Below are 112,885 nucleotides of genomic sequence, written 5' to 3'. Positions count from 1 at the left end.
ATCGAGATCCCCGGTAACGTCCGTGCCTGGCTGGAAGATCCTCGTTCGGAAACCGTCAAAGCAAACGACCCGTGCCTGTCGCGTAGCCATTTCCAGCTGATCGCCAAGCCGCAGCAATCCCTTGAGGCGGCGGCCGAAAAAGCCCGCGCAGCCGGCATCACGCCGCTGATCCTGGGTGATTTGGAAGGTGAGTCGCGGGAGGTGGCCAAGGTCCACGGCGGTATTGCCCGTCAGGTGGTGCTGCATGGTCAGCCGCTCACCCCGCCCTGCGTGATCCTGTCCGGCGGCGAGACCACCGTGACGGTGCGGGGTAACGGTCGTGGCGGCCGCAATGCCGAGTTCCTCCTGGGTCTGACGGAAAACCTCCAGGGACTGCCCAACGTGTATGCGCTTGCTGGCGACACCGATGGCATCGACGGCTCGGAAGACAACGCCGGCGCCCTGATGACCCCGGACAGCTATAGCCGCGCCGAAGCCCTGGGCCTGAAAGCCGCCGACGAACTGGCCAACAACAACGGCTATGGTTACTTCCAGGCGCTCGATGCGCTGCTGATGACCGGGCCGACACGGACCAACGTCAATGATTTCCGCGCCATCCTGATCCTGCCGTCGTCCCGCTAGCGGGGCACCGGCATGCACGGTCCATAACCACAACTGCCGATAGAGCCTGCCATGACACCCGACAAGAAGGTCAAGATTCTCGCCACCCTGGGCCCTGCCACGCGCAGCATCGATGATGTGCGCGAGCTGGTGGAAAACGGGGTCAATCTGTTCCGCCTCAACTTCAGCCATGGCGAGCACGCCGACCATGCCGAGCGCTTCGGCTGGATTCGCGAAGTGGAACGTCAGATGAATCAGCCGATCGCCATTCTCATGGACCTGCAGGGGCCCAAGCTGCGCGTCGGTCGTTTTGCTGAGGGCAAGGTGCAGCTCAAGCGCGGACAGGCGCTGCGCCTCGACCTCGACCCGACGCCGGGCGACAGCAGTCGGGTCAACTTGCCGCATCCTGAGATCATCGATGCGTTGCAGCCCGGCATGAGCCTGCTGGTGGACGACGGCCGGCTGCGGCTTACGGTTACCGCCAAGCACGCCGACGCGATCGACACGCGCGTGGTCGCCGGTGGTGAACTGTCCGATCGCAAGGGTGTAAACGTGCCCGAAGCAGTGCTGGATCTGAGTCCCTTGACCGAGAAGGATCGTCGTGACCTGGCGTTTGGCCTGGAGCTGGGCGTCGACTGGGTGGCGCTGTCCTTCGTCCAGCGTCCGCAGGATATTCACGAAGCCCGCGAGCTGATCGGCGACCGCGCCTTCCTCATGGCCAAGATCGAGAAGCCTTCAGCGGTGCAGCACCTGCGAGAAATCGCGCGGCTCTGCGATGCGATCATGGTGGCGCGTGGCGACCTCGGCGTCGAAGTGCCGGCAGAAAATGTCCCGCGGATCCAGCGCAACATCGTCCGCACCTGTCGGCAGCTGGGCCGGCCGGTAGTGGTCGCGACGCAGATGCTCGAATCGATGCGTTTCTCACCGGCGCCGACTCGGGCCGAGGTCACCGACGTGGCCAATGCCGTGGCTGAAGGCGCCGACGCAGTGATGCTCTCGGCGGAAACCGCCTCCGGCGAGTACCCGCTGGAAGCCGTGAGCATGATGAGCAAGATCATCCGCCAGGTGGAAAGCGGCCCGGACTACCAAGCGCAGCTGGACGTCAATCGGCCAAGCGCCGAGGCCACCCTGCCCGATGCGATCAGCTGCGCCATTCGGCGCATCAGCGGCATCCTGCCGGTTGCGGTGCTGGTCAATTACACCGAATCAGGCCGCTCCAGCTTGCGCGCTTCGCGGGAGCGGCCGGCCACGCCGATCCTCAGCCTGACGCCAAATCTGACGACCGCACGCAAGCTGACCGTGGCCTGGGGCGTTTATTCGGTGATCGACGCACGCATGTACGACATGGAGCAGGTCTGCCTCAACGCGCTCGAACTGGCGCGTGCTCAGGGCATGGCGGGCACAGGCGATACCGTCGTGATCACTGCGGGCGTGCCGCTCGGCCAATCTGGCACGACCAACTCGCTGCGTATCGAAACGCTCAACTAACCCGTCCAGCGAAACTTGCGCCGGTGGAGTCACACTCATCGGCGCAGACCTGCGCGCCCTTCCGACGTGCCCATGCACCTTCATCTCACTTATCTGATCCGCTCGACACTCAACGGCATCAGCCAGGTCTTTTTGCAGCGCCATCTGGGCTGCGGCCTGCTGATCCTGGTTGCAATCGGCCTGCATGATCGCGCGCTGCTGGCCGGCGCCCTGCTCGGGCTAGTCAGCGGCACCTGCATGGCATGGGGACTCGGTTATCCGCGTGACGATATCGAAAGCGGCTTGTACGGCTACAACGCCGCGCTGCTGGGGCTGTTGGTCACCCTGATGCTTGGTCTTGTGCCGCTGGCCTGCCTGCTGGCGATCCTGTCTGGCGCTCTGTCGACTCCCGTGCAGCACCACCTGCTCAGACGTATGCGCGAGCGGCGTAGCCTGCCGGGCCTCACCCTGTCCTTCGTACTGTTGGGTTGGTTGGCGATGGGAGTCTGTGGTGTGCTGGATGGCGTTGTTGAGGCGCGCGTACCCGACCATCAACTGGATGGGTGGGGTGCGCTCGGCGGAATAGTGAAAGGACTGGGTCAGGTGCTATTTCTTGCAGATCCGCTGGCGGGACTGTGCCTGTTTGCGGCGTTGCTGCTGGCTGATCGACGCGCTGCAGCGTGGGCGCTATGCGGCTCGGCGGTCGGCATTTACGTAGCGTTGCTGGCCGGCGCCTCCGAGCCAACGGCCCTGGCCGGGCTGGCTGGCTACAACCCAGCGCTGGCAGCTTTGGCGTTGAGCCAGGTCCACCGCTCGCCACTGGTGCCAGCACTGGGCATCGGCTTGGCGATCATCTTCCGCCTGTTGTTCGATCAGCTGGGCCTGCCGCCGCTGACCATGCCCTTCATCCTCGCCTGCTGGGCGGTCACGCTGGGCAGACGCCAGCATCAGCGCCGAGGCGAGTTGCAGCCGTGCTGAGTGTTAACCCTTGTTAGCCCTAGGGTCCTGGTCCCGCGGGTAGGTCCGTTCCTCTTCGATTTTGCCTTCGAGGGTGTGGATTTTTACGGAGGCGGTGCGCAACTTCATGTAGTCGCGGGTCTCGTTGATGATGTCTTCCTTGGTCGCCGCTTCGAGCAGCGCGCGCTTGTCGCCCTCCTCGCGCAATACCCAGCGATCGTCATCGTGCGTGATGTGGTAGTTCTCCATGTTGCCCTCCGTCATTCATCGATAGTCAAACTTATAGAACGCTGCGGTTGCTGACCGTTCGATCGGTCGCTGTTGGCACCCGAATACTGGGTTCAATCTACCCCTCAGGGTTCAATAAACCCAGATAGCCGGGGTCAAAACAACCCTCACCGCTCTGGGGTCCTTGATTCCGGTCAATTTCAGCCTGGAACGATTATTGAAACAGCATGGATACCTGTCCCGGTTGCGTGGTCACCACGCCGCCTTATGAGAGACAGCCTTATCGATGACTGGAGCCTTCCATGCTTTGCGCCGAACACCGTGCCCTTATCACCGCCACCGTCCCGTTGCTGGAAAGCGGCGGCGAAGCCCTCACCGATCATTTCTACAAACTGATGCTGGCCGAATACCCAGAGGTCCGCCCGCTGTTTAACCAGGCGCATCAGGCCAGTGGTGACCAACCGCGTGCGCTGGCCAATGGTGTGCTGATGTACGCCAAACACATCGACCGCCTCGATCAGCTCGGCGGCCTGGTCTCGCAAGTGGTCAACAAGCATGTCGCCCTTCAGGTCTTGCCGGAGCACTACCCCATCGTTGGTTCCTGCCTGTTGCGAGCGATCCGCGAGGTGCTCGGCAGCGATGTCGCGACTGATGAGGTCGTTGATGCATGGCGCGCCGCCTATGAGCAGCTCGCCGATATTCTCATCGGGACTGAAGAGGCGCTCTACAACGCGACAGCCGAGGCGCCTGGTGGCTGGCGTGGAGCGCGGCGCTTCCGGGTCGCACGCAAGGTAACCGAGAGCAGCGAAATCACCTCTTTCTATCTGGAGCCGGAAGACGGCGGTCCGGTGGTTGAGCACAAACCAGGGCAATACATCGGCCTGCGTCTGCTAATCGATGGGCAGGAGATCCGCCGCAACTATTCGCTATCGGCCGCGAGCAACGGCCGGGACTACCGGATCAGCGTCAAACGCGAACCCGGCGGGGTGGCTTCCAGCGCTCTGCACAGGATGCAGCCTGGCGAGACGCTGGAGCTGTTCGCGCCGGCTGGAGACTTCACCTTGCAACCCGGTGACAAGCCGCTGGTGCTGATCAGCGGCGGCGTTGGTATCACCCCGACGCTGGCGATGCTCGAAGCCGCGATAGGCACCCGCAGGCCGATTCACTTCATCCACTGCGCCCGCAACGCTGAAGCGCATGCCTTCCGCGACACCATCGACCAGCTCGCCGAGCAACACGGTCAGCTCAAGCGCTTCTACTGCTATGACGAACATAACGGCGAGGAGCAGCAACCAGACGCCATCGGGCTGCTGACCGAAGCACGACTGGACGCCTGGTTGCCGGCCGAGCGCGACCTGGACGCGTACTTCCTCGGGCCAAAACCCTTCATGGCAGCGGTGCGTCGGCAACTGCACGCACTCGGGGTGCCGGCTCAGCAGGCGCGGCATGAGTTCTTCGGACCGGCAAGCGCACTGGAGTAAACCCGGACGGGCCAGTCCAAGGGCTGGTCCACTCCCATCACCGACACGAGGAGTTTCCCATGTTTATGCAATCACTCGACTCGCACCGTCTGCTGACTGTCGCCAACTTGTCGATGGCACTGGGGGTGCTGCTGCTTCTATTGGGCATCGCCGGCGCTTATGTATTTGATGACCACCTGCTGCTCGGTGCGGTGGTGGCCAGCCATGCCTTGGTGATTCTAGGCCCGACCGCGCTGAAGATCGGTTACGTGATGCGTCTGCTGGCACAACGCCAACTTGCATTGGTGGCTTAGCCTGGCGAATGGGGGCGGCGAAATTTCTGACCCGTTAAATAACGTCATTGCCCTTTACCGCTTCGTTGTAGTTGCACTTAGCCATGAACCGTCATGGGACAACCACTCGTCCGCAGTTCTTTAAAAAACGGAAACTACTGGCCTGCTCCTCCGCTCTGAAATCTTGAAGGCTGATGAAGTTGTTCAGTCCCGCAGAAAGTCTTGTCCATTGAGGAGAGTAAGACATGGCAAACAAAAATCCTGGCAACTTTGCAAATGACCGCGAAAAAGCGTCTGAAGCAGGCAAGAAGGGCGGCCATAACAGCGGTGGCAACTTCGCCAATGATCGTGAAAAGGCCTCCGAAGCCGGACGCAAAGGCGGACAGAATAGCCACGGCGGTGGTCGCAACAGCAACAGCTGATGCTATAGGTACCAAGGGGCAAAGGTTAAACCTTTGCCCTTTTTTGTTGCCCACTAATTTCGTATTCGCAACTAGCCGAAGTTGGAATGGTGTTTTTCTCACGACAATAAACCGACACCAAAACTTGGCCATTTGCTTGAATCTTCAATTAGCTTCAACAAATAAACCATCAAGCGAGGAACTAGCGATATGAACACTTCTAATCATGGCACCTCGTCAACGAACCCTGGCGATGAAGCAGCGCCAGGGACGCCGGGCACCGGTGAAAATATCTGCCCTGTATGCAACGGCAGCGGCCGTACCGATGCAAGAGAATGTAAAAATTGCGGCGGCACCGGTAAGGTGATCGAAGGCATCGGCGGAGCCTGATCCCGCCTCCGCAACCAGGAAACAGCCCATGCGTGTCAGCGCCTTCTCCGAACGAATCATCCAGAGCCTGCTGGACACCGACTATTACAAGCTGACCATGATGCAGGCGGTGCTGCACCACTACCCAAACGCCGAAGTGGAGTGGGCTTTTCGCAGTCGATCCGAAGAAGACCTGACACCTTATCTGGGCGCCATCCGGGAACAGCTGGAAGCATTGGCGGAGCTGCGATTCGAACCGCAAGAACTGGCGTTCCTTGAATGCATTCAATACATGCAGCCGGATTTCATCCGGTTCCTCGGGCTGTTCCGCTTCGACCCCCGCTACGTGCGGGTGGAGCTTGAAGACGGCGAGCTGGTGGTCTACCTGCGCGGCCCCTGGCTGCATGTGATCCTTTTTGAGGTGCCGCTGCTGGCCATCATCAGCGAGGTGCGCAACCGTGCCCGCTATCCGCAGGTAACGCTGGGGCAGGCCACCGACCGTCTGGAAGAGAAGCTGCAATGGCTGCGCGACGAAGCCACGCCCGCAGAGCTGGCCGGTTTCAAACTGGCCGACTTCGGCACGCGCCGCCGCTTCTCGTTCGGCGTCCAGGCTGCGGTGGTCGAACGGCTGAGCGAGGCGTTTCCCGGACACTTCGTCGGTACCAGCAACGTGCATCTGGCGCGCACACTGAATCTCAAACCCATGGGCACCATGGCACATGAGTGGATCATGGCCCACCAGCAACTCGGCCCCCGACTGATCGATAGCCAGAGCGCGGCATTGGACTGCTGGGCACGTGAATATCGCGGTGCGCTGGGCATCGCCATTACCGATTGCATCACCATGGACGCCTTCACGGCGGACTTCGATCTGTATCTGGCGAAGCTGTTCGACGGTCTGCGCCATGACTCGGGCGACCCGGTCGAATGGGCGGAAAAAGCCATCGCCCACTACCGCCAGCTGGGCATCGATCCGATGACGCGGCAATTGGTGTTTTCCGACGGACTGGATTTCCCAAAGGCGCTTAGTATCTACCGCGCCCTGGTCGGGCGCAGTAACACCAGTTATGGCATCGGCACTCAGCTGACCTGTGACATACCCGGAGTCGAACCGACCAACATGGTGATCAAGATGACCAGCTGCAACGGTCAACCAGTCGCCAAGATCTCAGACTCACCGGGCAAGACCATGTGCCGGGACGAAGCCTTCGTTAGCTACCTCAAGCATGTGTTTGGGGTGAAACACTGACCCGCTCAAGCGGCTGATAGAGGCTCTTCAAATGGCTCGCCTGGCGTTTCGAAACATACGCGGTTGCGCCCGGACATTTTAGCCAGGTACATCCGCCTGTCTGCCAGGTCCAGCAATTCTTCCGCGCTTTCGGCGAAGTCAACGCAACGCTCAGCCAAGCCAATACTGGCAGTGACGGGGCTGCCGTCAGGACGCGCGCCAAGGCCGTCCTTGACCATGCGAGCGAGCGCCAAACGCGCCTGTTCGCGGTCGGTGTCAGGCATGATCACGACGAACTCCTCGCCCCCCCAGCGCAGCAAGCTGTCGGTGCTGCGCAAGCTGGCCAGCATCTGCTGGGTACATTCGCGCAGCACCTGGTCGCCGGCGTCATGGCCGAAGCTGTCGTTGATCCGCTTGAAGTGATCGAGATCGATGAAGGCAACGGCAAGGCCGGTGTCGTGACGTCGTGCGGTGTCCCACTGCAGTTTCAGGATCTCCTGCCCGCTGCCGCGGGAAAAGACGCCGGTGAGCGGGTCTCGAATGGCCTGGCGCACCAGCGCGATCATGAAGGCCAGCTGGCTGAGACTCGCCAGTGACGTAACCCCGGCGATGAGTATCAGCAACCAGAATCCGCCCGCATAGGAAGGCCAGTTGAGCGTCGTCCACGACAGATAGCCCGCCAGTGCGTGCGCCAGAAGCAGGACGGACGCCATGACGAGGTTCTCTAGCAAGGTCAGCGGGAATATGGCCAGTCCGGCCATCAGCACGAAGGGCAGGAACGCATACCCAGTGGCTACCACTGCCGAGACCTGGGTGAGCTGATAACCCCCGAGCAACGTATGCGAAGCGATATAAAACACCGTGGGAATGGCGAACAGCAGCGCAACCGCCCGATACGCATCAAACAGATTGCCGCTGGGCCGATAGAACAGCAGCAGACAGGCAAAGGCGGCGCAGGCGAGCAGTCGCAAGGTTGCCAGTCCGAGCCAAAGTGGATAGGTGAAAACCATCAGATCGATGATCCCCCACACCGGCGTCAGCACCGCGAAAAGAAACGCGAAAAGCCTGACCCGGTTGACGATCAGGGTCGCGCGACGCTGGCTCATCAGCATGGAATGGCGGTGTGGAATGACCAGCTTCATGAACTCAGTGGACCTGAGCTCACTGGGCAGCAATGTAGCCAGGCGGTTCAACAGCAGATCGATCAAGGACGGCATTTTTATAGTCACCCGACTGGAGCATTGGAGCGGCCGTCCACGTCCTCGTGCCAGCCGCGCCGAATAGTAGCACTTAGCCATTAAAGCGCCGCATCATCCGAAGACCTTTGCTAACCCCCGCTGTCAACCGAAGGGCCCGCTAAATGACAACGCCGCGTAAAACCCTCATGTTTTATGCGGCTTTGATGGTTAGCGGCCTTTGCCGATCGCTCTATAGCAATACAGTCATAAAATTTTGTAACAAACCGTTTGGCCCCTCCTTTACGCCAGTAATCCGTTCGAGCGACAGCAAATCGCCCGCTAAATGACGCTTTAGAGCGCTTATGTCTTCCTAAATTGGCGACTAGCTTGGCTGGTGTCGGAGCTACAACTTCGGCTGCCAAACAAGAATAATAAGGAGATACCCAGTGCAAAGCGCTCTCAAGCCCCTCGCCCTCGCCATTTTGCTGGCGGGCGTATCCGCTGTAGCAAATGCGGATACCAGCCCATATAGCCAATTCGTTAACTTCGGCGACTCGCTGAGCGATGCCGGCAACTTTCCAGACGTTGGTAGCCCCCTATTGGGAGGAAACCCAACAGGGGGTTTACGCTTTACCAATCGCACTGGCCCGACCTACGCGGCCAACAACACCGAATATGCGGGACAGGTTGTTACCCAGCTACTCGCTAATCGCCTCGGACTGCAGGCGTTGCCATCGACGCCGATCCTGCCGCGCCTTCTAACAGGCAATCCGGACGGTACCAACTACGCGGTAGGTGGTTACCGTACGGATCAGATTCTTGACTCGCTCATCGGTACCTCGACCGTCGACGCTGGCGGTGGACTATCACGCAGTCGCCCGGGATATCTGGTGGAAAACCCACGAGTCGACCCGAATGGCCTGTACTACCTCAACGGTGGTGCCAACGACATTTTCCAGCTTCAAACCAACCCTGTGACTATGGCGCAGGCTGCTGGAAATATGGTTGCGGCAGTCGGCGCACTGCAGGCGGCCGGTGCACGCTATATCGTCATCTCCGACCTGCCGGATGTGGGCAACACCCCGTTAGGTAACAGCCTGCCGGGCTTTAGTAACGTATTGAACAACCTAAGCGACGCGTTCAACGCTGAACTTGCTGCTGGACTCCAGGCGCAGGGCGGCAACTACGTCCTGTTGAACAATCGGCTGTTGCTCTCGGAAGTTCGCGCCGACCTCGCTCGCTACGGATTCGATCCGACCATCAATCAAACTTCGGTCTGCTTTGATGGAGGCGATTGCCCGCTCGACCCGACTTACGGCCTGGGTAGCGCCAACGCCGACCCGAGTCGCCTGCTATTCAACGATCAGGTGCATCCAACTACCGCAGTCCACCAAATAAGCGCCGACTATGTCTATTCGATTCTTTCCGCACCGGCAGAGGTGTCACTGCTGCCCGAAATGGGCCGCTCCGCGCTGCGCAACCACTTGCAGCTACTGGGCAACGAGCTCGCTGCCCAGCACGGCAACTGGCAGTCGGTAGGTGGATGGCGAACCTTCGTCCAAGGCGGTTACAACCGGCCGGAGTACGATGGCTTCGGTGGCGGCGATGGCGACAGTCCGACTCTGGCAATCGGCATGACCAACCGTGTCAGCGAGCACTGGCTGGCGGGCCTCAGCCTAGGCCTGGCGCAAAACTCCCTGAGCCTTGGTGAAGGAGACTCGGACTTTGACATGCGCAGCTATCTAGCGACTGCGTTCGCCAGCTATCAACAGGACCGTTTTTTTGCCGACCTCAATGCCAGCGCTGGCTATCTCGATTACGACTCACTGGACCGGAACTTCTCTTTGGGTATAGCGGAGCGCTCTGAGAAGGGCAGTACGGAAGGTGTGGTCTGGGGCGTTTCGGCCAAGACCGGCTTCAACCTGATGCAAATGAGTGATCCGGTACAGTTCGGCCCGTTCATCGGTGCCAGCTATCAGAAAATCGACGTGGACGGTTATAGCGAACAGGGCGCCAGCTCGACCGCTTTGACCTATGAAGACCAGGAACTCGATTCACTTCGTTTGTCGGTTGGCCTGTTTGGCAATTACGCATTGACGGAGCGCACTCGACTGTTTGGCGAGGTTGCACGCGAGGTCGAGCGAGAGGATGAGAAGCGCGAGGATCTGCGCATGTCATTGAATAGCGTAGCAACTAATAGCTTCGAGCTACCGGGTGCAATCCCGACTGGCGACCAAACCCGCTTCAGTGTTGGTATCGCTCATCAGCTGACGGCCGGGGTCAGCATTCGCGCTAATTACAACTACCAGGGCAATGACAACCGCAACCAGGGAGTTGGTGTATCCCTGGCACTGGACCTGTAAACCGCCACTCCTCGTTTGGCTGACTCGCCTGGCCGCTGCGCATATACGCAGCGGCTTTTTTTCTTAAACGGCAACTAGCGCTGGTCAATCTGCTGCTGCAAGTTGGCGATCTGTCCCTGCAGCGTGTTGATGCTGCGAGTCATCTGGGCCCGGAATGCGTCGAACTCGGACGTCACTACGCCTGGCGTAGCCGCAGGTCGGTTATCCACTTCGCTGCGCAAGATAAGTACATCCTGCTCCAAGCGACTGATCGCCTGGCTGGCGTCGCCCCGCTGCTTCAACGCCGCGATGTCCTTGCTCAGTCCGTCGATTCGAGCAGACATCTTGCCCAGCTCGTTCACCGTGCCCTTTAGCCCCGACATCGATGAGGTCAGCGCCGCCTGTTCACCGGCGACCTTTTTCACGGACTCGGCAAGCGCGGCCGTAGCAGACTGATGGCCACGTACGTCAGTAGCGATTCGCTCGATCTGGCTGCCCTGCTCGTCCAGGCGCTTGTCCTGATTGCCCTGTTTACCGGTCAGGCTTTGCTGCTGGGTGGTGATGGCGCGCTGTTGTTCGGCCAGATCCAATGCCTGCTTTTCCAGCTGTTTGATGCGCAGTTTAAGCGCCTCGCCTTCGGTGGTAACGCTGGATTCCGTTGCCACGATCTTGCCGGAAATATCCTGCAGCCGGCCGCTCGCGTCTTCGCTGATGCGCGCGAAACTTTCCTGAGTTGCAACCAGCTGAGCCTCGAGCCTCGATACCTGCTGCATACCCCACCAACCCAGTGCTATCAGCAAGCCGAACAACACCAGGACCAGGAACCACAACGGTGCGGTGCTGACGGTACGGCGCTTCTGGCGCGGGCGCGCATCGTCGGGCGTGCTGCTCGCAGACTGGCCGATCGGCTCGAGCTCAGGCGCAGGATACGGATCTCGATCGCGACCTGCGGTCAGGCTGGGTATGTTGTCCAGTTCGTCGTGAGCATCGTTGCGCATGGGATACCTTTAATGGCGCGAAGCGAAAGACAGCGCGCAGTATAACGATTCAGCAGAGCCACTTCAGCGCGAACACCACCCATAAACTGCACCCGGAACAGGCGCCCCGCACCGCGGTGTATCAAGACCGTGCAAACCGACATAACGGGCAAGCGATCAGCTCGTCACTGCGCCATGTTGAGAAGACTGCATCCAAGCGGCAAGGTTAACGGCGGTGGGCTTTATCCAGCATTGCACATCGAAAGCAGTCAGCCCGAACAGGAACTGGTACGCCTGTTGCTTTAGCCTTGATGCCAGCGGATAGCGCTTTCCGACACGGATGTCGGGCCAAGAACGTCGAGCGATCGCTAGATTGGAGGATGTTTCATTATGGAGTTCAACAAGGCCGTACTGGATTGCATGCAGCACCTACGCCGCCGGCTGCGCGATGAGCAACAGCTGGATATTCGCCTTAGCCAACCGGACGCGATCCAAGCCATGCTGACCGCCTGCCTCTGCTCTGGCGACGAGATGACACGGGACCTTGGCAAACAGCTGGCCACGTATAGCGACATGCCAGCTCCCGACCGAACGCCATCACCAACAGCGGGCCGCAGCGGGCCCTCGGTGCGCATCTACCGCGGCCAGCGAGTCCTGAACTGACCCAGCTCAATAGATCAACCACTGCCTGACCGAGCGCGACAGCTGCCGCGTAAGCTCGGCAAGCAACTCACCGCCGTTGCGCCAATGATGCCAGTACAACGGTACATCGATCGGATCGCCCGGATACACATCCACCAGCGCTCCGCTGGCCAGCTCCGCGCCTACCTGCAGTTCAGGTACTAACCCCCAACCCAGATCGCTCTGCAGCAGGCGAACAAACCCTTCTGACGAGGGGCACAAGTGATGGCTGAAAGCCCCCTTCAGGCCCAACGCAGCGAGATAGCGATGCTGAAGCTGGTCGTCAGGACCGAAGACGATTGCCGGTGCCTTCAGCAAAGCCTCGGCTGGCGCGCCCGGCTTAAGATGGCGGGCGACATAGGCGGGGCTGGCAAGAGCGCGGTAGCGCATGGCCCCGAGAAATTCGCTTCGCGCACCGGCCAAGGGCCGTTCAACCGCACACACGCACGCCGCCACCTCCCCGGCGCGCATGCGCTTGAGCCCAACATCCTGATCCTCCAACACATGATCGAGCACCACGCCATGTCGTGTGCAGAACGGTGCAATCGCACCTGGCCACCAGGTAGCCAGGCTGTCGGAGTTCAGCGCAATACGCAGCCGCTCCGGTAGCCGACTCTCGTCCAGCTCCGGCACTTGCCCTTGAAGATCCCGCTCAAGCAGGCGCACCTGTTGCACGTGGTTGAGCAAACGCCGGCCAACCTCGGTGGGCTGCGGTGGCGAGGCGCGCAACAATACCGGCTGTCCCAATCGCGCTTCGAGCAACTTGATGCGCTGCGACACGGCCGATTGCGACAGCCCCAACGACTGCGCAGCGCGATCGAAGCCGGCTTGCTCAACCACAGCCGCCAAAGCGACCAGCAGCTTGTAATCGAACATTTTATTTCCTTATGGGGCATTACCGAATTTCGTTTTTCTTATAACGCAACAGACCTGACACTGCGAGCACCTCTCAACAAACACAGGCAGCGCATCATGTGGCAGAGCTACTTCAACGGACTATTGGTCACCGCCGGCCTGATCGTTGCTATCGGCGCGCAAAACGCGTTCGTTCTGGCGCAGAGCTTGCGCCGCGAGCACCATCTTCCCGTAGCCGCACTCTGCATTCTCTGCGACGTTCTGCTGGTCAGTGTCGGCGTCTTTGGCCTCGCCGCCGTGCTGGCGGAAAACCCGTTGCTGCTGAAAATCACCCGATGGGGTGGCGTGCTGTTCTTGCTGTTCTATGGCGTCATCGCGTTGCGCCGCGCAGCGCGCCCGAAAGCCCTGCTGGAAGACACCCAACGCGGTCCGCGCTCGCTGCGGAGCGTATTGCTCGCCGCGCTGGCCGTCACCTTGCTGAACCCGCACGTTTATCTCGATACGGTACTACTGATTGGCTCACTCGGGGCTCAGCAACCCGAGCCAGGGGCCTATACGCTAGGCGCCGCAAGCGCGTCGACGCTATGGTTCCTGATCCTTGCCCTGGGCGGAGCCTGGCTTGCACCGTGGCTAGCACGGCCGCTGACCTGGCGACTGATTGACCTGGGTGTCGCGACCATGATGTTCGCGGTTGCCGCGCAGCTTGTTGTCCTCGCCTAAGGAACGCCCCCGCCAATCGGAGGTCCACGCAGAGGGCCTCGGCATCCTCGCACCTTTCGCCAGATCTCGATTAAGAGGCTCTGGCACCGGCTTCTCCACACAGTTGATGCGTGGTTTTGCCACAGGCTGAGTGCTATGATCCTTGGTCCGCGGGCATGGAGTGGAACGCTTCAGCCCGCCATTACGGCCGCCCGTGATCGGCCGAAGAATGCGCACGTATGTAGCGAGCGAAGGGAAAGACAGGCGTAAACGGACGAACATCAGTGCAGTAGTTTTCTCCGTTCCGCGAGGCGTTGGTCACAGCGCAGACTGCCTCCTTCCGAGCCGCATCTATTCTCGACACCTGAGCAGGAGATACACCATGGCTTTCGAATTGCCGCCGCTTCCGTTTGAAAAGAACGCCCTCGAGCCGCACATTTCCGCCGAAACTTTCGAGTATCACCACGGCAAGCATCACCAGGCCTACGTGACCAACCTGAACAACCTGGTTCCAGGCACCGAATTCGAAGGCAAGGACCTGGAAACCATCATCAAGACCTCTTCCGGTGGCATCTTCAACAATGCCGCGCAGGTCTGGAACCACACCTTCTTCTGGAACTGCATGGCCCCGAACGCCGGTGGCGAGCCGACTGGCGCGCTGGCTGACGCTATCAACGCCTCGTTCGGTTCCTTTGACAAGTTCAAGGAAGAGTTCACCAAGACCGCCATCGGCACCTTCGGCTCCGGCTGGGCCTGGCTGGTGAAGAAGTCTGACGGCAGCGTCGGCCTGGCCAGCACCATTGGTGCCGGTAACCCGATGACCGCTGGCGACAAGCCGTTGCTGACCTGCGACGTCTGGGAACATGCCTACTACATCGACTACCGCAACGCCCGCCCGAAATTCGTCGAAGCGTTCTGGAACGTCGTAAACTGGGACTTCGTCGCGAAGAACTTCGCCTGAGTCCAGCCTGTGTGATGGGGCGCCTGCCGCCTCATCATCCAAGCGACACAAAAAAGCCCGCATTTATGCGGGCTTTTTGTTGCTCAAGCGAAGCAGAAGAACAGTGGCAGCCAAGCGGCTCAGGCGGTACCACCACGACAACAGACCCAGCTTCTGCCGGGGACGCAGGGCAACCTTGAGCATGAACTGAGGACGTGCAGCTGGGGCAGTCACAACTGCCGTGCCCTGCACCGGGATACTCAAGAGCTGAAACATGGCACACGCGAGAGGCGGCAGATGCCGCCCGTTCGCGAGTTGGCAGCCCAACTCGCGGAGAGCAATCAGGCCTTCGGCAAGGTCACGCCACGCTGACCCTGATACTTACCGCCGCGATCACGATAAGAGGTCTCGCACTCTTCATCCGATTCCAAGAACAGCATCTGCGCCACGCCTTCGTTGGCGTAGATCTTCGCTGGCAGGGTGGTGGTGTTGGAGAACTCCAGGGTCACGTGCCCTTCCCACTCTGGCTCCAGCGGCGTCACGTTGACGATGATGCCGCAGCGCGCATAAGTGCTCTTCCCCAGGCAGATGGTCAGCACGTTGCGCGGAATGCGGAAGTATTCGACCGTGCGCGCCAGTGCGAAAGAGTTGGGCGGGATGATGCAGACGTCGCTCTTAATGTCGACGAAGCTCTTCTCGTCGAAATTCTTCGGATCGACGATTGCCGAATTGATGTTGGTGAAAATCTTGAATTCATCGGCGCAGCGCACGTCGTAGCCATAGCTGGACACGCCGTAAGAGATCAAGCGCTCGCTGCCCTCGCCGCGCATCTGGCGTTCGACATAGGGCTCGATCATGCCGTGCTCTTGGGCCATCCGACGAATCCATTTATCCGATTTGATGCTCATGGCGGGCGTCCTGACTGGGCTGGTGGGCGTTCATATAAGGGTGTGCATCTTACCGACCCCACGGAGCCGGTTCAAAGCCCACGAACCGGGTCCATGCGTCGCATCTCTGACGCTTTGGCCGGAAACTGAAAATAATGCTCGCATTGCGACAGAAATGGAGTATCTTTCATTGGCTGCTGCTGCATGTGTCACCGTGAATCGCTACATGTTTAGATTTCGATCCGATCATTGCTACGACTCCTAACTCCTTGCACACAGTCACCGTTCGGGGTATTTGCCCGTTCAAATCATCTCTACACCTTGTTCAAGGAGACATTTCAAATGTCCAATCGCCAAACCGGTACCGTTAAGTGGTTCAACGATGAGAAAGGCTTCGGCTTCATCACTCCGCAATCCGGTGACGACCTTTTCGTACACTTCCGCGCCATCCAAGGCGACGGTTTCAAGAGCCTGAAAGAAGGCCAGCAAGTTTCCTTCGTCGCTACTCGCGGCCAGAAGGGCATGCAAGCTGAGGAAGTTCAGGTTATCTAACCTGAAGTTTCTTTGCTGAAAGAGCCCCGCTTCGGCGGGGCTTTTTTATGCCTGCGATTTACTGGCGACCGATCAGCCACGGGCAGCGCGAAGCGCCACCCTGCTTTGAAACTAGTCGTCGGTTACAACGATGTTCGGCATAGACTGCGCAATGATCTGCCCGCTCAGTGAAATCCGTGCCCCCACACTGCGCGCCATTTGCTGATAGATCATCGCGATCTGGCTTTCAGGGTCGGCAATGGTGGTCGGCTTGCCGGCGTCGGCCTGGCTGCGAATTGCCATCGACAGCGGTAACGAGGCCAGCAGCTCTACGTTGTACTGCTCTGCCAGCTTCTCGCCACCGCCTTCGCCGAACAGATGCTCGGCATGACCGCAGTTCGAGCAGATGTGAATGGCCATGTTTTCCACGACGCCCAGTACCGGAATGTTCACCTTGCGGAACATCTCCACGCCTTTCTTGGCATCCAGCAGCGCCAGATCCTGAGGCGTGGTCACGATGACCGCCCCAACCACAGGCACCTTTTGCGCCAGGGTCAGCTGGATGTCACCGGTGCCCGGCGGCATGTCCACGATGAGATAGTCCAGATCATTCCAAGCCGTCTGGGTGATCAGCTGCAGCAGCGCGCCGGATACCATCGGGCCACGCCAGACCATCGGCGTCTTGTCGTCGGCCAGGAAAGCCATCGACATAATCTGTACGCCGTGGGCTTCCAGCGGGATAAAGGCTTTGTTGTCACGAATTTCGGGGCGGGTGCCTTCGGGAATGCCGAACATGATGCCCTGGCTCGGGCCATAGATATCCGCATCCAATACGCCAACCCGCGCGCCTTCGCGGGCCAGCGCCAGTGCCAGATTGGCGGCCGTGGTGGATTTCCCCACGCCGCCCTTGCCGGAAGCGACGGCGATGATGTTCTTCACATTGGCCATCGACTCGAGCTGGTCCTGCGCCTTGTGCGAGCGGATCACGCAGTCGACCTGCACGTCCGCCCGAGTAACGCCTTCCAACTGCTCGATGGCCATGGCCAGCATCTGCGCCCAGCCGCTGCGAAACAGCCCGGCGGCGTAGCCCAGTTCAATCTGCACGCTGACGCGATCGCCCTGAACCTCGATGGAACGCACGCAACCGGCGGTAACCGGGTCCTGGTTCAGGTTAGGGTCGGTGTACTGACGCAGTACGGCTTCCACAGCTTCGCGTGTGACGGTCATGACTACTCCCAATAAAACCTAGTAAAACAGACGGGCATCTTACCCCGTGGTGCCGTATGGGCTCATCAACCGCGTCAACATGGCGCGGCACTTGGCATCTGACCGGCATCAGCCGCGCCAGTGCGGATGAAAAAAAAACGTCGCACCTTTATAGTGACCAGCTCACTTCGCAACCCCGACTGCAGATTTCCCCCATGTCCGAAGCCCGTCAGATCCTCGTTACTAGTGCCCTGCCCTACGCCAATGGTTCGATTCACCTTGGCCATATGCTCGAGTACATCCAGACGGACATGTGGGTGCGCTTTCAGAAGCTGCGCGGCAACCAGTGCATTTATGTATGTGCCGATGACGCCCATGGCTCGGCCATCATGCTGCGTGCCGAAAAGGAAGGCATCACGCCCGAGCAACTGATCGCCAATGTGCAGGCCGAGCACAGCGCCGACTTCGCGGACTTCCTGGTCAACTTCGACAACTTCCACTCGACCCACTCGGAAGAAAACCGCGAGCTGTCGGAGATGATCTACACCCGTCTGCGCGACGCTGGGCACATCGCCACGCGCTCGGTGACCCAGTACTTCGATCCCGAGAAAGGCATGTTCCTCGCCGACCGCTTCATCAAGGGCACCTGCCCGAAGTGCGCGGCAGAAGATCAGTACGGCGACAACTGCGAAAAGTGCGGCGCCACCTACGAGCCCACCGAACTCAAGAACCCACGCTCGGCCATCTCCGGCGCCACGCCAGTGCTGCGCGACTCCAAGCACTTCTTCTTCAAGCTGCCCGACTTCGAGGCGATGCTGAAGGAATGGACCCGCAGCGGCAGCCTGCAGGACTCAGTCGCCAACAAGATCGCCGAATGGCTCGATGGCGGGCTGCACGAGTGGGACATCTCCCGCGATGCGCCCTACTTCGGCTTCGAGATCCCCGATGAGCCCAGCAAGTACTTCTACGTCTGGCTGGACGCGCCGATCGGCTACATGGCGAGCTTCAAGAACCTCTGCGCACGCCGCCCGGAACTGGACTTCGATGCGTTCTGGAAGAAGGACTCCAGCACCGAGCTCTATCACTTCATCGGCAAGGACATCATCAACTTCCACACCCTGTTCTGGCCGGCCATGCTCGAAGGTGCCGGCCTGCGCAAGCCCACCGCCGTTGCCGTGCACGGCTACCTGACGGTCAATGGGCAGAAGATGTCCAAGTCGCGCGGCACCTTTATCAAGGCGCGCACTTACCTTGAACACCTGAACCCCGAATACCTGCGCTACTACTACGCCGCCAAGCTCGGCCGCGGCGTGGACGACCTGGACCTGAACCTCGAAGACTTCGTGCAGAAGGTCAATTCCGACCTCGTCGGCAAGGTCGTCAACATCGCCAGCCGTTGCGCCGGGTTCATCCACAAAGGCAACGGCGGCATGATGGTCGACCGCAACGCCGCGCCGGAACTGACCGACGCCTTCCAGACCGCCGCACCGTCCATTGCCGAAGCCTACGAAAACCGCGATTTCGCCCGCGCCATGCGCGAGATCATGGCGCTCGCCGACCGCGCCAATGCCTGGATCGCCGACAAGGCGCCCTGGGCACTGAACAAGCAGGACGGCATGCAGGATGAAGTCCAGGCGATCTGCGCTACCGGCATCAATCTGTTCCGCCAACTGGTGATCTTCCTCAAGCCGGTACTGCCGAACCTGGCCGCCGACGCCGAGCGCTTCCTGAACGTCGAGCCACTAGGCTGGACTGACCTGCAAACGCTGCTGACCAACCATCAGCTGAACACTTTCACCCCGCTATTGACCCGTATCGAGCCTGCCAAAATCGAAGCCATGATCGAATCATCCAAGGAAGACCTCGCCTCCACCGAAACCGCCGCCCAGCCGACCGGCAATGGAGAGCTGACCAAAGAGCCTATCGCTGCTGAAATCGCTTTCGACGCCTTCGCTGCCGTGGACCTGCGCATCGCGCTGATCGAAAAGTGCGAGTTCGTGGAAGGCGCCGACAAGCTGCTGCGCCTGACCCTCGACATCGGCGATGCCAAGCGCAACGTGTTCTCCGGCATCAAGAGCGCCTACCCGGACCCAAGCAAACTGGAAGGTCGCCTGACGCTTTATGTCGCCAACCTTGCCGCGCGCAAGATGAAGTTCGGCGTCTCCGAAGGTATGGTGCTGGCCGCCGGCCCTGGCGGTGAAGAGATCTACCTGCTCAGCCCGGACAGCGGCGCCAAGCCCGGTCAACGCGTCAAGTAACGAAGCCGTAGCACAGGCGCTCGGTGCAATGCCGAGTGCCTGATTTTGATACGAACTAACCGCTCCACTGCATCACGCGCTGCCACTGCCCGGAGGCGGTTATGACCGATACACCCGAACCTAATAGTTGCCCGATTTGTGGCGAGCCCAACAGCTGTGGCCTGGCTAATCCAGCCACTGCGACACGGCCCTGCTGGTGCTTCAGCGTTGAGATAGCGCCCGAAGCCCGCGAACAGATTCCTGATGACGCGCTCAATAAAGCCTGCATCTGCCCACGCTGCGCACGCGGCGAGTTGCCTGCCAAGCCCTGATGCGCCTCGACCGCTTTTTCGCCAACCTGCCCCACTGCAGCCATCGCCAAGCGCGCCTGCTACTGGCCTCGGGCCGTGTATCGGTGAATGGTGAGACCGTCTGCGATGGCACCCATGACGTTCGCGTCTTCGACCGTATCGAGCTGGACGGCGAGGTACTGCAAGCAGGCAAACCCGCACGCTTCTTTATGCTGAACAAACCGGTCGGCTGCGTCAGCGCCACCGCCGATCCGCAACACCCCACGGTGCTGGATCTGCTGAACGAGCCGGACAAGGACGAACTGCACATCGCCGGGCGGTTGGACTTCAACACCACCGGCCTGATGATCATCACCAACGACGGCCTCTGGTCCCGCCGCCTCACCCAACCGGCAAGCCTGCTGGGCAAAACCTATCTCGTAGACACCGAAGACCCCATCGACCCGGTTTGTGTCGACCGCTTCGCCCAAGGCCTCTACTTTCGCTTCGAGAACCTCACCACGCTGCCCGCCGAACTCGAACTGCTGGGCTCACACCAGGCCCGCCTGACACTGCATGAAGGCCGCTACCACCAGGTCAAACGCATGTTCGGCCACTTCAACAACAAGGTCACCGCCTTGCATCGCGAACGCATGGGTCCGCTGCTTCTCGACCCCACCCTCGCCCCAGGCCAATACCGCAGCCTGACGCCCGGAGAAATTGCGCAGGTCTGAACACATTCATCGACCCAAATGCCGCACCCGCTTCTCCTTACGCCGCCCTTCTGGTACAAAGGCTGCCTACGCGGGCGTCGTATAATGGCATTACCTGAGCTTCCCAAGCTCATGACGAGGGTTCGATTCCCTTCGCCCGCTCCAGATTAAAAAAGCCCTGCAATCGCAGGGCTTTTTCGTTTAGGGTTTGGCTTGTTTCGGCAAGGTCCAGGCAGCTTTGGCGGAAAAATTAATATGTCCCCTTTTTCGCATTCAAACTTGCCCAATCAAAACGCGGGATAGCGATTACTAAAGCAGTAGCTAGGCGCTGGTTCTCCCAACGGGCGGGGCAGTGAGGGGCTTATCCTGAGAGCGGACAGCGAGATATTCCGTAGACTCTACGGAACGATGCAACTCCTAGAGCTAAGAATTCAGAGCAGCGGCGGTTTGGCCGCGCTCTCTAGAAAACTGAGGCTTAAACGAGAGCGTCACACCTTATACTTTTCATACTCATCTAAGTATAGGCGCTCAGACTCATCACGAAACTGATTCCGTTTCAGATGCAAGTCGGCCAGCTTTCCACTGATACTTTTATATATTATTTGATGGGCTTGATTTTTAAGTTTTTCGTCATCGTACTCGTCGATTTCAAAATCATCTTCCAAAGCTAAAGTAACCAACCTCGACAAAACGTTCTTATCTATCTTGTCTACAGGTTCGTATCCGCCTTCGTCGGTTAAGAAATAGCCTTGATGATTTTCAATTTTTAAGATTTTCATATCCAGCCTTTCGCTCCACATAAGCAGTTTCGCCTGCTTCCAACGAGTCCATAGTTACTTGAAAATTACCTATTTTCTTTCCATCAGTTGAGATCAGCTCCTTATCTGACGGATGCCCCGAATATCTTCTATATATGATACGCCCTCCTTCGACCTCCTTGGCAGTGTAAACTATATAATCAGCCTTAATTGAAGCCCCAACCACGCTATTATGCGTAACAATGACAACCGGCATACTTCTGGATATTTGCTTTAGCATTTGATTAACCTCGCCTTTTAGAAAGACGTTATCAAATGACGACTCCGGCTCATCTATCAATAGATAATCAAAGTTCTGAGCATCTTTGATTTCTTGCAACAATCTAAACTCAGATCTTTCACCACCAGAAACCTTAAAACCATCCTTATTCAATATCTCATAATCGATACAAGCAAAATACCTATAAAACTCCGACGGAGTCAGACTGTCGTTTGCCTTCAGAGCAGCAAGATACTTATATGGGTTAGAGTAATCTCTGAACGCATCACTAAAAGCAACTTTCTGGCCGCTAACTTGCTTGATTTCGCCAGCACCTGAAAAAGCACGCTGCTTACAGACAACCTTAAACCCTTGAAAACTTTCCTGGAAAATTAACTTCTCCTCTTGGAGCAGCTTGGTAATTTGAATAAATCTAGAGATCTTCCTGCGCTCAAGCATAATATTATAAAGATCGACATCCTTAACTTGAGTAGCTGACGTCCTTAGCTGAAGTTTGTTTTTAACATCTCGCACAATGTCATTAACCAAACACTTCTTCTTTCTTTCATATGCCTTGGACCATAGAAGCAATATCAATTCGCAAGCCAAGGCCTTCAGCCCGGACATATCAACATACTTATCGATAACCGCCCTATACTCAATATTTTCTATTAATTGGCGAACAGAGCCGATTAGATTATTAAGCGTGTGATCTTCGCCAACCTCAAATAGGGCCTCGTTAAACAAGACGACCCGGGAGAATGAGTCTAGCTTTTCGGTTTCCTCAGCCGATTTCAAAAGACTTTCGAGATAATCTGTGACCTTGCGTTGATTTATCTCAAGGTCAATATTCAGAACATCGCCTAAAACAGCTTTGAATGGGGCTAAATGTTTATCCGCAAAAGTACTTTTTTGGCGAGCCACATCCGCGTTGAATTCCTTCTCATAGCTCGCATCATCCCTTTGAACAAGAGAGAATTGCTGGATATATTTTACGTTTTCGAAGTCACTATTTATCTGGGCTAAGGTTACAGTTTTCCCTGAAGACCTAGCCCCAAGAACAATATTTAACCCCGTAGACAGCTTCTGCCCATCGTCAAAAACCTCGAACAGTGAATTCCCATCTGATTTAGATAGTGCCACTTTGGATCTATCCAGAAGACTGTATTTCAATGATTTTATGGACAACTCTCCACAATCTATATACGTCTGCCTAATTGGAAACTTGCTCATCCCCTCAGAAATTCGAACATCACTAAAGATTACCGGCGTTAATTCGGCCTCATCTTTGGTCATTCGAACGAATTTTTTAGGACTATCAACCTCACCAGAGGAGATATACCCCCGTATTTTCTTTATTGTTTCTGCGTGGAGGCTGGGTCTTTTCTCATAGTGAGGGATTACTAAATAATTATTCAGATCACCAAAAATCCGAATTAACTCATCGACGCTTATTGAATCTCCTACAGCTACAATTTTCTGCGTCACAGCATTCGCTTTTAATTGGAAATCATCTAAATTTTCCCTTTCAGATATTATAAGAACATGACCGCTTTCTAAATTTATTTCAATTCCCGGAAACACCACGCAACTTACCGCTTCAACGATTTCGTTGTATTGGGCAAGATCAAACATATCATGATTCGTTATGGCAACAGCATCTAAGCTTGCGGAGCACACATACTGCTTTAGTTTTTCCGATGAAAACTGAAAGTGTGACTCACTAACCGTTGGAATCGTATGCATGTGGAGATCAATTTTCTTCAATTTTCGCTCCATAAATAATCAGAAGAAAAAGAGCAGCTAGAACCCTTAGTATGCCGCAATATCATGAGGATCAATCACAGCGCAAAACTTGACCAATTGCCGAGGGGGTTTTACTGTGCAGCGTTCAGCGAAATCTTATAGTTCTTTCTAAGTCCGACCGTGCTGGCCAGAACCCTACGAGGGTAATACGCTGGATGTCCAGCAGAACTATCAAGGAAGTGGTGAAAATCGCTGTGACAAACTGCCTCGCGACGGCCAAGCGAACCAACCGACGAGAGAAAACGGGCCATTTACATGGCACCGATCACGAAGCAAGGAGGCGACATGAAATCGGACTGGGACGATGCGCCCGAGTATCTACGCAGCAGGAAGAAGCAAGGGCCATGGCGATTCCTAGCGATACTGGGGGTCGGTTCGGCGGTCATCGCGGCACTGGCATTGACGTTCGGAAAGCCGATCGTTCTGGACATGAACCAGATCAAGCAAGGCATTCGTATCGGCGGCAAGCCTTTGTTTAACCCAGAGCCAGCACAACCCATTCAGCCGATTAGCCAGCCATCCGTTGCAAGCTACGAAGCCCCAGCAGTAGAACCGACACCAGCGCCCCAGCAGCGTCAGCTGAGCCAAGAAGAAATCGAGTGGTTCGCAGAGCGTTCGGCGGAGGCCGCGCAGTCTCGCCAAACATCATTCAACGATGACAACTACACGCCCAAGCAGCCGGCCAGCACCTACACTCCGCCGGTAGTCCGTGAAGTTGCAGCAAAGCCCGCTAGTAGCGAGCGACGTCCGCGCACGGTAAGCCGGGAGCGCACATCCACATGGATAAAGAGCTGGAATGGCGGTACTAACTATCTGGCGGAGTGGGTGGCAGTAAACAACTACATCGACGGAACGAGCGTGTGCGGCAATCATCGCCGAGGCTCAATCGACTATAGAGAATGCCGCAAGGCTGCCAAACAGCACTTCCATGAACAATGTCAGACATGGCGTGCCCGCTTTGACGGTGATCGCAAAGATCTAAGCGATCGGATGAAAACCCGTTATTGCGGAGCAGCAAGCAGCTTTAACCCAATGGGCTGAGGTAGCGGAAGCTTCAGAATTATCAACATTGAGGAGCGTTTAGCATACGCTTGTTGTAGATGGCCTTGTACAGCAGAATTTACCGCAGCTTCGACCAGTACTCATCACTGAGTAGTAATCGGGGCATTGCAGACTCGTATTGGTGTTGTGTGTGAGCTACAACGATACGAGCTTGTTCCTATACATAAATGATTTAGATCGAAGCTGGACCACCCCCTACACATTGACCACAGGTCATCCTAAACAGGGGTTTCTGGTCACACCCTACTTCGCGTCTCCCAGCATCTGTGCAAACTCGCGCATCGTCTCCGTGAACGTACTTGCATCGATGACCTCTAGACGGCGGGCGCGCAATTTGGAGATATATTGAAATTGCAAGGGATCGCTCTTGATGCCCCCCATCGACCACTTCCCAAAGATCCGATTGTTCGCCGGCGAAATATAAAGAATCTCTGCACCACTGTGTCTGGGATCATCTAGAATCTTCACATATTTCCGGAGAACATCCTGTTCCTGCCCTTCTAAAACTTGCATGAACAGTCCACCACCGTGGACCAGGATGCCAGTAATACTGCTGGCCGGATTATTTTTGCGCGAGGACAGTAGTATGTCCTGCACTTGTTCATTCGATATTGTGGGGGCGGCACGGCTGATATAGAGAAGTCGAATCATTGAGTTACCTCTGTCGGTGGGCAAAGTGTTTGGCTGGACGGAGGGCCTTCAAGGGGGCGATAAAGAAAACGGATAAATCGTACGCTAAGCATGCGACCTGTCAGGTTGAAGCCATAGAGGTTGGCTGCGAGCTAACCTGACGCGGACCAGGCATTGAAACGCTTGTAGCCTTTGCTCAAGCTTACGAATGCCTCGGGAAAATCTCGCCAGGGGCATCCTCCGCGCATGCGATACAGCATGCCTTCGACGGTCATCCGTAGATTACGCTTGTTGTAGATGGCCTTGTGCAGCTGAATTTCCCTCAGCTTCGACCAGTGCTCATCACTGGGCAGCAATCGGGGCATTGCAAGCTCGTACTGGTGTTGTGTAAGAACTACAACGATACGAGCTTGTTCCTCTACATCGATGATTTAGATCGAAACGGGAACACCCTTAGCAGACATGTCGAAAAGGTGCCGAAATCACTGTGACGCATTGCGACGAAACGAGCAGGCGAGGTAGCTGGAAACCCCGTAACGACACGCTTTGAGACGGAACGACACACCAAGCATAAGGGTTCGATCCCTTAGCCCGCTCCAATTAAAAAACCCTGCCGGAGCAGGGCTTTTTCGTTTTCCGCCGCTAGCGCATCAACTCTCAGGGCAAGCCGGCAACGACGTCCGATTCTGCGTGCCGTCATTACGCGTAAATTGGCAGCCGTAGGAAGGGTTTGCGACTACGCGCGGATTGACGACCTCGTCACCCGCTGGCTTGATGCCCTGCTGATCCCACTGGAGCATTGCCGCCATCGCTTCAACCTGTTCCTGATAGGTGAAATCACAGTGACTGGGTGCGCGAATGGCACGCTGCACCAGCAAGTCCCCGTTGCCGTTGGCTTCGGCGTTGCGGCGATAGATCTGCTGGTGCTTGAACGGCACGTAGAGGTCGCCGAGTGTGTGGATGCTGACCACCGGGACGTTGAACTGCCCGTTCACGACCGGAATCCAGCGCAGCCCGTCCGGGCGGATGCTGTTGGCCGGCGGATGGCCGACCACGCGGATGATCGAGTCGTTGAACTCGCGCTCTTCGCGGGACATCGCTTTGTTCGTGTCGAACTGATAGCGGGTGGCGAGGTTGCCACTGAGCGAGTCAGCAAGAATGCCGTTTACCGAACCGTCTTGGCCTCCGGTGCCCAGTACGACACTTTGCAGGCTGGTGCGGAAGCCTTCAGCAAAGATGGGGCGTTCACCACCGCTGAGGTCACGAACGATGCCTTCCAGCTTCTCACCCTGCGGCGACGGGTCGGTCGGGTAGCTGTCCCACAGCGTTCCGATAATCTGCGGCAATTTGGCCTGGAAATCCGTCGCCGGGAAGGTGGTCTGGCCCTGCCCGGCCAGGTGCTGTGCGGCCAGGGTGAAGTTCATCAGGTATTCGAATTCATAGACGTCACCCGTGACGCCGCACATCGGCACCGAGCCGCTGTAGCGCACCGGATTGTTAGCGGTGGCGTAGGTCTCGGCTTCTACGGCCGCAGCGGCTACGTGGCCACCCATGGAGTGGCCGGTGATGTAGGTCTTGCTCGGCTGGGCTTTGCCGGTCAGCTCGCTGAAGGCCAGCGCCAGCGCGTTGGTGTCCTCGATGCCGGCGCGCACATCGTAGTAATTCTTGCTGTAGCTGGAGGCCGCCCAGGCGTATCCCTGTTGCAGCAGCCATGGACGGATCGGCGGCGGTCCAACGGTCAGTTCGGGTCCGGTACCGCGATAGCCGTGCGCATACATGACGAGCATGCCGTTCCAATTAGGTGGCACTTCGATCTGGTAGGACGCGCCCTCGTAAATGCCAGTCCAGCGCTCGCTGGGCAGACCGGGAAATGCTGCCAACGGCGAGACAATGGGGGCGAAGGCGCGCGAATCCTGTTCACGTGATTCGCTGTGGGAGACCGGGGGCTTGATCGGCTTGGACCGTGCCTGAACATCGGCAGCTATTCCGATAGTACCGACCAGCACCACGCCAGCGATGGCACGCGTGCAGGCTAAAGCCAACTTGCTTGGAAGCATGAGAGGTTCCTCAGATGTTTATTGTTTTTGTTTTAGCGATGCGAGCTTTGCCGGGCTTGCCAAGCGCAAGCGGTACGCGCACTCCAGACTAACCGTGGCAGAAAGCTTAGACCTGTCAAACCATTCGGCGGCTCAGGGGATGAGCGGCTATGTCGTCTCGTAAATATCAGGACTGTCGTCGTGGTTATGATGGGTTAGCACGGCGGATAAGCGAGGCGAACAAGAAGATTTCTGGCGTCACTTGGAGGGGTACTGAATGGCAGTCGCCATTCAGTTGGAGGGAGGGGTTGCGCCTGAGTCAGCAGTTACCCTTCTTCGCCTGGCCCGGCGGGCAGTGATTGCCGCCTTGGCCACCGCCGCCGCCATCACCGATGTCGATACCGACGCCTGGCAAGCGCAGGCTGCAGCCAGTCATCAACAGAGCCGCCAGCACGACGGCTGCGGCGCGAGTCATCACGGATTGCGCTTTCATTGGAATACTCCTGAATTTCCTCTGGACGCCAAGGGCTGGCGCCTGAGGAACAGTATCCGCCGCTGCGCGCCTCGAAGACAGAGGCATCTTCTTCCGATTGAGCCGAAGTTACACGGCAACTGTGACTCGACAGGATCATCACCAGCGAAGGACGATCCTGTCGAGGCCTCGCTTAGCCCGCGTGGTACTCCGCGTCAGCCACTTCGAAGCGCTGCTGAATGGAAGCCGCCGGCTCCTTGCCCATGATGCTCACCACATAGATGGTGATGCTGGCGAGGATGAAGCCTGGGATGATTTCGTACAGTCCGAGGCCGATGAACTCCTTCCACACCACCACGGTGATAGCGCCGACCAACATGCCCGCCAGCGCACCGTTGCGCGTCATGCGCTTCCACACCAGCGAGATCAACACCACAGGCCCGAATGCAGCGCCGAAGCCGGCCCAGGCGTAGGAAACCAATCCCAGCACCTTGCTGTCCGGGTTTGACGCAATGCCGATGGCGATCAAGGCAATCAGCAGCACCATGCCGCGACCGACCCAGACCAGTTCGGTCTGCGACGCGCCCTTACGCAGGAAGGCTTTGTAGAAGTCCTGGGTCAGTGCGCTGGAGCTCACCAGCAGCTGCGCACTGAGGGTACTCATGACGGCAGCCAGTACGCCGGAGAGGATGATGCCGGCCACCCAGGGGTTGAACATCAGCTTGACCAGTTCCATGAACACACGTTCGCCGTTCTCAGTAACCGGACCGGCCAGCGCGGGGTTGTCGGCGAAGTAAGCGATGCCGAGGAAGCCCACGGTTACAGCGCCTGCGAGCGTCAGGATCATCCAAGCCATACCGATGCGGCGAGCGTTGGGAATGGTCTTCACCGAGTCGGCTGCCATGAAGCGCACCAGGATGTGAGGCTGACCGAAGTAGCCAAGGCCCCAGCCGAGCAGCGAGATGATGGCGATGAAGGACAGTCCCTTGAACATGTCGAAATTCGACGGATCCTGCGCCGCGATCGTGTCCATGGCGGTGCCCATGTCGCCCAGCGCGAGGATGACGAATACCGGAGTGATCAACAGCGCGAAGATCATCAGCGTCGCCTGCACGGTATCGGTCCAGCTCACCGCGAGGAAGCCGCCGATGAACACGTAAAGAATGGTTGCCGCTGCACCTACCCACAGTGCCGTACCGTATTCCATCCCAAAGGTCGACTCGAAAAGGCGCGCTCCAGCCACCACGCCGGAGGCGCAGTAAATGGTGAAGAACACCAGAATCACCAGCGCCGAAAAGATGCGCAGCAGGCGACTGGTGTCCTCGAAGCGATGAGAGAAATAGTCCGGCAGGGTCAGGGCGTTGTGATTGTGCTCGGTGTGCACGCGCAGACGGCCAGCGACGAAGATCCAATTGAGCCAGGCGCCAGCAATCAAGCCGATGGCGATCCAGCTTTCGGACAGACCCGCAACGAAGATCGCGCCCGGCAGACCCATCAGCAACCAGCCGCTCATGTCGGACGCGCCCGCCGACAATGCGGTGACGAAACTGCCGAGGCTGCGGCCGCCGAGGATGTAGTCGTCGAAGTTCTTGGTGGCGCGGTAGGCGGTGAAACCGATAAGAATCATCGCCGCGATGTAGATCACGAAGGTGATCAGAGTGGGGGTACTCACATTCATTGGTTTTGTTTTCCTTGTGCTGCGGGGACCAGGCCCCGCCTTCACTGACGAAACGCGAACGCTTGTGGCGCAGCGTTGGCAACGGATGGGTCGGGTTAGAACCAAAGCATAGCGTCTCGATGCACTCTGCGCTCGTGACCGGGCAGTTTTGACTGGGAAACGTGCGAACGGAACGACCTATGGCCGTCCTTGGACGACCAGGCTGGCGAACCGGTCATGCAGCGGTTTGTTTGATCGTCACCGCTAGCGCTTTCAGCGGTCGATGACTTGCCCGCGCATGGGCGCCAGGCGCGCCAACAAACGGTTCTGCGCCGGCATCGAGACACCCTCATCAGTCATCGCCGCCTGCAGATCTTCGACCAACGCATTGAAGTCGCTGGGTGTCAGCGCCAGGCCCTTGTGGCTTTCCTCCATGCTGTCGCCGGTGTAAGTGCACGGGCCGCCCGCCTCGACGCAGAACCGCTCGATCAGCTTGTCGCGCACACGCTGGATGTCGACCGTTTGAAAGTGTTCGACGATGCGCGGGTCCCGGGCAATGCGCAGCAGCATTCCTTCCACGACGCGGGTAATACCGGGCTCGCCACCTAACTGCTGGTACAGGCTGTCATCCTTGACCGCTTGCTGGCTGCAGGCAGCAAGCCACAAACAGAACAGCAGGACGAGCCGATGCATCAAAAGCTCCCTTGTACGGACAGGTAAGCACCATCCTGATTGTCCAGCGTGGCAATTTCACCGAGCCGCGCATAAGCCAGCACTACGGCAAAGCGCTTGTTGGGGAAATAGCCGAGAAACAAATCCGCCCAATCGCTTTCGCCGGCGAACGACAGGTTGTCGGGCTTCTCCCGGTACTCCACGCCGAGCACCCAGTTCGGATTGAACAACACAGCGGCTGAGCCTTCCTTGAGCAGGCTGCGGCTGTTTCGACGGTCACCGCCGAAGCCGAGCAGGCCGAGTTCGTTGGCGCGGCTGTAGCGGACGCCGCCGTTGAGCAGCAGGTTGTAACCAAAGGCACCGCCGAGGATAAGCCGACTCGCGGTGAGGTAGGCCTCGGTGTCTTCGTCGCGCTGAGCACCGATCAACGACGGGATCAGGAAGTCCTTCTGGCGTTTATGCTGTGCGCCTAGCGAAACCTGCGGCAACCGGTCATAGAGAAGATCGCCGAATAACCGCAGTTTGATGCCGAAGATGTCCTGGCTGAGGCTGTTTTCCGGAAGCGACAGGTCCCGCGCCAGATTGCCGAGATCGAAACGCTGCCGCGCAAAAGACAGCTCAAGGCGATTATCGAAGGCAAACGCCACACCGGCGACGTCTAGTCGGTAGTCGCCCGTTTCGACGCGAGTCGCGAAGACATCGCCGCCCCACTCGCCTCGCTCGCCGTACCCCGCAAGCACAGCCCACGGCGTGATCCCGCCGCCCGCAGCACCTTCGATACCCGTCGCGCCACCGGTAGCCAATAAACGCCCCGCATCGGCACTGGCGATCATCGGCACGCAGCACGCGGCCAGCAGCAGTGTTCGCAGGGCTGTCATGAAGGCTCCTTGAGCGGTCGCGCAGCCAGGTGGGGTTGCTGTTTCAACCAGGCCTCGAAGGCATCAGCAGGCAGCGGTCGGCTGAAAAAATACCCCTGCAGGGTGTCGCACCCCCAAGCGCGCAAAAGGTCACGCGTTTCGCCATGTTCGACGCCTTCGGCGACGACCTTGAGGCCCAGCGCATGGCTCATGTCGATGGTCGAACGGACAATCACCGCATCGCCACAGGTGTCGTCCAGCTCGCGAATGAACGACTGATCGATCTTCAATTCCTGTACCGGCATACGCCGCAGTTGAGCGAGCGAGGAGAAGCCAGTACCGAAGTCGTCCACTGACAACCGAATACCCAACGCCCGTAACCGATGAAGCATCGTCAGCGCGCGCTCCGGGTCGCGCATCATGGCGCTTTCGGTAATCTCGAATACCAGCTGGTCCCCCGGAATCACGTAGCGCTGCAGCAACTCGGTCACCCGTTGCTCCAGAGTCAGGCTGCTGAGGTCCTCAGCGGAAATGTTCAACGACACTTCCATGTACAGGCCGCGACCGTTCCAGATATGTAGCTGCCGCAGCACCGCCTCGATCACCCAGGCGGTAAGCAGCTGGATGCTGCCCGTGCGTTCAGCCAACGGAATGAATTCGCCGGGCGACACCAGGCCATAGATCGGGTGATTCCAGCGCAGCAGCGCCTCGGCTTGGTAGACCCGACCGTGTTCGAGATCAACCTTGGGCTGAAAATGCAGATGTAGACCACCCCCGTTTGCGGCATGCCGTAGGTCGCGAATCAGGCTGATCTGCCGCTGATGGGCATCGTCACGCCCATGCTGGTAGAGCTGCAGTCCGTCCGGCATCTGCGCCGCGTCCTGCATGGCGATTCTGGCGCGGCGCAGCAACTCGTCGACGCTGCCGGCATCGTCCGGATAACCGGCCACGCCGATGTGCGCTTCGATGCGCATTTCAAGCTCGGCGACGCGCACTGGCAGGGCCAGAGCCTGCTGCACCGCCACCGCTGCGCTGAAGGCGTTGTCAGCGGAGGTATCGCTGACGATCAGCAGGAATTCATCGGAGAGCATCCTCGCCAGGTGATCACCAGGCTGCAAGCCTGCCTGCAGGCGCTGGGTCAGCTCGCGCAGCGCCTGGTCTACGCCTTCGGAGCCACCGCTGTCCTGCACGGCGTCGAGGTTACCGATACCAATGTGCAACACCGCCGTGATCCGGCCGGCCTCGACGGCGCGGGAAAGCAATTCGGCGGCCAGGGATCGATTGGGCAGGCCCGTCACATCGTCGTGCAGCATGTTGTGCGCAATCAGTTGCTCACGTTCGGCGATGCCGCGCTGCATCTGGTTCAGTGCTTTGGCCAGGCTGCCAAGTTCATCATCGCGGTCCAGTTCGATGGGCGTGTGGTAGTCACCGCGACCGACCCGCTGGGCGGCTTGAGCCAGCGCGTTCACCGGTCCTGAAAGGCTACGCGCCAACATCAGCGCCCCCAACAAGGAGGCAATCAGGCCAACGAGCGTAATCAGCAGGATCCGCATATCTAACTGGTGAAAGCCCGCCAGCGCGTCGTCCAGCGAGCTGTGGGCCAGGGCAATCACGCTATAGCCGTCACCCTGCGACAGCACCACGTCCTCGTTGAGATAGCGCTCACCATCGAGTGTCAGCTCTTCGATGCCATTGGCATGTTCATGACGACTCCAACCATCGATCAGTTCGGCATGGGCCTCGGACTTGAGTGTGGTCGCCAGCTGTTCGCTGTTGCCCTCCGCCTTGGCCAGAAAGGACACGTCCAGGCCCGTTAGTTCCTTGAGCTCGTGCGCAAGCGCTTCGTCCATGGCGAATCCCATCACCACTCGCGCAATGGGCAAAGGCGCGCGGACTTCGGCCTCGACCAACAGGTGCGCCTGTTGGTCGAGCACTACGATGAGCAGGGTCGGCCCCTGCCCTCGCGCGTCTCGCAGTTCGGCGGCGTAGCGGAAGGTATCGCCGGGTACGGCATTGGACAGGCTCGAGGCCAGCACCCGACCGTCTAGGCCGATCAGCATGGCTTCGCTGGCATTGATCCGGGCCGCCTGATTGGCCATCGCCGATTGCAAGGTCAGGGTATCGCCAGTGGCCACCGCCTCCTTGAAGCCGAAATCCGCGACCAGCACCTGTACGCCGTCACGCAGTTGACGACTGCGAATGTCGATCAAACGCTCGAATACTCGTAACCCGGAATCGAGCCGCTCGGCGGCCTGCCGGCTCACGGCCGCTTCGGTCACCAGACGCACAGAGAAATACAGGGCGCCGATCACCACCAGCAGAAAGGCGGCGAGGATCCACGAAAGACGTGCGTGAAAACTAAGGGCGCGCGTCATGGGCGGCTTTTCTGAACGCGTCGGCAAAGGGTGTGGCTCGCGGCGCTGAGGGTTGCAGCGCAGCGGCAATAGCAATCGGCAGCTTCAACTCGATCGGCGCTGCCCCCACTTCCAGCCGCCCCGCCTCGATAGGCGGCATATCAACCAGCGCCGGGTGCCAGAGCGTAGAGGCGTACTGGCCAGCCGGCACGTCCAACTGGATGCGACCCTGCTCGTCGCTGACAGCGAACCATGGGTCATCGGTGATATAGACGTAGCCGAGCATCCAGTCATGGATGTTGCAGCCCAGCACCACTAGCCCCGGTTGATCGAAAATGACAGGCTCGCTCGGCGTGCCTTCGTAGAGGCGCAGCTCGAACCGCTTTGCCGGTGAAAACGAGTAGACCTGATGGCGAATGTCATCGCCGTTGGGAAAGCTCACCGCGGTGCCGGTCGCAACGGCCAGCACGGCCGGTGAGAACTGTTTGTCGATCTGATCCATGACCGCCACGGCGACGGGTTTGCCCTGCGCCTGCCCCGCCAGGCTGAGCACGGCGCCCTTCACCGGACGCCCCTGCGCGTCGAACACAAACGCGCTGAACGGCTGGGCCTGCGCTGATTTGGTGAGCGCGCAAAGCAGCAGAAAACAACTGGACCACACAACACGATTGAACATCTGGCTGACTCCGCCACCTTGACGATTACCGTGGGACTACCGCCTTCCTTGGCAACCTGCTGGCCTGATCAGGCTAGCCTATTGCCATCAGTTGATCAGCATAATTTTCACTTCCGCCGACGCCGTTGTCGGATTCAATTACCGCTACGCACAAACAGATCGTCCTGGCTACGGTCTCACTTTGAGTAGCTGCACCTTTCAGTGCGGCTCCATCGCACACCCGAGGAGACCCGCCATGACAGTCAACATCGATACTGCAAACGGCACCTGTTCAACCACACTCGAAAACGCCACCCAGACCTGCGCCATCAAGGACGTCCGAGTCTCGACAGATCCAGCAGCTCGGATGTCCATGGCTCATATCAGCGGCCATAGCGTTCACGTGACCGAAGACATGGCTGAGCATCTGATCGCAGCAGGCGCGAAGGACGATCGCAAGAACCTTGTTGTCGACGACTAACCACGCCACATGAGTCATCGCCGACCAGCGGTTAATGGTTGGTCGCGGATACAAAAGAAAACCCCGCTGCCGGAATGCCGGCAGCGGGGTTTTTGGTTACGTCAGCTACTCAATCAGCGGCCTTGATATTCGCTCTCGGCGTCCTCGAAGCGCTTGATCATGCTCGGTGAGGCACCGGCTCCGACCTTGCTGAAGATCACGATGGCAAGGCTGGCGAGGATGAAGCCCGGAATGATCTCGTACAGACCCATGCCGATGAATTCCTTCCACACCACCACGGTCACCGCACCGACGACCATGCCAGCCAGCGCGCCGTTGCGGGTCATGTTCTTCCACAGCAGCGAAATCAGCACCACTGGACCAAAGGCAGCACCAAAGCCCGCCCAGGCGTAGGACACCAGGCCCAGCACCTTGCTGTCCGGGTTGGAAGCGATGCCCAAGGCGATGAAGGCTATCAGCAGAACCATCGCACGACCCACCCAGACCAGTTCGGTCTGCGAGGCGTTCTTGCGCAGCATGGCTTTGTAGAAGTCCTGCGTCAGAGCACTGGAGCTGACCAGCAACTGGGCGCTGAGGGTACTCATCACGGCAGCCAGAACACCGGACAGGATGATGCCCGCCACCCAGGGGTTGAACAGGATTTTCACCAGTTCCATGAACACACGCTCGCCGTTCTCGGTGACCGGGCCGGCCAGTTCCGGATGGCCTGCAAAATAGGCGATACCGAAGAAGCCCACCGCGACGGCGCCGGCCAGCGTCAGAATCATCCAGGCCATACCGATGCGGCGGGCGTTGGGGATGGTCTTCACCGAATCGGCGGCCATGAAGCGCACCAGAATATGCGGCTGACCGAAGTAGCCCAAGCCCCAGGCCAGCAAGGAGACGATGGCGACGAAGGACAAGCCGTTGAACATGTCGAACGCGGCCGGGTTCTGCGTAGCAATGGTGTCCATCGCAGCGCCCATGTCGCCCAGCGCCAGAATTACGAACACCGGCGTGATCAGCAGCGCGAAGATCATCAGTGTGGCTTGCACGGTGTCCGTCCAGCTGACCGCGAGGAAGCCGCCGATGAATACGTAGAGGATGGTTGCAGCAGCACCGATCCACAGCGCCAGATCGTAGGGAATGCCGAAGCTGCTCTCGAACAGACGCGCACCAGCGACCACACCGGAGGCGCAGTAGATGGTGAAGAACACCAATACGACCAAGGCCGAGAAGATCCGCAACGTGCGGCTTTCGTCTTCGAAGCGGTGGGAGAAGTAGTCAGGCAGGGTCAGCGCGTTCTTGTTGCGCTCGGTGTGCACACGCAGGCGCCCGGCGACGAACAACCAGTTCAGCCAGGCACCGGCGATGAGGCCGATGGCGATCCAGCTTTCAGACAGGCCCGCGACGAATATCGCCCCTGGCAGGCCCATCAGCAGCCAGCCGCTCATGTCCGAAGCGCCTGCTGACAGAGCCGTGACGAAACTTCCCAGGCTACGTCCCCCCAGGATGTAGTCATCGAAGTTCTTGGTGGCACGGTAGGCGACGAAGCCGATCAACAGCATGGCGCCGATGTAGATCACGAACGTGATCAAAGTGGGAGTACTGATGCTCATTTTGTTCCCTCGTTAGTTGTTGTTGATGGGCGCGAGGGTATTCCCGATCCCACCTGGCAGAGGGCGATGGCGGTTCGCGCCATCACCGGGACGGGCTCACCTGAGCCCATCAGAGGCGGAAGAGCGATCCGCCAACTGTTCTGGTTGTTCTATTGAACCGACGGTCTCTGAACCGAGCCGCCGGCCGTTTCCTGCCGAGTCGACGATCAGTCGTCGCCCAGCGACAGCAAGGACGCGTTTCCGCCGACCGCGGTCGTGTTGGTGGAAGTGGTGCGCTCGTTGACGAAGCGCAGCAGGTAGCTCGGGCCACCGGCTTTCGGGCCAGTACCGGACAGGCCACAGCCACCGAACGGCTGCACGCCAACCACCGCGCCGACCTGGTTACGGTTGACGTAGAGGTTGCCGACCCGCGCCAGCGCTTCGATGCGGGCTGCGGTTTCCTCGTTGCGGCTGTGGATACCGAGGGTCAGGCCATAACCGGTCGCGTTGATGTCAGCGACGACCTTCTCAAGATCTGCCGCATCGAAGCGCACCACGTGCAATACAGGGCCGAATTGCTCTTTTTTCAGCTCGTGAATCCCGCCGATTTCGAACGCCACAGGCGCGACGAAGTGACCGTTGAGGCTGCCCGGCAGCTTGGCTTCGGCGATCAGCTTGCCTTCTGCCTTGAGCTGCTGGATGTGCGCCAACAGGCCTTCGCGGGCTTCGGCGTCGATCACCGGGCCCAGGTCATTTTCGCGCAGGTGGGTCGGGCCCACTTTCAACTGATCCATCGCCCCCTTGATCAACTCGATGACACGATCGGCAATGTCGCGCTGAACGTAGAGCACACGCAGCGCCGAGCAGCGCTGACCGGCGCTGGTGAAGGCGGAACCGACCGCATCCTTGACCACCTGCTCAGGCAATGCGGTGGAGTCGACGATCATTGCGTTCTGGCCACCGGTTTCGGCGATCAGGGTGGCGATAGCGCCCTCCTTCTCGGCCAGCTGGCGGTTGATGATGCGCGCAGTGTCGGTGGAGCCGGTGAAGCACACACCGACCACACGCGGGTCGCGGCAAAACACGCCGCCCAGGGTTGCACCGTCACCCGGCAGGAAGGCGATCGCCTCCTTCGGCAGACCGGCTTCGAACATCAGCTCCAGCGCACGGGCGGCGATCAGGCTGGTCTGCTCGGCCGGCTTGGCGAGCACGGTATTACCGGCGACCAGAGCCGCGGTGATCTGACCTAGGTAAATCGCCAGCGGGAAGTTCCAGGGGCTGATGCAGACGAACACGCCGCGCCCTTCATGGAACAGCTCGTTACGCTCGCCGGTCGGACCTTTGAGTTCTTCGCGACCAAGTTTCAGGCGGGCTTGCAGCGCGTAGTAGCGGCAGAAATCGACCGCCTCGCGGACTTCGTCAATGTCGTCCTGCAGGGTTTTGCCGGCTTCCAGCGTGCACATGGCCATCAGCTCGGCGCGGTTGGCCTCCAGTAGGTCACCAAGACGCTCGAGGATTTGTGCGCGCTGTTCGATCGGCGTGGCGTTCCAGCGCGGCCAGAAAGCGGCCAGGCCATCGATGGCCTGTTTGGCATGCTCGGCGGTGGCGAACTGCGCGGTGCCCACTTCCTGGCTGAGCTGATACGGGCAATGCACCTTGTGCGCGCTGCCGGTAAGCGTCTGCCCACCAATCACCGGGGCGGCCTGCCACTGACGGTCGAGAAACGTTTGGTAGGCGCTGGACAGTTCGTTCCACTGAGTCTGGATGTTCATGTTGATGCCTTGCGAGTTGGTCCGGTTGCCGTACAGCGCCGGCGGAAGCGGGATGCGATGGTTGCCGAGGGTCTTGAACTGACGCAGCTGGGTGACCGGGTGGTCTATCAGGGTTTCGACCGGCACGCGCGGGTCGACCAGCTGGTGAACGAACGATGAGTTGGCGCCGTTTTCAAGCAGACGACGCACCAGATACGGCAGCAGGTCCTTGTGGGCACCGACCGGCGCGTAGATGCGTACGTTCTTGCGGTACTTTTCGATCACCGTGTCGTAGAGCGCATCGCCCATGCCGTGCAGACGCTGGAATTCGAACTCGCGCGGCGTCTTCAACTCGCCGACCATCGACAGGATGCAGCTCACGGTGTGCGCGTTGTGGCTGGCGAATTGCGGGTAGATCACGCCGCGGGTGTGCTCGGACAGCAGATACCGGGCACAGGCCAGGTAGGAGGTATCGGTACCTTCCTTGCGGGTGTAGACCGGGTAACCGTCCAGGCCCTGAACCTGACACTGCTTGATTTCGCTGTCCCAATAGGCGCCCTTCACCAGACGCAGCGGAATACGCGCGTTCAGCTCTTTACCCAACAGGGTCAGCCAGACCAGTACCGGCAGGCAGCGCTTGGAATACGCCTGGATCACCAGGCCGAACTCGCCCCAGCCGGCGATGGCCGGGTCGCGCATCAGTTTTTCGTAGAGTTCCAGCGAGAGCTCGAGGCGATCGGCCTCCTCCGCGTCGATGGTGATACCAACATCCAGGCGGCGCGCCAGTATCGCCAGCTCGCGAACGCTTTCGAACAGTTCGGTGAGCACGCGCTCACGTTGAGCCACTTCATAACGCGGGTGCAGTGCAGACAGCTTGATCGACACCGACGGGCGCGGTCCCGGACCGACCTGCGGTTCAGCGCCGACGGTTTCTACAGCCTGCCGGTAGTCAGCCATGTACTTGCGCGCATCTTCGGTGGTCAGCGCCGCTTCGCCGAGCATGTCGAAAGAATAGGTGTAGCCCTTCTCGCGCTCGGGACGGCCGTTCTTCAAGGCTTCGGAGATGGTCCGGCCAAGCACGAACTGCTTGCCCATCAGCTTCATCGCCTGATTCATCGCGGCGCGGATGACCGGCTCGCCGGAGCGCTTGACCAGACGGCCAATGACGTTCTTCGGACGACCGTCGGAATTGTCCGGGTCGACCACCTTGCCCGTCATCACCAGGCCCCAGGCCGCGAAATTGACCAGCACGTTGTCGCTCTGTCCGAGGTGGCGTTCCCACTCGGCGGCGTTGAGCTTGTCGCGGATCAGCGCGTCGGCCGTGGCCGAATCCGGCACACGCAGAAGCGCTTCGGCCAGACACATCAGCATCAGGCCTTCATGCGTATCCAGGCTGTACTGGCGCAGCAGTGCGTCGAGGGTGTCGACGGCGTTATCCCGGCCACGCACGGCTTCGATCAGGCTGCGCGCTTCGCGGCGAATGGCTTCGATGCCCGCCTCGCCAGGATCGGCCAGTTGCAACAGCTCGTTCAGGTAGGCCGCCTCGTCAACGCTGTAATTGGCGCTGATGGCGGGGAAGAATTCGGCGGCTTTCAGATTGGCGAAATCGCCCTGCAAGACTTGACCGGCTTTGAACATCGCGCCGCTCCTCTCGTGGAGTGTTGTTGTGTTTGGATCTGGTTCGACGGCGACGCGCGGGCAGCAATCTGCGGGCGGTTCACCAAACGGGTAGGCGAATCTAAGGCGGGGGCGTTTTCGGTTGTTGCACAAAACTACGGAACTTTTTCAAAAACCTATGGGTTTTGATGAGCGTCAAAACCCTGTCATGAAAAGTCGCTAAAGCGGTGCATAGCGGGGGCGGTAGAACGCTAAACGCACCGTCTCGGTGCGTTTAGGGTCGGTCACTCGTCGCTGCGTCGCAGCCGTTTCGGCGTCAGCCCGAGGTAACGACGGGTGGCGGTAGTCAAGGCGCTCTGGCTGGAGAAGCCACACTCCTCGGCGATCCGCACCAGGGGCAGCGGGCTTTCGCGCAGCAGCCTGGCGGCGCGATCGAGGCGACTCTTCAGCAGGTATTGATGCGGGGTAAGGCCAACGCTGTCTTTGAACTGCACGTGGAAGTGGCTGGGGCTCAGGCACACCACCTGCGCCAACTCGGCTACCGTGATCCGGCGCGCCAGATTGCTTTCGATATGTGCATCCAGGCGCCCGATGTCCAGCGGCCCTTTCGGCAGGTGTGTCGCCTCGCCAAATACCCGCAAGTGCAACGCACGCAACAGCACACCGCCCAGCGCCCTTGCCAGCAAGGGGTCGCTACCATAGCGGGCCAGTTCGGCGCCCGCATAGTTCAGCAGGTTGTGAAAGTCGGCGTCCAGCGCCGGATAACGAGGCGTTTCGAACAACTGCGCCAGCAGGCGCGGATCGTCGGCGCTGAGGTCCTGCTCATCGAGGTCGATGATGAGCATGCGGTTATCACCCTTGCCGGCGAACTCGTGTTCGGCGTATCCCGGCACCAGGCAGGCACGCATGCGGCACACCTCACCGCCCGCGCCGTCGACCTCAAACGCGGCACTGCCCGAGAGCGACAGCACCAACTGGTGGTAGTCGTGAGCATGTTCGTGGGCCTGATCATCAAGGCGCAGCAGACGGGCATTGAGCATGGAGGGGCACCTGGGGTATGAGCCGCACTCTACCGGAGGCTTGGCGGTTTTTATAGCTGTGGGCAAAAACAGCTAGGCAACGATTGGATTGAAATCATTCGCCAGATACCCATCTAAAGAGCACGTACTCGCCACAGGTGCCGCATGAACGACGACATCCATCAAGAATTCGAGCAAAACGCCTCTTCCACGGGCCTGGTGCTACCGGATCAGGACCTGCCCGACAAGCTGTACATCGTCCCGATCCACAACCGGCCTTTCTTTCCCGCACAGGTGCTGCCGATAATCGTCAACGAAGAGCCCTGGGCCGAGACTCTGGAGCTGGTCTCCAAGACGCCGCACCAGCGCTTGGCCCTCTTCTTCATGGACACCCCGGCACAGGATGCCGCCAGCTTCGATCCGGACAGCCTGCCCGAACACGGCACCATGGTTCGCGTGCACCACGCCTCGAAGGAAGGCGGCAGGTTGCAATTCGTCGCCCAGGGCATGGCCCGCGTTCGAATCAAAGGGTGGCTGCGCCGTAAACCGCCCTATCTGGTGGAAGTCGAATACCCGCAGAGCGATGAAGACCCCCGCGACGAGGTGAAGGCCTACGGCATGGCGTTGATCAATGCGATCAAGGAACTGCTGCCACTCAATCCACTGTACAGCGAGGAGCTGAAGAACTACCTCAACCGCTTTAGCCCGAACGCGCCGTCGCCGTTAACCGACTTCGCTGCGGCGCTGACCACGGCGCCAGGCATCGAGCTGCAAGAGGTCCTGGACACCGTACCCGTGCTCAAGCGCATGGAGAAGGTGCTGCCTCTGCTGCGCAAGGAAGTCGAAGTCGCCAAGCTGCAGAAAGAACTAACCGGCGAAGTGAACCGCAAGATTGGCGAACGTCAGCGTGAGTTCTTCCTTAAGGAACAGCTGAAGATCATCCAGCAAGAGCTGGGGATCACCAAGGACGACCGCAGCGCCGATGCCGATGAATTCCGTTCCCGCCTGGAGGGCAAGGTCGTGCCGCCCGCCGCCCAGAAGCGGATCGACGACGAGCTGACCAAGCTCTCGGTGCTGGAAACCGGTTCGCCGGAGTATGCGGTAACCCGTAACTATCTGGACTGGGTCACGTCGATGCCCTGGGGGCTGTACAGCGAGGACAAGCTCGACCTCGAACATGCTCGCAAGGTGCTCAATGCGCATCATGCCGGGCTCGACGATATCAAGAGCCGGATCATCGAGTTCCTCGCCGTCGGCGCATTCCGCGGTGAAATCTCCGGCTCCATCGTGCTCCTGGTGGGCCCGCCAGGCGTCGGCAAGACCAGCATTGGCAAGTCCATTGCCGAATCGCTGGGCCGCCCCTTCTACCGCTTCAGCGTCGGCGGCATGCGAGACGAGGCCGAGATCAAGGGCCATCGCCGCACCTACATCGGCGCCCTGCCCGGCAAACTGGTCCAGGCGCTGAAGGAAGTCGAAGTGATGAACCCGGTGATCATGCTCGACGAGGTAGACAAGCTCGGCAATAGCCATCAGGGCGATCCGGCCTCGGCGCTGTTGGAAACGCTGGACCCGGAACAGAACGTCGGTTTCCTCGATCATTACCTTGATTTGCGCCTGGACCTGTCCAAGGTCCTGTTCGTCTGCACCGCCAACAGCCTTTATTCGATCCCGGGCCCGCTGCTCGACCGCATGGAGATCATCCGGCTGTCGGGTTACATCACCGAAGAGAAACTGGCGATCGCCAAGCGCCACCTCTGGCCGCGGCAGTTGCAGCGCGCCGGGGTGCCGAAGAACCGGTTGGCTATCAATGACAGTGCGTTGCGCAACCTCATCGAAGGCTACGCGCGCGAGGCCGGAGTTCGACAGCTCGACAAGCAGCTCGGCAAGGTGGTGCGTAAGGCCGTGGTCAAGCTGCTCGATGAACCTGAGAGCAAGATCAAGATCGGGCCGAAAGATATCGAAAGCTACCTGGGCATGGCGTATTGGCACCCTGAACAGCTGCTCACTGGAGTCGGCGTGGTCACCGGGTTGGCCTGGAACAGCATGGGAGGCGCAACACTGCCGATCGAGGCTACGCGGATTCATACGCTCAACCGAGGTTTCAAGCTCACCGGCAAGCTGGGCGATGTCATGAAGGAGTCGGCTGAAATCGCGTTCAGTTACGTCAATTCGCACTTGAAGGAATTCAAAGGCGATCCGAAGTTCTTTGATCAGGCCTTCGTGCATATGCACGTGCCGGAAGGCGCTACGCCAAAAGATGGCCCCAGCGCCGGCATCAGCATGGCCAGCGCGCTGCTTTCGTTGGCACGCAACCAGGCGCCCAAGAAAGGCGTGGCCATGACGGGCGAGCTAACCCTGACCGGGCTGGTGCTGCCGATCGGTGGGCTGCGAGAGAAGGTCATCGCGGCGCGGCGCTTGAAGCTTTACGAATTGATCATCCCGGAGCTGAATCGCGGAGATTTCGAGGAGTTGCCGGACTATCTGAAAGAAGGCCTGACGATGCACTTCGCCAAGCGCTTCAGTGACGTGGTCAAGGTCTTGTTCTAATACCGGAATCAGGGGCCGTGAACCGGCGGCACGGCCCCTTCCGCTTGTGTACAGTCCGTCGCCGTTGCGAATGGCTTTACCCACCGGCCCTGGCGCCTTATGGTTTCCACCGACGCCCGAGCGTTTTCTTTCTTCCCTCTGGAGCCGGTCGCCCATGCCTCTCGCCCGTTTGCTGTCGTTCGCCCCGTTGTTTCTGCTGGCCGGTTGCGCCAGTACGCCGCCGAGCAGTATCGCGCTGAACGACGATGCGGACTGCCCGCTGACCTTGCAGCCCGGTCAGATGTTGATCGTGAGCCTGCCAAGCAACCCCACCACAGGTTATCGCTGGAACCTGCGCGAGGTTTCGGCCGAGCAGCTGAAAAGCCTCGGCCCGGAAGTATTCAGCTCACCGAAGTCCGACGTCATCGGCGGCGATGGTCTGTCCACCTGGCGCTTCGAGGCAGCTGAGGCCGGCAGCGGCCGCCTCTATCTCGCCTATCAGCGCCCTTGGGAAACCGACACCGAGCCGGCCGGGCTGTTCGACTGCCGAATCGAAGTGCAATAAGACGTGCCATAAGGCGTGGAGAGCCGGGGCACGAGAACCGACCGTCCACTTCGCGACGGCCATCCGCATGGCTTTCCGCTACAATGCCGCCCCTGTTTTCAGCCTGCCTAGACACCGCCGTGAGCCACGAACCCGATCGCCTGTTCGCCAAGCCCCTCGCCCAACCCCAAGACTTCGTCTTCAACGAGGACGTCGTGCGGGTCTTTCCCGACATGATCAAACGCTCGGTTCCGGGCTATCCCACCATCGTCGAGAACATCGGCGTGCTGGCCGCGCAGTTCGCCCAGCAGAACACCTGCCTCTATGACCTGGGATGTTCGCTGGGCGCGGTGACGCAAGCGTTGCGCCGGCACGTCAAGACGGATAATTGCCAGGTGATCGCCGTCGATAACTCTACCGCCATGGTTGAGCGCTGCCGTGAATACCTGCACGGGCAGGACTCGATGTTTCAAGAGTTGCTCCCGGTTGAGGTGATCGAAGCCGACGTGCTTGCCCTGCAGTTCCAGCCCGCCTCGCTGATCGCACTTAACTTCACTCTGCAGTTCATCCCCCCTGAGAAGCGGCCCGCTCTGCTAGGCGCCATCCGCCAGGCGCTGGTACCTGGGGGCGCGCTGATTCTGTCGGAAAAGCTGCGCTTCGAAGACGAGCAGGAGCATGACCTGCTGACCGACCTGCATGTCGCATTCAAACGCGCCAACGGCTACAGCGAATTGGAAATCGCGCAGAAACGCAGCGCCATCGAGAACGTGATGAAGCCCGACAGCCTGGAAACCCACCGTCAGCGCTTGCTGGAGGCCGGATTCACCAAGGTGGTGCCCTGGTTTCAATGCCTGAACTTCGCCTCGTTGATTGCGCTGCCATGAACCTTGACCTGACACCCCTCGCCTGGCGCCTGGCCGGCACCCCACTGGCCGCCTGGTCCAACGGCTTGCAGGCACAACTCGATGCCAAACTCGCCATCGGCCACGGTGACTTGCCGCGCTGGCGTCGCGCCGTCGATGCGCTGCCTGATATCAAGCCCGCCGCTGTCGAACTGCAAGCGGCTTTCCGCCTGGAAGCGGAGTGCGACGAGGACACCCGTGCGGCTACCCAAGACGCCTTGTTCGGCCTGTCGCCCTGGCGCAAGGGCCCCTTCGACGTGTTCGGCGTACATGTCGACACCGAATGGCGCTCGGATTGGAAGTGGGACCGGGTATCGCCGCATTTGGATTTGAGCGGCAAGCGCATCCTCGACGTCGGTTGCGGCAACGGCTATTACATGTGGCGCATGCTCGGCGCCGGTGCCGACTCGGTCGTCGGCATCGACCCGAACTGGCTGTTCTTCTGCCAGTTTCACGCGATGAAGCGCTACCTGGAGGAACTGCCGGTCTGGCATCTGCCCATGGCGCTGGAGGAGTTGCCGCCCAAGCTCGAAGGCTTCGAAACTGTCTTTTCTATGGGCGTGCTCTATCACCGACGCTCGCCTGTCGATCATCTGTTGGACCTGAAGGACTGCCTGACCAAGGGCGGTCAGCTGGTTCTGGAAACATTGGTGATCGAGGGCAATGAACACACCGCTCTGGTCCCGGAAGACCGCTACGCACAGATGCGTAATGTCTGGTTCCTGCCCTCGGTGGCGGCGCTGGAATGCTGGCTGCGCCGCGCTGGCTTCGTTGACGTGCGCTGCGTGGATGTCAGCATTACCAGCATCCAGGAGCAGCGCAGCACCGATTGGATGCGCTATCAGTCGCTGCCGGAGTTCCTAGACCCGCAGGATCACAGCAAGACCGTCGAAGGCCTGCCCGCGCCGATGCGCGCCGTGTTGATCGCGCGCAAACCCTAACGCTGGACGCGCGCACTACGCTGTTCTTCAACCAGCTGACGCAGCGACGCCTGTGCTTTCTCCATCAAACGCGGGCGGCTCAAATCACGCATCCGCAATTGCCGGTCGCTGAGCGTGAGTAGCCGCCGATAGAGGCGACGCTTGCGCCAGGCCGCGAACCAGTCGAGCGCCAACTCTTGCAGTCCGATGGGCCACATTGCCGGTACATAGACATCCGGCCTCGCGGGCTCTTGCCGCGGACCTTTTGGTGCATCTGTCAGTCGTTTCTCTGAACACTTCATCGCGCCCCCTAACGTGCAAGGTGCGTCGGCGCACCCAGTGCCTGCCGACCGATATGGCCGGTGAAGTAAGACTGAGCGCGCTTGACGATTCAAACAAACGACTAGAATAGAACGACCAGTTAAACGAAATTGAAGGCTAGCCAATGCCCGGAATCCCCGAACAGCTTCCCCAATCTGCGATGCCGCTATTGGAAATCGATGTGCTCCGCACCTTTGTCTCGATCGCCGAAAGCGGCAGTTTCACGCGTGCGGCAGGCCAGATCTTCCGGACCACGTCGGCCGTCAGCATGCAGATCAAGCGCCTCGAAACCATGCTCGGCTGTGCTCTCTTTGTCAGAGAGGCTCGGCGCATCACCCTGACCACTGAGGGTGAGCGGCTGCTGGGCTATGCCCGCCGGCTGCTGAAACTCAACGAAGAAGCAGTGAGCGCGTTTGTAACACCGCAGCTAAACGGCCAGGTACGTTTCGGTACGCCCGCCGATATCGGCACTCACATCTTGCCGGGCCTGCTGTCTCTGTTTGCACGGACTCATCCGGGAATCGAAGTGAACGTATCGGTTGGGCGGAGCGTCGACATAATCCAACGCATCGACGCCGGTGAGCTGGACGTAGCGCTCATCAGCGTCGGCAACCTTGGTCAGGATGATTCTCGCGGCGAGGTCATCCATAGCGAGCAACTGGTCTGGGCCGGACGCGCCGGGGGCGTCGCGGTCGAGCGCGATCCGTTGCCCTTGGCGTTGTCTACTCCAGAATGCGCGTGGCGCCGCCAAGCGCTAGATGCGCTCGACAGAGCGGGACGGTCGTATCGGGTTGCTTACTCCAGCGAGCAGTGCGCGGGTCAGGAAGCCGCGATGATCGCCGATCTAGCGGTAGCGCCCTATCCCTTGAGCCTGGTCAAGCCACCGCTCAAACGCATGGACGAAGGTGAAAATCTACCGTCGTTGGGTGTGTACCGGATCAAGCTCTTGTGCGCCCCCGGCTGCAGTGAGCCCGTACAGGTCCTGGCACGGCACGTCGTGGCAGCTTTTGCCGCTTATCACTGACCAGAACAGGAGGCAATATGGCGAAGTGGTTGATCGTCGCAGGGTTGCTCCTGCTTCTGCTCGGCGTAGTGTTTCACTACGCGCCGGGACTGTTGAGCTGGTTCGGGAAATTGCCCGGCGATATTCGTATCGAGTCGGAGCGCAGCAGAACCTTCATCCCCATCACCTCAATGATCATCCTGAGCGTGGTGCTGACGGTTCTGCTGAATATCTTCTTCCGACGCTAACCAGCGAAAGCGGTCTGTAACAAGCGCAACCGCCCAGCGCGTCAGCCGCGCGCCGCTGCGGTGAGAATGAGATGCTTCATTTCCTTGACGGCCTGTTTGAAGCCAACAAACAGCGCGTGAGCAACAATCGCGTGGCCAATGTTCAGCTCATTGACCCCGCGGATCGCCGCGATCGCCTCGGCATTATGGTAATGGAGGCCATGGCCAGCGTTGACGATCAATCCATGGCTCAGACCTGACTCGACGCCATCACGAATCCGCGCCAGCTCGCAGGCCCGCTCGGCCACCCCGTGCGCATCGGCGTAGCGCCCGGTGTGCAACTCGATGGCCGGCGCACCAACCCGCGCCGCGGCTTCGATCTGCCGCGGGTCAGCATCAATGAACAACGACACCTCAGCGCCGCAGGCGGCCAGGCGCATAACCGCATCGCGGATGCGAGACTCTTGGCCGGCCACATCCAGACCGCCTTCAGTGGTTAGCTCCTGGCGCGTCTCCGGCACCAGACAAACGTGTTCCGGGCGCAGTTGTTCGGCAAAGGCCAGCATTGCGTCGGTCAGGCCCATTTCGAAATTCATTCGAGTCTGCAGCGCGTCTTTCATCATCAGCACGTCACGCTCCTGAATGTGCCGACGATCTTCACGCAGGTGCACCGTGATGCCGTCGGCCCCCGCCTCCTCCGCATCCAACGCGGCCTTGACCGGGTCAGGGTAACGGGTGCCACGCGCCTGGCGCAGAGTGGCGACATGATCGACATTGACGCCGAGCAGGATTCGATTGGCTTCAGTCACGCGGGACCTCCTTGATGTTCATGAACAGCTCGCGGCTAACCAGTGGCCGGCCGCCCAGATGCGGCGCCAGCGCCTGACGCATAAGTCTTTTTGCGGCCGCCAAAGCCCCTGGCACATTCCAATCGGCCTCAGCCATTGCCAGGAGTTCCGAACCATTGAACAGCCCGGGCTGAAACTGACCGACCGGCTCCAGCCCGGTCTCGGGCAACAAGCGATAAAGCCCGTCGCCATGGATAGGCTGGTCAGCGATATCCCGGTCCAGCGCAAAGCCGTAGCCAAGTTCGGTCAGCAATCGCCATTCGAAAGAACGCAGGATCGGCTCCAGCGGTCGCTTGTCTGCCAGGGCGGGTAATGTCGCGGCGTAATGGTCGAACATGGCGGGATGGGCATCCTCAGCCGGTAGCAGCCGGATCAGCAACTCGTTCAGGTACAGGCCACTGAAGAGCGCATTGCCGTCGAGCCAGAAAGCCAAACCCGCGCTCTCCAGTCGCCCGACGCTCTTCAGATCACCGCGCCCGCGAAACTCGACCTCCAGCGGTACGAATGGCCGGGCCAAAGTGCCCGCCTTGCCGCGCGCACCACGCAGCACTGCCCGCAGCCGCCCCTCGGGGGTGAAGAAATCCACAAGCGCGCTACTTTCACGATAGGGCCGGCTGTGCAGCACAAAGGCGGTTTGAGCGGTCATGGGATCTAGGTCGTAGGCAGAAACGGAGCGAATGCCTTTGTCCGACTGCCAAGGTTGCGGCAGTCGGGCCGATGTCGCGGGCTTAGCGTCAGCTGTAGCCGAGCGAGTGCAGTGCGCGCTCGTCGTCGGACCAACCGCTCTTTACCTTCACCCAGAGGTTAAGCATGACCTTGGAGTCAAACAGGACTTCCATGTCCTTGCGCGCCTCCTGACCGATGCGCTTGATGCGCTCGCCCTTGTCGCCAATGATGATCTTCTTCTGTCCATCGCGCTCGACCAGGATCAGCGCATGGATATGCAGCACATGCCCCTGCTGCTTGAAGTCTTCAATTTCGACAGTGATCTGATACGGCACCTCAGCACCGAGCTGGCGCATGATCTTCTCGCGCACCAGCTCCGCCGCTAGGAAACGGCTGCTGCGGTCGGTGATCTGGTCCTCGGGAAAGAAATGCTCGCCCTCAGGCAGGTGCGAGGCAACTAGCTTCTCGAACACATCGAGATTCTGCCCGTGCTGGGCGGAGATCGGTACGATTTCAGCGTTAGGAAGCTGCTGAGCCAACCATTCGAAATGTGGCAGCAATTCACCTTTGTCTTCGACGCGATCAGTCTTGTTGACCGCCACGATGACTGGACCTTCAACATACTGAACACGCTCGAGCACCAGCTGATCCTCATCGGTCCAGCGCGTACGATCAACAACAAAGACGACGACGTCGACGTCCTTCAAGGCTGAAGAGGCGGTGCGGTTCATATAACGGTTGAGTGCCGTCTCGCCATTCTTGTGCAGGCCAGGGGTGTCGACATAGACCGCCTGAACGGTGCCCTCGGTCTTGATCCCGAGCATATTGTGTCGTGTCGTCTGCGGCTTGCGCGAAGTGATCGCGAGCTTCTGCCCCAAGACGTGATTGAGGAGCGTTGACTTACCCACATTGGGCCTTCCCACTATGGCTACATAGCCGCAGCGGCTTACGTCTTCGCCTTCAACTCGTTCATCAGTCATTACCGTTCTCCACGCCGAGTGCTATCAATGCCGAGGCAGCGGCAACCTGTTCGGCAATACGCCTGCTAGCACCCTGCCCTTGAGTCTTCTCATTGAGCAACGATACCTGGCACTCGACGAAGAACGTCCGGCAATGCGGTTCGCCCTGAATCGCAACCACTTCGTATTTCGGTAGTTCGCATGCCCGCGATTGCAGAAATTCCTGCAGGCGAGTCTTTGGATCCTTGTTTGTATCGACGAGCGTAAGCCCTTCCAGCTCGTTGGCAAGCCAAGCCAGCACGCGGTCACGCGCCGCCTCCATGCCTGCATCAAGGTATATGGCGCCAATTAAAGCTTCGAGCGTATCAGCAAGGATCGATTCACGGCGAAAGCCACCGCTTTTCAACTCGCCGGAACCAAGCCGCAGGTATTCTCCGAGCTCGAAACCGCGTGCGAGCACGGCAAGCGTTTCGCCTTTAACCAGTCGCGCGCGCAGCCGAGAGAGCTGCCCTTCCTTGGCTTGCGGAAAGTGGTTGAACAACGCCTCGCCGGCGATAAAGTTGAGGATGGCATCGCCAAGAAACTCCAGACGCTCGTTATTGCGTCCGGCATAGCTGCGATGCGTCAGAGCCAGGAGCATCAGCTCCTGGTCTTTGAATTGATATCCGAGCCTACGCTCGAGACGGGCTAACGAAGTGCTCACGGCATCCTTAGGCGATATTCTTTATCGAAGTTCGCCACCAGATCGAGATTGCGGATCAGGGGCTCGCGTTTTTCATAGTCCAAGTGAACCTTGAACTCGTTATTTTCAATCGTGACCTTCATTGCCTCTTCGAGGTTCAGGTCGCGAATACCATTCACGTCCATGCCCTTGCGCACATGGCTATAAAAATCTCTCACGGTGCGGATGTCTGCCGCCTTGTCACTTTCAACCCCAGAGATGATCTTGTCCATGGACATATAGTCGAAATAATGCGGCAACATCTTGAATGCGGTGCTGGCAAAAAACGCCACCAACGCCAGCACCATGATCCAGCTCAGCATGGACAGGCCTTTTTGCGAACGAGCGAAACTCATGTCGACCTCTATGTCGTACGTTACCCGCGGATTGGGGCTGTTCAAATATAGCGGGCCGGCTCGCCGGAACCGGGCCCTGATTCACAGACTCAGTGAATCAATCCTACCCGCGAAAAATGCGGTAGGTTGCTGAACTTCGGATCAGGCCAGCTCATCCATACGGCAAAGGCTTTGCCGACGATATTGCGGTCTGGAACCATGCCGGCCAGTTCAGCTGGAATCGCCGCATCGTGCCAGTAGCGGCTGTCGTTGGAATTGTCGCGGTTGTCGCCCATCATGAAATAATGGCCTTGCGGAACGCGCCACTCGCGGTTGGGCTCGATCCGATAGCGTGCCATTTCCTTGCGAATGAGGTGTTCTACCTCACCGAGCTTCTCTTGGTACAGCTTCGCGCTGCCCAAGCTGCCTGGTTCCTCGCCAATCAGTATTTCGGGAACCAACTCTCCATTGATGCTCAAACGCTTGTCGCTGCTATACCGGATTACATCGCCAGGCAGGCCTATAACACGCTTGATGTAGTTAATGTTGGGATCGCTTGGATATCTAAATACCATCACATCCCCACGCTTAGGATCACTGACATCAATGATCTTGGTATCGACCACGGGTAGCCGAATACCATAGGCGAATTTGTTTACCAGTATGAAGTCGCCGACCTCGAGCGTCGGAATCATCGAACCGGATGGAATCTGGAATGGTTCGATAAGAAACGAGCGCAGCACCAGAACGATCGCAAGAACCGGGAAAAAAGACTTGCCGTACTCAATAAGAACCGGCTCTTTGTTCAGCGCGTCCAACGTCGATTGATCAAGCTCCCCAGCCTGGCCCTCATAGGTGGCTATCGCAGCCCGGCGACGTGGCGCGAAGATCAGTAGGTCGAGTAGTGCCAAAAATCCACATACCGCAACGGCGATGACCAGCAACAGCGGGAAATTGATCGACATGTCAGCTATCTACCTTGAGCACGGCGAGGAAGGCTTCCTGCGGAATCTCAACGTTGCCGACCTGCTTCATCCGCTTCTTACCGGCCTTCTGCTTTTCAAGCAGTTTGCGTTTACGGCTTACGTCACCGCCGTAGCACTTCGCCAGAACGTTCTTGCGCAACGCTTTCACAGTGCTTCGCGCGACGACCTGCCCCCCCAGCGCAGCCTGGATGGCGACGTCGAACATTTGCCTTGGGATTAGCTCCTTCATCTTCTCGACAAGGACCCGCCCTTTGTAATGCGCATTGTCGCGGTGCACGATCAACGCTAACGCGTCGACTTTGTCGCCGTTGATCAGGATATCCAGGCGGGTAAGATTGGCGGACTGGAAGCACTCGAAGCTGTAATCCAGCGAGGCATAGCCCCGGCTGACCGATTTGAGCCGGTCGAAGAAGTCGAGCACCACTTCGCTCATGGGCAGGTCATAGCGCACCTGGACCTGCGTTCCGAGAAACTGAAGGTCACGCTGAACGCCACGCTTTTCCACACAAAGCGTAATAACGCTGCCCAAATGCTCCTGGGGTACGAGAATGTTGGCCCGCACAATGGGCTCACGCATGTCCTCGATCGAGGAAAGATCGGGTAGTTTGGAAGGACTATCGACATAGATAGTCTCGCCGTTTTTCAACAATAGTTCATAGACCACTGTCGGCGCCGTGGTGATCAGATCCAGGTCGTACTCGCGTTCGAGGCGCTCCTGGATGATCTCCATATGCAGCATGCCGAGAAAGCCGATGCGGAAGCCGAATCCAAGCGCATCCGAGCTTTCCGGCTCGTACTGCAGCGCAGCATCGTTGAGCGTCAACTTTTGCAACGCCTCACGGAAGTCTTCGAAATCGTCCGAGCTTACCGGAAACAGACCCGCATAGACCTGCGGCTTGACCCGCTTGAAACCAGGCAGCATTTCAACGTCAGGCGTATTCGAGAGTGTCAGGGTGTCACCAACCGGAGCACCGTGAATATCCTTGATGCCAGCAATAATAAAGCCGACTTCGCCAGCTTTAAGGTCGGCGGTGCTCGTGTGTTTCGGGTTGAACACACCCACGCTGTCGACCTGGTGTACCTTGCCGGTGGACTTGACCAGGACCTTGTCGCCCTTTTTGATCCGACCATGGCGAACTCGCACCAGCGAGACGACACCGAGATAGTTGTCGAACCAGGAGTCGATAATCAGCGCCTGCAGGGGCGCATCAATTTCTCCCGTCGGAGCGGGGATGACAGACACCAGACGCTCAAGCACATCGTCTACGCCCATGCCGCTCTTGGCGCTACACGCCACAGCATCGGTCGCATCGATACCGATAATATGCTCGATTTCGCCCTTGACCTTATCGGGGTCGGCCTGCGGCAAATCCATCTTGTTCAGCACGGGCATTACTTCCAAGCCCTGCTCGATGGCTGTATAGCAGTTGGCTACCGATTGCGCTTCAACGCCCTGCCCAGCATCGACCACCAGCAACGCACCTTCGCAGGCGGCGAGCGAGCGACTGACCTCGTAGGTGAAATCTACGTGGCCTGGGGTGTCGATGAAATTCAGCTGATAGGTCTTGCCGTCCTTCGCCTTGTAGTAAAGCGTGACGCTGTGCGCCTTGATGGTGATGCCTCGTTCACGCTCGAGGTCCATCGAATCCAGCACCTGGGCGTTCATTTCACGCTCGGTCAAACCGCCACACATTTGAATGAAACGGTCAGCCAGGGTCGACTTGCCATGATCGATGTGCGCGATGATAGAAAAATTGCGGATATGACTCAGGTCGCTCACAGCTCAACACTCTAATACGTCGCGAGCCGATTGCCCGCCGAAAATAGCCGCAAAGTGTACCTGATAGGTCTATTCAGTGCCACGCCGGAGCCTAGGACGTGCATGATCAGCCTTCCGCCACCGCAACGTGAACACTACTGCTGATAGGCCGATGCGGAAAGGCGGCCGAAGAGCGCGCTTTTTCTGAAGTTAGAGAATACTGTTCGGCGAGCTTGAAGACAGCGGGACTTGCCCGCTCATTGCGCAATACGCGTGGTGAAACTGAACGGTTCTACTGAAATTGCGGGATGACCCAACCTGAGGCTGAGGCAGAACCGATCACTCGGTGCGCAAGTGGATGATGATGTCATCGAGGTGCAGCCTATTATCCTGACAGCCCGCTTGCGAGACGGAATAAACCGCCCGACTACTCAGCCTTAGCAGCCAAAGCCGCACGCAACACGACCGGCTGCAACGCCGGATCGATTGAGGTCTGCTGGCTGCGCTTGCGTACCAGGAGCCAGGCGACCAGAAAGCCGCCTAGCCCAGCAAGCATAACGTACGGCTCGGGAGCCGAAAGCTGGGAAGCGACGACCGCAAAGATGAAAAGCATGATCAGCGGAAAAAGATAGACAAGCACGGCGCCGTGTAGCAACACGCTTTCACGGATACCGACCACAACGGTATCCCCTACGCTAAGCCGAAGATCACACAACGCCAGTATCAAACCACGGCGTTCGCGAATACCAAGCCGATCAACCAGGCCCTGCCCACAGCCACTCCTCACGGAACAACCTGAACAGGTGCTACTGCGCTCCGTCTCAACCCAGACAGCGCCGGGCGCCAATGCAACTACGCGACCTGTCTCCTCGATCATTGCGACGCCTGATCAGCCCCGGCGCGCATGGACAATGCAATTCGCTCCGCCGTGCCTAAAGGGATTTCCCCAATTACAGTAACCATGACATCGCCGCCAGCCGTAGAAATACGCTTCGAAACAGCTACCGTAGGCCCCATTTGGCTGCGCGCGTCTTCAACTACAGCACCGTCCAGGGGCTCGATAAATACCGATACCCGAGCGATACCATCACTATAAGACAACCAAGTGACCGACTCTTTTGAGGCGGGACTCGGACGCACATTTGAGTCGATCAGCTGAAAACCATCCGGCAACCAGTCAGAGCGCCATTTCGTTGGTGTAGCTTCTTTTTGCTCGACAGCAAGCGAGACCGGTTTGCAATCCGTCCCCGCTTCCACATCTGCTGGCTCCGCTGAACCGGGCGCGAAATGCGTGAACTGAAAGCGCTCAAGCAGTTGCCCGCTTTCATCAAGCAACAATGATTTAAGCGGTAGGGACGTTTCTCTATCGAGATGCAGCTCGAAGCCATAGCGGTGCTGGTCCCTAGGACGCACGGCTAGCGCAACCGTGGGTCGCCCTGCGACTCGGGATTCGCCGATCACCTGAAAGCTGTACCACTTGGAAAGTGCCTCCGGCTCCAGCTGGCGCCAAGGCGTGGCTTCCCGCACTTGGGACGCCATATCTTCGGTAGCACACTGGATCTTTCCGTTAACGATCACAACCTCTGCAGCCGGACCATCTAGCTGCAACAGTCGCTCACGCAACTGCTGACCATCTACCAACTGCCAGACAGCATGACTGGAAAAGCTTCCGTTGCGCTCATAGACGAAAGTGCCTTGATAGCTTTGCTTTTTCTCAGCAGCTGCAAGTCGCTGCATCAGGAGATCGGCTTCAGCAGCAAAGGCCGGCATCGATAGCCAGCCTCCGAGCACCACAAACAGCGGTATCACACGCATGTTGTTCCTTAACGATCTTCCATGCTGGCTGCGCGAGCGTAGGGCAGCGCACTTTCCGAACCGCTACCGAAAGCGGCCTGCTGAGCGTGCTGACGAACATAAGCCGGCAACCTCTTTTCATGCCAACTTTCAGGCGAACCTTCCGCCCCCGTCACTTGGGCACCGGGAGCAACCGCGCCCTCACTATAGCCTGCCAGCACGGCTGGCCCCTGGCTAGCTTGCGGCACTGCGATGCTAGGCTGCGCAGCCTGCTGAGCAATCTGCGGCCCGGCAACTTCGCTCTGATTGTACAGGCGTACGCCAGCCAACACAGCGACCGTAACCGATGCCGCGACGGCTAGACGGCCTACATTACGCCAAGCGAAGCGCTGTGGCTTAACCGCAGTGATTTCAGGCTCTTCAGCCAACGCCGCCGACACTGCCGACGCAATATCCAGACGAGGCTCGATCAGCTCCTTGTGCATTGCGGCACGGGCGATCTGATAACGCGACCAAGTCGATCGCATTTCACTGTCGCCCTCTGCAGCGAGCACTCGACGTAATTCCAAATCGTCCGCTTCGTTATCCATCACCGCGGACAGCGATTCATGCAGGGCTTCACGACTCATGGCGGTTCCTCTCTTGGCTATCGCCGCTGTCTCAGGATTCATGCAACAGGGGTTGCAATGCTTTATCGATGGCTTCCCGCGCCCGGAATATCCGTGAGCGGACCGTACCCACCGGACACTGCATAACATTTGCAATGTCTTCATAACTAAGACCATCAAATTCACGCAGTGTTAGAGCCGTGCGTAAATCTTCAGGAAGTTGCTGGATAGTTCTGTGAACTGTGTCCTCAATTTCATCCCTGAGAAGTGCTCGCTCCGGCGACTCAATGTCCTTGAGAGCATGATCTCCCTCATAGAACTCAGCATCCTCGGAACTGACATCGCTGTCAGGCGGCCTCCTTCCTCGAGCCACCAAATGATTCTTTGCCGTGTTAATGGCAATACGGTACAGCCACGTATAAAAAGCACTGTCTCCGCGAAAATTCGCAAGCGCACGATAGGCTTTAATAAAGGCTTCTTGCGCAACATCCTGAGCTTCGTGAGAATCATGTACAAAGCGCACGATCAACCCTAGGATCTTGTGCTGATATTTCAATACCAGCAAATCGAAAGCCCGCTTATCTCCTCGTTGCACTCGCTCGACCAGTTGCTGGTCCTGCTCCTGGGTTAGCATAAACACTCCTCCATGACCCGGAAGGGGTGCTGCGCTCGCCTACGAGCTGACCTGCCAGAATAGACCCGGGCTTTACACAAAAGTTCTCCCCCTCCAAGCAAGCATTCCTGCAACACACCTGACGGCATTGGCGAGCAACGCCGCAAAACGAACCGTTCCGACGGCGCCACCCTGGTATCCACAGCAAAAACCCGCCGCCCACCGAACGATGGCCAGCCGGTCCGCATCCACAACTGTCTATAGAGACAAGCCTGCAAGAAAAGTTCCAAAGCATCCTGCCAAGTCCAACAAGGCCCGCTATTTTGCAGGGGGGCGCACCTATATACTAGGGCTCGCCTCAACGTGAGATTCGAAATGAGCCGACATTATCAATACGACGTTCTTGTCATAGGCAGCGGCGCAGCCGGTCTGACCCTGGCGCTCAACCTTCCACCCTCGCTTCGGGTCGCAGTGCTGAGTAAGGGCGAGCTGGCAAACGGCTCGACGTATTGGGCTCAGGGCGGTGTGGCCGCAGTACTGGACAACACCGACACCATCGAATCGCATGTCGCCGACACCCTCGTTGCCGGCGGCGGACTGTGCAAGGAAGAAGCGGTACGCTTTACCGTCGAACACAGCCGCGAAGCCATCCAGTGGCTGATCGAACAAGGCGTCCCCTTCACCCGCGACGACGCCGAACGCGAAGAAGACGGCTTCGAATATCACCTGACCCGGGAGGGCGGACACAGTCACAGACGCATCATTCATGCGGCCGATGCGACCGGCGCAGCGATATTCAACACCTTGTTTGCCCGCGCTCATGATCGGGAAAACATTGATCTGCTGCATCAGCGCGTCGCCGTTGACCTGATCACTGAACGCAAGTTGGGATTGAGCGGCAAGCGGTGCCTTGGCGCGTACGTACTGAACCGAAACACCGACGAAGTGGATACCTTCCACGCGAAGTTCACCGTACTGGCAACGGGTGGCGCCGCGAAGGTATATCTATATACCAGCAACCCCGACGGGGCATGCGGCGACGGCATCGCGATGGCGTGGCGCGCAGGATGCAGAGTGGGCAACCTGGAGTTCAATCAGTTTCATCCGACTTGCCTTTACCATCCAAAAGCCAAAAGCTTCCTCATTACCGAGGCATTACGCGGCGAGGGTGCCGTACTGAAATTGCCCAACGGCGAACGCTTCATGCCACGTTTCGATCCACGCGCGGAATTAGCGCCACGTGACATCGTGGCCCGCGCGATCGATCATGAAATGAAGCGCCTCGGCATCGATTGCGTCTTCCTGGACATCAGCGACAAGCCTTCGGAATTCATCAAAGCGCACTTTCCGACCGTATATGAGCGTTGTCTGGAGTTCGGCATCGACATTACCTGCGAGCCAATTCCCGTAGTGCCTGCGGCTCACTATACCTGCGGCGGCGTGCTGGTTGACCAAGCCGGCAGAACCGACATACCTGGGCTCTATGCAATCGGCGAAACCAGCTTCACCGGCCTGCACGGCGCCAATCGCATGGCCAGCAATTCGCTGCTCGAGTGTTTCGTCTACGCGCGCTCTGCTGCCCAGGACATGCTGCGCGAACTACCGGGCGTCGCCTCGCCCAACGTCCTGCCGACGTGGGATGCAACTCAGGTTACGGACTCAGACGAAGACGTCATCATTGCGCACAACTGGGACGAGCTGCGACGGTTCATGTGGGACTACGTTGGCATCGTTCGCACCACCAAGCGACTGATGCGCGCACAACACCGGGTTCGCCTGCTGCTTGGGGAAATCGATGAATTCTACAGTAATTACAAAGTCAGTCGGGACCTCATCGAGCTGCGGAACCTAGCAACGGTTGCCGAGTTGATGATCGGGTCGGCTATGCAACGCAAGGAAAGTCGAGGCTTGCATTTCACGCTGGACTACCCTGAACAGCTACCCGAAGCGACAGACACTATTCTGGTGCCGCCCACCTACGACGACTGAACTTCAGCCTGAGCCGCAAGCGTCGGTGCTGCTCGGGCGTCATAGCCCCGCGCGGAATGCAGAGCCCTTGAGAGAACCAATCGCCCGGCAATTTGAATCGCAGCACCACAACCAGCGGAAGCGCAATGCTGTCAGGTAACAATTGCACCGGCTGCCAACCGCCCTCCCGACTCCTTAGCGACCAGCCGTGCTGATCATGGCGCAGACCAAGCCATGAACAACCACGACAAAGCAAGACGTGCGACGGTATAACCCAGGCTGCGTGCAGCGCGCACAGCAACAACCCGAGCGCACTCAGCCAGGATGGCACCGGCAATGACAAGAGTGTGATTACGGCCAGCATCACTATCAGCAGATACAGCGCCAACAGCGCGCCAGATGCATGCCACCGACATTCGAATGCCTGGCTACTATGGCTGGACACGGTCAAGAATCATTCGAACCATGTAGCGCAGATCTTCGTCGTCGGGCACGGCGCGCTCCATGAACCAGCCAAACATATCCTGGTCCTCACAGCTCAGCAGTTTGCGGTAACGGCGCTGATCCTCTTCGTCGAGCTGCGGATAGACCTCCTTGACGAAAGGCACCAGCAGCACATCCAGCTCGAGCATGCCGCGACGGCTCTGCCAGAACAGGCGATTGAGTTCGGATTGTTCGACCATGCAAAAGCTCCTGAGTTGAAGCGCGGCATTATACCGACTGCAGCGTTCAGGCGGCACACGCATTAACAGGGCCCGGAGTGGCAGTTGGCGCACACTGTATTTCACCGATGGCCTGCTATGATGCCGGTCCGGATTTCTCCACGGCGACTCGTCATGACTGACACTGCTTTCTTTTGCGTTTTGTCGCACGAAGGCGTCCTGGCCGTACGCGGCGCGGATGCGAGCAAGTTTCTGCAGGGACAACTGACCTGCAACCTCAATTACCTCAATGAACAGCATTCGAGTCTCGGTGCGCGCTGCAACCCCAAAGGTCGAATGCAGTCCAGCTTCCGCATCCTCCCAGAGGGAGACGGCTACCTGCTGGCGATGGATCGCGAATTGGTCCAGCCACAACTCGCCGAGCTGACCAAGTTCGCCGCGTTCTCGAAATCCAAACTGCATGATGAGAGCGCAGAATGGGTTCGATTCGGACTCAGCGAAGGTGACGGTGCTCTTGTCAGCCTTGGCCTAGATCTTCCCCAGACGGCCGACGCCGTGGCCGCCGCGCACGGATTGATCGCCGTGCGCCTCAGCGATGGCCGCGCCGAGCTCTGGACCCGTTCAACGGACGCCGAGACCACCCAGCTTCGGCTGGCGGCCCAGCTACCCGAGGCGTCGACTGATCGCTGGCTGCTGGCACAGATTCGCGCCGGTATCGGCCAGGTGGTAGCCGCGACCCGTGAGCTGTTTATCCCACAGATGATCAACCTGCAGGCGCTGGGCGGCGTCAGCTTCAAGAAGGGCTGTTACACCGGCCAGGAAATTGTCGCGCGGATGCAGTATCTGGGTAAATTGAAGCGCCGCCTGCATCGCCTTGCGGTTCAGAACATTGATGCACCGGTGCCGGCCGCCGGGCTTGAAATCTACTCCCCAGTGCATGGCTCAAGCGTTGGCGAAGTCGTCATAGCAGCAAACGCCGAGGGCGCGCTAGAACTGTTGGCCGTGCTGCAGGAAGATGCGGCGACTGATGGTCGACTTTTTCTAGGGTCCCCTGACGGCCTCCCGCTGACCCTGCTGCAGTTGCCCTACACGCTAGACGCGGACCGTGAGATCCAGCGCTAACCGTTGCCAGCCACATTCCACACCGAATTATAAGTAAGGACAGACATGAGCACTCTTGCCGACAAGGTCCAGCAAGCGCTTACACAGGCAATCGAAAATGACGAACTGGTCCTGCCGACGCTTCCGGAAGTCGCGCTGCGGGTGCGAGAAGCCGCAGAGGATCCGGACGTAAGTATTCCCACGCTGGCCAAGGTGATCGGCAATGATACCGCCCTGACTGCTCGCATCATCAAAGTGGTAAACAGCCCGCTGCTGCGTACCAACAGGGAAATTAACGACCTGCAGATGGCGATCAGCCGCCTGGGCATCAACTATACGTCAAACCTGGCGACCGGCCTGGCCATGGAACAGATGTTCCAAGCGACTACCGACGTGGTGGATCGCAAGATGCGTGAGGTCTGGAACAAGAGCACCGAGATTGCCGCTATCAGTCATGTGCTTTGCCGCAACTACACCCGCCTGCCGGCCGACCAAGCGACGCTCGCGGGCCTGGTTCATCAGATCGGAGTCCTGCCGATTCTGACCTACGCGGAAGAGCACAGCGCGCTGCTCAGCGATTCGATCAGCCTCAACCACGTCATTGATCGCATCCATCCGATTATCGGGGAAAAGATCCTTCGTGCCTGGGAGTTTCCCGATCCAATAGCCACGGTCCCCGGCCAGTACCTGGAGTTTTCCCGAGCCTCAGTGAAGGTGGACTATGTAGATATCGTCCAGGTGGCGACATTGCAGAGCTATATCGGCACCTCGCACCCCTATACCCAACTCGACTGGAATCAGATCCCCGCATTCGCCCAGCTCGGCCTCGACCCGAGCACATTGTTACAGGAAGACGAAGATCTCTCTGCCGCGATGGACGCCGCGATGAGCATGCTCCAGTAAATAGCCGTGCGGGTGCCATTCGGCGCCCGCTTATACCGTTACTTCTGCTGTCACCTCCATCTTAATCCCGTCGACCAGCCTACCGTTCGCCTGCTGTGAGGAACCGCTACCGCGACCTCAAGTCACTTAATAGACGGCGTTCTTGCCGCATCTTGCCCGTGCCCTGGGCACATGCCCCGGCGCTACGAGCTTGTCAGGCTGAAGGAGACTTAAGATGAACCGCACGACCAACTTTTTCTTTTCCGGGACCGCAGCATTGCTGTTCAGTGTTGCTGCGAACTTCGCACACGCCGCAGAAGGTGAAAATTTCGTAGACGAAGCATCGGCAAAAGGCATCGCCGAAATCGAAGCCGCCAAATTGGCCATGAGCGAAAGCAAGTCCCAAGACATCAAAACGTTTGCCCAGAAAATGATCGACGACCACACCAAGGCAAACCAGAAACTCGCTGAGCTAGCTCGCCAGCATGATGATCTCGAAATGTCCGACGACGCCACGCTGATGGACCAGGCAAAGGCGATGATTCTCGAACTGCGTGAAGGCGAGAATTTTGATGAGGCCTATGCGAACAATCAGGTCGTAGCCCACGAGCAAACCATCGAGCTATTTCGTGAGTACGCCAAAAATGGTGAGAACGCTGAGCTCAAGAAGTACGCTGAGTCGACGCTCAAGACCCTAGAGCAGCATCTAAACAAGGCTCAAGAGCTGGCTTCGAAGCACGGCGAACAGCAATAACCGATCCGGTCAGCGGCGCTTCGGCGCCGCTCAGACTACCTCCGGCAATTTCCAGTCGATAGGCTCAAGGCCCCGCTGTTTGAGAAATTGATTGGTGCGACTGAAGTGACCGTTACCGATGAATCCCCGGTGCGCTGAAAGTGGCGAGGGATGAACGGACTTCAGTAACAGGTGCCGGGTCGGATCAATTAGCTTCGCTTTGCTTTGGGCATGGGCACCCCACAATAGAAACACCACGTCCGAGCGCTTTTCGCTTATCACCTCGATGATCCGATCAGTCAGACGCTGCCAGCCCATCTTGGCGTGCGATCCGGCCATCCCCTGCTCCACAGTCAGAGAAGTATTGAGCATCAGAACGCCTTGATCCGCCCAGTACTGAAGATAGCCGTGGCTGGGTACGTCCAGATTCAGGTCGCGCTTGAGCTCTTTGAAGATGTTTTGCAATGAGGGCGGCGGCGCCACACCTGGCTGCACCGAAAAACACAGCCCGTGCGCCTGACCGGCCCCGTGATAGGGATCCTGCCCGAGAATCACGACGCGAACCTGCTCCAACGGAGTCGAATTCAAGGCGTTGAATATCAGAGGCCCCGGCGGATAGATGACTTTCCCGGCCGCCTTCTCGCGACGCAGAAACTCGCCCAGCTGTTTCATATACGGCTGCTCGAATTCTTCCTTCAGCGCTGCTTTCCAGCTGTCTTCAAGTTTGACGCGGTCATCTTGATTCATGGCGTTGCCCTGGCTGCTGAGGCGCCGAACCCTAGGGAAAGGATCTGGCGGAGTCAATGCGCGAGTCTGAGCATGTCCTTACCGCCAATAACTCTCAGAAAATGTCGGCTACCTCACAGCCAAGCGAAAGACTGCCCCCATACGACCAATGAGTGCGTGACGAAGGGCCACAGCGCGCAGTAAAAAAGCCTCTCGCCAATAAAAAATACAACAAGGAATCAGCATGAAACGGACTACGCTCCTTGCCCTCGGGCTGGGGTTCTGTCTGGCAGTTGAAGCTGCCGATCCGATCACCCTCGGCCTCAATTACCCTCGCACCGGTAGCTATAAAGAAGAAGGACTATCGCAGATGCGTGGGGCGTTGCTGGCAGTCGATGAAATTAACGCCAGAGGCGGCGTTCTAGGCAGACCGCTCCAGCTATCCAGCCGTAACTCTGCATCCAGACCCGAGAAAGCCGTCGCGAACGTAGACAAACTGGCCGACGAGGGTGCGGTCATGCTGTTCGGTGGCGCGTCCAGCGCCGTAGCCATCGCCGCAGGCAAGCGTGCCAAAGAAAGGGGCTTACTCTATTTCGGCACCCTGACCTATTCAAACGACACAACAGGCAAAGACGCCCACCGCTACATGTTCCGCGAATGCAACAACGCCTGGATGAGCGCGCAGGTGCTGGGCCAATACCTGAACAAGCATCTGCCGAACAAACGCTACTTCTACATCACCTCGGATTACACCTGGGGCCACACCAGCGAAAGCTCGCTACGCCAGGCCACAGGCACCCAGAACAGTAATCAGCACCCGGGCATCAAGACGGCGTTTCCCGGTGCCCGCCTCTCCGACTATCGTGAAGCCCTGACCCAGGTCGCCAATAGCGACGCCGAAGTCTTAATGCTAGTGCTGTTCGGTGAAGACCTGGTCCGTGCGATGCGGATCGCCGACGAGCTCGGCCTGAACAAGAGAATGCAGGTCGCGGTCCCTAACCTGACGCTAAGCATGGTTGAAACAGCAGGTCCTGACATCATGCGTGGCGTATTGGGTACGGAACCCTGGACTTGGCGCGTACCAGAACTGGAAGGCTCAGTCGCGGGCAAACAGTTTGTGCAGAACTACGACGAGCGATACCAGACCCACCCGTCGAGTTCGGCTGCCTCCGCCTACAGCATTGTGTATCAGTGGGCCGACGCGGCGACGCGTGCCCGCAGCCTCGACAGCGAGCGGATCATCGCTGCGCTCGAGGGTCATCGCTACAGCTTGCTCAAGGGCGAACAAGAGTGGCGCTCCTTCGATCACCAGAACGTGCAGACGGTATACGCGGTGAAGGTAAAGCCTCGCGAAGAGGTGCTCAAGGACCGCTTCAAGCAAGACTACTTCGAGATCGTTCACCGCCTCACCGGGGAGCAGGCTGCCCCGTCGCTTGCCGAATGGCAGGCTGAGCGCCGGGCTGGCGGGCAGGCTCTGGCCCTCCAGTAACCAGGCAAAAAGGAGCGGCTCTGGAAAGCCAGGCCGCTCCAGACCTCGTCACGCGCACCCCTCTCGCCTTGCGCCGCATCAGCGACACCCTCCTCCCAGACCGGTGGCTGTCACGCCGCTCCAACGCCTCGCCAGATCGAAACGATTGCAACTAGACTTGGCTGAAGGGCGAGCCCTGTTGCCGATGTTTGGCCTGTAGTGCATGCCAGCCCAGGCATTAAATGCAGACGAGTCGCAGGCATTCGATACCGACGAGGATGATCATCACCATGAGCAATGCAGTCGAACCCTACAAGTCTGGATTTTTTGACCTGACCCACAAGCTAACCGTGGAAAAGCACGGGCATACCGCGCTGATCACTATCAACCATCCACCCGCCAATACCTGGGACCGTGAGTCGTTGATCGGCCTCAAACAAGTCGTCGAGCATCTGAACCATGACGACGAGGTCTATGCACTGGTGATCACCGGCCAGGGCGAAAAGTTCTTCAGCGCTGGCGCCGACCTCAAGCTCTTTGCCGATGGCGACCGCACCCGCGCACGGGAGATGGCGAAGCGTTTCGGCGAAGCCTTCGAGGCCCTTCGGAGCTTTCGTGGGGTATCCATAGCTGCCATCAACGGCTTCGCGCTGGGCGGGGGGCTGGAATGTGCATTGGCATGTGACATCCGCATCGTTGAACAACAGGCCCAACTGGGGCTACCGGAAGCATCGGTTGGCCTGCTGCCCTGCGCGGGTGGTACGCAGGCACTCGCATGGCTAGTGGGTGAAGGCTGGGCTAAGCGGATAATTCTCTGCGGTGAACGCGTTACGGCGGATACGGCTCAGCGGATCGGCCTGGTAGAGCAGGTAGTGGAATCCGGAGAGGCGCGTGGGCACGCACTTCTGCTCGCCTCTCGCGTGGCGCGTCAGAGCCCGGTTGCCGTTCGCGCCATTAAACCGCTGATTGACTCGATGCACAGTCGCGGCCCAGCACACTTCGCAGCCGCAGAACGTGAAGCCTTTGTCGATTTGTTCGATGCCGACGACACGCTCGAAGGGGTCAATGCCTTTCTGGAAAAACGTGATCCTCGCTGGAGAAACCGTTGACCTCGACCTTATGGCACAGAGGCAGCTTGAAGGCGACTAGCCAGCAAGAATCGACCAGCGCCGCGTGTGACGGTCAAGTGCAGCGGCGCGGTACTTATTAGCGGCGGTAGTGTCGACTGTCGAAATCGCGCCGTTGATGCATCCGGTAGTCGCGCCCATCGCGGACTAGCGGTGGCCGGCCAAAGTTTCTCGAGTGATCACGCTCCCAACGCGATGGGCTATCGAATCTGGACCGCCGATCGTCTTTCCACCGCTGCGGCTGGCGAATCTCGCTCCGTCGCCCATGGTCCCAGTGATGCCGATCCGACCCACGGTGTCGATCGTAGTACTGCGGTGGAAGCTGCCCCTGATAGCGAGGCGGCAGATTCTGGGGATATTGCCGGTGTTGAGGGTATGGACTGCGCGGGTCGTACTGGTATGCGCGGCTTTCGACGCGATAACTGCCGCCATCAGGTTGATAGACCCACACGCCGCCCCGAGACTCAGCACATGCTTGGACGCCGAAACCGAGCCCCAGCAGCAAAACCGCTATTCGCAACTTCATCGAGCACCTCCATGGGCCGCCCCGCCTGGGAGTTGCGGCCTCGATTAATCAGACCACAGCAAATGTTAGGCTGGCATCCAAACGGACGGTTGATGCATTTCCATATGTGTCACCGAACCGAGGGCAGAGTCGAAGCCACATCACGTCGCGGCCTTGTACGGCTGCCGCCGCTTCCCGATAATAGCGGCCTTTTAGCCTCGGCTCATGCAGAGCGCACAGGAATCCGCGATGACCGAACTCGCTCTGATCATGGTTAGCGCCATTCTGGTCAATAACTTCGTACTGGTGCAGTTTCTCGGTCTGTGTCCGTTCATGGGCGTTTCGAAGAAAATCGAAACGGCCATTGGTCTTTCGCTGGCGACGACCTTCGTGCTGACGTTGGCAGCCATGTGCAGTTACATCGTTCAGCAGTACGTCCTGAAGCCGCTAGACCTCGAGTTCCTCCGCACCATCAGCTTCATCCTCGTGATCGCTGTGGTGGTGCAGTTCACCGAGATGGTAGTGAACAAGACCAGTCCCCTGCTGTACCGCGTGCTGGGCATCTTCCTGCCGTTGATCACTACCAACTGCATCGTGCTCGGCGTCGCGCTGCTGAATGCCAACAAATCCGAGTTCACCTTTCTAACCGCTACGGCGAACGGATTTGCCGCAGGCCTGGGCTTTTCGCTGGTATTGGTACTGTTTGCAGCCATGCGTGAGCGCATCGCCATTGCCGACGTTCCCAGGTCGTTCCAGGGCGCAGCCATCGGCATGGTCACGGCAGGGTTGATGTCGCTGGCGTTCATGGGCTTCAGTGGGTTGATCAAGCTATGAGTCTGGTCGTGATCGCCGTGCTTGCACTCCTCGCGCTGTGCCTGGTTTGCGGAGCCATTCTCGGCTTCGCCGCGGTGCGTTTTCGCGTCGAAGGCGACCCGATCGCCGAACAAATCAATGCGCTGCTTCCGCAGACGCAGTGCGGCCAGTGCGGCTATCCAGGCTGCAAGCCTTACGCCGAGGCGATTGCAGGCGGCGACAAGATCAACAAGTGCCCACCCGGTGGCGAATCGACCATCCAGGCATTGGCCGACCTGCTTGATGTCGAGCCCGAACCGCTGGATGCCGTGGAGGGTGAGGTGCCGCCGCGTGTCGCCTATATCCGCGAAGCCGAATGTATCGGCTGCACCAAGTGCATTCAGGCTTGCCCGGTGGACGCCATCGTCGGCGCCGCCAAGCAGATGCATACCGTCATCGTCTCCGAGTGCACCGGCTGCGACCTCTGTGTGGAGCCGTGCCCGGTGGATTGCATAGACATGATTGAACTGGGCAGCAACCTGCAGAGCTGGAAGTGGGACCAACCCTTGATGCCAGGCCAATTGATCGCCAGTGATCGGGAGCAGGCCGCATGACCTCGCTGAACGTCTGGGATATCCATGGCGGCATACACCCGCCGGAGTGTAAGGATCTATCCAACCGCACGCCGATCCAGCTGCCGCCGCTCCCAGCTCGACTGGTTGTTCCGCTGGCCCAACATATCGGTGCGCCTGCCGAGCCATGCGTTGTGCTGGGTGAGCGTGTGCTGAAGGGGCAGAAGATCGCCGAGGCCGCAGGCTTCGTCAGTGTGCCGGTACATGCCCCGACGTCTGGCACAGTGAGTTTCATCGGTCCCCAGCCCTACCCTCACGTATCGGGAATGCTCAGCGCTGCCATTGCGATTGACAGCGATGGTCATGACGAATGGATCGAGCTGCAGCCGCAGCCGGACTACCGGACAATGCAGCCCGACCAGCTGCTGGAGCAAATCCGTCAGGCAGGCATCAGTGGCCTCGGGGGCGCTGGCTTCCCTACAGCCGTTAAGCTGAACGGCCCGCCCCCCGGAAAAATTCGTGCTCTGATCATCAATGGAACCGAATGCGAGCCCTACATCACTGCCGACGACATGTTGATGCGGGAGAAAGCCCATGAGCTTGTCACAGGGATCGAGATACTCGTTCATCTGATCCAGCCAGAGCAGGTCCTAATCGGCATCGAGGACAACAAACCAGAGGCGATCGAAGCCGTCCGCACGGCAGTGGGCGACCGTGGATTCCTGGTCAAGGTATTTCCTACCAAGTACCCCTCGGGTGGCGAAAAGCAGCTTATCCAGATTCTCACCGGCGAAGAGGTACCCAGCGGCGGCTTGCCGGCCGACATCGGCATGCTCTGCCAGAACGTCGGCACCTGCGTGGCCATTCATGATGCCGTGCTGTTAGGCAAACCACTCATCTCGCGCGTCACCACCCTTACCGGCGAAGCGCTGGCACGCCCCATGAACGTCGAGTCGTTGATCGGTACGCCAGTGGCAAACCTTCTCACCTTTGCCGGTCTCGACCAGAACCGGCTCAATCGGCTGATCATGGGCGGACCGATGATGGGCTTCACCCTGCCGTCGGTGGACGTGCCAGTGATCAAGACCACCAACTGCTTACTCGCCAGCACGCTTGCGGAGCTGCCTCCGCCACCACCAGCGCTGCCATGCATTCGCTGCGGCGAGTGTGCAGAGGTCTGCCCGGCGAGTCTGTTACCGCAACAGCTGCACTTCTTCGCGCTGGGCCAGGAGCACGAGCAGCTCAAGGCCTACAACCTGTTCGACTGCATCGAGTGTGGCGCCTGTGCCTACGTCTGCCCGTCGAGTATCCCGCTGGTGCAGTACTACCGCGCCGCCAAAGGCGAAATCCGCGAACTGGAGCAGAAGCAACAGAAAGCGGAGCACTCCAAGCAGCGCTTCGAGCTGCGCCAGGAGCGTCTGCGCCGTGCCGAAGAGCAGAAGGAGGCGGACCGTAAGGCCCGCGCCGAACGCGCCGCAAAGGCCAAGGCAGCGCAGGCCGAGGCCAGCTCCGCACCGAATCAGGACGACCCGGTCGCCCGCGTCCAGGCGCAAAAGGCGGGCCTGTCTGAACAGCAGAAGAAGCTTAAGATCGAAGCTAGCATGGCCCAGGTCGCGCTGAAAAAAGCTGAAAAGCAGCTCGCCATCCATGCGACGCCCGAACTGGAAGCGCAGGTTGCTGAGTTACGCACCGCGGCTGCCAGCGCGCAGAAGGCACTGAACGAAGCCGCCAGTGCTACGGACAGTCCCACCGCAGCATCGCCGGTCAACGACAAGGCTGCCAAAAAAGCCAAGATCGAAGCCGCGATGCTGCGGGCGCAGGTTCGAAAGCTGGAGAAGATCGACTCCCGTGATGCCGAGCAGGACACCGAGCTGAGCCGCCTCAAGGCCCAGCTGACCGAAGCGGAGAAAACACTAGCTGCGGTGCAGGACGCCACGCCTGCGGCTCCAGCCAAACCCGCCAACGACGACACCGCAAAGAAGGCCAAAATCGAAGCCGCGATGTTGCGTGCACAGATCCGCAAGCTGGAAAAGCTCGACACCCGTGAGGCCGAGCAGGACGCCGAACTGAGCCGTCTGCGGGATCAACTTATCGACGCGGAGAACGCTTTGGCGGCGGTTCAGGATTCCACGCCTGTGCCTTCAGCCAAGCCCACCAGCGACGACGCCGCAAAGAAGGCGAAGATCGAGGCTGCCATGCTGCGGGCGCAGGTTCGAAAGCTGGAGAAGATCGAAACCAGAGATGCCGAGCAGGAGGCAGAGCTGAGCCGCTTGCGGTCGCAGCTGGCCGAGGCCGAAGCCGCGCTTGAACCCGCAACGCAAAACACGCCAGCCGCCAAAACCAAAACGCCTGGCGAAGAGGCGCTCAAGAAAGCCAAGATCGAGTTGGCGATGAAACGCGCCGAGCTCAAAAAAGCCGAACAAGCCGGCGCCGAAGACGCGCAGCTGAGCAAGCTGCGCGATGGGCTGGCCAGCGCGGAACAAGCGCTTCATGAGGCGGAAGCGCAGTCCGGCAAGCCAGCACCAGAACTGGTACGCACAGACAAGCAACCCATAGATGACCAGACTCGCGCCTTCAAGACAGAAGTTGCGTTTGCGCGGGCCGATTTGCGCAAGCTTGAGCGCGACGACAACAGTGAAGCCGAGGCCGTCGAACGCGCCCGAGCACGTTTAAGCGAAGCCGAGCAAAAACTACAGGAACACACCCAATCGTAAGGAACAACGCCGTCGGCGCTGTTTTCGGGATCGCAACGATCAGCTCTTGATCAGGATTCCTTTCGAACATCAACCGGAGAGCCAATGGCCCTGCCCCGAATCACCTCGCCGCACACCAAGGGGAGCAACCGCACTCAGCGCGTCATGTTGCTAGTCCTGGCGGCAACCCTGCCCGGCATGATTGCCCTGACTTGGCTGTATGGCGCCGGAACGCTGATTAACCTGATCTGGGCCAGTGCTGTCGCCCTCGGCAGTGAAGCACTGATACTTCGGCTGAGGCAACGCCCGGTGCAGTTCTTCCTGCGCGACGGCAGCGCATTGGTTACGGCAGTCCTGCTAGCGCTGGCATTGCCGCCGTACTCGCCGTGGTGGCTGACGTTGATCGCCACCGGCAGCGCCATCGTACTTGGCAAGCAGCTCTACGGCGGCCTTGGCCAGAACCCCTTCAACCCGGCGATGATCGGCTATGTGGTGGTGCTGGTCTCCTTTCCTGTGGAAATGACGACTTGGCCTGTGCCACATACGGTCGGTCTGAGCGCCGGCCTGCAGCACATCCTCGGCATCGCCTCGCTACCGGACGGCTGGACACAAGCCACCGCGCTCGATGTGCTCAAGGTAAACAAGAGTCTCACTGTCGATGAGCTCTGGGCCAACCCCGCGTTCGGCCACTTCGGCGGCATTGGCTCGGAAGTAGTCAATCTCGCATTTCTTGCCGGCGGCCTGTTCCTCTTGCACAAACGCTTATTCACCTGGCATGCGCCTATTGGCATGCTTGCAGCGTTGGCAATCATGAGCCTCCTGTTCTGGAACGGGTCAGGTTCCGATAGCCATGGTTCACCGCTGTTCCACCTGCTCAGCGGCGCCACCATGCTCGGTGCCTTTTTCATCGTCACCGATCCGGTGAGCAGTGCCACCAGCAACCAGGGACGGCTGATTTTCGGTGCTGGCGTCGGCATTCTCGTTTATGTCATTCGCGCCTGGGGCGGCTATCCGGACGCAGTGGCCTTCGCCGTGCTGCTGATGAACCTGTCAGCTCCCACCATCGATTACTACACCCGTCCGCGAACCTATGGCCACCGCAAGGCCGAGCGCGGCTTCAAGCTGGGCGAATGACATGATCATCCCTGAACTCAGTCGCTCGATGCTTAAGAACAGCCTGGTGCTGGGGCTGTTCGCCATTTTCACCGTTGGCGGCGTGACGCTGTTGCAGCAGTTCACGGCAGAACGGATTCAAGCCTCGGAGCGTGCCGCGCAATTACGCGCCCTCAACGAGATCCTCCCAAAAGACAGCTATGACAATCAGCTGCTCGACAGCAGCGTTCTGGTGCAGAATCCGCTGCTCGGCACGCGGCAAGCCATGCCGGCCTATGTCGCGATGAAGAACGGCCAGCCAAGCGCGGTGATCCTGCAAGCCATTGCACCCGACGGATACAGCGGTGCGATTCACCTGCTCATAGGCGTGCAGGCCGACGGGCGGATTGCCGGCGTGCGCGTGGTCGCGCATCGGGAAACACCCGGGCTGGGCGACAAGATCGAACTGGCCAAGAGTCCCTGGATACGCAGTTTCGAAAACCGTTCGCTGAATAATCCGGAGGCCTCAGGCTGGGCCGTCAAGAAGGATCGTGGCGAGTTCGATCAGTTCGCTGGGGCCACCATCACCCCGCGTGCCGTAGTCGGCGCGGTCCATCGGGCCCTGCAGTATTTCGAGGCTCACAAGCAGGAGCTGCTCGCCACCGATACGGCTCCGATAGCAGCCGAGGCAGCGCTTGAAAACGAGGTCGAGCCCGACGAGGTCACCACACATTCACGGGCCGGCGCCGCCGCGACCCGCGATACATTGCAGATCAACGATCCGCAAACCGAGCAGGACCGAGGCCAATGAGCAATCCAAGCTACCGCGAACTGAGCATCAATGGCCTGTGGAAGAACAACCCTGCGCTCGTCCAACTCCTAGGGCTGTGCCCGCTGCTCGGCGTGAGCAACTCTGCGGTCAATGCGCTCGGGCTCGGGCTCGCCACTGCCCTGGTGTTGATCTGCTCGAACGTCGGCGTATCGCTGGTACGTGGCGTAGTCAACACCGCGGTGCGGCTGCCCGCCTTCGTGATGATCATCGCGGCATTGACGACCTGTATCGAGCTGCTCATGCAGGCCTATACCTACGAGCTTTATCAAATACTGGGCATCTTCATCCCGCTGATCACGACAAACTGCGTCATTCTCGGCCGTGCCGACGGTTTCGCCGCCAAGCACAACCCACTGATTGCAGGCTTTGACGGGTTGCTGATGGGGCTCGGGTTTGCACTGGTGCTTGTGGCGCTGGGCGGCCTGCGCGAGCTGGTAGGCACCGGCGCGGTGTTTGCCAACATGCAGCTATTGTTCGGCCCGATTGCGGCCGACTGGCAATTGACGCTGGTCAGTGACTACAAGGGCTTCCTATTGGCCATTCTGCCCCCCGGCGCCTTCATCGTGCTCGGCCTGCTGATCGCCCTGAAGAACCGTATCGACGAGCATTTAACCAAGCGCGCCAGGGCGACGCAGCCATCTGCGCCTGTCCAGAGCCGGCGTGTGCGTGTCACTGGGGTGATCGAATGATGCTGGATGGGTTGCTGTAGTGAATGCTGCCAAACGCCTGGAGATCTTTCGCCGGTTTCATGAAGACAATCCGGAGCCAAAGACCGAGCTCGCCTACAGCACGCCGTTCGAGCTGTTGATAGCTGTGATTCTTTCGGCGCAGGCCACTGATGTCGGCGTTAACAAAGCAACAGCGAAGCTCTACCCGGTCGCCAACACCCCCGAAGCCATCTCTGCGCTTGGCTATGAAGGTCTGTGCAGCTATATCAAGACCATCGGTCTATACCCGAGCAAGGCGAAGAACGTACTCGAGACCTGCCGCATCCTCATTGAGCGACACGACAGCCAGGTTCCGGACAATCGCGAGGCCCTCGAGGCGCTACCGGGTGTCGGGCACAAGACGGCCAATGTCGTGCTCAATACTGCGTTTCGCCAGTTCACCATGGCGGTCGACACCCACATTTTTCGCGTCGCCAACCGCACAAATATTGCCCCTGGCAAAAACGTGCTGGAGGTCGAGCGCAAGCTGGTCAAATTCGTGCCGAAGGATTATCTGCTCGACGCCCATCATTGGCTGATCCTGCACGGACGCTACGTCTGCAAGGCGCGCAAGCCACAATGTGGCAGCTGCCGGATCGAGGACCTCTGCGAGTACAAGCACAAAACGTCGGACGATTGAGCGGCCAATGGAAAAACCTATCGCACGATTGAAAAAATCTTTTTTACGGCCTCCTCTTTTGTCGCTATAAGGTGCGCCAACAGCGCGCCCAAGCCGGAGTGAGACAAGTGTCCGAGAAAGAAGAGATCCAGATCGAAGATGACTTCGTCGCGGATGACGAAGACGATGGTGCAGAGGCGCCAGTCGAAGTCGCCAAGACCAACCTGACCAAGCGTCGGATCATCGATAACCTGCTCGAAGAGCGCCGGCTGCAGAAGCAACTCAACGAGTTCGACTTCGATCTTTAAACAAAAAAGCCCCGTGATTGGGGCTTTTTTGAGGCGTCGCTGCTAGTCCCGGCGCGACGGAGAGAGCAGTTCGACCTTGTAGCCGTCCGGATCTTCGATAAACGCAAGAATGCTGGTGCCATGCTTCATTGGCCCCGGCTCGCGGGTGATCTTGCCGCCACGGCTGCGAATATCCTCGCAGGCCTTGTATACGTCTTCAACCTCCAGCGCGATATGGCCGTAACCGTCGCCCAGGTCATATTTTTCAACGTCCCAGTTGTGGGTCAGCTCCAGCACGCTGTTATGCGCTTCGTCGCCATAGCCGACGAACGCCAGGGTGAACTTGCCTTCCGGATAATCCTTACGTCGCAGCAGGGTCATGCCCAGCACTTCGGTGTAGAAGGCGATGGATCGCTCCATATCGCCGACTCGCAGCATGGTATGCAGCAGTCTCATGATGTCTCTCCTGATCAGCGGTGCAAAAAGCATAACCCCGGCTCGTGGCCGGGGTCATGGTCGGGCTGTGTAGCAGTTTCTGTTAGAACTGCGTCCGGCCCTTGTTCGCGGCGATGCGCATGCGCAGCGCGTTGAGCTTGATGAAACCACCCGCGTCGGCCTGATCGTAGGCGCCCGCATCGTCTTCGAAAGTGGCAATGTTGGCGTCGAACAGCGAGTCGTCCGACTTGCGGCCGGTGACGATGACGTTGCCCTTATAGAGCTTCAGACGCACTACACCGTTCACATTGGCCTGCGACGCGTCGATCATCTGCTGCAGCATGCTGCGCTCAGGGCTCCACCAGTAGCCGTTGTAGATCAGGCTCGCATACTTGGGCATCAGCTCGTCTTTCAGGTGAGCCACTTCACGGTCGAGGGTGATCGACTCGATGGCACGATGCCCCTTGAGCATGATGGTGCCGCCCGGGGTCTCGTAGCAGCCGCGCGATTTCATACCGACATAGCGGTTCTCGACGATGTCCAGACGCCCAATGCCGTTCTCGCCGCCGATCTTGTTCAGATAGGTCAGCACTTCCGCCGGGGTCATGTCCTTGCCGTCGATGGCAACGATGTCGCCCTTACGGTAGGTCAGTTCAATGTAGGTCGGGGTATCCGGTGCGGTCTCAGGCGAACGCGTCCAACGCCACATGTCCTCTTCGTGCTCGGTCCAGGTGTCTTCCAGCACGCCACCTTCGTAGGAGATGTGCAGCAGGTTGGCGTCCATGGAGTACGGCGATTTCTTTTTGCCATGGCGCTCGATCGGAATCTCGTGCTTGGCCGCGTAGTCCATCAGCTTCTCGCGCGAGAGCAGGTCCCATTCACGCCAGGGGGCGATGACCTTGACGCCCGGCTTCAGCGCATAGGCGCCCAGCTCGAAACGGACCTGGTCGTTACCCTTGCCGGTGGCGCCATGAGAGATCGCATCAGCACCGGTCTCGTTGGCGATCTCGATCAGGCGTTTAGCGATCAGCGGACGGGCGATGGATGTACCCAACAGGTACTCGCCTTCGTAAACGGTGTTGGCGCGAAACATGGGGAAGACGAAGTCGCGGACGAACTCTTCGCGCAAATCGTCGATGTAGATTTCCTTAACGCCCATGGCCTTGGCCTTGGCACGGGCTGGCTCGACTTCCTCGCCCTGACCGAGGTCGGCGGTAAAGGTCACCACTTCGCAGTTATAGGTGTCTTGCAGCCACTTGAGGATCACCGAGGTGTCCAGGCCACCGGAATACGCCAGGACTACCTTCTTTACGTCGGCCATTGCCATCCACTCCCGGGATTGTAAGGAAAGCGGGGATTCTACTGGTCGCGACGTTTGTTTTACAGGGGCGCATGCGACCCCTCGGCATCAGGTCGACGGTGTACCGCCCTCTGCTGCGGCAGTGGTGGTTGCCGGCTCGCGCTCCAAACGCAGGGTTACCCGCCGATTCTTGGCCCGGTTGGCCTCGCTGCTGTTGGGCACGACGGGATAGCGTTCGCCGTGAAAGCGCAGCGTGATTTGCTCCTTCGGCACGCCGTTGGCAGTCAGATACGCCTCGACCGCAAGCGCGCGACGACGCGACAGGTCACGATTGGTCAGTCTGTTGCCGCTATTGTCGGAGTGACCATCAAGCTGGATGCGGTTGACGCTAGGATCAGCCTTGAGAAATTGCAGGATGATATCGAGCTTGGCCTGGCCCAACGCATCGAGTACGACGTCACCGGCGGGAAACCCAACCTGCGACGTACGAATCTGCTCGAAGTTGACCGGCAGCAACTTGGCCGTGCAGCTGCGAAAATCCTCATAGGCTTTGCCAAATCGTACAGGCAATAGCCTCACCTCCAACGCCTCGCCACCAAGCCGCGTGCGGTGGCGCACCACCGGGCTGCGACCTTCGAGGAGGCCACTAAGCAGGCGATCGGCCTGCGAGTAGGTAGTGTTGAATGGAATTTCGCCGCCGGCCACGGAAACTACGCCCAGATTGATATCACCACGACTAGGTTGCCAGGGCGCAGCTGCCGCAAGCAGCGTGGCCGAACCATTGCCCAGCCAGCGATCAGGTGACTGCAAGCGAAAAGTAGGTTGCTCGCCCGCTCGCCTTACGAATTCACCTGCACCAAAGCCTGCGACCGGCTGGCTCAACCGACACTCGAACTGATCGCCTTCCACCTGCCACTGCGCTCGCTCCAGACGAGTCTGAAACGTGAGGGCATTGGCTGGGGAAGCCAACAAGCAGGCAAGAACAAGGAGGCGCAAGCGCACGTGTGGCTCCAGGGTAAACAACATTCAATTGAGGTATCGGTGCGCACCTTGAAAACTTGAACGCTGCGATACCTAGCTGGGCCAGCGCCCTCGCTACTCGTTTCGGCCGAAAGACCCGCCTGCGGCGATTTTTTCACGCGTTTCCGGTAGCATTCCCGCACGTTTTACCGCCTGGAAATCCGCATGTCCGACCGACTGACACTACTGCGCCCCGACGATTGGCACATTCACCTGCGCGACGGCGCAGCGCTGCCGCACACCGTGGCGGACGCCGCACGCCAGTTCGCACGAGCGATCATCATGCCGAACCTTGTACCTCCGGTTCGCAATGCAGCAGAGGCGGATAGCTATCGCCAGCGCATTCTTGCTGCCCGGCCGGACGGCAACCCGTTCGAGCCCTTGATGGTGCTTTACCTCACTGACGGTACGCAGCCCGAAGACGTGCGCGCCGCCAAGGCCTGTGGCTACATATTTGCCGCCAAGCTGTATCCAGCCGGTGCCACGACTAACTCGGCATCCGGCGTCACCCGCATCGACAACATATTTCCAGTGCTCGAGACGATGGCCGAGGTCGGCTTGCCGCTACTGGTGCATGGCGAAGTGACACGTTCAGAAATCGATATTTTCGATCGTGAAAAATACTTCATCGACGAACAGCTTAGCCAAGTCACCGAGCGTTTCCCCACGCTCAAGGTGGTGTTCGAGCACATCACCACCCGGGATGCCGTGCAGTTCGTCGAGGCTGCCAACAGCAACGTCGGCGCCACCATCACCGCCCACCATTTGCTCTACAACCGCAACCACATGCTGGTGGGCGGAATTCGCCCGCACTTCTTCTGCCTGCCAATCCTTAAGCGCAACGTCCATCAGGAAGCACTGCTTGATGCGGCTACCAGCGGCAATCCGAAGTTCTTTCTCGGCACCGACTCGGCCCCGCACGCCCAGCACGCCAAGGAAAATGCTTGCGGTTGCGCCGGCTGCTATACGGCGTTCGCTGCGATCGAGCTCTATGCTGAGGCGTTCGAACAGCGCGGCGCGCTTGACCGCCTGGAGGCCTTTGCCAGCCACTTCGGCGCCGACTTCTACGGTTTGCCGCGCAACACCGAGCACATCACCCTGGTACGTGAATCCTGGAGTGTGCCGGCCAACTTGCCGTTCGGGGAGCACAACGTCGTGCCCCTACGTGCAGGCGAAACCCTGCAATGGCGGTTGGAGACCAACGCATGAGCGACGATCAGTTTGACGACGAGCTGGAAGGCAACCAGCCAGGCAAGCCGCGCTCGCCCATGGCGAGACGCTTTCGAGGCTTCCTGCCAGTCGTTGTTGATGTTGAGTGCGGCGGATTCAATTGCGCGACCGACGCGCTGCTGGAAATTGCTGCCGTGACCATCGGCATGGACGAGCAGGGTTTGCTCTACCCGCAAGACACGCTCTTCTTCCGAGTCGAACCCTTCGCTGGCGCCAATATCGAAGCAGCCGCGCTGGAGTTCACCGGCATCAAGCTCGACCACCCGCTGCGCATGGCCGTTCCCGAATCACAGGCGATGAATGAGATCATTCGCGGCGTGCGCAAAGCGGTGAAATCAGCCGGCTGCAAACGTGCCATTCTCGTCGGCCACAACAGTAGCTTTGATCTCGGGTTCCTGAACGCAGCAATCGCCCGCTGCGATATCAAGCGCAACCCATTCCACCCCTTCTCCAGCTTCGACACTGCGACGCTGGCAGGCCTCGCCTACGGCCAGACCGTCCTCGCAAAAGCCTGCCAGGCAGCCGATATCGACTTTGACGGACGCGAAGCACACTCTGCGCGCTACGACACGGAAAAGACTGCTGAGCTGTTCTGCGGCATCGTCAATCGCTGGAGAGAAATGGGCGGCTGGGAAGAGTTCGACGAATAAGTTCAGGTGCTTCAAACGAAAAAGGCCAGTCGTGAGACTGGCCTTTTTCGTTATTGATGGTCGCTTACAGCGGCTTACCTTTATTGCCATGCTCGCTGACAAACGCCTGCATCGCCTTGAGATCGTTCTTCAGAACAGTGCATCGCTCCGTGCGTTCAAACAAGTCCGCCAGATGCGCCGGCAACTCCAGCGCCTTGCCAACCCCGGCCTTTTCCACAGCCTCGGGGAATTTCACAGGATGGGCGGTACCCAGCGTTACCATCGGCGTAGCCAGACTGCGGCGGCACTCGCGTGCGGCATAAACCCCGATCGCCGTGTGCGGATCGAGCAACTCACCGGCCGCACGGAAGACGTCAGCAATCGTCTTGCAGGTCTGCTCATCGTCTACGGCCAGCGAGTCAAAAAGCTTGCGTGCCTCGGTCCAGCGCTCCTCCTCGACCGACAGCTTGCCGCTGGCCTTGAATGCGCTCATCAATTCGGCAACCGCCGCGCCGTTGCGGCCATGCAGATCGAACAGCAACCGTTCGAAGTTGGACGACACCATGATGTCCATGGAGGGCGACAGCGACGGGTGCAGCGTGTCCTTGTCGTAACGGTTGCCACTCATGAACCGGTGCAGAATGTCGTTTCGATTGGTTGCCACCACCAGCTGGCTGATTGGCAGGCCCATGTTGCGCGCCAGGTAACCCGCGAAAATGTCCCCAAAATTCCCCGTCGGTACGGAAAACGCCACCGAACGGGCCGGGCCGCCCAGCTGCAGCGCAGCATGGAAGTAGTACACGATCTGGGCCATGATCCGCGCCCAGTTGATCGAGTTGACCGCCACCAGCCGGGTGCCTTTAAGGAAACCCTGGTCGGCGAAGCTATCCTTCACCATCTCCTGACAGTCATCGAAGTTGCCTTCGATGGCCAGGTTGTGAATGTTGTCGCCGAAGATGGTGGTCATCTGCCGACGCTGTACTTCCGACACCCGGTTATGCGGGTGCAGGATGAAGATGTCGACGTTATCGCAGCGGCGGCAGCCTTCGATTGCTGCCGAGCCGGTATCGCCGGACGTCGCACCGATGATCACCACGCGCTCACCGCGCTTGGCCAGCACATAGTCAAGAAGTCGACCCAGCAGCTGCAAAGCGAAGTCTTTGAACGCCAGGGTCGGGCCATGGAAGAGCTCGAGCACCCACTCGTTGCTGTCCAGCTGACGCAGCGGCGCCACTGCGCTGTGAGCAAACACGCCGTAGGTGTCCTGCAGAATCTGCTTGAAGTCAGCGTCTGGGATGCTCCCGGCCACAAAAGGACGCATTACCTTGAATGCCAGCTCGTGGTACGGCAGGCCGGACCAGGACGCGATTTCTTCAACGGTGAAGCGCGGCAGGTTTTCCGGAACGTATAGACCACCATCGCTGGCCAATCCGGCAAGCAGCACGTCTTCGAAATTCAGGGCGGGCGCCTGGCCACGAGTACTGATGTAGCGCATTGTTCAAACCTATGTTGGACGCTGACTGCGGGCCACTAGAGCAACCCGGCGTTGCTGATTAGATCAGTTGCTCGACACGAATCCGCACGACGTTGCCCACCACGTCAGCAAGCGCTTCGAGTGCGGCGATGGCATCGTCGATCCTCTGCTCGACCACACGATGCGTGACCAGGATGACCGGCACCAATCCGTCTTGCTCCTCGGCTTCCTTCTGCATGATCGACTCGATATTGATTCCGCGCTCCGACAGGATAGTGGCGACCTGAGCCAATACGCCCGGACGGTCCTTGGCCTGGATGCGCAGGTAATAGGCGCTTTCGCAAGCGCCGATCGGCAAGATTGGATGAGCGGAGAGGGAGTCGGGCTGGAAAGCCAGGTGCGGAACCCGATTGTTCGGGTCCGTCGTCAGCGCACGGGCCACATCCACGAGGTCCGCCACCACAGCCGAAGCCGTTGGCTCCATGCCTGCACCAGCACCGTAATACAGAGTGGAGCCGACGGCGTCGCCGTTGACCATGACCGCATTCATCACGCCATTGACGTTAGCAATCAGGCGGTCCGCCGGAATCAGTGTCGGGTGCACTCGCAGCTCGATACCCGAAGCGGTGCTTCGGGCGACACCCAGGTGCTTGATGCGGTAGCCCAGCGCCTCGGCGTAGTTAACGTCAGCCGTGGTCAGCTTGGAGATGCCTTCGGTGTAGGCCTTGTCGAACTGCAGCGGCACGCCGAAGGCAATGGAAGCAAGGATGGTCAGCTTATGGGCGGCGTCTATGCCCTCAACGTCGAAGGTCGGATCGGTCTCGGCGTAGCCAAGCTCCTGAGCCTCCTTCAGCACATCCTCGAAGGTACGTCCCTTCTCCCGCATCTCGGTGAGAATGAAGTTACCGGTTCCGTTGATTATCCCCGCGAGCCAGTTGATCTGGTTGCCGGCCAGCCCCTCGCGAATGGCCTTGATGATCGGGATACCGCCGGCAACAGAGGCTTCGAAGGCGACGATAACGCCCTTCTCGCGTGCCTTGGCGAAGATTTCATTTCCGTGCACCGCGATCAGCGCCTTGTTGGCCGTAACCACGTGCTTGCCGTTATCGATGGCTTTGAGCACCAGCTCGCGGGCTAAGGTGTACCCCCCGATCAGTTCGACCACAATGTCGATCTCAGGGTTGTTGGCGACATCGAAGATATCGTCAGTAATCGGGGTATCACCGGTGTTGCACTTGGGGTTCGCATGACGAGCCGCAATCTGTGCGACCTCAATTCCGCGCCCTGCACGGCGCGCGATTTCCGCAGCGTTGCGCTCGAGCACATTGAAGGTACCGCCACCGACGGTTCCCAGCCCACAGATGCCAACTTTCACCGGTTTCAAGTTGCACTCCCCATTGCCAACGAACGGCCCTGCACAGCGGCCGAACAAAAGAGTCGCACATTACGAAGCGCACGAGCTTTAGTCAAATCGGCAGCGGCAAGGAGGAGCCCGCTGCTAGCTGGGCTTGCTCTGCAACCCCAGGCGCTGGTGCCACTGAGCGAGCGATTCATCCGGATACTCATCGAAGCAGCGATCATCAGGGCCCAACTGGGGCTCTACCCATGACGCCTTTGAAGCCAGCATGAGATGTGTCGACTCTGGCGGGCTTGGCAGCTCGCTATCGATTGCCGACGCATGCGGGTGCACAAGATCCGGCCAATTCGGGTCCCACAACCACAGTGCGCTGCCGCACAGCTTGCAGAAGTGACGCTGGCCATCGCTAATACGCACCGCGCCCGTTTCAGCATCGACCATCCTGGCTTGGTAGATACTGAGGTTCTCGCGACCCTCGACCGTCAGCGTCCGATGATCTCCGCCCAGGTTGATCGCATAACCACCCGCCCCGGCCGTTTTGCGACATATCGAACAGTAACAGCGCATGAACGGATAGGGCTCGGCCGATTCCAGAGAAAAACGAACGGCCTGGCAATGACAGGAACCTTCTAGCTTCATTTTGTCGCCTCCTCGATATGCCTTTTGGCTTTGAACACGAGGGGTGGAACAGTTCAGCCGCGGCCCAAGCGGGCAGCCTCTTCGTGACCGAAGGCGCTGCCCCAGCGACTACTTGGCTTTTAGGGCAAGTTCGGCGAGCTGCGGAGCCGGCTGATAACCGGGGATGATCTGCCCGTCCGCGAGAATGATTGCCGGGGTGCCCTGAACACCGATCATCTGGCCTAACTCGTACTGCTCAGCGACCGGGTTCTCGCAGCTCGCGGCTGGCACTTCTTCACGCGCCTTGGCCTTGTTCATCGCCGCCTGCCGATCCTTCGCACACCATACGCTGGTCAGCGTGCTGGCTCCGTGGCTGCCCATACCCTGCCGCGGAAAAGCCATATAACGAACCTCGACGCCAAGACGGTTCAGCTCAGGCACTTCGCTGTGCAGCTTCTGGCAGTAGCCGCAGTCGGTGTCGGTAAACACGGTGATATGGGTCTTCGGTTTTTCAGGCGAGAAAACCACCATCTTACTGGTAGGGATCGCGTCGATTGTCTTCGCAACAGACCTGCTCTGGGCTTGCTCGGTCAGGTTCGTCGCCTGGCCGTCCTTGAACTGATACATATAGCCCTGAATCAGGAACTGACCGTCAGCGCTCGCGTAGAGCTGACGCCCACCCTTGAGTTGAACCTGATAAACCCCGTTCATGGGGCTTTCCGCAATTGCCTCGATGGGCATATCGGGCTGGAGGGCATTAAGCGACTCACGGATCGCCTGTTCAGCGTCAGCGGCCAGGACAACGGAGCTGGCGAAACCGAGGGCTACGGCAGCGAAGATACGATTCACGCGCATGAAATCTCCTGGCGACTTCGATCGAGGGAAGGCCGGCAGATTACCATAGCCCCTGTCATCCAGTGCAGACGACGGGCCTTCGCTCATCGGCTTTGTGGCCTGCAGCGCATCTTCTAACGCCATCCGTTCAACCACGCGGATGATGCTGCGCATGGAGTTCCTGCAGCCGCGCGCGGGCGATGTGCGTGTAGATCTGTGTAGTGGATAGATCACTGTGTCCGAGCAGCATTTGTACAGTTCGAAGATCCGCACCATGGTTGAGCAAGTGCGTAGCAAATGCATGACGCAGCGTGTGCGGCGAGATCGATGCAGCTACTCCTGCCTGCCGGGCATGCAGCTTGATTCGGTGCCAGAACGTCTGCCTTGTCATCTGGTCGCCACGCCGACTCGGAAAGACCACATCGCTGGCCTTGCCGGAGAGCAGCGCGTCGCGAGCGTCGCGAAGATAGCGCACCACCCAATACAGGGACTCCTCGCCCAACGGCACCAGACGCTCCTTGTTACCCTTACCGAAAGTGCGCAAGACGCCCTGCCGAAGATTGATCTGCTCAAGACCAAGGCCGACCAGTTCGGTGACGCGCAAGCCAGTCGCGTAAAGAACTTCCAGCATCGCCCGGTCACGCAACCCCAGCGGATCGCCGACATCCGGCGCAGACAACAGCGCCTCCACATCCGCCTCGGACAACGCCTTGGGTAGTGGTCGTCCCAACTGCGGCAGATCGACTCGCAGCGTTGGATCGATCGTGATCACGCCTTCGCGCAGCAGGAAGCGATAAAACCCGCGAAGCCCTGACAACAACCGCGCAGTAGAACGAGCCTTGTAGCCATTAGCCAGACGCCAGCCAAGGTGATCGAGGATGGCGTCCCGACCTGCATCGACCAGTCGCACATCGCGCTCGTCCAACCAGCCGTTGAACAGCGCCAGATCACTGCGATAAGCGTCGCGGGTGTTGTCCGAAAGCCCTTTTTCGAGCCAAAGGGCATCAAGGAACCGATCGATAATGGGGTCGTATTGAGCCGACATGCAGGGGAACACTGGAAAGAAAGGCGGCCAGTGTTCCATAGACCGCTTATACCGGCCAGCCGCCTTGGTCACGCCGAACAGACCTGATTGGCCTGAGCAATGTCAGACTAGCCAGTAGATCCAACAACGAGCCCGCCGGAGCGGAAGCCCGGCCGCCACCCTGATCGCTTGGTAAACATGACCGAACAAGACATCCTCATCTCCCTCGCTGCGCTCGGCATCGCCTCGCTCGCCAGCCAATGGCTGGCATGGCGGTTACGACTGCCAGCCATTCTTTTTCTCTTGCTGAGTGGAATCCTGGCCGGCCCTGTGCTCGGCTGGCTGAATCCGACTCAGCTGTTCGGCCCCTTGCTCTTCCCTTTGGTTTCATTGGCAGTCGCGTTGATACTGTTCGAAGGCAGCCTGACGTTGCGCGTCTCTGAGCTGCCTGGGATCGGCACGGTGGTGCGCCGCCTGATTGGCATCGGCGCGCTGACGACTTGGGGCGTGATCACCCTCTCCGCTCATTGGCTGCTTGGCTTCGATTGGGATCTGGCGTTGCTCTTAGGGAGCTTAACGCTTGTTACGGGCCCGACTGTGATCGTACCGATGCTGCGTGTGGTGCGACCCAACGCGGCGGTTGCCAATATCCTGCGCTGGGAAGGCATCATCATCGACCCAATCGGCGCTTTGCTTGCAGTAGTGGTTTACAGCTTCATCATTACGAGAGGCACCGAGGCCGCCTGGACTCAGAGCGTGCAAACGTTTGGCGGAGTTCTTCTGTGCGGAACTGTGCTTGGCATAGTAGGAGGATGGACCCTCGGCCAACTTGTGAAACGGCACTGGCTGCCGGAATACTTGCAGAACCTGGCGACACTGGCTTCAGTGCTCGGCGTTTTCGTCACTGCCAATACTCTGGTCCATGAATCCGGCCTACTGGCCGTCACGCTGATGGGGATCTGGCTCGCCAACATGCGGGATGTCGACGTCCGGGACATCCTCCACTTCAAGGAGAACCTGAGCATTCTGCTCATCTCGGGACTCTTTATCCTGCTAGCAGCGATGCTCGATCTGACAGCACTGCTGGAGCTAGGGCCCGCAGTGTTGATTCTTTTGCTAATTGTGCAATTCGTGGCCCGACCACTGGCGATCGCCCTGTGCACCTGGGGATCGCAGCTGAACTGGCGGGAGCGGCTGCTGCTCGCCTGGATTGCACCCCGAGGAATCGTTGCGGCTGCGGTCTCGGCAATCTTTGCCGTTCGCCTGGACGAAACGGGACACGAGGACGCCCTGCTGCTCGTGCCACTGACGTTCGCCATCATCATTGGCACCGTCGTACTGCAAAGCGCAACCGCACGCCCTTTAGCGAGGCTGCTAAAAGTCGCAGAACCGCCGCCCAGCGGTTTTCTGATTGTTGGCGCAAATCCCGTCGCTCGTGCACTTGGACGCGCACTGAGCGAGCAAGGCATCAGAGTGATGCTGACCGATTCCAGCTGGGACAACATCCACGCGGCGAGAATGGAAAATTTACCCACCTATTACGGAAATCCGGCCTCGCAGCACGCTGAAAACCACCTTGACCTGGTCGGTCTTGGCCATTTGCTGGCGCTGTCGCCTGTTGGCGAAATGAATACCCTCGCCGCGATGCGTTTTCGTCATGACTTCGGCGGCGATCGCCTGTTCAATCTGGCCAGTACTCAGGAGAGTCGACGCAGCGACAAACATCGGCCAAGTGACGAACACCGTGGCCGCCCCCTAGGCACGCCCACGTTGACCTACTCGCAACTGGCCGGACGCCTGGCTCGTGGTGACTCGATCAAAAGCAACAAACTGACCGAAACCTTTGGCTGGCCGGAATACCAGGCCCTGCATGGCTCGGGCGCTATCCTGTATTTCGCCATAGACAACCACGGGCATACCCATGTGTTTCACCCGGACGCACGGATCAAACCAGACGCGGGCTGGACATTGATTGCCTTGACCGAAGGCGCGGACAGCCACGCAACCGTGAACAAACCCGAACCTCGCCATTCTCCCTTACCTTGAGGGCAACGTTTCCAGCCATACGAGCAGCCCCGACGGCGAGCAAGACAAGACGCCGTGTACCTTTTGGACTACGACGGTTCGTACCCTTCGAAAATCTAGAAGCCAGATAATCCCCATAAAAAAAGCAGCCCGTAGGCTGCTTTTTCTGAAGGAAGCTTTCCTCAGGAAAGCTTTTCCTTGATGCGGGCTGCCTTGCCGGACAACGCGCGGAGGTAGTACAGCTTGGCTTTGCGGACATCGCCACGGCGCTTGACGCTGAGGCTGTCGACCATCGGGCTGTAATACTGGAACGTACGCTCAACACCAACACCGTTGGAGATCTTGCGAACGGTGAAAGCGCTGTTCAGGCCACGGTTACGCTTGCCGATTACGACACCTTCAAAGGCCTGCAGACGCTCACGCTCGCCTTCCTTCACCTTCACCTGGACAACCACGGTGTCACCAGGGGCGAACGGCGGCAGCTCTTTGGTCATCTGCTCTGCTTCGAGCGCCTGGATAATCTTGTTAGTCATGCTGTGCTCCTAAGACAGGCCGTCATGGCGTGCCATCGATACGTTTAACTATCGTCCCGCTGACGGATGTATTCCGTCAGCAGCTTTTGTTCTTCCCCAGAAAGCGAGCGGCTATCCAGAAGATCAGCGCGGCGTTCCCAGGTCCTTCCGAGGGACTGCTGCAAACGCCAGCGCCGGATGTGTTCGTGGTTGCCGCTGAGCAGCACCTCAGGAACACGATTATCCGCATACACCTCCGGTCGCGTGTAATGCGGGCAGTCGAGCAGGCCGTCAGTAAACGAATCCTCCTCGGCCGAATCAGCATGACCCAATGCCCCAGGGAGCAGACGGGTCACTGCATCGATCAGCACCATTGCCGGTAATTCACCACCGGACAGCACATAGTCGCCAATCGACCATTCTTCATCCACATGCGCTTCGATGAAACGCTCATCGATGCCTTCGTAGCGGCCAGCGATGAGGATAAGTCCACTCTCGTTCGCGAGATCACGAACATCAGCCTGCTTCAGCTGACGCCCCTGCGGCGACAGGTATATCACCTTCGCCTTTTCCCCAGCGGCCTGCCTGGCATCGGCCAGTGCGAGTTCCAAGGGCTTGATCTTCATCACCATGCCGGGGCCACCCCCAAAAGGGCGATCGTCGACTGTCTGATGGCGATCTTCCGTGTAGCTTCGGGGATTCCAGCATTGCAGCTGCAGTAGCCCCTGCTTCACCGCACGACTAGTGATGCCGTATTCACCGATGGCAGCGAACATATCGGGGAACAGAGTGATCACATCGACACGCAAGCTGGACATGTTGCTCAGAAGTCCGCGTCCCATTCGACACGCATCTCGCCTGCGTCCAAATCGACCTTCAACACACAGAGGTCGGTATAGGGCAGCAAGCGCTCACGATCATCCAGACTGCCGTCGAACGGCTTGACCACCAGCACGTCGTTGGCGCCGGTTTCGAGCAGATGATCAACCCGACCGAGCACTTGCCCGAGCTGGTTGATGACCGTCAGGCCCTGAAGCTGGAACCAGTAATAATCATCACCGGTCAACGGAGGCAATTCGCTGCGGGGGATGCAGATCTCGAAATCGGCGTAGGTACGCGCCTCTTCACGATCAGCCAGCCCCTTCAGCGTCGCCACCAGGATCTTGCCTTGCAGGCGACCCTTGACCAGTTCAACTTGCTTGACTTCTTCGCCTCGCCTCAGCGTCCAGCGACGATAGTCCAGCAAATTGTCAATCGGATCGGTAAAGGAGTAGATCTTTACGTCACCACGCACGCCATGCACCGAAACGATTTTGCCGATAACGATCAGGTCTTCGGTCGGGGCTGACGTGACGTTCATGTGTTTCAGGCAGCAGCCTTGCCAGCTTCCTTCAGCAGCTGAGCAACACGCTCAGACGGCTGTGCGCCCTGGCTCAACCAATAGGCAGCACGCTCCTGGTTTACAGAGAGCTTCACTTCCGCACCCGAGGCGATCGGATTGAAGAAACCGATACGCTCAACGAAGCGACCATCGCGCGGGTTGCGGCTGTTGGTCACGGTCAGGTGGTAGAAAGGGCGCTTCTTGGAGCCGCCACGGGCGAGACGAATAGTTACCATGTGAACATCGTTCCTGTAGTCGGTACAGCAAATCTGAATGCAGGGCTCAAGGCCCGAAAGGCCGCATATTCTAAGGATTATCCGGACTTTTGCAAATGGCTTTTTCAAAAACAATCTCAAGCCTCGGCAGCAGGCCTGTCCAGCCTCAGCAGGCCCCGGTGAAGAACCCGCTGAAACGCTCGAAACTTTAGAACTTGGGCATTCCGCCGCCGCCTGGAAACATGCCGCCCATGCCGCGCATCATCTTCGCCATGCCGCCTTTGCCGCTGACCTTTTTCATCATTTTCTGCATCTGCTTGTGCTGCTTGATCAGACGACCAATATCTTGCACTTGTGTGCCGGAACCCATGGCGATGCGGCGCTTGCGCGAACCGCTGATGATGTCCGGGTTGCGCCGCTCAACAGGCGTCATCGAGTTGATGATGGCCTCCATCTGCTTGAACTGCTTCTCCGCCGCGCCCTGCGCATTACCCATTTGCGACAGATTCACACCGCCGATCGATGGCAGCTTATCCATCAAGCCGCCTAGGCCACCCATGTTTTTCATTTGCTGAAGCTGATCACGGAAATCTTCCAGATCGAAACCTTTGCCCTTCTTCAGCTTCTTGGTGAGCTTCTCGGCCTTTTCCCGATCGAGCGTTTGCTCAGCCTGCTCGATCAGGCTGAGCACATCGCCCATGCCCAGGATTCGGGAGGCGATCCGGTCCGGATGAAACGGCTCGAGCGCGTCACTCTTCTCACCCATGCCGAGAAACTTGATCGGCTTGCCCGTGATATGTCGCACCGACAGGGCAGCGCCGCCGCGCGCGTCACCGTCGACCTTGGTCAGCACCACACCGGTCAAAGGGAGCGCCTCACCGAACGCCTTAGCAGTGTTCGCAGCGTCCTGACCCGTCATGGCGTCAACCACGAACAATGTCTCGGCCGGCTTGATCGCCGCATGAACGGCCTGGATTTCGGCCATCATTTCAGCATCTATGGCCAGCCGGCCGGCCGTATCGACGAGCACCACATCGATGTATTTGAGCTTGGCCTCACGAATCGCCGCCAGTGCGATTTCCACGGGTTTCTGGCTGGTATCGGAAGGGAAAAAAGTCACCCCTACTTCCGTCGCGAGCATCTCCAGCTGTTTGATCGCTGCCGGGCGATAGACGTCGGCTGAAACCACCAGCACCGACTTCTTCTTGCGCTCTTTGAGGAACCTTGCCAGCTTGCCGACCGTCGTCGTCTTACCCGCGCCCTGCAGGCCTGCCATCAGTACTACCGCGGGCGGCACCACACTAAGATCAAGGTCTTCGTTGGCCGCGCCCATCAGCTCTTCCAGCTCGGCGCGAACGATCTTCACAAAAGCCTGACCAGGCGTCAGGCTCTTGGAGACCTCCGTACCGACTGCCCTGTCCTTGACCCTGGCGACGAACTCCTTGACCACGGGTAGCGCGACATCGGCTTCTAGCAATGCCATGCGAACTTCGCGCAAGGTGTCCTTGATATTGTCCTCGGTCAGTTTGGCCTTGCCGGTAACATGGCGAAGCGTCTGGGAGAGGCGGTCGGTTAGGTTTTCAAACATGTGCCGTTTTCCACGCTGGGTGTGGTTAAGGCGCCGATTATAGAAGCTGCATGCCCCAGGCCGGTACCCCGCCGCCCGTGCTTTTCATCGAGCAGGACAAATCCATACCTGCCAGGGGCACCGCCACCTGTCGGTTGTCCGCCCATTGACCCGCGCCACGGCAGTACCGGCAGCCAACCGTGTACTTTTGCGCACCCGGTGTTTATGCCACACTCAGCGCCTTTCGAGCCTACTAACAGACCTATGCACCCTTTGCTCCCGAGCCTAGCCGCCGCCTGCCTCTATGCTGGCGTCACCGGATACCAGGGCCTGCGCCTGGCGCAACGCACCGTGCCGGACAAGCGTCTGCTTCTTATCCTGGGCGCCTTGGCGCTCGTTGCACACGGCGTGAGTCTATTCATCCAGTTGTTGTCACCGAGCGGCCTGCACCTGGACTTCTTCACCGCCTCGAGCCTGATTGCTGCGGCCGTAATTCTGCTGATCCTGCTCGCGCTTTACCGAATGCCTGTCGAAAATCTGCTGCTGCTGCTCTTCCCCCTCGGCTGCCTGACGGTGCTGTTCGCCCAGTTTGCACCGTCCGGCACGGCACCCGCTATCGCCGAGCAGCCGGGGATACTGGCGCACATCCTGTTTTCCATCCTTGCTTACGGGATGCTCACGATCGCCGTGTTTCAATCGTTGCTATTGCTGCTGCAGGATCATCATCTCAAGCACAAGCACCCGTCCGGCCTGATCAAGAACTTCCCTCCGCTGCAGACCATGGAGAGCCTGCTGTTCGGCTTCTTGCTAGCCGGCTGGCTACTGTTGTCAGCATCGCTCATTTCCGGCTGGATCTTCCTCGATAACCTGTTTGCCCAGCATCTGGTACACAAAACGCTGCTGTCGGTGGTCGCCTGGGTGGTCTTCGGCCTGCTGCTATGGGGCCGCCATCAGCTAGGCTGGCGTGGCTACAAGGCCATCCGCTGGACACTGGCAGGCTTCTGCTTGCTGATGCTGGCTTACTTCGGCAGCAAGCTGGTCCGCGAATTCATTCTGCACATCTAGGACCACTACGTGGAAAATCTACACCCCGGCTTTCTGCTCGGCATGCTGGTCTTCCTGCTGTTGTGCTCGGCTTTTTTTTCCAGCTCCGAAACCGGAATGCTCAGCCTCAACCGCTATCGCCTGCGCCACCAGGCCAAGGAAGGGCACCGCGGAGCAAAACGCGCTAGCGTCCTGCTTGAACGGCCAGACAGGCTGCTCGGGACCATCCTGGTCGGCAACAACTTCGTCAACATCCTCGCTTCTGCCATTGCCACCGTCCTAGCCATCAAGCTGTGGGGGGAGGCCGGGATTGCGATCGCAACCATCGGCCTGACGATAGTCCTGCTGATTTTCGGGGAAATAACACCAAAAACCCTCGCAGCCCTGCGGCCTGAAGCAGTTGCCTACCCCGTCAGCCTCCCGCTGCTGATGCTACAAAAGGTACTGTATCCGCTGGTGGCGTTGCTCAACTGGATCAGCAATGGATTGCTCAGGCTGCTCGGTGTTGATCTAACCAACAAAGGTAGCGACAGCCTGTCTACAGAAGAACTGCGTAGCGTGGTCCATGAATCGGGAAGTGACATGCCGATGAAACGGCAAAGCATGCTGCTCGGTATCCTCGACCTAGAACGGGTGACCGTCGACGACATCATGATTCCGCGTAATGAGGTCGCCGGCATAGACCTGGAAGATGACCTCGAAACCATCGTGACTCAATTGCGCACGACACCTCATACCCGCCTTCCCGTGTTTCGCAAGGACATCAACCAGATCGAAGGCATCGTGCACATGCGTCAGATCGCGCGCCTGCTCAGCCATGATCAGCTGACCCGAGAAAGCCTGCTGGAAGCATGCAACGACCCTTACTTCATTCCGGAGAACACCCCCCTCTCCACCCAATTGGTCAACTTCCAGAAGCAAAAACGCCGGATCGGCATCGTCGTCGACGAGTATGGTGATGTGCTGGGAATCGTGACCCTGGAAGACATTCTCGAAGAGATCGTCGGCGAGTTCAGCAATCAGGACGCGCTGCGCAGCCCGGACATACACCCGCAGGACGACGGCACCCTGGTAATCGACGGCGCCGCATACTTGCGTGAAGTCAACCGCGCCCTGGGTTGGCAGCTACCCTGCGATGGCCCCAAGACGCTGAACGGGTTGATTACAGAGGCACTCGAACACATCCCGGATAGTGGGATATGCCTGCAGATCAACCAGTACCGACTCGAGATCCTGCAGGCTGCGGACAACCGCGTCAAAAGCGTGCGTGCCTGGGTAATCGAGGCGCCTGAGGAATCAAAAAGCGACACTCAATAGTCGGCGCCTCAATGGCGAGCCAGGGTAACTATAGCTTTGCATCAATCGCCGAGGCCGCCCGCAACGCCTTACCACGCGCCGCTTCTATCGATGCGTCACGAGCCAGCGCAACACCCATACGTCGCTGCCCACTGACGCCCGGCTTGCCGAACAACCGCAGCGCGGTATCCGGCTCGGCCAACGCAGCAGCCAGATTGCCGAAGCTCACCTGATCGGATTCGCCCTCCACCAGCACCACGGCGGAAGCAGACGGGCCGAACTGGCGGATCGCCGGAATTGGCAGTCCAAGGATGGCTCGCGCATGCAAGGCGAACTCGGACAAGTCTTGAGATATCAGGGTTACCAGGCCCGTATCATGCGGCCTTGGTGAAACCTCGCAGAACCAGACCTTGTCGCCCTTGATAAACAGCTCGACACCAAAGATGCCGCGCCCGCCCAATGCGCCGGTGACCGCCAGGGCAATTCGCTCGGCCTCGACCATCGCTGCAGCCGTCATCGGTTGCGGCTGCCACGACTCCTGATAGTCACCCCTTTCCTGCCGATGTCCCACCGCAGGACAGAAGGTGGTCCCGCCCGCATGCCGAACGGTCAGCAACGTAATTTCATAATCGAAATCGATGAAGCCTTCGACGATCACGCGCCCCTTCCCTGCTCGGCCACCGGCCTGGGCATATTCCCAGGCCTCGAGGAGATCAGCCTCACTGCGCAGAACCGATTGCCCCTTGCCCGAGGAGCTCATGACAGGCTTGATCAGACAGGGAAAGCCGAGCGCAGAGACCGCTGAACGGCACTCCTCCAGCGAATCAGCGAAACGGTATGGCGAGGTTGGTAGCGCGAGATCCTCAGCGGCCAGCCGGCGGATACCTTCCCGGTTCATGGTGAGCTGTGCGGCCCGCGCCGTAGGAATAACGGTATAGCCCTCACGCTCCAGATCCACTAGCGTCGCAGTGGCGATCGCCTCGATTTCAGGAACGATAAAGTGCGGCTTTTCCTGTTCGATGACGCCCCGCAACGCTGCACCATCGAGCATGTCGATCACATGGTGACGGTGCGCAACCTGCATGGCTGGGGCGTTGGCGTAACGGTCTACCGCGATGACCTCCACACCCAGACGCTGAAGCTCGATCGCCAGCTCCTTGCCGAGCTCACCAGAACCACAGAGCAGCACGCGGGTAGCGCTGGCCGATAACGGCGTACCAATTCGGGGCATGACATTCCTCGTTGTACAAAAAGAAAAAGACGATCAGCAAGGTGCTGTGCTTCAGCGCTAGAACAGCAGACCACTTTGGAGCGCGCGCTCATGACAACGCAGCAGTACCTGTCGCCGCTCGGGATTATCCATCCGCCCCCAGCGACGAATCTCGTCAATACTGCGCTGGCAGCCCGTGCAGATATCGTCGTCGTTCAACGCACAAACACTTACACAGGGTGATGCAACCGGCTTTTCGTCTGCAGTCAATCGTCCTGCTCCGCCAGATCACGCGCATAGCGCTGGGCGTTATGTACATAATGCGCCGCGCTCGCTTCGAGCATTTTCTTCTGCTGATCGGTCAATTCGCGCACCACCTTGCCTGGCGAACCGACCACCAAGGAACCGTCCGGAATTTCCTTGCCTTCGGCGATCAAGGTATTAGCGCCGATGATGCAATACTTGCCGATCTTCGCGCCGTTGAGGATAACGGCGTTGATCCCCACCAGACTGTAATCGCCGACGGTGCAGCCGTGCAGCATGGCGTTATGGCCGACGGTAACGCCGGTCCCCAGCGTCAGCGGATAGCCCATGTCGGTATGCATGACACTGCCGTCCTGGACGTTGCTGTTTGCACCGATATGGATCAGCTCGTTGTCACCCCGCAGCACCGCACCAAACCAGACGTTGGCACCAGCCTCCAGGCGAATCTTGCCGACCAGCGTTGCATTTGGCGCTACCCAGCTCTGCGGATGGGTTTCAACGAGGGAAACACCCAAGCGATATTTCACGGTTATGACCTCTTCTGACTCAGATCGATATAGGACGCGGGAGGCCGACGCATTTCGATCCCGGCGTCATATATCAGGTTGACCAACTCGACGATCATGATCGCTGTCAGCCCCCAGATTTTGTATTCGCCATATCGGTAAGACGGGACGTACCAAGCACCGCCCTGATAGTCGATCCGGTGGGTCACTTCACGCGCATCCTGGCAGAAGAAATCCAGCGGCACGGAGAACACTGAGGCAATCTCCGCATCGTTGGCGCGATATTCGACGTAGTCCGGCACGATGCCGACAAAAGGCGTGACATGAATACCGTGCAGCGAAACCAGGCTGCTGAGAGGCCCAACGATTTCCACTATTCCAGGCGCCAGTCCAACCTCTTCTTCAGCTTCGCGCAGCGCGGTATGGATCAGGTCACGATCCTCTGGGTCGCGCCGCCCTCCGGGGAACGCCACCTCGCCACCATGAGTAGAAAGACCACTGGCGCGCAGCGTCAGCACCAGTTCCGGCGAATCACTGCGGGTAATGGGCATCAGTACGGCCGCCTCGGGCATCCTGCCCTCCGGCTCCAGAAGATGCGGAGAGTAATCACGCACCCGTTGGAGAATCTTGTCCAGCATGGAACTTCTCTTTCTGTCTTTGACTGGCATCATGGCATGAATCACCGAGGCGCCCAAGACAGGCCAAGCCAAAATCCAGCCGCCCTGGCGCAGCGAAAGTGGACAGGTTCGACCAAGCCAATCGTTGCTGGCAAACTTTTCGCAACAGGCCGGCTCTCAGCAATAGCCAGCTCGCTTATCGAATCCGGCCGAACGAAATACGCAAACGAAGGAGTCGTGATGAAATTTTGCAGCCAGTGCGGCGACTCGGTCATTGAGCGGGTGCCCGACGGAGACAACAGACGGCGATTCGTCTGTGCGTCCTGCGATACGATTCACTACCAAAACCCACGCATCGTTGCTGGCTGCCTGCCCGTCTGGGATGAACATGTGTTGCTTTGCCGACGCGCAATCGAACCACGACGCGGATACTGGACGCTGCCTGCAGGCTTCATGGAAAACGGCGAAACCGTACAGCAGGCAGCAGCGCGGGAAACACTTGAGGAAGCCTGCGCCCGGGTCTCCGATCTGCAGCTTTATACGCTGTTCGACTTGCCGCACATCAACCAGGTCTACATGTTCTTCCGCGCAGAGCTGGTCGATGAGCGATTTTCTCCAGGAGACGAAAGTCTGGAAGTCAGGCTTTTCCGACAAGCCGACATCCCTTGGTCAGAGCTGGCTTTTCCGACCGTTGGCCGTACCCTAGAATACTTCTTCGCCGACCGGGTGCAGCAGACCTTCCCGGTGCGCAACGAAGCCATCGAGGCAATGCGGGTGGCGCGCAGACAGGTCTGATGCAGTTTGGATTCAGGATTCGCCCCAATGCGCTGGCTGTTAGCGATTGTCTGCTTTAGTTTCGCCACCCTTTCCTTTGCAAACGCGGCCCCTGCCCTTGACGAGGCTTTCATCGACAAGGTCTTGGTGGTCAAGTCCGAGCGCAAGCTTCATTTGATCAGCCGCGGCGTCAGCATGAAGAGCTACCGCGTTTCCCTCGGCAAGCAAGCCGGGCCCAAACAGCGCGAAGGTGACCAGCGTACCCCCGAAGGCCTTTACTGGATCGACTGGCGCAAAGTCTCTGACAAGTACAACCTCGCGATGCATATCTCCTACCCGAACCCGAAGGATCTGGCACGCGCAAGCAGCGAAGGCGCGAAACCGGGCAGCATGATCATGTTGCACGGCACACCGGTCGATGAGGAGTATCCCGAATGGTACTTCCACACGCTCGACTGGACTGAGGGCTGCATCGCCCTGAAGAACGATGATATGCGCGAAATCTGGAATCTGGTGAAAGACGGCACCCTGATAGAGATTCGTCCCTGAATCAGCGCCGAGCTTGGCAGCAGGCAAGGCTGCGCGTTAACGTGAAGGCCATTTCCTTGCCATTCGACCACCCATGACGAAGCCCTCTTCAGACGAGCAATTGCAGCTGGACCATCAGCTGTGTTTCGCTCTGTATTCTGCTTCGTTGCAGATGACCAAAGCCTACAAGCCGCTGCTACAAAGCATCGGCCTGACCTACCCGCAGTACCTGGCCATGCTCGTTCTCTGGGAGCGCGACGGCCTCACAGTCAGCGAGATCAGTGCTCGCCTCATGACGGAGCCGGGTTCCCTGACTCCGCTGCTCAAACGTTTGGAAGCAGAAGGCCTCATCAGCCGGACCCGCAGCAGCCGCGACGAGCGAGTGGTCGAATTGCGTCTCACGGAGACCGGATGGGCAATGAAGGAACAGGCTCGTGAGTTTCCCGCCTGCATGCTCGAATGCACCGGGCAATCACACGAAGCGTTGCTAGCACTTCGCGATCAACTCGTTTCCCTTCGAAGCGCATTATTGGCTCGCGACTGACCGCTAGCTGGCCTTACCCTTCTGATGCCAACCGCATGAGCACGCGAGAGATGCTGATATTTACCTTGCGCGATAAATATTATCGCTATACGTTAATCAGCCTACTCGTTCTCGAAGGAAGCGAATCATGCAAAGCATCAAGGCGCTCTATACAGCCACTGCCACCGCAACCGGAGGCCGCGACGGCCGAGCTGCGTCGTCCGACGGCCTGCTCGACGTAAAACTGTCCACTCCCCGCGAGCTCGGCGGACAAGGCGGTGATGGCACCAACCCGGAGCAACTCTTCGCCGCAGGATATTCGGCCTGCTTCATTGGCGCACTCAAGTTTGCCGCGAGCCAGTTAAAGCAACCGCTTCCCACCGATACGTCAGTCGCTGCCCAGGTTGGCATAGGCCAGATTCCTGGAGGTTTCGGGCTCGAAGTAGAGCTGAACGTCAGCTTGCCAGGCCTGGAGCAGTCCACAGCCGAGCAGCTGGCCGAAGCCGCGCATAAGGTCTGCCCGTACTCCAACGCTACACACGGGAATATCGAGGTTCGCCTCAACGTTAGCGTCTGATCGACCCCATGAAGCAAAGAAAGCCGAGTCGCCCATGGCGACTCGGCTTTCTTTGGAGATCATTCAATCAGAACTGCAAATCGGATAGTCGCCACACCTCGAAGGCAGGCGTCTCATATGGATGAGTGTGCTTTAGCGCCTTAACGCTATCGTGGATCAGCTCATCAGCGACCACCAGTTCAACCTTCCACTCGGATACCGATTGGACCTGGCCATGCTGTCCGAGAAACGGCGTGCTGCCCTCCAGCGGGCGATACTGCCCGTGCCCTAGCACCTGCCAGCAACAACTATCGTAAGCGCCAATACGCCCGGCGCCCGCCGCGAAAACCGCTTTCTTGACTGCATCCAGATGGCTTTCCGGAACATAGAAACACAGCTTGTACATCAACATCTCCGCACAGAAACGGTTGGCGGAGCATGCGCTCCACCGAGTGGATTGTGTTCAGGTCCAGAGCGTATTGGTGCCCCAGGTCAAGATCAGACGTTGGCGTCGTTGCTTGGTTCAGCAATGGCGGGGCGGCTCGTCTTCGGGCAAGAAAAAGCCCGAAACGCTTGCACGCTTCGGGCTCTCTACCCTAATTCAACCTCAGTCTACCCAGACCCGGGCATTACGGAACATGCGCATCCAGCCGCCATCCTCCTGCCACTCGTCAGGGCGCCAGGAGTTGGTCACGGCACGGAATACACGCTCCGGATGCGGCATCATGATCGTCACGCGTCCGTCCCTCGTGGTGAGACCCGTAATGCCGCGCGGCGAGCCGCCAGGGTTGGCCGGATAGCGCTCGGTGACCTTGCCATGATTGTCGATGTAGCGCAGCGCTACCGTCCCAGACAAGTCCGCTTCAAGCAGCGCTTCTTCGCTTTCGAATTCCGCGTGACCCTCGCCGTGGGCAATGGCAATCGGCAGGCGCGACCCGGCCATTCCCTGAAGGAAGATCGACGGGGAATCCTGAATCTGTACCATCGCCACACGCGCTTCGAACTGCTCGGAACGGTTACGCACGAAGTGCGGCCAGGACTCGCTGCCGGGTACCAGTTCGTGAAGGTTCGACAACATCTGGCACCCGTTGCAGACGCCAAGGGCAAAGCTGTCCTTGCGCTCAAAGAACGCACTGAAATCTTCGCGAGCGCGGCCATTGAACAGAATCGATTTGGCCCAGCCTTCGCCAGCGCCTAACACGTCGCCGTAGGAGAAACCGCCACACGCAACCAGCCCCTTGAATCGCTCCAGACTGATGCGTCCCGACAGGATATCGCTCATGTGCACGTCGACGGCGGCGAAACCTGCACGGTCGAACGCAGCCGCCATTTCAGTCTGCCCATTGACGCCCTGCTCACGCAGTATCGCCACCTCGGGCCGCACGCCACGCTTGATGTACGGCGCGGCGATATTGTCGTTCACGTCGAAACCTAGGGTAACGCTCAAACCCGGGTTGTCTTCTTCAAGCAGTGCGTCGAATTCCTGATCGGCACAGTCAACATTGTCCCGAAGGCGCTGGATCTGATAGCTCGTCTCGGACCACTGCCGCTGAAGCAGACGGCGATCACCGGCGAAAACATCTGCGCCTTCAAACTTGATTGCCACATGGCTGTTATTGACCGGCTGCCCGATGACCGAAACGCAATCGGCAAGGCCTGCCGCGCTGAACTGTGCGAGAACGATTTCCGTATCGCCCTGGCGAACCTGGATCAGCGCCCCCAACTCTTCGTTGAACAACGCTGCCGGGATGTGAGTGGCCGCTTCAACAAGCGAATCGAGATTGAGGTTGAGTCCGCAATGGCCGGCGAACGCCATTTCCAGCGCAGTGGTCAGCAAACCGCCGTCGGAACGGTCGTGGTAAGCCAACAACAACCCGTCTGCGTTCAACCCCTGAATTACGGCGAAGAAGGCTTGCAAATCCTCCGCATCGTCGACATCCGGCGCCTGACGCGCCATCCGGCCGTAGACCTGCGCCAGGATGGACGCGCCCATACGGTTCTGGCCGCGACCCAGGTCGATGAGGATCAGATCGGTTTCGCCCTTGTCCAGACGCAGCTGCGGCGTCAGGGTCTGGCGGACATCAACAACCGGGGCAAAGCCGGACACTACCAGCGAGAGCGGCGAGGTCACGCACTTGTCTACGCCCTCTTCGCTCCAGCGGGTTTTCATCGACATGGAGTCCTTGCCGACCGGAATGGTGATGCCCAACTCCGGACACAGCTCCATGCCTACCGCCTTGACTGTGTCGAACAGGCGCGCATCCTCACCCGGATGCCCAGCAGCGGCCATCCAGTTGGCGGAAAGTTTGATGTCGGAAATCTTCTCGATACGTGCTGCAGCGAGGTTGGTCAGTGTTTCGCCGATGGCCATGCGGCCCGATGCGGGTGCGTCGAGCAGGGCCAGCGGTGTGCGCTCGCCCATGGCCATGGCTTCGCCGGTGTAAACGTCATAGCTGGTTGCCGTGACTGCGCAATCAGCCACCGGGACCTGCCAGGGCCCGACCATCTGGTCGCGCGCGACCATGCCGGTGATGCTGCGATCGCCGATGGTGATCAGGAAGCTCTTGCTGGCGACTGCAGGGTGGTGAAGTACGCGATCGATCGCCTCGGACAGGTCGACCTGATCAGGCGAAAAGTCATCCCCCAACTCGGCCTCGCGAACAGCGCTGCGATGCATGCGCGGCGCTTTGCCGAGCAGGACGTTGAGCGGCATATCAACCGGATTGTTGCCGAAATGGCTGTCGGCCACCGTCAGGTGCGGCTCGACCGTGGCTTCGCCGACTACGGCGAAGGGGCAGCGCTCACGCTTGCAGATGCCCTCGAAACGCTCGAGGTCCACCGCATCGACTGACAGTACATATCGCTCCTGGGATTCGTTGCACCAGATCTCATGGGGCGCCATGCCAGGCTCATCGTTAGGCACGTTGCGCAGTTCGAAACGACCTCCACGACCGCCGTCATTGACCAGTTCCGGGAAGGCGTTGGACAGGCCGCCGGCACCGACGTCGTGAATGAACTTGATCGGGTTCTTGTCGCCGAGTTGCCAGCAGCGATCGATCACTTCCTGGCAGCGGCGCTCCATCTCAGGGTTGTCACGCTGCACCGACGCGAAATCCAGATCGGCGGAGCTGCTGCCGGTCGCCATGGATGAGGCTGCGCCGCCACCCAAACCGATGAGCATCGCCGGGCCACCGAGCACGATCAGTTTTCCGCCAACCGAGATCTCGGCTTTCTGAACATGATCTTCACGGATGTTGCCCATGCCGCCAGCCAGCATGATCGGCTTGTGGTAACCCCGCACTTCTTCGCCTCGCGGGGTGCTGATTGTCTGCTCGAAGGTCCGGAAATAACCGTTCAGGGCCGGACGGCCGAATTCGTTGTTGAACGCTGCGCCACCCAGCGGCCCCTCGATCATGATGTCGAGCGGCGTCACGATGCGCTCGGGTTTGCCGTACGGCACTTCCCAAGGCTGCTCGAAGCCAGGAATGTTGAGGTTGGAGACGGTGAATCCTGTGAGGCCGGCCTTCGGCTTGGCGCCGCGCCCGGTAGCGCCCTCGTCCCGAATTTCGCCACCCGAGCCAGTGGCCGCGCCTGGGAACGGCGCGATTGCGGTCGGATGGTTGTGCGTTTCCACTTTCATCAGGATGTGCACGGGCTGCTGGTTCGCCGCGTACTCGCCCGTTTCCGCGTCCGGGTAGAAACGTCCGGCCACGTTACCCACGATGACGGCGGAGTTGTCCTTGTAAGCGGACAGCACGCCTTCGCCGTGCATCTGGAAGGTGTTCTTGATCATGCCGAACAGCGACTTCTCCTGGCTTTCACCATCGATGTCCCAGCTGGCATTGAAAATCTTGTGACGGCAATGCTCCGAGTTGGCCTGCGCAAACATCATCAGCTCGATGTCGTGCGGGTTACGCCCAAGGCCGTTGAAACTGGTAACAAGGTAATCGATCTCGTCTTCGGCCAAAGCCAGACCCAACTCCACATTGGCCTGCTCCAGCGCGGCACGGCCGCCGCCCAGTACATCGATCGCGCGCAGCGGTTTGGGTTGTGCGTGGCTAAACAGATCCGCCGCACCCTCGAATTGCTCGAGCACCAGCTGGGTCATCCGGTCGTGCAGAGCCGCTGCGACCAAGCCAGCATCGGCCTCCGAGAAATCGCCTTCGACGTAGTAGGCAATGCCGCGCTCAATGCGCTGAATCTTGTCGAGGCCGCAGTTGCGCGCAATGTCGCTGGCCTTACTCGACCATGGCGAGATGGTGCCGAAGCGTGGAATGACCAGAAACAGCCTTCCTGCAGGTTCCTGAACCGGAACGCTTGGGCCGTACTTCAACAGCCGGGCCAGTACTTGCTGCTCGTCCGCACCAAGCGTGCCGGATACCTCGGCGAAATGAGCAAACTCGGCGTACAACCCGCTGACAGCGGGGACCTTATCGGTCAATTGGGCCAGGAGCTTACCGTGACGGAAGGCGGAAAGAGCGGGGGCGCCGCGCAGGATCAACATCGTCGGAACAGCCTCGGAGGGGGGAGCAGTCGGGCCGCGTATTCTAGCCCATGACGACGTCCGAGGCTAAGGGGACGCCGCCGATTTAAGCTCAGTGACGGAACGTGAGCGTTCAGTCCGAGCTGATGACTCACGCCCCCTATGTAACGCTGAATCAGTGGAGGATCTGGCTGAGGAATAGCTTGGTGCGCTCGTTGTTCGGATTAGTGAAGAAGGTCTCGGGTTCCGCTTCCTCAACGATCTCCCCCTTGTCCATGAAGATCACCCGGTCAGCGACGGTGCGTGCAAAGCCCATCTCGTGGGTCACGCAGAGCATCGTCATGCCGCTTTCGGCGAGGCCAACCATGGTATCCAGCACTTCCTTGACCATCTCCGGGTCCAGCGCCGACGTGGGCTCGTCGAACAGCATGATCTTCGGCTTCATGCACAACGCCCGGGCAATCGCAACGCGCTGTTGTTGGCCCCCGGAAAGCTGCCCCGGAAACTTGTCAGCCTGCTCCGGAATCCGTACGCGTTCCAGATAGTGCATGGCCACTTCTTCGGCCTGGCGACGCGGCATCTTGCGCACCCACATGGGTGCCAGCGTGCAGTTCTGCAGCACGGTGAGGTGCGGGAACAAGTTGAAGTGCTGAAATACCATGCCCACTTCGCTGCGGATCGCTTCGATCTGCTTAAGATCGTTGGTCAGCTCAACACCATTGATCACGATGCGCCCTTGCTGGTGTTCCTCAAGGCGGTTGAGACAACGAATGGTCGTAGACTTTCCCGATCCCGAGGGCCCGCACAATACGATGCGCTCGCCTTGGGTCACGTTGAGATTGATGTCTTTGAGCACATGGAACTGGCCGAACCATTTGTGTACACCCTGCATTTGAATGACCGGTTCACCGGCCTGCTCAGGCTGTTCGGGTTGCAGAAATGTGTCGTTCATGTTGCCTCTCCTAATTTCGATGACCGGTGTCGAGCTTGCGTTCCAGGTGCATGGAATAGCGCGACATGCCAAAACAGAAAATCCAGTAGACCAGCGCCGCAAATACATAACCTTCAGTCGACATGCCTAGCCAGGCAGGGTCCGAGGTGGCGCGCTTGATGCTGTTAAGGAAATCGAACAGACCGATGATGATCACCAGACTGGTGTCCTTGAACAGAGCGATGAAGGTATTGACGATGCCGGGTATGACCATCTTCAGCGCTTGCGGCAGAATCACTAGCACCATGCTGCGCCAGTAACCCAAGCCCATCGCCGCGGCCGCTTCGTATTGCCCCTTGGGGATCGCCTGCAGGCCTCCACGAACCACTTCGGCGATATAAGCCGCCTCGAAGAACACCACCATCACCATGGCACGCATCAGCTTGTCGAGGTTCATGCCCTCCGGCAGGAACAACGGCAACATCACTGAGGACATGAACAGCACGGTGATCAGCGGCACGCCGCGCCAGAACTCGATGAAGGTGATGCACAGAACGCGGATGGCTGGCATATCCGAACGTCGACCCAGCGCCAGCAGAATCCCGAGCGGCAGTGCGCCGGCGATACCGACTGCGGCAATGACGATGGTCAGCATCAAACCACCCCAGCGGCTGGTCGGAACCGTCTCAAGGCCCAGGAAGCCGCCATGCAACAGCCAATAGGCAAGCAGTGGATAGATCACCAGAAAGGCGATGCCGTAGCTTGCCTTGTGTCGCATCTGCCGCAAGAACAGCGGCGCGGCACCAATGATGGCGAGCCAGGCCGTAGCATCCACCCGCCAGCGCAGCTCCGGTGGGTAGAAGCCGTACATGAACTGGCTGAAACGCGTCTGCACAAACACCCAGCACGCACCCTCACGCGAACAGTCCGCCCGGGTTTCGCCAGTCCAGTCGGCCTTGATGATCGCCCAGTCGATGATGGGAGGCACTATCAACCAGATCAGATAAAGGCCGACCAGGGTCAGCAACGTATTGATCCAGCTGGAGAACAGATTGGCCCGCATCCAGCCCACCACACCAATGTTGGTAGAGGGCGCCGGCAGGTCCGGTTTGAAAGTATGGATCGTCATGCGCTAGTCCTTACCGCTCGATCAGCGCAATGCGCTTGTTGTACCAGTTCATCAGCAGCGAAATGCTGATGCTGATGGCGAGGTACACACTCATGGTGATGGCCATGGTTTCGATCGCCTGACCGGTCTGGTTGAGCACCGTCCCTGCAAACAGCGAAACCATGTCGGGATAACCGATCGCAGCCGCTAGCGAAGAGTTTTTCGCAAGATTGAGGTACTGGCTGGTGAGTGGCGGAATGATCACCCGCATGGCCTGGGGGATAATCACCAGACGCAACACACGTCCCGGACGAAGGCCCAACGAAGCGGCCGCTTCGGTCTGCCCGTGGCTGACCGACTGGATACCTGCACGGACTGTCTCACCGATAAAAGCCGCGGTGTAGATCGATAACGCAAGCACAATCGACACCAGCTCGGGGATCACAACCCAGCCGCCACGAATATTGAAACGCTGAAGCTCGGGCACTTCCCAAAGAAAAGGCGCCCCCATCACCAGCGAGCAGATCGAAGGGATTGCGATAAACAATGCCAGGCTGGCTGAAAAGATGGGAAACGTCTGGCCGGTGGCGTGACGCCGAGCACGTGCCCAGCGATTGAGCATGACGATCGCCACCAGCGCGACGAACATCGCCACCCAAAACGACCAGAAGCCTTCCCCAGCACTGGGCGCGGGCATCTGAACGCCTCGGTTGTTGATGAACACCACATCCCAAAGGCTCAGGCTTTCTCGCGGTCCTGGCAGCGGGCTGAGCACTGCGAAGTAGACGAAGAAAATCTGCAGCAATGGCGGGATGTTGCGAAACGTCTCTATATAGACAGTCGCGATCTTGCGTATCAGCCAATTGGGCGAAAGCCGCGCCACCCCGAGAATGAACCCGATAATAGTGGCCAGGATGATCCCGATGATGCTGACCAGCAGCGTATTGAGCAGGCCAACCCAGAAGACACGACCATAAGAGTCGCTCTCGCTGTAGTCGATCAGATGCTGGGAAATGCCGAAACCGGCAGCGTTATCGAGAAAACCGAAGCCTGACGTAATGCCTCGGTGGGCAAGGTTGGTCTGAGTGTTGTGAAACAGAAACCAGCCGATCGCTACTACTGTTATTACGGCGATGACCTGAAACAGAAAGGCACGCGCCTGCGGGTCCGTGAGCAACGAGCCGCGGGCGGCTCCTGCTTTGGCAATGGTTCGCATCAAGAAACCTCATACGGCGCTGCCGGTGCACAGGCACCGGCAGCGCTCATCCTTGAAACAAGGTCGGCAGAGCGCCGACCCAGCTCGGTCAACGCACTGGGGGTGCGTACTGCAGACCTCCATTGGTCCAAAGCGCGTTCAGGCCGCGCTCGATCTTCAGCTCGCTACCTGAACCGATATTGCGCTCGAACACTTCGCCATAGTTGCCGACTTGCTTGACGATTTGAACCGCCCAATCCTTAGGTAATTTCAGATCCTTGCCGTATTCACCTTCGGCGCCCAAGAGACGAGCCACGTCAGGATTCTTGGTGTTCTTCGCCTTCTCTTCGACATTGGCCGAAGTGATACCCAGCTCCTCCGCATTGATCATCCCGAACAATGCCCAGCGAACGATATCGAACCATTCTTCATCGCCTTGACGCACGGCCGGGCCGAGTGGCTCTTTGGAGATGACCTCAGGCAATACGATGTAGTCGTCCGGCTTGGCCAGCTTGATGCGCTGGGCATAAAGCTGGGACTGGTCAGAAGTGAGCACGTCGCAACGTCCTGACTCCAGCGACTTGGCGCTTTCGTCGGAAGTGTCGTAGGTGATCGGGGTGTATTTGAGGTTGTTAGCGCGGAAGTAGTCGGAAAGGTTCAGCTCGGTGGTAGTGCCCGCCTGGATGCAGACGGTCGCGCCGTCGAGTTCCTTGGCGCTGGAAACACCGACCGCTTTGTTGACCAGAAAACCCTGCCCGTCGTAGTAGGTCACGCCGGTGAAGTTCAGCCCCATTGCAGCATCACGCGAACTGGTCCAGGTCGTGTTACGCGACAGCATGTCGACTTCACCGGACTGCAGCGCCGTGAAGCGCTCCTTGGCGGTCAGTGGGCTGTACTTGACCTTACTCGCATCGCCGAACACCGCAGCCGCAACGGCACGGCAGATATCCACGTCGATTCCCTTGTACTCGCCCTTGGCATCGGTGTAGGAAAAGCCAGGTAGCCCGTCGCTGACGCCGCATTGCACGAAACCCTTGCTCTTCACCGCGTCCAGAGTCGCCCCTGCCTGAGCCAAGCCGCTTGCGCCCAAAAGTGTCGCGGCACCAAGCACGGCCAGTGTGGATTTAACCCTTATCATCGAAACCTCCAGTTTGCTTTTATTCTTGTGGTCAGAGTCTTCCGCCTGGATCACAGGCTGCCGCTCGATACCTTTCGAGGGGGCGAAGAAGAAACTGACCTCAGTCTAGCCGCCGTTTGATTATCAGCAACTCCTCCCTACACGCAGTTTGCAGAAGTGCCGATGACTTCCGGCGCATTGGGCAAATCAGACAAAGCAAGCGGCGTACCAGAACCGTGAAAGCCCCTTGCGGGCCGCCATGCGCTTCATTGCCGAGCTCAGTAAAGGTAACCTCGCCATAAATTGCTGCTTTTTTTCTCTGCGCCCGCACCAACCTGGCGCGTGCCGCCCGAACGGAGCCCAACATGAGTGACCCGCTGATCATCGAACCCGCAACTACCGCCGACGCGTGCGTCATCTGGTTGCACGGCCTCGGCGCCGACCGCTACGACTTCCAGCCAGTCGCCGAAGCGTTACAGCAACGGCTGACGACGACACGCTTCGTGCTACCCCAGGCACCGACTCGCGCGGTCACTATTAACGGTGGCTGGGCCATGCCGAGCTGGTATGACATCCTCGCGATGAGCCCCGCTCGCGCCATCGACCAGGCGCAACTGGAACAGTCAGCGCAAAGCGTGATCGACCTGATCGAGGCACAGCGCGACAGTGGCATCGATCCCGCTCGCATTTTTCTGGCCGGCTTCTCCCAAGGCGGTGCAGTCGTCTACCACATAGCCTTCCTGCGCTGGCCCGGCCCTCTGGGTGGCGTCATCGCCCTGTCCACCTACGCACCGACCTTCAATCCGGACCTGAAGCTGTCGCCATTGCAGGCCGCGCTTCCGGTACTGGCGCTACACGGTGCTAGGGATGATGTTGTGCTGCCGGCGATGGGGCGTGCCGCCTATGACTGCCTGATACAGAACCAGGTGCAGGCACAATGGCAGGACTACCCGATGGCCCACGAGGTGGTACCCGAGGAAATTCGTGATATCGGCGAATGGCTGGCCGCTCGGCTGGATTGATGTACTCAGCGATAGTTGACCGACTGCAAAGAAAAAATGTGACGCTGCGCGCCTGTCTTGATTGGTGATTACAGCTACGCTTGGCGTGGGTAGAACAAAACTCGATGCGCCTGCCGTTGTAGCGTTGCATCGCGGCCAGCAGAAGCCGACCTAGCCAGCCTTGAAGGGATGCGTGCGATAGTCATGACGAGGATGTCATCCGAGCGGATTGTGCAGCCATGAATCCGGCCAACTGGCGGGTAGAAATGCAGCACCTCAGACAGGCGCGCCTGCTAGACCGAGTGGACGAACCCTGTCTGCGCCTGTTGCAGGAAGTCTTCGAGCCCTGCACGGCCAAACCTGGCGAAATTCTGCTATCGCCGCACGTACATAACCACTATCTCTATCTGGTTCTTGGCGGTGAGCTGGCGGTCCATCTGGATTCGCTCGAAGGCAGCCCGGTTCGCTCAATTGGCCCCGGCGACTGCGCGGGTGAAATCAGCTTCATGGACGATCTGCCCCCATCGGCGTACGTACTGGCACTGGCGGATTCGGTCCTGCTGCGCGTGCATCGACGTTCGATGCAGTTGCTGACTCGCTCACCACAGCTGATGCAGAACCTGGCCGAACTGCTTTGCCAGCGCGTGCGCCTGAGCGACCGCCTGATCATCAATAGCGAGCAGAATGCCAATATCGACAAGCTGACCGGCTCGTTCAATCGCCGCTGGCTGGAGCATATCTACGGTCGCGAGAGCGCCCGCTGCGCGCTGGGCGGCCAACCACTTTCGCTCCTGATGCTCGACGTCGATCGCTTCAAAGAATACAACGACAAACTTGGGCACCTGGCGGGTGATCATGCGCTCTGCCTGGTGGTCAACACACTCGGCAAACTGCTGCGCCCAGCCGACAGCCTGGTGCGCTATGGTGGCGAAGAATTCGTGGTGCTGCTGCCCGAGATGACCATCGGAGATGCGCGAAACGTTGCAGAACGGCTACGTCGCAGCCTTGAAGATGTCGCCTCGTTCCATTCGCCCATCGGCTTACTGCCGGGCGTGACCATCTCGATTGGCGTTGCTCCGATGCGACTGAACGATGATCTGGACAGCCTCATCAACGTGGCTGATCGCGCGCTCTACCGAGCCAAGGAACAGGGCCGAAATCGCGTCTGCGGGTGAAACAGCGCTGCGACCGACCATCCCTGAGCAAGTCTTCGCCGTATCTGCTTCTTGCATTACACTGGCGAGCAAACCTTACAAGACAAAGACGAGAAGACCGTGCTCAAAGCACTAAAGAAGATGTTTGGCAAAGGCTCGAATCAGCCTGCGACCACCGAAGCTGAAAGCAGCACCTCAATACACCAGGGCGCCAGCGACCCGGCGTACTTCGAAAAGACCAGAACGCAACAGGATGACGCCCCCAAGGCCAGCCCCAAACCGCGCCGTGAACGGGCAAGCAAGCCTGCCGCCCCGCCGGCGCCAGTCTGGAAGCTGGAAGATTTCGCAGTCGAGCCAGCCGAGGGCAAGACCCGGTTTCATGACTTCAAGCTCGCCCCCGAGCTTATGCACGCCATTCAGGACCTTGGCTTTCCTTATTGCACGCCGATCCAGGCTCAGGTTCTCGGCTTTACTCTAAAAGGCCGCGACGCTATCGGCCGGGCCCAGACCGGCACCGGCAAAACCGCCGCGTTCCTTATTTCGACCATCACTCAACTGCTACAAACCCCACCACCTGCGGATCGATACATGGGCGAGCCACGTGCCCTGATCATCGCGCCGACTCGTGAGCTGGTCGTGCAAATCGCCAATGACGCGCTGAACCTGACCAAATACACCGGTTTGAACGTCATGAGTTTTGTCGGCGGCATGGACTTCGACAAGCAACTCAAGGCGCTCGAATCCCGCTTTTGCGACATCCTGGTAGCAACGCCCGGACGCCTGCTGGACTTCAATCAGCGCGGCGAAGTGCACCTGGATATGGTTGAGGTGCTGGTGCTCGACGAAGCGGATCGCATGCTGGACATGGGCTTCATTCCTCAGGTCCGCCAGATCATTCGCCAGACGCCACCCAAGAGCGAACGCCAGACGTTGCTGTTCTCGGCCACTTTCACTGAAGACGTTATGAATCTGGCCAAGCAGTGGACCACGGACCCGGCCATCGTCGAGATCGAAGCGATCAACGTGGCCAGCGACACAGTCGAACAACACGTGTATGCCGTGGCAGGCAGCGACAAATACAAGTTGCTCTACAACCTCATTACCCAGAATGACTGGACCCGCGTGATGGTCTTCGCCAATCGCAAGGATGAGGTGCGTCGCATTGAGGAGCGCCTTACCCGCGATGGCATCAGCGCTGTTCAAATGTCAGGTGATGTTCCACAACACAAGCGCATCCGAGCACTGGAAGGTTTCCGCGAAGGCAAGATTCGCGTGATGGTTGCCACCGATGTCGCCGGCCGCGGGATTCATGTCGATGGTATCAGCCACGTGATCAATTTCACCTTGCCGGAAGTCCCCGACGACTACGTCCACCGCATCGGCCGTACCGGCCGGGCCGGAGCCAGCGGCACGTCGATCAGTTTTGCCGGGGAAGACGATTCGTTCGCCCTGCCGGCGATCGAGGCATTGCTGGGTCGAACGATCAGTTGCGAAATGCCGCCTGCTGAGCTGTTGGCAGCTGTCCCACCCAAGCGCTAAGCGCAGAAACAAAAAAGGCGAAGCAGGGCCCGGCTTCGCCTTTTATGCAGCTAGAGTCTGGTCTACGGATCCCGCCTAGCATTCGGCTAGTCGGTCGGACCCTGTTTCCAGCGATCGGCTGCATCCCGGTCGCTGCAGCGACCTTCGACCCAGCGTGTTCCCTCCGGGGTGTCTTCCTTTTTCCAGAAAGGCGCGCGGGTCTTCAGATAATCCATAACGAATCGACACCCATCAAAAGCGGCCTCGCGGTGAGCGCTGGCGGCACCGACAAACACGATCGGCTCCCCCGGCTCCAAGCGCCCTACTCGGTGCAGAATCTCCAACCTGAGCAGAGGCCAGCGCCCAGCGGCCTCGTCGATGATTTTCTGCAGCGCCTTCTCGGTCATTCCCGGGGCATGCTCGAGGAACATTCCGGCAACATCGCGACCCTCATTGAAATCACGTACGTAGCCGACGAAACCGGTGACCGCACCGATACCGAGATTGGCTGCATGCAAGGCATTGAGCTCGACGCCAGGGTCGAATGGACTCTGTTGGACTCGTACGCCCATGGTCAGCCTCCCGTCACGGTGGGAAAGAACGCCACTTCATCACCGTCTGCGAGTGGCTCGTCGAGGCTGCACAGCTCCTGATTGCGCGCGCACATCAGATTCTGCTCACCAAGCACCGCCCACTCGGCCCCGCGTTCCAGCAGTCGCAAGCGCAGGTCGTCGATCTGTTGCCAGGAGGCGTCCCATTCCAGCTGTTCGGAATCACGGCCCAGAGCCTCGCGATAACGCGCAAAAAACTGCACCTGGATCATGCTAGCACCTGCCAGTGACCACTCTTGCCGCCCAGCTTTTCCAACAGTCGAACACCCTCGATCACCATGCCCTTGTCGACCGCCTTGCACATGTCATAAATCGTCAGGGCTGCGACGCTCGCAGCGGTCAACGCTTCCATTTCCACACCGGTCTGGCCTGCCAGCTTGCAGCGCGCCTCGATCCTCACGCAATCGTCGCCTTCCGGCTGCAGGTCGATCCGGATGCTGGTCAACAATAAGGGATGGCAGAGGGGGATCAGATCGTGAGTCTTTTTTGCTGCTTGAATGCCAGCAATACGGGCGACCGCGAAGACGTCGCCCTTCGGATGCCCGCCTTGCTGGATCATCTGCAGGGTTTCGGGAAGCATGCGAACCTTGGCTTCCGCGACCGCCTCGCGCGCCGTGACGGCCTTGGCAGTAACGTCGACCATGTTGGCCCGCCCTTGGGAATCGAGGTGCGTGAGCATTTCTAATCCTGCTGAGACTGTGAGGTCCCGCAGTTTAGCTCAGCTAGAAGCTGGAAGCTGGAAGCGAGCCCGTGCCATCGCCTCCTTCTAGGCCTTGATTGCTTGAAGCGGCTAACTCCAGCCTCCAGCGGCGTTACTACATATGGGCCTCGGCGTACTCGGCCAGGACCGAACGAGGAACGCCCTGCAAGGTGATGTGCATTCCGTGCGGGAAGTCCTTGAATCGTTCGGTGAGGTAGGTAAGCCCCGAGCTGGTCGCGGACAGGTACGGCGTATCGATCTGAGCCAGGTTACCGAGGCAGACCACCTTCGATCCGCTGCCGGCCCGGGTGATGATGGTCTTCATCTGGTGCGGCGTCAGGTTCTGGCACTCATCGATGAGGATGAGGCTTTGCTGAAAGCTGCGGCCACGGATGTAGTTGAGGGATTTGAACTGCAACGGCACCTTTTGCAGGATGTAGTCGACGCTGCCATGAGTGCTCTCGTCGTCCATGTGCAGCGCTTCGAGGTTATCGGTGATCGCACCCAGCCACGGCTCCATTTTTTCCGCCTCGGTGCCTGGAAGAAAGCCGATGTCTTCATCCAGGCCCTGCACGCTGCGCGTGGCGATAATGCGACGGTAACGCTTGCTAACGACTGTCTGCTCGATGGCGGCCGCCAGGGCCAGAATCGTCTTGCCCGAACCCGCAGCGCCCGACAGATTGACCAGATGAATATCCGGGTCGAGCAGTGCAAAGAGCGCCAACGCCTGATGAATATCACGCGGCCGTAGCCCCCAGGCTTCCTGGTGGAGCAAGGGCTCCTGATGCATGTCGAGCAATAGCAATTCGTCGGCCTTGATGCCCTTGATCCAGCCAACGAAACCTTGCTCGTCGAGAATGAATTCGTTGACGTGCACGGCGGGCAAATTGTCGATCAACTGCACCCGATGCCAGGTGCGGCCATGCCCCTGATGGGTGTCGACCTTACTGACCCTGTCCCAGAACGACCCGCTGAGGCTGTGATAACCGCGGGACAGCTGCCCGACATCGTCGACCAGTTTGTCAGTGTGGTAATCCTCCGAGGCGACGCCGCAGGCACGCGCCTTGAGCCGCATATTGATGTCGTTGGTGACCAACACCACCGGAACGTCCGCGCTGCGTCGCTGCAGATCGACGACCTGATTGATGATCTTGTTGTCGTTGAGGTCCTCTGGCAGCCCGTTTGAATCGGCGACTTTGCTCATCAGGATCGACAGGCTGCCGCAAGGGCCGCTTTTTTCACGCTGAATGGGGACGCCAAGTTCGACTTCTTCGGGGGTAGCGTCACCCAGCACCTTGTCGATCAGGCGGATCACCTGTCGACACTCTGCAGCCACGCTGTGCTTGCCGGTCTTAAGCTGGTCCAGCTCTTCGAGCACGGTCATCGGGATGGCGACCTGATGCTCCTGGAAGTTCAACAGCGCGTTGGGGTCGTGAATCAGAACGTTGGTATCAAGAACGTAAAGGGTGGGCTGAGTTGCGCGGGGTCTGCCGTAGTCATCCATACGCGATCACCTTTTCGGAGCCGGATCGACGGAGGGCCAAAGCGCTCCGCCGCAGAAAGAACCACCGTGCGCAAGGTGAGCGGACTTGGGTGGCAGGGGCTTGGGGCCACCCAGAGGCCGCCACCTGTGAGTGCAGGTTTCGGCGGTCTTGCATCAGGTAATACCGCAAAAAAGATGACAGGAAAAAGTCTTTTTCAAACTGATGACGTTTTTTTATCGGAACGACGAATAGCGCTTGGCGCAGCCCGGAACCAGGATTAGTCTCGCTAATCCACCTGTGCGTTTTCGCCGCACCTGTTCACCTCCGCCGTCACATGTACCAGTTCTGGAAACTCAGCCAGCTGAGCCTTGTAGCGATCGGCCGAATACGGCTGATGAGTGACAACACTGACGATGCAACTGTATTGCGCACGCCCGACTCGCCACAGATGCAGATCGGTCACGTCGGTATCCGGCAGTTGCTCCAACCGTTCCCGCACCCGCCGCACCAGTGGATCGTCCATTTCTCGATCCAGTAGCGCCTTTGTCGTTTCACGCAACAAGCCTTTGGCCCAGATCAGGATCACGATCGCACCGATGATGCCCATCAGCGGATCTAGCCAACCCCAACCGAAGTATTTGCCGCCCAGCAAGGCCACAATCGCAGCGACTGAGGTCAAGCCATCAGTCAACACATGGATGAAAGCCGCATGACGGTTCAAGTCCTTTCCTGGCGCGCTTGAATGATCGTGATCGTGATCGTGATCGTGATCGTGATCGTGATCGTGATCGTGATCGTGGCCATGATGGTGGGGCTGGTCGCGTAGCAGCCAGGCGGACAGCATATTCACCAACAAACCGATTACCGCTACCCATAGCGCCTCGTCAAAACCGATCCGGGCTGGTGACCAGAAGCGCATCAGCGACTCGCCAATCATCAGCAGGGCCACCATTACCAGCAATACAGCGCTGGCAAAGCCCGCCAACACTTCGATCTTCCAGGTTCCGAAGGCAAAACGCCGGTCGTACGCATAGCGTCGGGCGAGTAAGTAGGCGATCGCCGACATGCCGATCGCCACCATGTGCGATGCCATATGCCAGCCGTCCGCCAGCAAAGCCATCGAGTTGAACCAATAGCCAGCGACGATTTCGGCGACCATGGCCAAGCCCGTCAGCAGCACAACAGCCCAGGTCTGTTTTTCTGCGCCCTTCTCAAGAGGACGGTAATCGTGCGATGGCTGCCAGTGCGAGTGGTTGCAGTCGGTCATGTGTCCTCCTTCGTCAAATCACAGAAGAGCGTGTCCCCTCGCCCCGAGTCAAGGTCAACAACTAATCGAGGCCATAGCTGGAGCGACAACGGCTATACCGCCTAGAATCCGCGGACATTAAAGGAGACCGTTGCATGCTGATGGTGATTTCCCCAGCCAAGACTCTGGACTACGACACCCCACCGACGACCCAACGCTTCACCCAGCCCGAACACCTGGACCACGCGCAGGCGCTGATCAGCCAGTTGCGCGACATGTCGCCCCAGCAAATTGGCGAACTGATGCACCTCTCCGACAAGCTCGCAGCGCTGAATGTGGCGCGCTATGGCAGTTGGGACGCGGCCTTCACACCGAACAATGCCAAGCAGGCGCTCCTCGCGTTCAAGGGCGATGTCTACACCGGCCTGAACGCCAACGACTTCACTGAAGAGGATCTCGATTTCGCTCAGCGCCACCTCCGCATGTTGTCCGGGCTCTACGGCGTCCTGCGACCGTTGGATCTGATGCAGCCCTATCGTCTGGAGATGGGAACGAAGCTGGCTAACCCTCGCGGCAAGGATCTGTACGCCTTCTGGGGCGAACGGATAAGCGAATGGATCAACGAAGCACTGGCCGCACAGGGTGACGACGTCTTGCTCAACCTGGCTTCCAACGAGTACTTCGGCGCCGTGAAACGC

General features: G+C 59.1%; 114 protein-coding genes, 1 tRNA gene and 1 pseudogene (2 of these 116 only partly in view). 52 read left to right on the top strand and 64 right to left on the bottom strand.

Annotated features, from left to right (window positions below; all coding sequences use genetic code 11):
* The 3 genes from C1896_06110 to C1896_06100 form a co-directional block, all read left to right on the top strand.
* A protein-coding gene (locus C1896_06110; protein ID AZZ44527.1) for a glycerate kinase crosses the window boundary here: on the top strand, window positions 1-621 show its 3' end. Its footprint begins 651 nt before the window's first position; the window shows 621 of its 1,272 coding nt (coding positions 652-1,272); its start codon lies off the left edge, out of view; its stop codon occupies window positions 619-621.
* 51 nt (window positions 622-672) lie between these two features.
* A complete protein-coding gene (gene pyk, locus C1896_06105; protein ID AZZ44526.1) occupies window positions 673-2,088 on the top strand; it encodes a pyruvate kinase in 1,416 nt (471 codons plus the stop codon).
* 72 nt (window positions 2,089-2,160) lie between these two features.
* Window positions 2,161-3,045: a transporter gene (locus tag C1896_06100; GenBank protein ID AZZ44525.1), complete on the top strand. Its 885-nt coding sequence runs from the start codon at window positions 2,161-2,163 to the stop codon at window positions 3,043-3,045.
* Between the two features lie 3 nt (window positions 3,046-3,048).
* On the opposite strand, the gene C1896_06095 is transcribed toward C1896_06100, so the two are convergent.
* Window positions 3,049-3,273, bottom strand: a complete 225-nt coding sequence (locus C1896_06095) for a hypothetical protein (protein ID AZZ44524.1) — start codon at window positions 3,271-3,273, stop codon at window positions 3,049-3,051.
* Window positions 3,274-3,554: 281 nt separating this feature from the next.
* Here C1896_06095 and C1896_06090 point away from each other — a divergent pair, with 281 nt between their 5' ends.
* The 5 genes from C1896_06090 (at window position 3,555) to pncB (ending at window position 7,024) form a co-directional block, all read left to right on the top strand.
* On the top strand, window positions 3,555-4,733 hold the full coding sequence (locus C1896_06090; protein ID AZZ44523.1) for an NO-inducible flavohemoprotein: 1,179 nt from the start codon (window positions 3,555-3,557) through the stop codon (window positions 4,731-4,733).
* Window positions 4,734-4,792: 59 nt separating this feature from the next.
* On the top strand, window positions 4,793-5,026 hold the full coding sequence (locus C1896_06085) for a hypothetical protein (GenBank protein ID AZZ44522.1): 234 nt from the start codon (window positions 4,793-4,795) through the stop codon (window positions 5,024-5,026).
* 224 nt (window positions 5,027-5,250) lie between these two features.
* Entirely contained in the window at window positions 5,251-5,427 is a 177-nt protein-coding gene (locus C1896_06080; protein AZZ44521.1) for a general stress protein, read from the top strand.
* Window positions 5,428-5,616: 189 nt separating this feature from the next.
* Complete coding sequence (locus C1896_06075) at window positions 5,617-5,796, top strand: hypothetical protein (protein AZZ44520.1); 180 nt, start codon at window positions 5,617-5,619, stop codon at window positions 5,794-5,796.
* Window positions 5,797-5,824: 28 nt separating this feature from the next.
* Window positions 5,825-7,024 carry a nicotinate phosphoribosyltransferase gene (pncB, locus tag C1896_06070; GenBank protein AZZ44519.1) on the top strand — a complete coding sequence of 400 codons (1,200 nt, stop codon included), beginning with the start codon at window positions 5,825-5,827 and terminating at the stop codon, window positions 7,022-7,024.
* A gap of 5 nt (window positions 7,025-7,029) precedes the next feature.
* Here pncB and C1896_06065 read toward each other — a convergent pair whose 3' ends face one another.
* Entirely contained in the window at window positions 7,030-8,220 is a 1,191-nt protein-coding gene (locus tag C1896_06065; GenBank protein AZZ44518.1) for a GGDEF domain-containing protein, read from the bottom strand.
* Window positions 8,221-8,627: 407 nt separating this feature from the next.
* On the opposite strand from C1896_06065, the gene C1896_06060 reads away from it, so the two are divergent.
* Window positions 8,628-10,544, top strand: coding sequence for an autotransporter domain-containing esterase (locus C1896_06060; protein ID AZZ44517.1), 1,917 nt, complete (start codon window positions 8,628-8,630; stop codon window positions 10,542-10,544).
* 74 nt (window positions 10,545-10,618) lie between these two features.
* Here C1896_06060 and C1896_06055 read toward each other — a convergent pair whose 3' ends face one another.
* A complete protein-coding gene (locus C1896_06055) occupies window positions 10,619-11,521 on the bottom strand; it encodes an ATPase (GenBank protein AZZ44516.1) in 903 nt (300 codons plus the stop codon).
* 369 nt (window positions 11,522-11,890) lie between these two features.
* Between C1896_06055 and C1896_06050 the strand changes: the two genes are divergently transcribed.
* On the top strand, window positions 11,891-12,163 hold the full coding sequence (locus C1896_06050; GenBank protein ID AZZ44515.1) for a hypothetical protein: 273 nt from the start codon (window positions 11,891-11,893) through the stop codon (window positions 12,161-12,163).
* A 6-nt stretch (window positions 12,164-12,169) separates the two neighbouring features.
* Here the strand turns inward: C1896_06050 and C1896_06045 are convergent, their stop codons facing one another.
* Window positions 12,170-13,057 (bottom strand): transcriptional regulator ArgP, encoded by an 888-nt coding sequence (locus C1896_06045; GenBank protein ID AZZ44514.1) that lies wholly within the window; start codon window positions 13,055-13,057, stop codon window positions 12,170-12,172.
* 96 nt (window positions 13,058-13,153) lie between these two features.
* On the opposite strand from C1896_06045, the gene C1896_06040 reads away from it, so the two are divergent.
* Window positions 13,154-13,756: a lysine transporter LysE gene (locus C1896_06040; GenBank protein AZZ44513.1), complete on the top strand. Its 603-nt coding sequence runs from the start codon at window positions 13,154-13,156 to the stop codon at window positions 13,754-13,756.
* Window positions 13,757-14,117: 361 nt separating this feature from the next.
* Window positions 14,118-14,696, top strand: a complete 579-nt coding sequence (locus C1896_06035) for a superoxide dismutase [Fe] (GenBank protein AZZ44512.1) — start codon at window positions 14,118-14,120, stop codon at window positions 14,694-14,696.
* Between the two features lie 63 nt (window positions 14,697-14,759).
* Here the strand turns inward: C1896_06035 and C1896_06030 are convergent, their stop codons facing one another.
* On the bottom strand, window positions 14,760-14,951 hold the full coding sequence (locus tag C1896_06030) for a hypothetical protein (GenBank protein ID AZZ44511.1): 192 nt from the start codon (window positions 14,949-14,951) through the stop codon (window positions 14,760-14,762).
* A 65-nt stretch (window positions 14,952-15,016) separates the two neighbouring features.
* Entirely contained in the window at window positions 15,017-15,583 is a 567-nt protein-coding gene (locus C1896_06025) for a dCTP deaminase (protein AZZ44510.1), read from the bottom strand.
* A 321-nt stretch (window positions 15,584-15,904) separates the two neighbouring features.
* On the opposite strand from C1896_06025, the gene C1896_06020 reads away from it, so the two are divergent.
* Window positions 15,905-16,114: a cold-shock protein gene (locus tag C1896_06020; protein AZZ44509.1), complete on the top strand. Its 210-nt coding sequence runs from the start codon at window positions 15,905-15,907 to the stop codon at window positions 16,112-16,114.
* Window positions 16,115-16,225: 111 nt separating this feature from the next.
* Here C1896_06020 and C1896_06015 read toward each other — a convergent pair whose 3' ends face one another.
* Window positions 16,226-17,320: an iron-sulfur cluster carrier protein ApbC gene (locus tag C1896_06015; protein AZZ44508.1), complete on the bottom strand. Its 1,095-nt coding sequence runs from the start codon at window positions 17,318-17,320 to the stop codon at window positions 16,226-16,228.
* Between the two features lie 194 nt (window positions 17,321-17,514).
* On the opposite strand from C1896_06015, the gene metG reads away from it, so the two are divergent.
* The 4 genes from metG to C1896_05995 all read left to right on the top strand — a co-directional run bounded on the left by metG (window position 17,515) and on the right by C1896_05995 (window position 20,704).
* Window positions 17,515-19,557 carry a methionine--tRNA ligase gene (gene metG, locus C1896_06010; protein AZZ44507.1) on the top strand — a complete coding sequence of 681 codons (2,043 nt, stop codon included), beginning with the start codon at window positions 17,515-17,517 and terminating at the stop codon, window positions 19,555-19,557.
* Window positions 19,558-19,658: 101 nt separating this feature from the next.
* Window positions 19,659-19,868, top strand: a complete 210-nt coding sequence (locus C1896_06005; protein AZZ44506.1) for a DNA or RNA helicase of superfamily II — start codon at window positions 19,659-19,661, stop codon at window positions 19,866-19,868.
* On the top strand, window positions 19,868-20,560 hold the full coding sequence (locus C1896_06000; GenBank protein AZZ44505.1) for a 16S rRNA pseudouridine(516) synthase: 693 nt from the start codon (window positions 19,868-19,870) through the stop codon (window positions 20,558-20,560). Before C1896_06005 ends, C1896_06000 begins: the two co-directional genes overlap by 1 nt.
* 70 nt (window positions 20,561-20,630) lie before the next feature.
* Window positions 20,631-20,704, top strand: a tRNA-Gly gene (locus C1896_05995).
* A 323-nt stretch (window positions 20,705-21,027) separates the two neighbouring features.
* Here the strand turns inward: C1896_05995 and C1896_05990 are convergent.
* Window positions 21,028-21,318 (bottom strand): hypothetical protein, encoded by a 291-nt coding sequence (locus C1896_05990; GenBank protein ID AZZ44504.1) that lies wholly within the window; start codon window positions 21,316-21,318, stop codon window positions 21,028-21,030.
* A complete protein-coding gene (locus C1896_05985) occupies window positions 21,299-23,323 on the bottom strand; it encodes a phosphotransferase (protein ID AZZ44503.1) in 2,025 nt (674 codons plus the stop codon). Before C1896_05985 ends, C1896_05990 begins: the two co-directional genes overlap by 20 nt.
* Window positions 23,324-23,647: 324 nt before the next feature.
* Between C1896_05985 and C1896_05980 the strand changes: the two genes are divergently transcribed.
* Window positions 23,648-24,403 (top strand): hypothetical protein, encoded by a 756-nt coding sequence (locus tag C1896_05980; protein ID AZZ44502.1) that lies wholly within the window; start codon window positions 23,648-23,650, stop codon window positions 24,401-24,403.
* Window positions 24,404-24,667: 264 nt separating this feature from the next.
* On the opposite strand, the gene C1896_05975 is transcribed toward C1896_05980, so the two are convergent.
* From C1896_05975 to C1896_05940, 8 genes and pseudogenes are all read right to left on the bottom strand, one after another.
* On the bottom strand, window positions 24,668-25,075 hold the full coding sequence (locus tag C1896_05975; GenBank protein ID AZZ44501.1) for a blue light sensor protein: 408 nt from the start codon (window positions 25,073-25,075) through the stop codon (window positions 24,668-24,670).
* Window positions 25,076-25,212: 137 nt separating this feature from the next.
* Window positions 25,213-25,419: pseudogene (locus C1896_05970) on the bottom strand (IS5/IS1182 family transposase).
* Between the two features lie 285 nt (window positions 25,420-25,704).
* Entirely contained in the window at window positions 25,705-27,111 is a 1,407-nt protein-coding gene (locus C1896_05965) for an alpha/beta hydrolase (protein AZZ44500.1), read from the bottom strand.
* 644 nt (window positions 27,112-27,755) lie between these two features.
* Window positions 27,756-29,240: a sodium/proline symporter PutP gene (gene putP, locus C1896_05960; GenBank protein AZZ44499.1), complete on the bottom strand. Its 1,485-nt coding sequence runs from the start codon at window positions 29,238-29,240 to the stop codon at window positions 27,756-27,758.
* A 252-nt stretch (window positions 29,241-29,492) separates the two neighbouring features.
* The gene (locus C1896_05955; protein ID AZZ44498.1) at window positions 29,493-29,912 is read right to left on the bottom strand and encodes a group 1 truncated hemoglobin; all 420 of its coding nucleotides are present in this window, start codon (window positions 29,910-29,912) and stop codon (window positions 29,493-29,495) included.
* The gene (locus C1896_05950; GenBank protein AZZ44497.1) at window positions 29,912-30,769 is read right to left on the bottom strand and encodes a DUF3034 domain-containing protein; all 858 of its coding nucleotides are present in this window, start codon (window positions 30,767-30,769) and stop codon (window positions 29,912-29,914) included. Before C1896_05950 ends, C1896_05955 begins: the two co-directional genes overlap by 1 nt.
* A complete protein-coding gene (locus C1896_05945) occupies window positions 30,766-33,123 on the bottom strand; it encodes a hypothetical protein (protein AZZ44496.1) in 2,358 nt (785 codons plus the stop codon). Before C1896_05945 ends, C1896_05950 begins: the two co-directional genes overlap by 4 nt.
* A complete protein-coding gene (locus C1896_05940) occupies window positions 33,107-33,691 on the bottom strand; it encodes a methylamine utilization protein (GenBank protein ID AZZ47545.1) in 585 nt (194 codons plus the stop codon). Before C1896_05940 ends, C1896_05945 begins: the two co-directional genes overlap by 17 nt.
* Window positions 33,692-34,013: 322 nt before the next feature.
* On the opposite strand from C1896_05940, the gene C1896_05935 reads away from it, so the two are divergent.
* Entirely contained in the window at window positions 34,014-34,238 is a 225-nt protein-coding gene (locus C1896_05935; protein ID AZZ44495.1) for a DUF3203 domain-containing protein, read from the top strand.
* A 113-nt stretch (window positions 34,239-34,351) separates the two neighbouring features.
* On the opposite strand, the gene putP (C1896_05930) is transcribed toward C1896_05935, so the two are convergent.
* The 3 genes from putP (C1896_05930) to C1896_05920 all read right to left on the bottom strand — a co-directional run bounded on the left by putP (C1896_05930) (window position 34,352) and on the right by C1896_05920 (window position 40,223).
* Entirely contained in the window at window positions 34,352-35,836 is a 1,485-nt protein-coding gene (gene putP, locus C1896_05930; protein ID AZZ44494.1) for a sodium/proline symporter PutP, read from the bottom strand.
* Between the two features lie 206 nt (window positions 35,837-36,042).
* A complete protein-coding gene (locus C1896_05925) occupies window positions 36,043-39,204 on the bottom strand; it encodes a bifunctional proline dehydrogenase/L-glutamate gamma-semialdehyde dehydrogenase PutA (GenBank protein AZZ44493.1) in 3,162 nt (1,053 codons plus the stop codon).
* Between the two features lie 263 nt (window positions 39,205-39,467).
* A complete protein-coding gene (locus C1896_05920; GenBank protein ID AZZ44492.1) occupies window positions 39,468-40,223 on the bottom strand; it encodes an AraC family transcriptional regulator in 756 nt (251 codons plus the stop codon).
* A 144-nt stretch (window positions 40,224-40,367) separates the two neighbouring features.
* On the opposite strand from C1896_05920, the gene lon reads away from it, so the two are divergent.
* From lon to C1896_05900, 4 genes are all read left to right on the top strand, one after another.
* A complete protein-coding gene (gene lon / locus C1896_05915; protein ID AZZ44491.1) occupies window positions 40,368-42,749 on the top strand; it encodes an endopeptidase La in 2,382 nt (793 codons plus the stop codon).
* A 154-nt stretch (window positions 42,750-42,903) separates the two neighbouring features.
* Complete coding sequence (locus C1896_05910) at window positions 42,904-43,293, top strand: peptidase inhibitor I42 (GenBank protein AZZ44490.1); 390 nt, start codon at window positions 42,904-42,906, stop codon at window positions 43,291-43,293.
* 119 nt (window positions 43,294-43,412) lie between these two features.
* On the top strand, window positions 43,413-44,156 hold the full coding sequence (locus tag C1896_05905; protein ID AZZ47544.1) for a carboxy-S-adenosyl-L-methionine synthase CmoA: 744 nt from the start codon (window positions 43,413-43,415) through the stop codon (window positions 44,154-44,156).
* Window positions 44,153-45,115, top strand: coding sequence for a tRNA 5-methoxyuridine(34)/uridine 5-oxyacetic acid(34) synthase CmoB (locus C1896_05900; protein AZZ44489.1), 963 nt, complete (start codon window positions 44,153-44,155; stop codon window positions 45,113-45,115). The genes C1896_05905 and C1896_05900 overlap by 4 nt, the downstream gene beginning before the upstream one ends.
* Here C1896_05900 and C1896_05895 read toward each other — a convergent pair.
* Window positions 45,112-45,312, bottom strand: coding sequence for a hypothetical protein (locus C1896_05895; protein AZZ44488.1), 201 nt, complete (start codon window positions 45,310-45,312; stop codon window positions 45,112-45,114). The two genes, C1896_05900 and C1896_05895, sit on opposite strands and share 4 nt — an antisense overlap.
* A gap of 227 nt (window positions 45,313-45,539) precedes the next feature.
* Here C1896_05895 and C1896_05890 point away from each other — a divergent pair, with 227 nt between their 5' ends.
* Window positions 45,540-46,439, top strand: coding sequence for a LysR family transcriptional regulator (locus C1896_05890; GenBank protein ID AZZ44487.1), 900 nt, complete (start codon window positions 45,540-45,542; stop codon window positions 46,437-46,439).
* A gap of 17 nt (window positions 46,440-46,456) precedes the next feature.
* Window positions 46,457-46,666, top strand: coding sequence for a DUF2905 domain-containing protein (locus tag C1896_05885; GenBank protein AZZ44486.1), 210 nt, complete (start codon window positions 46,457-46,459; stop codon window positions 46,664-46,666).
* Window positions 46,667-46,707: 41 nt separating this feature from the next.
* On the opposite strand, the gene C1896_05880 is transcribed toward C1896_05885, so the two are convergent.
* The 11 genes from C1896_05880 to rpoE form a co-directional block, all read right to left on the bottom strand.
* A complete protein-coding gene (locus tag C1896_05880) occupies window positions 46,708-47,454 on the bottom strand; it encodes a pyridoxine 5'-phosphate synthase (GenBank protein ID AZZ44485.1) in 747 nt (248 codons plus the stop codon).
* Window positions 47,447-48,139 carry a DNA repair protein RecO gene (locus C1896_05875; GenBank protein AZZ44484.1) on the bottom strand — a complete coding sequence of 231 codons (693 nt, stop codon included), beginning with the start codon at window positions 48,137-48,139 and terminating at the stop codon, window positions 47,447-47,449. The genes C1896_05880 and C1896_05875 overlap by 8 nt, the downstream gene beginning before the upstream one ends.
* Window positions 48,140-48,227: 88 nt before the next feature.
* Window positions 48,228-49,139 (bottom strand): GTPase Era, encoded by a 912-nt coding sequence (locus C1896_05870; protein AZZ44483.1) that lies wholly within the window; start codon window positions 49,137-49,139, stop codon window positions 48,228-48,230.
* The gene (locus C1896_05865; GenBank protein AZZ44482.1) at window positions 49,132-49,821 is read right to left on the bottom strand and encodes a ribonuclease III; all 690 of its coding nucleotides are present in this window, start codon (window positions 49,819-49,821) and stop codon (window positions 49,132-49,134) included. Before C1896_05865 ends, C1896_05870 begins: the two co-directional genes overlap by 8 nt.
* Window positions 49,818-50,195, bottom strand: a complete 378-nt coding sequence (locus C1896_05860) for a DUF4845 domain-containing protein (GenBank protein AZZ44481.1) — start codon at window positions 50,193-50,195, stop codon at window positions 49,818-49,820. The genes C1896_05865 and C1896_05860 overlap by 4 nt, the downstream gene beginning before the upstream one ends.
* 89 nt (window positions 50,196-50,284) lie before the next feature.
* Complete coding sequence (gene lepB, locus C1896_05855; GenBank protein ID AZZ44480.1) at window positions 50,285-51,139, bottom strand: signal peptidase I; 855 nt, start codon at window positions 51,137-51,139, stop codon at window positions 50,285-50,287.
* A 1-nt stretch (window position 51,140) separates the two neighbouring features.
* Complete coding sequence (locus C1896_05850; protein AZZ44479.1) at window positions 51,141-52,940, bottom strand: elongation factor 4; 1,800 nt, start codon at window positions 52,938-52,940, stop codon at window positions 51,141-51,143.
* A gap of 406 nt (window positions 52,941-53,346) precedes the next feature.
* Window positions 53,347-53,796, bottom strand: a complete 450-nt coding sequence (locus C1896_05845) for a transcriptional regulator (protein ID AZZ44478.1) — start codon at window positions 53,794-53,796, stop codon at window positions 53,347-53,349.
* Window positions 53,793-54,734, bottom strand: coding sequence for an RNA polymerase subunit sigma (locus C1896_05840; protein AZZ44477.1), 942 nt, complete (start codon window positions 54,732-54,734; stop codon window positions 53,793-53,795). The genes C1896_05845 and C1896_05840 overlap by 4 nt, the downstream gene beginning before the upstream one ends.
* A gap of 8 nt (window positions 54,735-54,742) precedes the next feature.
* Complete coding sequence (locus C1896_05835) at window positions 54,743-55,342, bottom strand: RNA polymerase subunit sigma (protein ID AZZ44476.1); 600 nt, start codon at window positions 55,340-55,342, stop codon at window positions 54,743-54,745.
* Window positions 55,343-55,373: 31 nt separating this feature from the next.
* Entirely contained in the window at window positions 55,374-55,955 is a 582-nt protein-coding gene (gene rpoE / locus C1896_05830; GenBank protein ID AZZ44475.1) for an RNA polymerase sigma factor RpoE, read from the bottom strand.
* Between the two features lie 354 nt (window positions 55,956-56,309).
* On the opposite strand from rpoE, the gene C1896_05825 reads away from it, so the two are divergent.
* Complete coding sequence (locus C1896_05825; protein AZZ44474.1) at window positions 56,310-57,923, top strand: L-aspartate oxidase; 1,614 nt, start codon at window positions 56,310-56,312, stop codon at window positions 57,921-57,923.
* Here the strand turns inward: C1896_05825 and C1896_05820 are convergent.
* Complete coding sequence (locus C1896_05820) at window positions 57,892-58,347, bottom strand: hypothetical protein (GenBank protein ID AZZ44473.1); 456 nt, start codon at window positions 58,345-58,347, stop codon at window positions 57,892-57,894. The genes C1896_05825 and C1896_05820 overlap by 32 nt on opposite strands.
* A complete protein-coding gene (locus tag C1896_05815; GenBank protein ID AZZ44472.1) occupies window positions 58,334-58,585 on the bottom strand; it encodes a hypothetical protein in 252 nt (83 codons plus the stop codon). Before C1896_05815 ends, C1896_05820 begins: the two co-directional genes overlap by 14 nt.
* A 153-nt stretch (window positions 58,586-58,738) precedes the next feature.
* Here C1896_05815 and C1896_05810 point away from each other — a divergent pair, with 153 nt between their 5' ends.
* From C1896_05810 to C1896_05800, 3 genes are all read left to right on the top strand, one after another.
* Entirely contained in the window at window positions 58,739-59,686 is a 948-nt protein-coding gene (locus C1896_05810; GenBank protein AZZ44471.1) for a folate-binding protein YgfZ, read from the top strand.
* A 45-nt stretch (window positions 59,687-59,731) separates the two neighbouring features.
* Window positions 59,732-60,568: a histidine kinase gene (locus tag C1896_05805; protein ID AZZ44470.1), complete on the top strand. Its 837-nt coding sequence runs from the start codon at window positions 59,732-59,734 to the stop codon at window positions 60,566-60,568.
* Window positions 60,569-60,782: 214 nt separating this feature from the next.
* Window positions 60,783-61,301: a DUF305 domain-containing protein gene (locus C1896_05800; GenBank protein ID AZZ44469.1), complete on the top strand. Its 519-nt coding sequence runs from the start codon at window positions 60,783-60,785 to the stop codon at window positions 61,299-61,301.
* Between the two features lie 30 nt (window positions 61,302-61,331).
* Here C1896_05800 and C1896_05795 read toward each other — a convergent pair whose 3' ends face one another.
* On the bottom strand, window positions 61,332-62,027 hold the full coding sequence (locus C1896_05795) for a uracil-DNA glycosylase (protein ID AZZ44468.1): 696 nt from the start codon (window positions 62,025-62,027) through the stop codon (window positions 61,332-61,334).
* A gap of 223 nt (window positions 62,028-62,250) precedes the next feature.
* On the opposite strand from C1896_05795, the gene C1896_05790 reads away from it, so the two are divergent.
* Both C1896_05790 and C1896_05785 read left to right on the top strand, forming a co-directional pair.
* The gene (locus C1896_05790; protein AZZ44467.1) at window positions 62,251-63,495 is read left to right on the top strand and encodes a branched-chain amino acid ABC transporter substrate-binding protein; all 1,245 of its coding nucleotides are present in this window, start codon (window positions 62,251-62,253) and stop codon (window positions 63,493-63,495) included.
* Between the two features lie 269 nt (window positions 63,496-63,764).
* Entirely contained in the window at window positions 63,765-64,583 is an 819-nt protein-coding gene (locus tag C1896_05785; GenBank protein ID AZZ47543.1) for an enoyl-CoA hydratase, read from the top strand.
* Between the two features lie 97 nt (window positions 64,584-64,680).
* On the opposite strand, the gene C1896_05780 is transcribed toward C1896_05785, so the two are convergent.
* Complete coding sequence (locus C1896_05780) at window positions 64,681-65,127, bottom strand: hypothetical protein (GenBank protein ID AZZ44466.1); 447 nt, start codon at window positions 65,125-65,127, stop codon at window positions 64,681-64,683.
* Window positions 65,128-65,355: 228 nt separating this feature from the next.
* On the opposite strand from C1896_05780, the gene C1896_05775 reads away from it, so the two are divergent.
* From C1896_05775 to C1896_05740, 8 genes are all read left to right on the top strand, one after another.
* Entirely contained in the window at window positions 65,356-65,940 is a 585-nt protein-coding gene (locus C1896_05775) for an electron transport complex subunit RsxA (protein ID AZZ44465.1), read from the top strand.
* The gene (locus C1896_05770) at window positions 65,937-66,512 is read left to right on the top strand and encodes an electron transport complex subunit RsxB (protein ID AZZ44464.1); all 576 of its coding nucleotides are present in this window, start codon (window positions 65,937-65,939) and stop codon (window positions 66,510-66,512) included. Before C1896_05775 ends, C1896_05770 begins: the two co-directional genes overlap by 4 nt.
* Window positions 66,509-69,184 (top strand): electron transport complex subunit RsxC, encoded by a 2,676-nt coding sequence (locus tag C1896_05765; GenBank protein ID AZZ44463.1) that lies wholly within the window; start codon window positions 66,509-66,511, stop codon window positions 69,182-69,184. The genes C1896_05770 and C1896_05765 overlap by 4 nt, the downstream gene beginning before the upstream one ends.
* Window positions 69,185-69,268: 84 nt before the next feature.
* Entirely contained in the window at window positions 69,269-70,297 is a 1,029-nt protein-coding gene (locus C1896_05760; protein ID AZZ44462.1) for an electron transport complex subunit RsxD, read from the top strand.
* 1 nt (window position 70,298) lies between these two features.
* Window positions 70,299-71,066: an electron transport complex subunit RsxG gene (locus tag C1896_05755; GenBank protein AZZ44461.1), complete on the top strand. Its 768-nt coding sequence runs from the start codon at window positions 70,299-70,301 to the stop codon at window positions 71,064-71,066.
* Window positions 71,063-71,776 (top strand): electron transport complex subunit RsxE, encoded by a 714-nt coding sequence (locus C1896_05750; GenBank protein ID AZZ44460.1) that lies wholly within the window; start codon window positions 71,063-71,065, stop codon window positions 71,774-71,776. Before C1896_05755 ends, C1896_05750 begins: the two co-directional genes overlap by 4 nt.
* A 19-nt stretch (window positions 71,777-71,795) precedes the next feature.
* Window positions 71,796-72,434, top strand: a complete 639-nt coding sequence (gene nth / locus C1896_05745) for an endonuclease III (GenBank protein AZZ44459.1) — start codon at window positions 71,796-71,798, stop codon at window positions 72,432-72,434.
* Between the two features lie 107 nt (window positions 72,435-72,541).
* Window positions 72,542-72,721: a hypothetical protein gene (locus C1896_05740; protein ID AZZ44458.1), complete on the top strand. Its 180-nt coding sequence runs from the start codon at window positions 72,542-72,544 to the stop codon at window positions 72,719-72,721.
* Between the two features lie 42 nt (window positions 72,722-72,763).
* On the opposite strand, the gene gloA is transcribed toward C1896_05740, so the two are convergent.
* The 3 genes from gloA to C1896_05725 all read right to left on the bottom strand — a co-directional run bounded on the left by gloA (window position 72,764) and on the right by C1896_05725 (window position 75,437).
* Window positions 72,764-73,156, bottom strand: a complete 393-nt coding sequence (gloA, locus tag C1896_05735) for a lactoylglutathione lyase (protein AZZ44457.1) — start codon at window positions 73,154-73,156, stop codon at window positions 72,764-72,766.
* 82 nt (window positions 73,157-73,238) lie between these two features.
* Window positions 73,239-74,456: an argininosuccinate synthase gene (locus C1896_05730; GenBank protein ID AZZ44456.1), complete on the bottom strand. Its 1,218-nt coding sequence runs from the start codon at window positions 74,454-74,456 to the stop codon at window positions 73,239-73,241.
* Window positions 74,457-74,543: 87 nt separating this feature from the next.
* Window positions 74,544-75,437 carry a hypothetical protein gene (locus C1896_05725; GenBank protein AZZ44455.1) on the bottom strand — a complete coding sequence of 298 codons (894 nt, stop codon included), beginning with the start codon at window positions 75,435-75,437 and terminating at the stop codon, window positions 74,544-74,546.
* Window positions 75,438-75,620: 183 nt separating this feature from the next.
* Here C1896_05725 and C1896_05720 point away from each other — a divergent pair, with 183 nt between their 5' ends.
* Both C1896_05720 and rnt read left to right on the top strand, forming a co-directional pair.
* Window positions 75,621-76,664: a dihydroorotase gene (locus tag C1896_05720; GenBank protein ID AZZ44454.1), complete on the top strand. Its 1,044-nt coding sequence runs from the start codon at window positions 75,621-75,623 to the stop codon at window positions 76,662-76,664.
* Window positions 76,661-77,335 carry a ribonuclease T gene (gene rnt, locus C1896_05715; protein AZZ44453.1) on the top strand — a complete coding sequence of 225 codons (675 nt, stop codon included), beginning with the start codon at window positions 76,661-76,663 and terminating at the stop codon, window positions 77,333-77,335. Before C1896_05720 ends, rnt begins: the two co-directional genes overlap by 4 nt.
* Window positions 77,336-77,399: 64 nt before the next feature.
* Here rnt and C1896_05710 read toward each other — a convergent pair whose 3' ends face one another.
* From C1896_05710 to xerD, 5 genes are all read right to left on the bottom strand, one after another.
* Complete coding sequence (locus C1896_05710; protein AZZ44452.1) at window positions 77,400-78,809, bottom strand: threonine synthase; 1,410 nt, start codon at window positions 78,807-78,809, stop codon at window positions 77,400-77,402.
* 58 nt (window positions 78,810-78,867) lie between these two features.
* Window positions 78,868-80,172 (bottom strand): homoserine dehydrogenase, encoded by a 1,305-nt coding sequence (locus tag C1896_05705; protein ID AZZ47542.1) that lies wholly within the window; start codon window positions 80,170-80,172, stop codon window positions 78,868-78,870.
* A 114-nt stretch (window positions 80,173-80,286) separates the two neighbouring features.
* Window positions 80,287-80,784 carry an alanine acetyltransferase gene (locus tag C1896_05700; GenBank protein AZZ44451.1) on the bottom strand — a complete coding sequence of 166 codons (498 nt, stop codon included), beginning with the start codon at window positions 80,782-80,784 and terminating at the stop codon, window positions 80,287-80,289.
* Between the two features lie 108 nt (window positions 80,785-80,892).
* Window positions 80,893-81,618 carry a protein-disulfide isomerase gene (locus tag C1896_05695; protein ID AZZ47541.1) on the bottom strand — a complete coding sequence of 242 codons (726 nt, stop codon included), beginning with the start codon at window positions 81,616-81,618 and terminating at the stop codon, window positions 80,893-80,895.
* Between the two features lie 127 nt (window positions 81,619-81,745).
* Window positions 81,746-82,642 (bottom strand): site-specific tyrosine recombinase XerD, encoded by an 897-nt coding sequence (xerD, locus tag C1896_05690; protein AZZ44450.1) that lies wholly within the window; start codon window positions 82,640-82,642, stop codon window positions 81,746-81,748.
* 177 nt (window positions 82,643-82,819) lie between these two features.
* Here xerD and C1896_05685 point away from each other — a divergent pair, with 177 nt between their 5' ends.
* Window positions 82,820-84,667 carry a sodium:proton antiporter gene (locus C1896_05685; GenBank protein AZZ44449.1) on the top strand — a complete coding sequence of 616 codons (1,848 nt, stop codon included), beginning with the start codon at window positions 82,820-82,822 and terminating at the stop codon, window positions 84,665-84,667.
* Window positions 84,668-84,828: 161 nt separating this feature from the next.
* Here C1896_05685 and C1896_05680 read toward each other — a convergent pair whose 3' ends face one another.
* From C1896_05680 to C1896_05660, 5 genes are all read right to left on the bottom strand, one after another.
* Complete coding sequence (locus C1896_05680; protein ID AZZ44448.1) at window positions 84,829-85,179, bottom strand: 50S ribosomal protein L19; 351 nt, start codon at window positions 85,177-85,179, stop codon at window positions 84,829-84,831.
* Window positions 85,180-85,223: 44 nt separating this feature from the next.
* Entirely contained in the window at window positions 85,224-85,976 is a 753-nt protein-coding gene (gene trmD / locus C1896_05675; protein ID AZZ47540.1) for a tRNA (guanosine(37)-N1)-methyltransferase TrmD, read from the bottom strand.
* 5 nt (window positions 85,977-85,981) lie between these two features.
* Window positions 85,982-86,518, bottom strand: a complete 537-nt coding sequence (locus tag C1896_05670) for a ribosome maturation factor RimM (GenBank protein ID AZZ44447.1) — start codon at window positions 86,516-86,518, stop codon at window positions 85,982-85,984.
* A 5-nt stretch (window positions 86,519-86,523) separates the two neighbouring features.
* Entirely contained in the window at window positions 86,524-86,775 is a 252-nt protein-coding gene (locus C1896_05665; protein ID AZZ44446.1) for a 30S ribosomal protein S16, read from the bottom strand.
* Window positions 86,776-86,962: 187 nt separating this feature from the next.
* Entirely contained in the window at window positions 86,963-88,342 is a 1,380-nt protein-coding gene (locus tag C1896_05660) for a signal recognition particle protein (GenBank protein AZZ44445.1), read from the bottom strand.
* A gap of 243 nt (window positions 88,343-88,585) precedes the next feature.
* Here C1896_05660 and C1896_05655 point away from each other — a divergent pair, with 243 nt between their 5' ends.
* Entirely contained in the window at window positions 88,586-89,386 is an 801-nt protein-coding gene (locus C1896_05655) for an inner membrane protein YpjD (protein AZZ44444.1), read from the top strand.
* Between the two features lie 9 nt (window positions 89,387-89,395).
* Window positions 89,396-90,682, top strand: a complete 1,287-nt coding sequence (locus tag C1896_05650) for an HlyC/CorC family transporter (GenBank protein ID AZZ44443.1) — start codon at window positions 89,396-89,398, stop codon at window positions 90,680-90,682.
* Between the two features lie 28 nt (window positions 90,683-90,710).
* Here C1896_05650 and purT read toward each other — a convergent pair whose 3' ends face one another.
* The 4 genes from purT to C1896_05630 are packed head-to-tail and all read right to left on the bottom strand — an operon-like array spanning window position 90,711 to window position 93,279.
* Window positions 90,711-91,892: a phosphoribosylglycinamide formyltransferase 2 gene (gene purT / locus C1896_05645; GenBank protein ID AZZ44442.1), complete on the bottom strand. Its 1,182-nt coding sequence runs from the start codon at window positions 91,890-91,892 to the stop codon at window positions 90,711-90,713.
* A 57-nt stretch (window positions 91,893-91,949) separates the two neighbouring features.
* Window positions 91,950-92,141, bottom strand: coding sequence for a DUF1289 domain-containing protein (locus C1896_05640; protein ID AZZ44441.1), 192 nt, complete (start codon window positions 92,139-92,141; stop codon window positions 91,950-91,952).
* Window positions 92,138-92,662 (bottom strand): gamma carbonic anhydrase family protein, encoded by a 525-nt coding sequence (locus tag C1896_05635; protein AZZ44440.1) that lies wholly within the window; start codon window positions 92,660-92,662, stop codon window positions 92,138-92,140. The genes C1896_05640 and C1896_05635 overlap by 4 nt, the downstream gene beginning before the upstream one ends.
* A gap of 2 nt (window positions 92,663-92,664) precedes the next feature.
* Window positions 92,665-93,279, bottom strand: a complete 615-nt coding sequence (locus tag C1896_05630) for a CoA pyrophosphatase (protein ID AZZ44439.1) — start codon at window positions 93,277-93,279, stop codon at window positions 92,665-92,667.
* Between the two features lie 219 nt (window positions 93,280-93,498).
* Here C1896_05630 and C1896_05625 point away from each other — a divergent pair, with 219 nt between their 5' ends.
* The 4 genes from C1896_05625 (at window position 93,499) to C1896_05610 (ending at window position 95,660) form a co-directional block, all read left to right on the top strand.
* On the top strand, window positions 93,499-94,053 hold the full coding sequence (locus C1896_05625; protein ID AZZ44438.1) for an NUDIX hydrolase: 555 nt from the start codon (window positions 93,499-93,501) through the stop codon (window positions 94,051-94,053).
* Between the two features lie 27 nt (window positions 94,054-94,080).
* On the top strand, window positions 94,081-94,581 hold the full coding sequence (locus tag C1896_05620; protein AZZ44437.1) for a hypothetical protein: 501 nt from the start codon (window positions 94,081-94,083) through the stop codon (window positions 94,579-94,581).
* Between the two features lie 73 nt (window positions 94,582-94,654).
* Complete coding sequence (locus C1896_05615; GenBank protein ID AZZ44436.1) at window positions 94,655-95,104, top strand: MarR family transcriptional regulator; 450 nt, start codon at window positions 94,655-94,657, stop codon at window positions 95,102-95,104.
* 127 nt (window positions 95,105-95,231) lie between these two features.
* Window positions 95,232-95,660: an organic hydroperoxide resistance protein gene (locus C1896_05610; protein ID AZZ44435.1), complete on the top strand. Its 429-nt coding sequence runs from the start codon at window positions 95,232-95,234 to the stop codon at window positions 95,658-95,660.
* 67 nt (window positions 95,661-95,727) lie between these two features.
* On the opposite strand, the gene C1896_05605 is transcribed toward C1896_05610, so the two are convergent.
* The 6 genes from C1896_05605 to C1896_05580 all read right to left on the bottom strand — a co-directional run bounded on the left by C1896_05605 (window position 95,728) and on the right by C1896_05580 (window position 104,494).
* The gene (locus C1896_05605; protein AZZ44434.1) at window positions 95,728-96,045 is read right to left on the bottom strand and encodes an NGG1p interacting factor NIF3; all 318 of its coding nucleotides are present in this window, start codon (window positions 96,043-96,045) and stop codon (window positions 95,728-95,730) included.
* A gap of 201 nt (window positions 96,046-96,246) precedes the next feature.
* Window positions 96,247-100,143: a phosphoribosylformylglycinamidine synthase gene (locus C1896_05600; GenBank protein ID AZZ44433.1), complete on the bottom strand. Its 3,897-nt coding sequence runs from the start codon at window positions 100,141-100,143 to the stop codon at window positions 96,247-96,249.
* A gap of 154 nt (window positions 100,144-100,297) precedes the next feature.
* Window positions 100,298-101,074 (bottom strand): glutamine ABC transporter ATP-binding protein, encoded by a 777-nt coding sequence (gene glnQ, locus C1896_05595; GenBank protein ID AZZ44432.1) that lies wholly within the window; start codon window positions 101,072-101,074, stop codon window positions 100,298-100,300.
* Window positions 101,075-101,084: 10 nt separating this feature from the next.
* Window positions 101,085-102,182: an amino acid ABC transporter permease gene (locus C1896_05590; GenBank protein AZZ44431.1), complete on the bottom strand. Its 1,098-nt coding sequence runs from the start codon at window positions 102,180-102,182 to the stop codon at window positions 101,085-101,087.
* Window positions 102,183-102,192: 10 nt separating this feature from the next.
* The gene (locus tag C1896_05585; protein ID AZZ44430.1) at window positions 102,193-103,377 is read right to left on the bottom strand and encodes an amino acid ABC transporter permease; all 1,185 of its coding nucleotides are present in this window, start codon (window positions 103,375-103,377) and stop codon (window positions 102,193-102,195) included.
* A gap of 88 nt (window positions 103,378-103,465) precedes the next feature.
* Complete coding sequence (locus C1896_05580; GenBank protein AZZ47539.1) at window positions 103,466-104,494, bottom strand: amino acid ABC transporter substrate-binding protein; 1,029 nt, start codon at window positions 104,492-104,494, stop codon at window positions 103,466-103,468.
* 344 nt (window positions 104,495-104,838) lie between these two features.
* Here C1896_05580 and C1896_05575 point away from each other — a divergent pair, with 344 nt between their 5' ends.
* The 3 genes from C1896_05575 (at window position 104,839) to C1896_05565 (ending at window position 108,167) form a co-directional block, all read left to right on the top strand.
* Window positions 104,839-105,495 carry a carboxylesterase gene (locus C1896_05575; protein ID AZZ44429.1) on the top strand — a complete coding sequence of 219 codons (657 nt, stop codon included), beginning with the start codon at window positions 104,839-104,841 and terminating at the stop codon, window positions 105,493-105,495.
* A 218-nt stretch (window positions 105,496-105,713) separates the two neighbouring features.
* Window positions 105,714-106,649, top strand: a complete 936-nt coding sequence (locus C1896_05570) for a GGDEF domain-containing protein (GenBank protein AZZ44428.1) — start codon at window positions 105,714-105,716, stop codon at window positions 106,647-106,649.
* A gap of 99 nt (window positions 106,650-106,748) precedes the next feature.
* On the top strand, window positions 106,749-108,167 hold the full coding sequence (locus tag C1896_05565; protein AZZ47538.1) for an ATP-dependent RNA helicase RhlB: 1,419 nt from the start codon (window positions 106,749-106,751) through the stop codon (window positions 108,165-108,167).
* Between the two features lie 86 nt (window positions 108,168-108,253).
* Here C1896_05565 and C1896_05560 read toward each other — a convergent pair whose 3' ends face one another.
* The 5 genes from C1896_05560 to C1896_05540 all read right to left on the bottom strand — a co-directional run bounded on the left by C1896_05560 (window position 108,254) and on the right by C1896_05540 (window position 112,208).
* Window positions 108,254-108,718, bottom strand: coding sequence for a molybdopterin synthase catalytic subunit MoaE (locus C1896_05560; GenBank protein AZZ44427.1), 465 nt, complete (start codon window positions 108,716-108,718; stop codon window positions 108,254-108,256).
* Between the two features lie 2 nt (window positions 108,719-108,720).
* Window positions 108,721-108,969: a molybdopterin synthase sulfur carrier subunit gene (locus tag C1896_05555; protein ID AZZ44426.1), complete on the bottom strand. Its 249-nt coding sequence runs from the start codon at window positions 108,967-108,969 to the stop codon at window positions 108,721-108,723.
* The gene (gene moaC, locus C1896_05550; protein ID AZZ44425.1) at window positions 108,966-109,436 is read right to left on the bottom strand and encodes a cyclic pyranopterin monophosphate synthase MoaC; all 471 of its coding nucleotides are present in this window, start codon (window positions 109,434-109,436) and stop codon (window positions 108,966-108,968) included. The genes C1896_05555 and moaC overlap by 4 nt, the downstream gene beginning before the upstream one ends.
* A 136-nt stretch (window positions 109,437-109,572) precedes the next feature.
* Entirely contained in the window at window positions 109,573-110,961 is a 1,389-nt protein-coding gene (locus C1896_05545; GenBank protein AZZ44424.1) for a ribonuclease, read from the bottom strand.
* A gap of 266 nt (window positions 110,962-111,227) precedes the next feature.
* Window positions 111,228-112,208, bottom strand: a complete 981-nt coding sequence (locus C1896_05540) for a cation transporter (protein AZZ44423.1) — start codon at window positions 112,206-112,208, stop codon at window positions 111,228-111,230.
* A gap of 134 nt (window positions 112,209-112,342) precedes the next feature.
* On the opposite strand from C1896_05540, the gene C1896_05535 reads away from it, so the two are divergent.
* Window positions 112,343-112,885, top strand: partial view of a peroxide stress protein YaaA gene (locus C1896_05535; protein ID AZZ44422.1) — the 5' portion only. The gene runs 234 nt beyond the window's last position; the window shows 543 of its 777 coding nt (coding positions 1-543); the start codon lies at window positions 112,343-112,345; its stop codon lies beyond the right edge, outside the window.

Source organism: Pseudomonadaceae bacterium SI-3, assembly GCA_004010935.1.
Taxonomy (GTDB): Bacteria; Pseudomonadota; Gammaproteobacteria; order Pseudomonadales; family Pseudomonadaceae; genus Stutzerimonas.
The sequence above is the reverse complement of the archived record's forward strand: the minus strand, read 5'-3'. Positions and strand labels throughout refer to the sequence as shown.

Excerpts from the sequence above, each read along its gene's own strand:
- pyk (AZZ44526.1), top strand. The coding sequence starts at position 673 with ATGACACCCGACAAGAAGGTCAAGATTCTCGCCACCCTGGGCCCTGCC.
- C1896_06100 (AZZ44525.1), top strand. The coding sequence starts at position 2,161 with ATGCACCTTCATCTCACTTATCTGATCCGCTCGACACTCAACGGCATC.
- C1896_06095 (AZZ44524.1), bottom strand. The coding sequence starts at position 3,273 with ATGGAGAACTACCACATCACGCACGATGACGATCGCTGGGTATTGCGC.
- C1896_06090 (AZZ44523.1), top strand. The coding sequence starts at position 3,555 with ATGCTTTGCGCCGAACACCGTGCCCTTATCACCGCCACCGTCCCGTTG.
- C1896_06085 (AZZ44522.1), top strand. The coding sequence starts at position 4,793 with ATGTTTATGCAATCACTCGACTCGCACCGTCTGCTGACTGTCGCCAAC.
- C1896_06080 (AZZ44521.1), top strand. The coding sequence starts at position 5,251 with ATGGCAAACAAAAATCCTGGCAACTTTGCAAATGACCGCGAAAAAGCG.
- C1896_06075 (AZZ44520.1), top strand. The coding sequence starts at position 5,617 with ATGAACACTTCTAATCATGGCACCTCGTCAACGAACCCTGGCGATGAA.
- pncB (AZZ44519.1), top strand. The coding sequence starts at position 5,825 with ATGCGTGTCAGCGCCTTCTCCGAACGAATCATCCAGAGCCTGCTGGAC.
- C1896_06065 (AZZ44518.1), bottom strand. The coding sequence starts at position 8,220 with ATGCCGTCCTTGATCGATCTGCTGTTGAACCGCCTGGCTACATTGCTG.
- C1896_06055 (AZZ44516.1), bottom strand. The coding sequence starts at position 11,521 with ATGCGCAACGATGCTCACGACGAACTGGACAACATACCCAGCCTGACC.
- C1896_06050 (AZZ44515.1), top strand. The coding sequence starts at position 11,891 with ATGGAGTTCAACAAGGCCGTACTGGATTGCATGCAGCACCTACGCCGC.
- C1896_06045 (AZZ44514.1), bottom strand. The coding sequence starts at position 13,057 with ATGTTCGATTACAAGCTGCTGGTCGCTTTGGCGGCTGTGGTTGAGCAA.
- C1896_06040 (AZZ44513.1), top strand. The coding sequence starts at position 13,154 with ATGTGGCAGAGCTACTTCAACGGACTATTGGTCACCGCCGGCCTGATC.
- C1896_06035 (AZZ44512.1), top strand. The coding sequence starts at position 14,118 with ATGGCTTTCGAATTGCCGCCGCTTCCGTTTGAAAAGAACGCCCTCGAG.
- C1896_06030 (AZZ44511.1), bottom strand. The coding sequence starts at position 14,951 with ATGTTTCAGCTCTTGAGTATCCCGGTGCAGGGCACGGCAGTTGTGACT.
- C1896_06025 (AZZ44510.1), bottom strand. The coding sequence starts at position 15,583 with ATGAGCATCAAATCGGATAAATGGATTCGTCGGATGGCCCAAGAGCAC.
- C1896_06020 (AZZ44509.1), top strand. The coding sequence starts at position 15,905 with ATGTCCAATCGCCAAACCGGTACCGTTAAGTGGTTCAACGATGAGAAA.
- C1896_06015 (AZZ44508.1), bottom strand. The coding sequence starts at position 17,320 with ATGACCGTCACACGCGAAGCTGTGGAAGCCGTACTGCGTCAGTACACC.
- metG (AZZ44507.1), top strand. The coding sequence starts at position 17,515 with ATGTCCGAAGCCCGTCAGATCCTCGTTACTAGTGCCCTGCCCTACGCC.
- C1896_06005 (AZZ44506.1), top strand. The coding sequence starts at position 19,659 with ATGACCGATACACCCGAACCTAATAGTTGCCCGATTTGTGGCGAGCCC.
- C1896_06000 (AZZ44505.1), top strand. The coding sequence starts at position 19,868 with ATGCGCCTCGACCGCTTTTTCGCCAACCTGCCCCACTGCAGCCATCGC.
- C1896_05990 (AZZ44504.1), bottom strand. The coding sequence starts at position 21,318 with ATGAAAATCTTAAAAATTGAAAATCATCAAGGCTATTTCTTAACCGAC.
- C1896_05980 (AZZ44502.1), top strand. The coding sequence starts at position 23,648 with ATGAAATCGGACTGGGACGATGCGCCCGAGTATCTACGCAGCAGGAAG.
- C1896_05975 (AZZ44501.1), bottom strand. The coding sequence starts at position 25,075 with ATGATTCGACTTCTCTATATCAGCCGTGCCGCCCCCACAATATCGAAT.
- C1896_05965 (AZZ44500.1), bottom strand. The coding sequence starts at position 27,111 with ATGCTTCCAAGCAAGTTGGCTTTAGCCTGCACGCGTGCCATCGCTGGC.
- putP (AZZ44499.1), bottom strand. The coding sequence starts at position 29,240 with ATGAATGTGAGTACCCCCACTCTGATCACCTTCGTGATCTACATCGCG.
- C1896_05955 (AZZ44498.1), bottom strand. The coding sequence starts at position 29,912 with ATGCATCGGCTCGTCCTGCTGTTCTGTTTGTGGCTTGCTGCCTGCAGC.
- C1896_05950 (AZZ44497.1), bottom strand. The coding sequence starts at position 30,769 with ATGACAGCCCTGCGAACACTGCTGCTGGCCGCGTGCTGCGTGCCGATG.
- C1896_05945 (AZZ44496.1), bottom strand. The coding sequence starts at position 33,123 with ATGACGCGCGCCCTTAGTTTTCACGCACGTCTTTCGTGGATCCTCGCC.
- C1896_05935 (AZZ44495.1), top strand. The coding sequence starts at position 34,014 with ATGACAGTCAACATCGATACTGCAAACGGCACCTGTTCAACCACACTC.
- putP (AZZ44494.1), bottom strand. The coding sequence starts at position 35,836 with ATGAGCATCAGTACTCCCACTTTGATCACGTTCGTGATCTACATCGGC.
- C1896_05925 (AZZ44493.1), bottom strand. The coding sequence starts at position 39,204 with ATGTTCAAAGCCGGTCAAGTCTTGCAGGGCGATTTCGCCAATCTGAAA.
- C1896_05920 (AZZ44492.1), bottom strand. The coding sequence starts at position 40,223 with ATGCTCAATGCCCGTCTGCTGCGCCTTGATGATCAGGCCCACGAACAT.
- lon (AZZ44491.1), top strand. The coding sequence starts at position 40,368 with ATGAACGACGACATCCATCAAGAATTCGAGCAAAACGCCTCTTCCACG.
- C1896_05910 (AZZ44490.1), top strand. The coding sequence starts at position 42,904 with ATGCCTCTCGCCCGTTTGCTGTCGTTCGCCCCGTTGTTTCTGCTGGCC.
- C1896_05900 (AZZ44489.1), top strand. The coding sequence starts at position 44,153 with ATGAACCTTGACCTGACACCCCTCGCCTGGCGCCTGGCCGGCACCCCA.
- C1896_05895 (AZZ44488.1), bottom strand. The coding sequence starts at position 45,312 with ATGTGGCCCATCGGACTGCAAGAGTTGGCGCTCGACTGGTTCGCGGCC.
- C1896_05890 (AZZ44487.1), top strand. The coding sequence starts at position 45,540 with ATGCCCGGAATCCCCGAACAGCTTCCCCAATCTGCGATGCCGCTATTG.
- C1896_05885 (AZZ44486.1), top strand. The coding sequence starts at position 46,457 with ATGGCGAAGTGGTTGATCGTCGCAGGGTTGCTCCTGCTTCTGCTCGGC.
- C1896_05875 (AZZ44484.1), bottom strand. The coding sequence starts at position 48,139 with ATGACCGCTCAAACCGCCTTTGTGCTGCACAGCCGGCCCTATCGTGAA.
- C1896_05870 (AZZ44483.1), bottom strand. The coding sequence starts at position 49,139 with ATGACTGATGAACGAGTTGAAGGCGAAGACGTAAGCCGCTGCGGCTAT.
- C1896_05860 (AZZ44481.1), bottom strand. The coding sequence starts at position 50,195 with ATGAGTTTCGCTCGTTCGCAAAAAGGCCTGTCCATGCTGAGCTGGATC.
- lepB (AZZ44480.1), bottom strand. The coding sequence starts at position 51,139 with ATGTCGATCAATTTCCCGCTGTTGCTGGTCATCGCCGTTGCGGTATGT.
- C1896_05845 (AZZ44478.1), bottom strand. The coding sequence starts at position 53,796 with ATGATCGAGGAGACAGGTCGCGTAGTTGCATTGGCGCCCGGCGCTGTC.
- C1896_05840 (AZZ44477.1), bottom strand. The coding sequence starts at position 54,734 with ATGCGTGTGATACCGCTGTTTGTGGTGCTCGGAGGCTGGCTATCGATG.
- C1896_05835 (AZZ44476.1), bottom strand. The coding sequence starts at position 55,342 with ATGAGTCGTGAAGCCCTGCATGAATCGCTGTCCGCGGTGATGGATAAC.
- rpoE (AZZ44475.1), bottom strand. The coding sequence starts at position 55,955 with ATGCTAACCCAGGAGCAGGACCAGCAACTGGTCGAGCGAGTGCAACGA.
- C1896_05825 (AZZ44474.1), top strand. The coding sequence starts at position 56,310 with ATGAGCCGACATTATCAATACGACGTTCTTGTCATAGGCAGCGGCGCA.
- C1896_05815 (AZZ44472.1), bottom strand. The coding sequence starts at position 58,585 with ATGGTCGAACAATCCGAACTCAATCGCCTGTTCTGGCAGAGCCGTCGC.
- C1896_05810 (AZZ44471.1), top strand. The coding sequence starts at position 58,739 with ATGACTGACACTGCTTTCTTTTGCGTTTTGTCGCACGAAGGCGTCCTG.
- C1896_05805 (AZZ44470.1), top strand. The coding sequence starts at position 59,732 with ATGAGCACTCTTGCCGACAAGGTCCAGCAAGCGCTTACACAGGCAATC.
- C1896_05800 (AZZ44469.1), top strand. The coding sequence starts at position 60,783 with ATGAACCGCACGACCAACTTTTTCTTTTCCGGGACCGCAGCATTGCTG.
- C1896_05795 (AZZ44468.1), bottom strand. The coding sequence starts at position 62,027 with ATGAATCAAGATGACCGCGTCAAACTTGAAGACAGCTGGAAAGCAGCG.
- C1896_05790 (AZZ44467.1), top strand. The coding sequence starts at position 62,251 with ATGAAACGGACTACGCTCCTTGCCCTCGGGCTGGGGTTCTGTCTGGCA.
- C1896_05785 (AZZ47543.1), top strand. The coding sequence starts at position 63,765 with ATGAGCAATGCAGTCGAACCCTACAAGTCTGGATTTTTTGACCTGACC.
- C1896_05780 (AZZ44466.1), bottom strand. The coding sequence starts at position 65,127 with ATGAAGTTGCGAATAGCGGTTTTGCTGCTGGGGCTCGGTTTCGGCGTC.
- C1896_05775 (AZZ44465.1), top strand. The coding sequence starts at position 65,356 with ATGACCGAACTCGCTCTGATCATGGTTAGCGCCATTCTGGTCAATAAC.
- C1896_05770 (AZZ44464.1), top strand. The coding sequence starts at position 65,937 with ATGAGTCTGGTCGTGATCGCCGTGCTTGCACTCCTCGCGCTGTGCCTG.
- C1896_05765 (AZZ44463.1), top strand. The coding sequence starts at position 66,509 with ATGACCTCGCTGAACGTCTGGGATATCCATGGCGGCATACACCCGCCG.
- C1896_05760 (AZZ44462.1), top strand. The coding sequence starts at position 69,269 with ATGGCCCTGCCCCGAATCACCTCGCCGCACACCAAGGGGAGCAACCGC.
- C1896_05755 (AZZ44461.1), top strand. The coding sequence starts at position 70,299 with ATGATCATCCCTGAACTCAGTCGCTCGATGCTTAAGAACAGCCTGGTG.
- C1896_05750 (AZZ44460.1), top strand. The coding sequence starts at position 71,063 with ATGAGCAATCCAAGCTACCGCGAACTGAGCATCAATGGCCTGTGGAAG.
- gloA (AZZ44457.1), bottom strand. The coding sequence starts at position 73,156 with ATGAGACTGCTGCATACCATGCTGCGAGTCGGCGATATGGAGCGATCC.
- C1896_05730 (AZZ44456.1), bottom strand. The coding sequence starts at position 74,456 with ATGGCCGACGTAAAGAAGGTAGTCCTGGCGTATTCCGGTGGCCTGGAC.
- C1896_05720 (AZZ44454.1), top strand. The coding sequence starts at position 75,621 with ATGTCCGACCGACTGACACTACTGCGCCCCGACGATTGGCACATTCAC.
- rnt (AZZ44453.1), top strand. The coding sequence starts at position 76,661 with ATGAGCGACGATCAGTTTGACGACGAGCTGGAAGGCAACCAGCCAGGC.
- C1896_05710 (AZZ44452.1), bottom strand. The coding sequence starts at position 78,809 with ATGCGCTACATCAGTACTCGTGGCCAGGCGCCCGCCCTGAATTTCGAA.
- C1896_05700 (AZZ44451.1), bottom strand. The coding sequence starts at position 80,784 with ATGAAGCTAGAAGGTTCCTGTCATTGCCAGGCCGTTCGTTTTTCTCTG.
- C1896_05695 (AZZ47541.1), bottom strand. The coding sequence starts at position 81,618 with ATGCGCGTGAATCGTATCTTCGCTGCCGTAGCCCTCGGTTTCGCCAGC.
- xerD (AZZ44450.1), bottom strand. The coding sequence starts at position 82,642 with ATGTCGGCTCAATACGACCCCATTATCGATCGGTTCCTTGATGCCCTT.
- C1896_05685 (AZZ44449.1), top strand. The coding sequence starts at position 82,820 with ATGACCGAACAAGACATCCTCATCTCCCTCGCTGCGCTCGGCATCGCC.
- C1896_05680 (AZZ44448.1), bottom strand. The coding sequence starts at position 85,179 with ATGACTAACAAGATTATCCAGGCGCTCGAAGCAGAGCAGATGACCAAA.
- trmD (AZZ47540.1), bottom strand. The coding sequence starts at position 85,976 with ATGTCCAGCTTGCGTGTCGATGTGATCACTCTGTTCCCCGATATGTTC.
- C1896_05670 (AZZ44447.1), bottom strand. The coding sequence starts at position 86,518 with ATGAACGTCACGTCAGCCCCGACCGAAGACCTGATCGTTATCGGCAAA.
- C1896_05665 (AZZ44446.1), bottom strand. The coding sequence starts at position 86,775 with ATGGTAACTATTCGTCTCGCCCGTGGCGGCTCCAAGAAGCGCCCTTTC.
- C1896_05660 (AZZ44445.1), bottom strand. The coding sequence starts at position 88,342 with ATGTTTGAAAACCTAACCGACCGCCTCTCCCAGACGCTTCGCCATGTT.
- C1896_05655 (AZZ44444.1), top strand. The coding sequence starts at position 88,586 with ATGCACCCTTTGCTCCCGAGCCTAGCCGCCGCCTGCCTCTATGCTGGC.
- purT (AZZ44442.1), bottom strand. The coding sequence starts at position 91,892 with ATGCCCCGAATTGGTACGCCGTTATCGGCCAGCGCTACCCGCGTGCTG.
- C1896_05630 (AZZ44439.1), bottom strand. The coding sequence starts at position 93,279 with ATGCTGGACAAGATTCTCCAACGGGTGCGTGATTACTCTCCGCATCTT.
- C1896_05625 (AZZ44438.1), top strand. The coding sequence starts at position 93,499 with ATGAAATTTTGCAGCCAGTGCGGCGACTCGGTCATTGAGCGGGTGCCC.
- C1896_05620 (AZZ44437.1), top strand. The coding sequence starts at position 94,081 with ATGCGCTGGCTGTTAGCGATTGTCTGCTTTAGTTTCGCCACCCTTTCC.
- C1896_05615 (AZZ44436.1), top strand. The coding sequence starts at position 94,655 with ATGACGAAGCCCTCTTCAGACGAGCAATTGCAGCTGGACCATCAGCTG.
- C1896_05610 (AZZ44435.1), top strand. The coding sequence starts at position 95,232 with ATGCAAAGCATCAAGGCGCTCTATACAGCCACTGCCACCGCAACCGGA.
- C1896_05605 (AZZ44434.1), bottom strand. The coding sequence starts at position 96,045 with ATGTACAAGCTGTGTTTCTATGTTCCGGAAAGCCATCTGGATGCAGTC.
- C1896_05600 (AZZ44433.1), bottom strand. The coding sequence starts at position 100,143 with ATGTTGATCCTGCGCGGCGCCCCCGCTCTTTCCGCCTTCCGTCACGGT.
- glnQ (AZZ44432.1), bottom strand. The coding sequence starts at position 101,074 with ATGAACGACACATTTCTGCAACCCGAACAGCCTGAGCAGGCCGGTGAA.
- C1896_05590 (AZZ44431.1), bottom strand. The coding sequence starts at position 102,182 with ATGACGATCCATACTTTCAAACCGGACCTGCCGGCGCCCTCTACCAAC.
- C1896_05585 (AZZ44430.1), bottom strand. The coding sequence starts at position 103,377 with ATGCGAACCATTGCCAAAGCAGGAGCCGCCCGCGGCTCGTTGCTCACG.
- C1896_05580 (AZZ47539.1), bottom strand. The coding sequence starts at position 104,494 with ATGATAAGGGTTAAATCCACACTGGCCGTGCTTGGTGCCGCGACACTT.
- C1896_05575 (AZZ44429.1), top strand. The coding sequence starts at position 104,839 with ATGAGTGACCCGCTGATCATCGAACCCGCAACTACCGCCGACGCGTGC.
- C1896_05570 (AZZ44428.1), top strand. The coding sequence starts at position 105,714 with ATGAATCCGGCCAACTGGCGGGTAGAAATGCAGCACCTCAGACAGGCG.
- C1896_05560 (AZZ44427.1), bottom strand. The coding sequence starts at position 108,718 with ATGGGCGTACGAGTCCAACAGAGTCCATTCGACCCTGGCGTCGAGCTC.
- C1896_05555 (AZZ44426.1), bottom strand. The coding sequence starts at position 108,969 with ATGATCCAGGTGCAGTTTTTTGCGCGTTATCGCGAGGCTCTGGGCCGT.
- moaC (AZZ44425.1), bottom strand. The coding sequence starts at position 109,436 with ATGCTCACGCACCTCGATTCCCAAGGGCGGGCCAACATGGTCGACGTT.
- C1896_05545 (AZZ44424.1), bottom strand. The coding sequence starts at position 110,961 with ATGGATGACTACGGCAGACCCCGCGCAACTCAGCCCACCCTTTACGTT.
- C1896_05540 (AZZ44423.1), bottom strand. The coding sequence starts at position 112,208 with ATGACCGACTGCAACCACTCGCACTGGCAGCCATCGCACGATTACCGT.